Origin of the sequence: Streptomyces sp. NPDC059740 (assembly GCF_042733155.1) — a bacterium.
Taxonomy (GTDB): domain Bacteria; phylum Actinomycetota; class Actinomycetes; order Streptomycetales; family Streptomycetaceae; genus Streptomyces.
The window spans coordinates 122,539-235,606 of record NZ_JBHWGP010000004.1 but is presented as its reverse complement, the minus strand read 5'-3'; the positions used below and the strand labels follow the sequence as shown (position 1 = coordinate 235,606).

The following is a 113,068-nucleotide window of genomic DNA, read 5'->3' as shown; positions in this document are numbered from 1 at the left end:
CGCCGTGCAGCACCCGGCGGACCTGCTCGGCCGGCGGCCGGGCCGCGGGGTCCTTGTGCAGCAGCTGCATGACCAGAGCGGCGAACTCGCCGGCGGCCCGGGAGGGCGGCTGCGGCTCGGCGCTCAGGACGGCCTGGAGGGTGGCCTGCGAGTTGGAGCGGCGGAACGGCGAGACGCCCTCCACCGCCGTGTACAGGACCACGCCCAGCGACCACAGGTCGGAGGCCGGGCCCGGACGTTGACCCAGCACCCGCTCGGGGGCGGTGAACTCCGGCGAGCCGACGAAGCCGCCGGTCTCGGTGAGTCCCTGCTCGCCCTCGACCCGGGCGATGCCGAAGTCGGTGAGGACGACGCGGTCCTCACCGCTGATCAGGATGTTGTCGGGCTTGACGTCGCGGTGCAGGACGCCCGCCGTGTGCGCGGCGCCCAGCGCGGCGAGCACCGCCTCTCCCACCCGGGCTGCCTCCCGCACGTCGAGGGTGCCCTCCCGCAGGCGGTCGCCGAGCGAGGTGCCGCGCACCAGCTCCATCACGATCCAGGGCCTGCCGTCCTCGACGACCACGTCGTGCACGGTGACGACCTGGGGGTGCTCGATGCGGGCGGCGGCCCGGGCCTCCCGCCGCATCCGCTCGTGGACGGTGCGGGCCGCCGCCGCGGGCAGGCTGTCGGGGAGGCGGGGCTCCTTGACCGCGACCTCGCGGTCGACCACCTCGTCGTGGGCCACCCACACCGTGCCCATCCCGCCGTGTCCGAGCCGGCGCAGCAACCGGTAGCGGCCCCCGACGCGCCGCCCCACGGCCGGGTCCTCCCCGGACCGCAGCGTCGCGGTGGCGGTGTCCTGGGAGGGGCCGGCGGAGGCCCGCGGGTCCTCGCGGGCGGGCTGCCCGGCGGGCCTCGGCGGCACCTGCCGGACCGGTCGCCCGGGGCCCGGTGCGGCCCCGGGGGCGTGCGGCGGCGCCGCGGGCCCCTGCGGCGGGTGCAGTTCGTACACGCTGGGCTCGTCGGCCCGTCCCCCCTGGGTCGTCATGCGCCCATCCTGGCGGACGCCCGCGTGATCGGCGCCCCCCGGCCGCCGCACGCAACCGGATGGTGATGTTCGGCGCCCCCTCCCGGCCCGCCGTGTGCGCGGTGCTCAGCCGGACCGGTCCCCCTCGCCGGGACGGAAGGTGTCCAGGGCGGTGGCGAAGTGCCGTTGCAGTGTGTCCCGCCGGGCCGCCGGGCCGTCCGCCCACACCTCGTAGCGGCGGCCCGACTCGTCCCACAGCAGTGCGGAGGTGTGGCGGGCACCGCTCTCGTGGCCGTCGCCGTCCCACCCGAAGTCCCAGGAGGCGGCCGGGTAGCCGTTGTGGGTGGTGCCGGTGACCTCGGCGCCGCGGTAGCCGGGGAAGCGGTGCCGCCCGTGACCGTCGGCCCACCGGGCGGCGGCCAGCGGGCCCGCGGAGTCCGCCGGGCTGGTGCGCACGCCCAGTTCGAAGCCGTCGTCGGCCGAGACGTAGCGCACCCACGAGCCGTCCGCCGTGCGGTGGAAGCCCGCCGGGACGGCCAGGGTGAAGCCGCTCGGGTCGCGTATGACGACGTAACCGGCCGGGATGGTCACGCTGGGGGCGGGCGGTGCCTGGGAGGAGCCCGGCGGCAGCGGACCGGTGGTGCTGCCGGCGGTGGGGGTCACCGAGGGCCGGCCCGGGGAACCGGAGGCCGTGTGCCCCGGCGGCCGTGCGTCCCCGGGCCCGTCGTGGGGGACGCCCCACAGCAGGACGAGGACGGCTCCGGCGCCGAGGGTCGTCGTCACGAGCGTCCCCAGGACGACGCGCATCCCGCGGCCGGTGGGGGGCCTGGCGGCTGCGGCCAGCCCCCGGTCGGCGAGGGCCCGCGGCAAGGGCACGTGCCGACGGCGGCGGCTGGCGCGGGCCCAGGGTGCGCCCAGGACGGACGGCTCGTGCGCCCCCGCGTGGTCCGCGACCGCCGCGTCGGCCTCCGCGAGACGTCCGGACAGGAGGTAGTGGCGCAGGGCCGTCTCGGTGGTGCCGACGTCCCACCGCAGCTCCGGGTCCCGTTCCAGCAGGCCCCGGACCACGCCCTCCAGCGCCCGTGCCGGTTCCGGCAGACGGACCGGGTCGTGCATCACGGCCTGGAGGACCCCGCCCAGCGAGTCGCGGTGGAAGGGCGAGCTGCCGGAGAGCGCGGTGCACAGCAGGGCCCCCAGCGACCACAGGTCCGCCTCCGGCCCGGTGCCGACGCCGGCGATGCGCTCCGGGGCGGTGTACTCCGGCGAGCCCACGAACCCGCCGTCCTCGGTGAGGGTGGTGGCCCCGGAGACCTGGGCGACCCCGAAGTCGGTGAGGACGACCCGCCCGGTGCCCGTCTCCAACATGACGTTGGCGGGTTTGAGGTCGCGGTGCAGGACGCCGTGGGCGTGCGCCGCCCGCAGCGCACCCAGCAGGCACACGCCGATGCGCGCCACCTCGCGGGGGGCCAGCGGCCCGCCGCGCTCCAGCCGCTCGGCCAGCGACTCGCCGTCGACCCACTCCATGACGATCCACGGCCGGCCGTCCTGCTCGACGACGTCGTGGACGACGATGACGTGCGGGTCCTGGATCTGCGCCACGGCCCGCGCCTCCCGCAGCGACCGCTCGCGCCGCGTGCGCAGCCGGGAGCGGGTACCGGTGGGCACCTCGTCGAAGTGGAGTTCCTTGACGGCCACCTGCCTGCCGAGCAGCTCGTCGGTGGCCTGCCACACCGTTCCCATGCCGCCGCGTCCCAGCCGCTCCCCGAGGCGGTAGCGGCCAGCCAGTAGCCGGTCCCGCCGGTCCGGGTCGGCCACACCGCCCTGACGCTGCGGGGCCCCGTACCGACGTCGGCTCCGGAAGCTCGCCACGGCGTTGTGATTCCCCCGCACGACCGAAGCGGAACGGCGACTACCGGCCGAGTGGGTCATGGGGGGCGGGAAGAGGCGTCCTGCGGGACGGGAGGGAGCCGGGCGGGACGGGGCAGCCGGGCGGAGGAACACGGCCGGGCGGAAGCAGACGGCCGGACGGGAAGAAGGACGAAGAGGGGGGGAAGGGAGGAGGCGGGGAGGGACCGCTGCTCAGGCGGAGAGGGGGGCGGCCGACTCGTCGACGGCCGAGGGCAGGTCGGGGTAGACCTCGAACAGGCGGCGCACGCCGAGCGCTGCGAGCACCCGGTTGACGTGGGACCCGTCGACCGCGCCCTGCGCCGGCAGGATGAGCCGGAGCCGGCCCTGACAGGACCGCATCAGGCGGCGGGTGGCGATCAGCACGCCCACCCCGCTGGAGTCGCAGAACCGCACCTCGGAGAGGTCCAGGACGACGCTGCGGCGGCCCTCGGCGACGGCGTCGTGCACGTGCTGGCGCACGGACGGCGAGGTGACCAGGTCCATCTCGCCCGAGACCTGGAGCACCGCCCAACGTCCCTGCTCGTTCTCGGCAACCTTCAACGTCACGCCGTTCCAAGCCCTTCGTTCGTTCCCGGGGCCAGGTCTGCCCGAAAACTCTTCCGGAACCTCTTCTTCCCGGCCACGCCTGCCCGCGAGCGCTCCTCCGAAACTTCCCGCAATCTCTCATGCCCTCCTGTGCGGCGTCCCCCTGCCCCCCGCCACGTGGAAGGGAGGACCTTACCGGTTCGTCCTCCGCGAAGCGGGATTTGCTGCGAACGAAGGCGCGGAAGGGTGTCGGCGCACTACATTCGACGGCAGGACGCCCCGGCGCTCGACGGACGGGTGTGACACCGCACACCCCGGGGTAAGCCCCCGGTCGCAGGCGGCGCACGCCCGCGCGGGAGAGGGGTGTGCAGCAGTCGGGACGGCGGCAGGAGCGGGGGCCGGATGAGCAGCGAGACGCCACAGCGCTGGGACAGGCGGATGCAGCAGCGGCTCACCCGCGGCGAGGCCGCCGCCCTCGGTGAGCTCTACGACCGGTTCGCCTCCCTCGTGCACAGCCTCGCCCACCGCGTCCTCGACGACGACGCGGACGCCGACCGCGTCACCCGTGAGGTCTTCAGCCACATCTGGCAGCACCCCGACGGTTTCGACCCGAGGAACGGCTCGCTGCGCTCCTGGGTCGCCGGTGTCGCCCATCGGCAGGCCGTGCAGCGGCTGCGCCAGTACGAGACCGCCTCGGCCCGGCGTGAGGGGACGGACGCCCGCGCCGCCGAGGAGCGGGAACGCAAGATCCGGGCTGCCTCCACGGCGGCCCGGGCGGACTACATCGTGACCTCGATGCCCGCTCCGCTGCGCGAGGCGCTGGAGCTCGCGCACTTCCAGCGCCGCACCTGCCGTCAGACCGCGGAACAGCTCGGGGTCACCGAGGACGAGGCGCGCCGCCGCCTCCGCCTGGGCCTCCAGCTCCTCTCCACCGCCGCGCACCACACCGGCCAGGCCGCTCTGCCGCCGCCGGGGGCCGGCCTGCCCGCGTCCGGCGGGCCCTCCGCCCGCGACGACGGACCCCGGCGATGAACGGGCCGGAGGAGGACCCGCAGGAAGTCGAGGGCGCGCAGGACGCCACCCCGCAGAGCGCTCGGGAGGACGCGGACCCCGCGGACGCGGGGCCGGGGGCCACCCGCGAGGACGGCGCCGACTCCGCGGCGGCCTGTGACGGCAGCGCCTCCGCCGGCGACGCGTCCTCCACCGGGAACCGGCCGCGCATACCGGCACCCCGGACGGCGCCGGAGGATCTCGGGCAGCTCCCCGACGCCACTCCCCCGCCCACCGCCCCGGAGCCGTCCGACCCGCCCCGGCCGGAACCCGCCGAAGCTCTCCGGAGCGACCCGGGCGGAGCAACTCACGGCGCCGGACCGGAGAACCGCAGGCCGGAGAGGACCGGGCCGCAGAGCGACAGGGCGGCGGACAAAGGGCCGCACGATCGGGAGCCGGAGAGCGGGGAGCCGGAGGGCAACGGGCCGCAGGAGCCCGCGAACGCACCGGCCCCGCCGTCCGCGCCGACCCACCGGGTGCTGAAGTCCCTGCTCGGTGCCTACGCGTTGGGGGCCTGCTCGCCGGAGGAGACCGCCGCGCTGGAGGACCACCTCACCCACTGCGCGCCGTGCGCCGACGAGGCGCTGCGCCTGCGCAACGCGGTGAGCCTGCTGCGCCCCGCCGACCACCTCGATCCCGACCCGCTGCTGCGCGCCCGGGTCCTGGAGGGCTGCCTCGACAAGCGGCCGGCGCGCATCCCCGTGCCGGAGTGGGCCGGTCCGTTCGACGCGGAGAGCGCCAAGCTGGACGCACTCCTCCGGGACATCGGCGAGGCGGAGTGGCGGGCGCCGGTGCGGCTGCGCTGGTTCGACGGGCGACGCACGGTGGAACGGGAGACCACCGTGGCCGGTGTCGTCGGTCACCTGCTGGCCGTGGACGGCATCGTCGCCTCCGCACTCGGCATGCCCGACCCACTGGGTGCCCTGAACGCCGTGGCCGCCTCCGCCGACCCGGCGGACCGCACCGAACGCTACTGGCAGGAGGTGGCGAGGCGGAGCGGCGACCGGGCCGGGGTGCGGGAACCCTGGCGGGCCCAGGCGTACGGGCTGGTGCGCACGGTCTCGTTCGCCGCCCCCGACACCGCTGAGCGGGACGTACCCGTGGGCCCCGCGGTCCTGCCGGTGCGCGACGCCTTCCTGGACCGTGCCTTCGAGTGCTACACGCACGCCGGGGACATCGCCGACGCCGTCGCCTGGCCCCTCGAACCACCGACCCGCACCCACATGCACCGGCTGGTCGACTTCGCCGCCCGGCTGCTGCCGACGGAGCTCGACCGCCGGCGCCGCGCCGGGCTGGCCTCCCCCGCCCGGCACCTGCGGGCGGTCGGCGGCAGCGGGCGCAGCCTGCACCTTGAGGTGGAGAACGTCGGCCACTGGTACATAGCCCTGGACTCGGCCGACACCGACGGTTCGCCGGACGCGACGGTGGCCCACATCGCCATCGACAGCCAGGAGTTCTGCCAGCTCGCCGCCGGCCACGTCGCGCCCGAGGAGGCGACCGCCGGCCGCAACGGCGAGCGCGAGGCCATCCGCGACGTGCTCTTCGCCACGGCTTCACTGTCCCGTCTGTGAGCCTCGCCCTCCTCCCGGTGGGGGCCCACGTGGGGGCCGTTGCCGGTGCGGGGCGCGCGGGGCGCCCGCCGGTCACGGTCCCTCCGCGAGGGCACGGAAGCTCGCCCAGGTCGTCCTACCGTCCCTGGTGACGCCCCAGTTCCGTGCCAGGACGTCGACCAGGAAGAGGCCGCGGCCACCCGTCTCGTCCTCGGCGGCATGGCGCAGCCGGGCGGGGGCCGGGTTGTCGTCGCTGACCTCGACGCGGACCTCTCCGCCGTGATGGCGCATCCGCAGCTCGACATCCCCGAAGCCGTGCTCGACCGCGTTGGTGACCAACTCGGAGACCACGACCACCACGTCCTCCGCCAACGCAACGGGCACGGCCCACCGCCGCAGCGACGTGGCAGCGATACGCCGTATCCGGGCGACGAGGACCGGCTCCGGTGCCATGGCCACCTCGAAGCCGCGCAGGGTCAAGGGGCTCGGCTTCGCCGTGCTGGGTGCGAGGGCTACGGCAGGAGTCATGGGGTCTCCGGGGAGGGTGGCGTGGGGTACGGGCGGAACCGGCCCGTCGCGGCGGTTCCCGGAACGGCCAGGACGGAGTGCTTCCACCCCGTGGCCGTACCGCTGAACTCGACGGGTGATCACTGCTGCACACACAGACACGACCCGTCGGGCGCTCAGCTTGCTCCTTTTGGCGGTCAAGGCGCAATAGCGGTAACTCGTTATCAAATCGACAGGACATATGTGCCCATGGCTCACGAAGTCGCCAACGTGTCAAACTGCGCCCATGACGCAGAAGCGAGCGACACCAACCATCAAACGCCGTCGTGTTGGCGGTCAGTTGAGGCGTTGGCGCGGCACCCTCAAGTCGGGGGAGGCTGCCAAGCTCATGGGTTGGGACACCACTCGCCTCAGCCGCATCGAGCGCGGCACATACCGCGTCTCCGGCGAGGAGGTCCGCAGCTTCTGCGACAAGTTGGGAGTGGTGGACCCGGCCGGGGTGGAGGAGGTGGCGCGCGTCGCCGAGGAGCCGATGGGCGAGGGTTGGTGGGCGCCGTACACAGGGCGCATCGGACAGAACTACCTGGACTTCATCGAACTCGAAGCCGACGCGCAGTCCCTCCAGATCCAGCACCCGGTGATCATCCCCGGCCTCCTCCAGACACCGGGTTACGTGCGCGAGATGATCACTCGGGCACCGACAGCCGTCTCTCCACCGCACGCCGAGATGCTGGTGGCCGTTCGCCTTGCCCGGCAGGCCGTCCTCAGCAAGGTGACCAGGCTGCACGCTCTGGTTCCGGAGTCCGCGCTGCATGCCAAGTTCGAGTCCGGGCCCGCGCTCATGCGCGACCAGATCCGCAAGCTCCTGGACGCCTCAGAGATGCCGAACGTGGAGTTGCAGCTCATCCCGCTGACCGCACACCCGACGTACGGTTCGAACGGCGCCATCACCACACTGTCCTTCAAGCACCCGTGGGCGAAGGTGGCCAGCGTCGACAACCCCATGGGCGGCAGTCACACCGACGACCTGAAGCAGGTCGGCTTCTTGGAGAAGGAGTTCTCTGCCATCGCTGAGATCGCGCTCCCGGCCGACGAGTCACGGGACCTGCTCCACGCATACCTGGAAGGACCGTACAAGTGACGACGAAGCGCGGACGTGCCCACGCAGCACCGGCTTTTGAGGGCGTCGCCTGGCGGAAGTCCTCCTACAGCGGAGGCAGTGAAGGCCAGTGCTTCGAGTACGCCGGCATCACCCGCCCCCGCCCCGCCATAGCCGTCCGCGACTCCAAAAATCCCGGGGGCCCCGTTCTCGTCTTCAGCCCGCAGGCCTTCAGCAGCTTCCTCGCCGTCCTCGGTGGGGAAGCTGTTGCGCGGAGCTGAGTCGGCGGCTCCGGCGACGACGACGGCCCGCCTCCCCCACGCCGGGAGAGGCGGGCCGTCCGCACAGCGGGCCGGGGCAGCCGGCCGCGGTGCGTCAGTCGAAGACGACCGTCCGGGTGCCGTTGAGCAGGACGCGGTGCTCGCTGTGCCACTTCACGGCGCGGGCCAGTGCCCGGCACTCCACGTCCCGGCCGACGGCGACGAGCTGGTCGGGGGTGACGTCGTGGCCGACGCGCTCGACCTCCTGCTCGATGATCGGGCCCTCGTCGAGGTCGGCGGTGACGTAGTGGGCGGTGGCGCCGATCAGCTTCACGCCGCGGGCGTGGGCCTGGTGGTACGGCTTGGCGCCCTTGAAGCTCGGCAGGAAGGAGTGGTGGATGTTGATGATCCGGCCGGACAGCGCCTTGCACAGGTCGTCGGAGAGGACCTGCATGTAGCGGGCGAGGACCACCAGCTCGACGTTCTCGGCCCGGACCAGTTCCAGCAGCCGTGCCTCCGCCTCCGCCTTGGTCTCCCGGGTGACGGGGATGTGGTGGAAGGGGACCCCGTAGGAGTCGACCAGCTCGGCGAAGTCGGTGTGGTTGGAGACGACCGCGGCGATCTCGACCGGCAGTGCCCCGATGCGGGAGCGGAAGAGGAGGTCGTTGAGGCAGTGGCCGAACCGCGACACCATCAGGATGATGCGCATCTTCTCGGCGGCCGGGTGGATCTGCCAGTCCATGGCGAAGGAGACGCCGACCGCGGCGAAGCTGGCCCGCAGCTTCTCGGCGGTCAGGCCCGCGTCGGCGGAGAAGTGGACCCGCATGAAGAACAGGCCGGTGTCGCGGTCCCCGAACTGCTGGCTGTCCTCGATGTTGCACCCGGTCATGAACAGGTAACTGGAGACCGCGTGGACGATACCCCGCTGGTCGGGGCAGGAGAGGGTGAGGACGAACTGCTGCGACGCCTCGGAGGGCGCCTCGGGGCTGGAGGACTGCGACTGGCTCATGACCTCACAGGATCGCATACTTCCCGCCCGTCCCGCGCTCCCCGCCGAGGCACCCGGGCCCGCAGCGCCCCAGGTGGACGGCGTGCAACCGTGCGGACCGCGTTCGGAGACGGGCGGACGGCTCCGTGGGCGGGCCCGGGTCCCGAGGGCGGGCGGCCGGGCTCAGACCTCGGCCGGCACGCCCCGGGTGAGGGCCGCCAGCTGGGCCAGCGAGCGGGGCGGGGCGTCAGGGTCGTCACCGTCCGCGGCGGCCATGCGCAGGTGGGCGTCGCGCGCCGCCCGCACCGCCTCCGGCCAGCCCTGGTGGTCCAGGTACGCGGGGACGGGGGCGTCCGGACCCACCTGGTGGAGGATGCGCAGGAGCCGCAGCACCGCGGTGTCGACCAGGGCGGCCTCCTGGGAGTCGCGGAATATCGTGCCCACGTACTTCTCGGCCGACCAGTTGTCGAGCCAGGTGTCCTCGACCAGGCGGTAGACCGCGTCCGTCACGTCCCCGTAGCCGGGATGGCCGGCCAGCCAGACGTCCCGCTGGAACCCCGGGTCGGAGAGCATGTGAAGGGCTGAGCGCACGTTGCTGCGCCACCGCCACCACGGCATGTCGTTGAGAGGCATGACGCCCATGGTGGTCGAGCGGCGGCCATGACGGGAAGACTTCTCCGAACTGTGCACGGTAGGCGATCGTACGTTCCCGTGCAGACGCGGACGTTCCGGCCCCAGGTGTTCGCCCGGCCGACACGTTCCGTTACGGTCGGCATGTGCGGGCGTTACGCCACGGCGAGCAGGGTCGTCGGACATGAGCGCACGGCGTCGACCTTCCCTCCGCCTCCTGCACACCGCCGGCGCCCGTGCCGCGGCGTGCGCGACCGTGCTCGCGGTCCTCCTGTCGGCCTGCGGTCTGCTGCCGGCCCGGTTCGGCGGTACGGACACCTCGCCGATCACCGTGATGACCTGGGCACCCTGGGGCACCGGGGCCACCCGGATGCCCGGCATGCCCGCCATGGCGCAGGCGTACGCGAAGTGGGTCAACGCCCACGGCGGCCTGGGCGGTCACCCGTTGCAGGTCCTGACCTGCAACGAGCAGGACTCCCCCACGGAAGCGGCCGGGTGCGCGCGCCGGGCGGTCTCGCACCACGTGGTGGCGGTGGTGGGCTCCTACAGCCGGTACGCCCGGGACTTCCTCGGCCCCCTGGAGCTCAACGACATCCCCTACCTGGGCGGGTACGGCGTCTCGGCGGAGGAGTTCGACAGTCCGCTCTCCTACCCCGTCAACGGCGGCGCGGCGACGGTGCTGGCCGGCAACGGCGTCCAGCTCGCCCGCGGTTGCGACCGGGTGGCGGTCGTGCGGCCGGACAGCGTCGAGGGTGACCAGATGCCGTCCTTCGTGGCGGCGGGACTGCGCGCCGCCCACCACTCCGGAGTCCGGGACGTGCCGGCGCCCGAGGACGCCACCGACTACGCCCCGCAGGCGCGGCGCGCCCTGACCGCGGCGGAGGCGGGTTCCACCGCCGGTGGGAGCGGTTGTGTGACGGCGGCCCTGGGCGAGGACACCGGCACCTTCTTCGACGCCTACCAGCGCCTGGCCCCGTCCGGTACCGGCTCCGCCGCCGACTCCTCCTCGGCGTCTTCCCCGGTCCGCGTCTCCTCGGTGCTGGGCAGCGTCAGCCAGTCCCTGGTCAACCAGTTGGGCGGCTCCTCCGGCCCCCTGGCCGACGCCCTGGTCACGGGCTGGTACCCGCCCGTCGACGACAGACGCTGGGCACCGATGCGCAAGGTGGTGCAGGACTACGCCTTTGACGACGACCGCATCGACCCCGGGGACTCCGGCGTCCAGACCACCTGGATCGCCTACACCGTCCTGCGGGCCGTGGTGGGTCAGATGCAGGCCCAGGGGGTGACCGACATCACCGCGTCCGCCCTGCAGCGCACCCTGGACCGGGGCGGGAAGGCGGTGAGCACCGGCGGGCTGACGCCCCCGCTGCGGTGGCGCCGGCAGGACCTGCTCGGCGTTCCGGGCTATCCGCGGATCGTCAACGCCCTGGTGACGCTCCAGACCGTCCGCGACGGCAGGCTCGTCGCCTCGCGGCGCGGCTTCGTCGACGTCACCCGGGCCCTCCAGGAGACGGACGGACCGTCCTAGGTGTGGGCCGGTGGGGCTGTCCGCGGGCACCACCCTTACTTGGTGCTGTGGGTGGGGTAGACCTGCACGTCGGTGTAGGCGCCCTTGATGTCCCCAGCGCCCGCCGGCCACTTCAGGTCCACGGTGTGGGTCTCGTTGGGGGGCGTCACCAGGATGTCGGTGGGGCGGGTGAGGCTGTTGCCGCTGTTGTCGGTGTCGTAGGCGAGGTCGAAGACGGCGGCGTCGCCGGGCTTGAGGATGGTGACGCGGGGCTGGGCGTGGCCGCGCTCGATGGGGTTGGAGGTGTGGTCGACGTCCTTGATGTCGACGCCGGCGAAGCCCGTCGTCGAGCAGGTGGTCGCGCCCCGGTTGACCATGGTGATGTTGATCCTGCCGGTGCTCGCGTCGGGTGCGGCGTCAACGGCGTCGATGGCCAGGTCCGCCGTCTTGCAGAAGGTGACCTTGCCGGTCTTGGCCGCGCCGTCGGTGGTGCCGGCGCCGGCGCCGGTGCGGTGGCCGGAGCTTGAGGTGTTGTCGGCCTCCAGGCCGGCGGAGCCCGAGCCGTCTTCCGTCTTCGCCCCGGCGTCCGAGGACGAGGAGGAGGACTGGGAGGAGGAGGACTGGGAGGAGGACGAGGCGGCCTTGGTGGCGGCGTCCGAGCCGTCGTTGCAGGCGGTGAGCGAGAGGGTGGCGGCGACGCCGATGGCGGCGAGAGCGGTGATGCGGGTGTACTTCATGGTGTTTCCCCCAGAGCTGGCGCGGTCCGTGTGGTGTGATCCATTTCTATCTCGCACCGGGTCACGGGCGGTCTCCAGCGAAGTCCGCGTTCTGTCACGGACATGGTGACCGCGCGGTCGGTCCGGCCGCCGCCACCGCGCGGCCACGGAGGACTCGGAAGGGGGAGGTGGAGCCCCCGCCCGACCGGGTCGCGCGGCCGGGCGGGCAGGGGCTCAGGCTGCCGCGGCGCGGTCGATGACGGTCATCTTCTCCTCCAGGGTGGCGGGGACCTCGCGGACCTCACCCGTGAGCCCCGCGGTGTCGAGGGTGGCGCGGACGGTGCCGGGCGGGGTGTCGGCGAGACGTACGCGGCGACCGGTGAGGGTGACGGGCAGGCCGGCGCGGTCCAGGGCGGCGAAGGCCTCGGCCCAGTGCGCGGTCTCGACCTCGCAGGCCGTGGTGGACCCGACGATGTCCCGTTCGGTGCCGGCCGCGACGGCTCGGCCGTGGGACATCAGGACGAGCCGGTCGCACTGTTGGGCTTCCTGCATGTAGTGGGTGGTGACCAGGACGCCGGTGCCGAGTTCTGCCTGGTCGTGGACGGTGTCCCACAGACGGGCGCGGGCCTGCGGTTCGACGCCGGAGGTGGGTTCGTCCAGGACGAGCAGGGCGGGCGCGTGGGCCAGGGCGACGGCGAAGGCCAGCTGGCGTTGCAGGCCGAGGCCGATCTCGCCGACCAGACGGTCCCCGACGGCGGCCAGCGCCGGGTCGAGGGCGGGCGGGACCGAGCCGAAGGCGGCGGAGGCGAACGAGACGTTCTCGCTGACGGTGAGGGTCGGCCACAGCCCCAGGCCCTGCGGGACGTATCCCAGGCGCCGCCGGGTGGTGCGGTCGGGTGTGCGGCCGAAGGCCTCCACGCGGCCCTCGGTGGGGAGGAGGAGGCCGAGCAGGGCGCGGATCAGGGTGGTCTTGCCGGCCCCGTTGGCGCCGAGCAGGCCCACGATCTCGCCGGGTGCCACGTGCAGGGAGACGGCGTCGACGGCGGTGAAGGAGCCGAAGCGCCGGGTGACGGCGTCGGCGCGGAGCAGGACGTCGGTTGCGGCCATGTCAGAGCTCCCGGTGCTGGTCGGCGAGGGTGAGGGCGATGACCGCGTCCTCCATGTCGGCGGCAATCGGCTGCTCGCCGGCGCGCGGGGGCCCCGGGTGCCAGGAGCGGGTCAGCCGGCCGCGCCGCCAGGAGAGTGCGCGGTCCCCCGCCGGTGCGTCACCGCTGGTGAGGGTTCCGGGGGTGTGGGCGAGGAGGTCCTGCGGGCTCCCGGAGGCCAGTGCCCGGCCGCGGTCCAGGACGAGGCAGACGGAGGCGCGTTCGGCCTCGTCGAGGTAGGTGGTGGCCATGACGACGGCGGTGCCGTCGGCGGCTGCCCGGGAGACCAGCCGCCACAGGTCGACGCGGCTGACGGGGTCGACGCCGGTGCTCGGCTCGTCCAGGACCAGCAACCTGGGACGGTGGAGGATGGCCAGGCAGAAGGCGAGCTTCTGCCGCATGCCGCCGGAGAGGGCGCCGGCCGGCCGGTCGGCGGCCCGGTCCAGTCCCGCGGTGGTGAGCAACTGGGTGCGCCGTTCCCGGAGTTCCTCTCCCGACAGGTGGTGGGCGGCGGCGACGAAGGTGATGTTCTCGTCGACGGTGAGGTCCTGCCAGACCCCGGAGGCACCGGTGGGCATGAACCCGCAGTCGACCGTGGCGGGGGCGCTGACCTGTCCCGACCGGGGACGGACGCGACCGACGAGGGTGCGCAGCAGGGTGGTCTTGCCTGCTCCGTCACCGCCGACGACGGCGGTGACCTGGCCGGGGGCGGCGCTGAGGGTGACGTCCCGCAGCGCCACGGTGTCACCGAAGACGACGCTGACGCCCCGCACCCCCCAGCCGCCGGGGTCCGCGTCCGCGCCGGGGACGGGGTGGGTGCTCATCGCTCACCCCCGGCGGGGACGGCGGTCCGGGCGGCCTTGGGCGCGACGGGGGCCAGATCGCGGCGGAAGCGGAGGACGGCCGCGGTGAACACCAGCAGCGCCATGCCGGCCAGGACGCAGAGTGGCAGGACGAGCGAGGACAGCGGGGCGTCCCGCAGCATGACCGCGCTGGAGACCTTGTTGAAGTAGGTGAGCGGGAAGAGGTAGCCGATCCAGCGCACCCCCGCGGCCATGGCCGGGAGCGGGAAGATCATGCCGGAGAGCAGGATCTGCGGCAGGAGGGTCATCAGCGCCATCTGCATGGCCTGGCCCTGGTTCTGGGACACCGAGGAGATCAGGACGCCGACGCCCAGGACGGTGAACAGGAACAGTGCGGCCCCCAGCGCGAGGACCGCCGCGTTCCCGGCGAACGGCACCCCGAACAGCAGGCAGCCCAGCACCGACACCAGCACCATGTCGACGGCCGCGAGCACGAAGTAGGGGGCGATCTTCCCGGCGATCACGTCGGACGCCCGGAAGGGCATCACGGCGAGCTGTTCGAGAGTGCCGGTCTGCCGTTCCCGGACCAGCCCGATCGCGGTGATGATCGTCCCGATGAACGCCATGATCATGCCGACCAGGGCGGGCACCATGACCCACGAGGTCTTCAGGTCCGGGTTGAACAGGACGTCAGGCTTGAGGGCACCGTTCGCGGCGAGCGCCGCCGACGCCGCGGCCTGCGCGGAGAACAGGTTCGATCCGTCGATGAGGACCCGCGCGGGGCCTGCGGCGCCGGAGGTCACCACCACCGCACCGGCGTCCTGCGCGCGCAGTGCCAGCCTGCCGTCCTGCTCGTCGGCGGAGGCGTCGACCCTCTGCACGTCGAACGGGGACCTGAGCTGTGCGGCGACGTGCTCCGCGTGCGGACCCACGACCTGGGTCGGGACGTCCTGGACGCGGAAGTTGGCCGCGTAGCCGAAGACGACGAGCAGCACCAGCGGCAGGGCGACGATCATCGCCATCGTCCGGCGGTCACGCCGCAGCTCCAGGAACTCCTTGAGAATCATTGCCCACATGGGGTCTCCGCCTCGTCCGTGCGCCCGGACACGAGGGTGCGGGCGCGCTGTGTCCGGCTCTCCCCCAGCGGCGCCTGCCGAAGGCCCGGTCAGCCTAGGAACGGCGGTCCGACCATGGCAACCACTGTTTAATTAATTAGGCTCGCCCGCGTGAACGAGCATCCTCCCGAACCCCCCGCCCAACTCTCCGGACGGGCCCGCGGCCGGCCCGCGGGGCGCCGGGCCGGTGACCGCACCACGCACAACCGCATCCTGGAAGCCGCCCGGCAGCGCTTCGCCCAGGGCACCTACGCGGCCACCACCATCCGAGCCATCGCCGCCGACGCGGACGTCAACCCGGCGCTCGTCCTGCACTACTTCGGCAGCAAGCGCGACCTGTTCGCCGCGACCCTCCGACTGCCGCTGCACGTACGCGACCGGATCACCACCCTGGTGCGCACCGATCCTGCGAGCGCGGGGGAACACGTGGCCCGCCTCTTCCTCCAGACCTGGCAGGACCCCACCACCCGGGCCCCGCTCGCGGCGATGGTCCGCTCCGTCTTCTCCGACCAGGACGCGGCGGACGCGCTCAGCCGGTTCCTCTCCACCCACATGATCGGCCCGCTGGTGGCCGCCTCCGGCCGTGACCGGCCCGAGCTGCGGATCTCCCTGATCGTCGGGCACCTCATCGGCCTGGCCATCGGCCGCCACATCGTGGCCGTATCCCCTCTGGCCGACGTCGAGACGGAGCACCTCATCGCCTGCGTGGCGCCCGTGGTGCAGCACTACCTGACGGGAGAACTCCCGGACACGGCACGGGCGGTGGACGGCCGGTGACCGGTAAGCGCTGACGGGGCGCGGGGGCCCGGCGGGGCCGGGCGGCGAGGCGGGCGGGCGGGCGGCGAGGCGGGCACGGCCGACACCGCGTCGGCGGTCCGGGGCCACCGGGTACGGCGGCCGGCCGCCCCGGAGAGGACCCGGCCACGGGCGCCGCGACCGTCCACGCACCGTCGGCCGCGGTCGTCCGAGGCCCCCGGGGGCCGGCCCGGACCGTGGGCGACCGGATCGATGAACGACCGGAGTTACGGGCCGGCCGGGGCCACGGGTGGAACGGACTACAGGTCGACCGGCTGGCGCTCGGTGAGGCCGTACTTCCGCGCGATGGGGTTCCAGGCCTTCGCCGCCTGCTGCTTGGCCTGGGTGGCCGTCCCGCTGGCGGACACCGCCCGGTTGTACTCACCGGTGTTGCCGGCCCGGCCCTTCTTGCAGCCCTTGCCTCCGGCGCGCTTGACCTGACGGGCCCAGCCCGCGTAGTGCGCGTCGGCCGAGGCGGAGGCCTGCCAGGCCTGGTTGAGGGCGCTGACCAGCGCGGGGCCGTCGGGCACCTTGTCGACCTGGAGCTTGCCGAGACGGTCGACCAGGTCCTTGCGCTGGTTCGCGGCGCCGTTGAGCTTCCGCGCCGCGTCGTCGAGCCCCTGGCACTTGCGGATGGAGTCGACGGCCGTGATCACGGCGGCCCGGCTGTTGTTGCTGTCGGCCAGGAGCGCGTCGAGTTCCTTGGCCTGGGCCTGCGCCGCCGCGTCCACGCTGGGCGAGGCCTCCTTGCTCGCGCCGCCGCCCGCACCGGCCCCACCGGCGGAGGAGGACGCGGCGGCCGGCTCCTTCTTCTCCTCGTCACCGCTGCTCGCCAGGTACCCGATGCCCGCGCCCAGCGCGGCGAGGACGACGACGCCGATGATGGCGAGGGGCAGCACCCGGCGCCGGCCACCGCCCGCGGACCGGTCCGCGCCCTGGCCGTAGGACGGGTCGAAGGACTGGCCGTAGGGCTGGTCGTAGGACGGGCCGGGGGCGGGCGCGGCGGGGTGCGCGGCGCCCGGGCCGGTGAACCGGGGCATCTGCTGGGTCGAGGCCGGGGACTCCGGGGGCGGCCCGCCGACGGGGTCGGGGCGGAACAGCCCGTCGAACTCGGCCGGGGTCGGACGGTCCTCGGGTGCGCCCGGCCGGACGGCGTAGGGGCCACCGGTCGGCGGCATGGGGCCGGCCCCGGTGGGCCCGCCGGCGGTCCCACCGCTCACCGGGGGCAGGTACTGGGTGGCCTCCGCGTCCCCTCCGGGGGCGGGGGCCTGGACCCGGCGCAGTGTCGTCGTGGACTCGCCGGGCGACTCCGGGGGCGGCCCGGCCGGGGAGGCCTGCGGCAGCGGCTGCGAGGCGCCCGGAGCGCCGTTGCCCGCGAAGGGGGGTATGAGCTGCGTCGCGTCGGCGTCCACGGCCTGCGGCCCGGCGTGGGGCGCCTGCGGGGGTGCGTCGAAGGGCGAGTGGTAGGCGTCCTGCGGGGGCTGCTGGCCGGGGTGGGCCGGGGGTTCGGTGGGCGGCAGCGGGACGCCGGGACCCCCGCTTGTGGACCCCGCCGAGGGGTCGAAGGGCGAGACGCGGCGGGTGGCCTCGACCTCGCCGGCGACCGGTGGCATCGCGCCGGGCGGCGGGCCGGCGGGGGCCTGGCCGTAGCCGGGCTGCGCACCGGCGTAGCCGTCGGAGTGGTAGCCGCCGGGCGGCTGCTGGGGGGCGGCCGGGGGGTGCTGCGGGGGCGGCCCCGGGTACGCCTGCGCCGCGGACGAGGCGTCGGCGGCCCCCGGCTGGAAGGGGTTGCCGCCATGGGTGGCGCCCTGGTCACCGGCGTAGGTGGCGCCCTGGTCACCGGCGTAGGTGGGGTTCTGGACGCCGGCGTAGGTGGGGTTCTGGACGCCGCCGGGGTAGCCGTAGCCCGCCGGGGGCTGCTGCGCGCCGCCCTGACCGTGCTCCGGCTGCCCGGGCTCCGCGTTCCACTGCGGCTGCTCCCAGGTCTGGGTCGCGGGCGCGTCCTGCTGTTCGCCCGGCACCCACGGGTCGCCGTGAGCGGGCAGCACAACGCCCTCGTGCACGGGCCTCGCCGCGTTCTGCGGGTCGCCGCCCTGTCCGCTCTGCGTCACGGGGACTCCTACTTGCTTCTCCGAATACCTACGGAACCGTCGGCTCACGCTACCCGCTCGCGGAGTTGTTCGACCACGTCCCCTGGCCAGGGCCCCGGGCCGCCCCGCCGGTGCCGGGGCGGACCGGGGCGGCCCGGGCGGTACCTGACGGAAACAGGAGGAAACGGCGCAGTTCGGGGGGTTCAGGCCCCTCCGGCCGACGGCCCGAACCCCCCTCGGCGGAGGCGCACTTGCACCGGCATGCGGCCCCGGCCCACTGCCCCGGCCTGCCGCCGCGGCAGCCCGTCCCCGACCCGTCCCCGGCCCGTCCAGCGCTCGGAAGTGTGGTGAAACCTGTGCCCGGGCGGGCGCGGCCTGGCACGCCCGCTGATCCGACCCCGGATTTCACCACACTTTCTCAGGCGGCCACCCCCCGCACCCCGGTCCGGTCCCCGAACTCCCGGACCGAGGGCTCGTCCCGGAAGGGGAGCAGGCGCTGCCGGAAGTCGGCCAGGTACTCGGCGGTGCGGGTCGAGCGCATCCCGCCCAGCAGCTCCACCGCCTGGGAGGCCGTGCGGCAGGCCTCCTCCACCTCCCGGCGCTGGACATGGGCGCAGGCCAGCACGGTCAGGATCAGCGCACGCCGTCTGACCCGGCCCTCCGGCAGAGCGGCCAGGGCCACCCTGGCCCAGTGCTCCGCACGCCCCGGCTGCCCCAGGTCCCGGTGGCAGTGGGCGAGTTCGTCGGCGAGGTAGGCGGTGTCGAAGTGCGCCGCCCACGCCGGGTCGTCGCCGCTGTCCGGGGACGCCTCGGCCCGCTGCATCGCGGTGTCGGCCCGCCGGGCGGCCTCACGGAACGCCCGGTCGTCGCCGAGGGCCGCGTGGCCGCGCGCTTCGGCGGCCAGGAACAGGGACTCCACCCGCGGGGTGATCCGGCCGCGGGCGCCCTCCTGAGCCGCTCTGGCCAGTTGGGCGATCTCGCGTGGCGTGCCGAGCTGCGCCGCCAGGTGGCTCATGCCCGCCGCCAGGACGTACCCGCCGTAGGCCCGGTCGCCCGCGGCCTGCGAGAGGCGCAGTGCCTGGATGTAGTAGCGCTGGGCCAGCCCCGGCCGTCCGGTGTCCACCGCCGTGTAACCGCCCAGCTCCGTCAACCGGGCGACCGCGCCGAAGAGTTCCCGGCCCACCTGCTCGCGGTAGGAGCCGTTCAGCAGCCCGGAGACGACGTTGTGGAGGTAGTGCACGACCACCGGCCTGGCGTGACCGCTGCCGAAGCGGTGGTCCAGCTCACCGAGGGAGGCGGTCATGGACCGGACGGCGGCCACGTCCCCGGCGCCCACCCGGGGGCCCGCCTCCCGGGCCACCTGACCGTCGGCGGCGCCGATGAGCCAGTCCCGGCTCGGCTCGACCAGGGCCGAGGCGGCCACCGTGGGCTGCCCCAGGAACTCGCGGCGTCCCACGTCACTGCGCCACAGCTCGCAGACCTGCTCCACCGCGCCGGGCAGCGTGGCGGCGAACTTCAGCCCGACGCCGGTGGCCAGGTGTGCGCCGTCCGCCATGCCGATCTCGTCGAGGGTGACCGGGCGGCCGAGCTTGCGGCCGAGCGCCTCGGCGATGAGGGCGGGGGCCCGGCCGCGGGGTTGCTGCCCCCGCAGCCAGCGGGCCACGGAGGTCTTGTCGTAGCGCAGGTCGACGCCGTGTTCGGCGCCGCACACGTTGACCCTGCGGGCGAGCCCGGCGTGGGAACACGCCGCCTCCTGGATGAGCGCCTGCAACCGTTCGTTCGGTTGCCGCGCGACGACCGGCCTCGCGGCCATGGGGACCCCCTGTCGGTCGTGGTGGTGATGGTGATGGTGGTGATGGTGATGGTGGTCGAGTTCGCGGTGACTGTGGTGTCTTCGGTGGCGGGACTTCGGGTCTGTCGGTGACTGGTGGGTCTGCGGTGGACGGGGAAGGCCGGCCGGGCCACCGGGTGGCCGGCCGGCGGAGCCCGGCACCGGGTGCCTGGAGCGGTGGCGCTCCGCCGGTGGCCGGTGGCGCGCCGGGCCGCCGGCACCGCTGACCGAGAGATGCCCAAGCGAGATGCCTGATATCCGGAATTCCTCGGTTGTGTCGTTGCGTTGAGTTATTGACCCTTGTGGCCTTTTCATCCGATCCGTTACACCTACCGGACCGGAACACCGCCCTCCGACGGCTCCGCGCTGCCGCCGGCCCCTCACGCCCTCGCCGGCCCCTGAGCGCTACCCCGCACAGAGCCCGGGCTGCACCTGCGCCCCTGGCAGTGCCTCCGTGCGCCCTGCGGTCCAGGTCGGTGCGCCGGGGCGCTCGCCGGGCGACCGTAACCCTTGGTGAAAAGATGAGTTGTCATCTCCGTGGACCAGACCATCCAAGTCACAGCGGCCCCTCGGGTCCCTTCCCCGCGCAGCGCGTCACTCCAGGACGCTGCGGTGCGTCACACCACGGAACAGCACTGGGACGTCCTGCCCGGCGCATGGTGGGACGAGGACGGCGCCCGCCCCCGGTGTTCCTGCGGCGCGCACTCCTGTCCGGCGCCGGGTGCGCACCCCACCGCACCGCGGTGGGCCCACCAGGTCACCGCCAGCGCGGCGACCGCGCGCAGCCTGTGGTCGGAACACCCGCGCGCCTCACTGCTGTTGCCGACGGGCGGCAGCTTCGACGCCGTGGAGGTGTCCGAGACGGCGGGCTGCCTGGCGCTGGCCCGCGCCGAACGCCTCGCGCTCCCCCTGGGCCCGGTGACCCTCACCCCCGACCGCCGCATGTTCTTCCTCGTGCAGCCCGGGGCGGGCAGCGCCATGCCGGGGCTCCTGCACGGACTCGGCTGGCGGGGCGCACCCGCGCGGACCCTGGACCTGCGGGTGCACGGGGCCGGCGACTACATCGTCGCCCCGCCCACCCGGCTGGGCGGCCTCGGCCAGGTCCGCTGGGTCCGGCACCCGGCCCGGACCGGCCGGCGGCTGCCGGACGCGGCGGAGATCGCCGCCCCCCTCGCCTACGCCTGCGGCCAGGAACAGGCACCCGACCGACGCCTCTGAGCGCAGGACCTGCCGGATCCGTGCGCCGGATCTGTGCGCCGGGTCTTGCGTCGTCCCGCCTGTCGGGCCTGCACGTCGGCTCGGCACGGGCAGGACGCGGCGGGCAGCCCGCGGGGCCGGGCGGAGCCGGGCGGGCTCCGCTCCGCCGGGGACCGCCGTCTAGCGGCACACCCCGCCGGCCGGCGTGACCGCCGCGTCGAGGAAGGAGCGGACTGCGGCCGTCCACGCCTCGGGCCGCTCCCAGGGCAGCCAGTGGCCCGTGTCGGCGATCTCCGCGTAGGCCCCGCGCGGGAGCACCCGGACCATCTCCTGGGCCTCGGCGCGCCCGAGTTCGCCCTCGGGGCCGCGGACGACGAGGGTCGGGCAGCAGACCCGGGCCAGTTCGTCCCAGTGGGCGTCACGCGTCCAGCTCTCCCTGACGGCGGCCGGCCGACGGCCCGTCAACGCCGGTACCAGGCCGCCCTCACCGGCCACCAGGGCCGTGGCCAGGGCCGCGCCCCGCCCGGGCGAGGCGGCACGCAGCGTCGGGTCCTCGGTGGCGTACCAGCGGCGCGCCTCCTCGCGTGAGCCGAACGGCACCGGCCAGGACCGGCACCAGTCGTACCAGTCCCGCTGGGCCCCACCGCCCCAGGCCGCGGCACGGGCGTCGCAGACGACCAGCCCACCGACCGCCTCCGGCCTGGCGCCCGCCACCTGCCACGCCGTCACCGCGCCCGTGCCGTGGCCGACGAGTGTCACGTGCGGGGAGCCGAGGGCGTCGACCACGGCGAGGACGTCATCGACGCAGGCGGCTCTGTCCTCGCGCCCGTCCGCCGGCGGGCCGCTGCGGCCGTGACCCCGCTGGTCGAGCGCGAGGACCCGGCGAGTGCCGGCGAGCCGGCGGGCGGTGTCCTCCCACTGGGCCGCGCAGCCGAGCAGGTCGTGGAGGAGCAGGACCGCCCCCGGCTGGTCGTCGGGCCCCCCGCCCCAGGTGAGGGCCGACAGCCGGACCCCGCCGTGTCCGATGACTTCGATGCGTCGGCCGCCCATGACATCGACCCCTTCGTCCGTGCCGAACCACCCTCCGCGAGCACCCTCAGAGTATCGAAAAGATATTCGAACGCGAGGGTGTGCCACACAACACCGCTCGTTCGAGTGACAGGGCGAGGGGATTGGTCCGCGTCGACGCGGGGAGAGACCTAGCGGGGACGGGCTCCACCGGGAAGGGAGCCCGCGGGAGAAGACCCTGGGAGCTCGGGGCTCCGGGTCTTCAGGGGCGGGCCTGGGGGCCCCGGCTGCTCGCAGCGCCGGGGCCTTCTCCGGGTGCCGCCACCCCACCCACGGCCTCCGGCCGGTGCACGGTGCGGCCCTCCCGTGCGCGGGGGCGGTTCAGCGCTTGGCGACGAAGACGTGCGCAGCCGTGGCCGGCTCCAGCTCGGCGGCCTCCCCGCCACTGCCGACCAGGACCCCGGCCGGCGACCCGGTCACACTCACCACCGCGCCCGGCTGCACCCCGGCGCGCCGCAGGGTGTGCATGAGCTGGGCGTCGGTCTGGATGGGTTCGCCGATACGGCGGACGACGACGGTCTTGCCCTCGGCCCCCGCACCGAGGTCCATCAGGTTGGTGATGCCGTCGTCCAGGAAGAGGTCGGCGTTCGGGCCCTCCCCCAGCTCCGCCAGCCCGGGGATCGGGTTGCCGTAGGGGGACTCGGTGGGGTGGCGCAGCAGCTCCAGTACGCGCCGCTCCACCGCCTCGCTCATCACGTGCTCCCAGCGGCAGGCCTCGGCGTGCACCTGCTCCCACTCCAGGCCGATGACGTCCACCAGCAGACACTCGGCCAGCCGGTGCTTGCGCATGACCCTGGTGGCCAGCCGGCGCCCCTCCTCGGTCAGCTCCAGGTGGCGGTCGCCGGCCACGCTGAGCAGGCCGTCGCGCTCCATGCGGGCGACGGTCTGGCTCACCGTCGGCCCACTCTGTTCGAGCCGTTCGGCGATCCGCGCCCGCATGGGGACCACACCTTCCTCCTCCAGCTCGAGGATGGTGCGGAGATACATCTCCGTGGTGTCGATGAGTCCGGACATGCGTGCCCCTCAGATGTCGTGCGGTGGCCCTGCCGCCAATTCTGACGCATCCCACCGACAATCAGCCCCCACGCGGACCCTCGGGAGACCTCCGCCGTGGGGCCCGCGGTGTTGACAGGGCAGTGGTCCAGACCGCAACGTGATCCGCGCCACGCCGTCCGCCCCGACGAGCAGGGCGCCGCGGCGCCGGTCACCGACGCCGCCGCGCCCCCACCGCAGACCCGGACGACGAGGCGGTGTCCGCCCCCGCGCGCCGGCCGGCGGGTACCGCCCGCCACCAGGCGTCACGAGGGCACGCGGCGCGCTCCCGGTCCCGGCACGCCCGCCGCGACCGCACACCTGGCGACGAGAGGAACCCGTGGCGATGGGTGACGGCGACGAACTGGCCGGACGGTACTTCGACGCGGCGATCGAGCTGCTCCGGAAGGTGCGGGACGAGGAGACCGCCCCCCTCACCGAGGCCGGCCGGCTGGTCGCCGACACGGTGGCGGCCGGCGGCCGGGTCTTCGCCTTCGGGGCGGGCCACTCCTCGCTGCCGGCCCAGGACACCGTCTACCGGGCGGGCGGGCTCGCGGTGGTCAACCTGCTGGTGGTGCCCGGGGTGGTCGGGGTGGACGTCCGCCCCGCGACGCTCGGCAGCGCCCTGGAGCGGGTCTCCGGCCTGGCCGCGGCGGTCCTGGACAGCAACCCCGTGCGGCGCGGCGACGTGCTGGTGGTGATCTCCCTCTCCGGCCGCAACCCGCTGCCCGTGGAGATGGCCTCGGAGGCCCGGGCCCGGGGGGTGAAGGTCATCGGCCTGACCTCGGTCGCCTACGCCTCGCAGACCACCTCCCGCCACCCCTCGGGCACCTTCCTGAAGGACCACTGCGACCTCGTCCTGGACAGCCGCATCCCGCCCGGGGACGCCGAGCTGACCCTGCCCGGGGTGGCGGCACCGTTCGCCCCCGCCTCGACCGTGGTCACCAGCGCGATGATGCAGGCGGTCATGGCGACGGCGGCCGGCGCCCTCGTCGAGCGGGGCGTCGAACCGCCGCTGCTGCGCTCGGGCAACGTCGACGGCGGCCACGACTGGAACGCCCGGGTGCTGGAGGAGTACGGGGACCGCGTGTTCTACCGGCAGTGAGGCGGCCGGGGCCCGCCAGGGCCCCCTCGCCCCGCCGGCAGCCGGGCCCCGCAGCCTCCCCTCATCCCGCCGGTGACCGCTCCGGAAGCCCCGCGAGGGCGAGGGCCAGGTCGAGGGCGGCGGCGACGCGGCTCGCAACGTCCTCGGCGTAGGCGACGTCGGCCTGGTGGAAGGCGTGCCGGGAGGCGCCGCGCAGGAAGGTGACCACACCGAGCGTCCGGCCGCGGGAGCGGAGCGCGGTGCACAGGCTGTGGACGGCGCCCTCGGGCCATTTCCGGGCGGCGGCCCAGCCCGGCGGGAGGCTCCGGCCGGCGCTGGCCCGCACCGCGCCCCGGCGGCGGACCGCCTGGACGGCGGGGTGCTCCGGCCGGTACCCCACCGGCAGGCCCGCGCCGTCCGTACCGGTCAGGGCCGCGGCCCGGACCCAGAACGCCGAGGGCACCACCCCCTGCCCGGCACCCTCGGGGGTGGCGGCAGCCGGGGCGCTCAGGTGCGCGGTCGCCAGGTCCACCCCGGCGGCCGGCGCGACCACGGCTCGCACCAGCCCCGGCACCGCTGCCTCGCGTCGCCCGGGCTCGGCGCCCGGTGGCCCGTCGGCGTGCTCGCGTGTCACCAGGACGTCGAGGAGAGCGTGGTCGGCATAACCGGCGAGGGCGAACTCCAGGTGGAGCGAGACCGCCTCCAGGGGGTCCTCGCACTCCGCGGCGGTGCGGCCGGCCCGGTGCAGCTGCCGGGCCCGGAAGCGCAGCAGCGAGGCGTCTCGTTCGGCCTGCTTGGTCTCCGTGACGTCGTGGAAGAACCAGGCCACGCCCAGCGGCACGGGCGCGTCCGACAGCGGCGAGGAGAGCCGGACGAAGCCGCCGCGCCAGCAGCGGCGGGGCTGGTCGACGTCCTCGGCGCGGAGGGTCACCCACAGCTCCACCGGCGTGGCGAGGGTGCCCTCGGCGAGCACGTACTGCAGGGCTCCCTCCACCTCGGCCGCGCCGTCCAGCAGGAGGTCGCCCAGCGGCCGACCGGGCAGGCCCGCCCGGTCGGCGCCCAGCGCACGGGCGGCGTAGCCGTTGACCAGGGCCGGGCGCAGGTCGGCGTCGACCAGGACCACGCCCCAGGAGGTGTCGGTCAGCAGCGCCTCGCTCATCGCCAGGGAGCGTTCCAGGTCGATCTGGGACTGCGCCTCGCCGAAGGCGCAGTAGACGCCCGCCGGCCTGCCCTGGGCCGCGGGGACGCGACTGCATCGGCCGCGTACCAGGACGCGGTGGCCGTCCCTGGCCAGCAGCACGAACTCCTCGACGAGCCGGCCGCCGCCGTCGGCGAGGGCGGCGGGCCGCCGGGCGGCGGCGAGGAGGCGCTCCCGCAGGGCCGCGGCGTCCTCGTCCCGGACCGCCCACCCGCCGAACCCCTCGCGCCCCACCACCTCGCGGGCGCTCCAGCCCAGCAGCAGCTCGGCCTCGCGGTTCCAGTGCGTGACCACCCCGTCCGCGTCGAAGGCGCAGAGGGCGGTGTCCATCTCGTCCAGCAGGGCGGCGAGCAGTCCGGCGTCGGCGGACAGGGCGCCTGAGGCGCGGCGGGCCCGGACGCGGCGGGGGGCCGCACCCGGCTCGGCCGCACCGCTCGCACCGTCCGGCGGCAGCGCCCCGCCGTCCTCGTGGTCGGGTTCGGGTTCGCCCTGCGGCCGGGCTCCGGAACGGCGTGACGATGCGGCCACGTTCACCCCCAGTGGCACCCGGCGGCGACCGGCCGCCGTACGGTCAGCACCCGCTGCCGTGCGAGCCATTCAACTGGAACGGCACGCACCAGACATCCCCTTTCGCGAAATTCGCACCGCCCGGTTTCCCGGGCCGCACCGGCTGCTTCCGCCCGCGGAGAAAACCGCTTGCCGCCGCCCCGGGGCTTTCTTAGAGTGGCGGTACACGAGAAGGGAGGTGGTCTGGAAGTGATTTCGAACCGGACGCGTGAGGTGGCTGCGGGCTAGCGGCCCGTCGTCGCGCTCCGCTTACGGCCGCCGCCCGCCTGCCACGGCACCGGGTGACGGACGAAGCCACAGAGCCACGCCGGACCAGCGCTTCCGTTGCGCAGCCGGCCAATCCACAGCAGTCACCCGACCCGCGGGCCGTCGGTACGTCCGACCGACCCCCGTCCTCACGGACGGGGAGCAGGCCCGCGGGTCGTCTGCTGTTCGGGGGCAGCTTCTTCGCCGTCCCGCGGCGCCGGGAGACCGTCCTCCCCCGCCGAACCTCCAGGACGGCCGGCCGCGGGCAGCTTCCCGCCCGCCGGCCCCCGGGCCTCTCCCGTCTGCCGCTCCGCCCGTGCGCAACCCTGCTGCGCTCCCGTGCGCAGGCGCCGGCCGCCCCGGGCTCAGGGCGCCAGCCGCGTGACCGTCCAGCCGCCGTCCGCCGAGCGCGCGTACCGGAGCCGGTCGTGGAGCCGGTTCACGCGGCCCTGCCAGAACTCCACGGTCTCCGGCCGCACCCGGTAGCCGCCCCAGTGCGGGGGCGCCGGCACCTGCTCGGCCTCCGGGTAACGCTCCGCCAGCTCCGCGTAGGCGTGCTCCAGTTCGGCCCGCGAGGTGACGGGGGTGGACTGGTCGCTGGCCCAGGCGCCGAGTTGCGAGCCGTGCGGGCGGCTGCGGAAGTAGGCCGCCGTCTCGTCGCGGCCGATCCGCACCGCCGTGCCGTTCACGATGACCTGCCGGGCCAGCGGGTGCCAGGGGAAGAGCAGCGAGACCCGCGGGTTCGCCTCGATCTCCCCGCCCTTGCGGGAGCGGTAGTTGGTGAAGAACACGAAGCCGCGCTCGTCATGTCCCTTGAGCAGGACGGTGCGTGAGCTGGGGCGGCCGGTGGCGTCGGCGGTGGAGACCACCATGGCGTTGGGTTCGTGCAGCCCGCTGACGACGGCGGCGTCGAACCAGTGCGCGAACTGCTCGTGGGGCGAGGGCGCCAGGTCCTGTTCGAGGAGGCCCTGCGCGCTGTAACGGGCGCGCATGGCCGAGGGGTCGAACGACGGCGGGGGCGAGGACGGGTCCGCGGGGTGCACGGCCCTTATCTTGCAGCACGGCGCGCGCGGAGGAGAGGGGGGTGGGTGATCTTCCGCCGGCATGTGACCAACCCGTCGGCGTCCGTTCCCCCTCCCGTCACCCCGTGGGCCCGGGGCGGCGGGCCGCCCGCCCGCACCGTTCCCGCCACTGCCGGCGACCTGCTGTGGCCCGCAGCCGGAGCGGGATATCGTGTCCCGGCCCCACGGACGTACCGGACTCGCACGCGAGTGCCCCACCGACCTCGAGGAGCCGCCTGATGCCCGACTTCGTACCCGGACTCGAAGGAGTCGTCGCGTTCGAGACGGAGATCGCCGAGCCGGACCGGGAGGGCGGCGCCCTGCGCTACCGGGGCGTCGACATCGAGGAACTCGTCGGCCAGGTCTCCTTCGGCCAGGTGTGGGGGCTGCTGGTGGACGGGGCGTTCGACCCCGGCCTGCCCCCGGCCGAGCCCTTCCCGCTGCCCGTGCACTCCGGTGACGTCCGGGTCGACGTGCAGTCGGCGCTGGCCATGCTGGCCCCGGCCTGGGGGCTGCGCCCGCTGCTGGACATCGACGCCGAGCAGGCCCGCGAGGACCTGGCGCGGGCCGCGGTCATGGCCCTGTCCTACGTCGCCCAGTCGGCGCGCGGCCAGCACCTGCCGATGGTGCCGCAGCGCGAGATCGACAAGGCGGAGACCGTGGTCGAGCGGTTCCTGCGGCGCTGGCGGGGCGAGCCTGACCCGCGCCACGTCGCGGCCGTCGACGCCTACTGGACCTCCGCGGCCGAGCACGGCCTGAACGCCTCGACCTTCACCGCCCGCGTCATCGCCTCCACCGGCGCCGACGTGGCCGCCGCCCTGTCCGGTGCGGTGGGCGCCATGTCGGGTCCGCTGCACGGCGGGGCGCCCTCCCGGGTGCTCGGCATGATCGAGGAGACCGAGCGCACCGGGGACGCCGCCGCCTACGTGCGCGGGGCCCTGGACCGCGGGGAGCGGCTGATGGGCTTCGGCCACCGCGTCTACCGGGCCGAGGACCCGCGGGCCCGCGTGCTGCGGCGCACCGCGAAGGAGCTGGGCGCCGAGCGGTTCGAGGTGGCCGAGGCGCTGGAGAAGGCCGCGCTGGAGGAGCTGCACAACCGCCGCCCGGACCGGGTGCTCGCCACCAACGTCGAGTTCTGGGCGGCGATCGTGCTGGACTTCGCGCAGGTCCCGGCGGAGATGTTCACCTCGATGTTCACCTGTGCCCGCACCGCCGGGTGGAGCGCGCACATCCTGGAGCAGAAGCGGACGGGCCGGCTGGTGCGCCCCTCGGCCCGGTACGTGGGCCCCGCCCCGCGCAGCCTCGGCGGGGAGCGTCCGGCGGGCGCCTGACCGGACGGCGGGCCCCGGCGGCTGCGGCGTCCCCCGGGCGGCGCAAGGACGGTTGTCCCGCCGTGGCGCCCGGGCAGACTCCCGCGACGGCCCGCACCGGGCGCCGCGGCGCGGGGCCCGGCCGGGGGGCGTCGAGGCACCCCTGGCGGCCCGTGCCCGCGCGGACCACCGGTGCCTGACCGACCAGGCGAAGGGACGCCGACCAGCGATGCGCGCCATCCTCCCCCTGCCGGCCGCCGCCACCGCGGCCGCCCTCGGGCTGCTGTTCTGCGGCCCCGGCGCGGCGGCCCGCGGCCAGACCCCGCCGGACGGAGCCGGCCGGCCCGCCTCGAGGCCGGCCGCCGCGTCCCCCGCCCCGGTGACCGCCCGCCGGACCGGTCCGCTCGCCCCCCTCGTCGCCACCTGCCCGCCCGGGCGACGCGTCCTGGGCGGCGGGTACGAGGTGCCCGGCCGCGACCTGGAGCAGAGCGTGGGGGCCTCCCGTCCGACGGCGGACGGGAGGGGGTGGAGCGTGACCGCGGACGCGGTCAACCCCGCGCTGCTGCGCCGGCTGGAGCTGGTCGAGCAGCAGCAGGACGCGGTGGAGGCAGCCCGCACGCCGCGAAAACGCGCCGCCGCCGAGCGGGAGTTGGCGCAGGCACGGAAGGCCGCCGACCGACTGCCGCAGCGCGCGCCGGTACGGGGGACGGTCTACGCCGTGTGCGGCTGAGGCGGCCTGCCGCCCGGGCCCGGCCCGTGGCCCCGCATCGCCCGGAGGGGGCCCGGCCGGCGCTCGGGCGCGCTGGGCGGGCTGGGCGGGCTGGTGGACCGGCTCCCGCTCGCCCACTGGACGCCCTTCGAGGCGGACGCCCTGCTGGTGGACGGGGAGGTGGTCGAGGGATCCGGCGGGCTCCGGGTCGTCCACACCGGCGGTCACACCCCCGGTCACGTCGTCCTGCTCCACGAGCCGACCCGTACCGCGCTGGTCGGTGACGCCCTCTTCCACCGCGGTGGACCGGTCTCGGGCCGCGGGCCTTGGCCGCCGTCCCGCAGGCGCGGCCGGCGGGAGTGGCACGCATCCCGGCGGAGGTCGACGCCGCCGGCCTCTCCCACGGCACCGCGATCACCGGGCCGGGCCCCGGCCTCGACGCCTTCCGGGCCTTCGTCGGCGGGCAGGGGTAGGCGCACGCAGGGCCGCGGAGCCGGGCCGTCCGCCGCCCCGGTGTGCCCGGCCGGCCGCCTCGGCGGAGCGGGACGCGTCCGGCCGTCCGGTTTTCGGCCATACCGCCGGCGGCATCCCCGGCCGAGGCAACCGTCCGCCCCGCCGCACGCGTTTGAGCATCCGGGACGGTGGCGTCGCCGCCCGGTGAGGAGGACGGCATGGCCCTGGCAAGGGGTGCCCGGGCCGTGGTGGGGGCTGTGGTCGGGGCGGTCGTCGTGGTGGCGGTCGCCCTGGTGCTGCTGGTGGCGACGGTGGCGCTGCCCACCGCGGACCGGGTCGCCGCCGTGGCGGGTGGGCTGGTGGCCTGCCTGGCGCTGCTGGGCGCCCTGTACGTCCTGCTGCGCGCCGGGCGGGCCCCCTCGGCGCGGCGCGGGAGGACGGACGGAGGCGAGGCAGGCGGGGACGGGGGCGGACGGCGCTGAACCGCGCCGGTCCCTCCGTTCCGTCCGGGCCCGCCCCGCCGGTCACGAGGGTGCGGCCGCGCCTCCCCCCACGGCCGCGGACGTCACCCGCCTCACAGGGCGTCGTCGAGGATCTCCGCGAGGTGGCGGGCCCGGCGGCCGCCGAGTTCGGCGATCTGGGTGCGGCAGGAGAACCCGTCCGCGAGCACCTCGGTCTCCTCGTCCGCCGCGCGCACGGCGGGCAGCAGCTGCTCCTCGGCGCAGGCCGCCGACACCTCGTAGTGGCCCCGCTCGAAGCCGAAGTTGCCGGCCAGGCCGCAGCAGCCGCCGCTGAGTGGGCCGGACAGCCCGGCCCGCTCGCGCAGCCGCCGCTCGGCCGCGTCACCCAGGACGGCGTGCTGGTGGCAGTGGGTCTGGCCCACCACCTTCCGGTCCACCCGCGGCGGCTGCCAGTCGGGTGCGTGGCCCTCCAGGTACTCGGCGAAGGTGAGGACCGAGTCGGCGACGGCCCGCGCCCGGGGGTCGTCGGACAGCAGCTCGGGCAGGTCGGTACGGAGACTCGCCGCGCAGCTCGGCTCCAGCAGCACCAGGGGCCGCCCCGCGGTGTCGCCCAGCGTGTCCAGGGTGCGGCGCATGACGGTGCGGGCCCGGTCGAGCTGGCCGGTGGAGACGTAGGTCAGGCCGCAGCACACCTCGCCGCGGCCGGCCCCGGGCAGCACCACCCGGCTGCCCGCGGCCTCCAGGACGCGTACGGCGGCCCGCCCCACCGAGGGCGAGAGGTGGTTGGTGAAGGTGTCCGGCCACAGCACCGCCTCGCGGGCCGGGCCGGTGGCGGACGCCCTCGTCGCGCCCTCCCGCCGGCGCCGGGCGAACCAGCGGGTGAACGGTTCGGCGGGCAGGCACGGGATGTCCCGTTCGGGGGCGATGCCGCCGAGCCGCTTGGCCAGGCCCGCCAGTGGCCGCAGCCCGGCCGCGGCGTTGACGACCGGGGCCGTGCGGGTGGCGGAGACCAGGCGAAGCCACTGCGGCAGCCGCCCCATCGCGTAGTGCGAGGCGGGCCGCAGCCGGCCCTGGTAGTGGTGGTGCAGGAACTCGGCCTTGTAGGTGGCCATGTCCACCCCGACCGGGCAGTCGCTGCGGCAGCCCTTGCAGGACAGGCAGAGGTCGAGGGCCTTGCGGACCTCCGGGGAGCGCCAGCCGTCGGTGACGACCTCGCCGGCCAGCATCTCGTGGAGCAGCCGGGCCCGGCCGCGGGTGGAGTGGCGCTCCTCGCCGGTCGCACGGAAGGAGGGGCACATCACGTCCGTGCCCGCGGTGGGCTGGCGGCACTTGGCGACGCCGACGCAGCGGCGCACGGCGGCCGAGAAGTCGCCGCCGTCGTGCGGGTAGCCGAACTCGACGTCGACGGGGCGGCGCGGCAGCACGTCGAAGCGGAGGTTCTGGTCCAGCCGGTCGGGCCGGACCAGCATGCCGGGGTTGAGGCCGCCGGCCGGGTCCCACAGGTCCTTGAAGCGGGTGAACGCGGCGACCGTCTCCGGCCCGTACATGCGCGGCAGCAGTTCGGCCCGGGCCTGGCCGTCGCCGTGCTCGCCGGAGAGCGAGCCGCCGTGCGCGACCACCAGGTCGGCGAGGTCGGTGGAGAACGCCCGGAAGCCCCGTACGCCCGCGTCGCTCATCAGGTCGAAGTCGATGCGCACGTGGATGCAGCCGTCGCCGAAGTGCCCGTAGGGCGTGCCCCGCAGCCCGTGCCGGGCCAGCAGCGCGCGGAAGTCCCGCAGGTAGGGGCCGAGCCGGGCGGGCGGTACGGCGCAGTCCTCCCAGCCGGGCCAGGCCTCCGAGCCGTCGGGCATGCGGGTGGCGGTGCCGGAGGCGTCCTCCCGCACCCGCCACAGCGTGCGCTGCCCCTCGGGGTCGGTGACCAGGAGGTGGTCGGTGGTGGCCGGTGCCGCGGTGCGGCACAGCTCCTCGGCGAGGGCCCGGGCCTCGGCCGCCGTCTCCCCGCCCATCTCGACGAAGAGCCACGCCCCGCCCCTGGGCAGTCCGCCGGCCTGCGGCACCAGGTCGGCGGCCATGCCCTCGACGGTGAGCGGGCCGAGCGGCAGCAGGGTGTGGGCGGCCTCCGCGGCGGTGGCCTCGTCGGGGTAGCCGAGGACGGCCAGGACCCGGGCCCGGGGCGCCTCGACGAGCCGGACGGTGGCCTCGGTCAGCACCCCGAGGGTGCCCTCGCTGCCGGTCAGCGCCCGGGCCAGGTCCACGCCGCGCTCGGGCAGCAGGGCGTCCAGGGCGTAGCCGGAGATGCGGCGCGGCAGCTCGGGGAAGCGGGTGCGCAGCAGGGCGAGGGTGGCGCCCTCGGCGGTGAGCGCACTGAGGCCGTCGGCGATGCGGGGCGGCAGTCCGGCGAGGGCCTCGCGGCCACGCCCGGCGCGGAAGGTCTCGCCGCCGTAGGTCAGGCCGGCCAGCTCCACGACGTTGTCGGCGGTGGTGCCCCAGGCCACCGAGTGCGAGCCGCAGGAGTTGTTGCCGATCATGCCGCCGAGGGTGCAGCGGTTGTGGGTGGAGGGGTCGGGCCCGAAGGTCAGTCCGTGGCCGGCGGCGGCGGCGCGCAGCTGGTCGCAGACGACGCCGGGCTGGACGACGGCGGTGCGGGCCGTGGCGTCGAGGTCGAGGACGGCACCCATGTGGCGGGTGAAGTCCAGGACGACCCCCGTCCCGGTGGCCTGCCCGGCGATGGAGGTGCCGGCCCCGCGGGGGACCACCGGCACCCCGTGGGCGCGGCAGACGCCGAGGACCGCCGCGACGTCCGCCGCGTCGCGGGGCGCCACCACGGCCTGCGGCACCCGTCGGTAGTTGGAGGCGTCCATGGTCATCAGGGCCCGGTCCCCCGCGGTGAAGGACACCTCGCCGCGGACCTCGCGGGCCAGTTCCCCGGCCCAGGGCGGGGGCGCCCCGCCGCCGGCCGGGCGGTCGGCGCCGCCCGCCGGCCGCCGGGTGTCCTGCGTCGTCCGGTCACCGAGGTGCTCCGTGCGTTTCGCCATGGCACCAGCGTGCCCTGTGGGGCGACCGGTTCTGAAGGCCCCGCACGCCGGTATCTGCGCGCCCCGCCCGGGCGTTCGGCGGATGCGGTCGGGCCGGTGGTCTGCCGGGCCGTGGCAGGTGTGGGACCGGCTGTCTCATTCGCTGGAACAACCGCCGTCGCGGTCACAGCGCGCACTACGCTTTCCCCGTGGCTGACATCCAGATCCCCGCTGACATCAGGCCCGCCGACGGACGTTTCGGCGCCGGCCCCTCCAAGGTGCGGACGGAGGCGCTGGACGCGCTGGCCGCCACCGGCACGTCCCTCATGGGCACCTCCCACCGCCAGGCCCCGGTCAAGAACCTCGTCGGCAAGGTCCGCGAAGGCGTCCGCGACCTGTTCCAGCTTCCCGAGGGCTACGAGGTGATCCTCGGCAACGGCGGCTCCACCGCCTTCTGGGACGTCGCCACGCACGGCCTGATCTCGGCCAAGTCGCAGCACCTCAGCTTCGGCGAGTTCTCCTCGAAGTTCGCCAAGGCCGCGAAGCTCGCGCCGTGGCTGGAGGAGCCGAGCGTCATCTCCGCCGAGCCCGGCACCCGTCCGGAGTCCCGCGCCGAGCAGGGCGTGGACGTCTACGCGCTCACCCACAACGAGACCTCCACCGGCGTCGCCGCTCCGATCCGGCGGGTGGCCGGCGCCGACGAGGACGCGCTGGTGCTGGTGGACGCGACCTCCGGCGCCGGCGGTCTGCCCGTCGACGTCAGCGAGACGGACGTCTACTACTTCGCCCCGCAGAAGTCCTTCGCCTCCGACGGCGGCCTGTGGATCGGCCTGTTCTCGCCGGCCGCACTGGAGCGGGCGGCCCGCGTCCACGCCTCGGGGCGGCACGTCCCGGAGTTCTTCTCGCTGCCGACGGCGATCGACAACTCGCTGAAGAACCAGACGTACAACACCCCGGCGCTCGCCACCCTCTTCCTGCTGGGTGAGCAGCTGGACTGGATCAACGGCCAGGGCGGCCTGGACTGGTCGGTGCGCCGCACCCACACCTCCGCGCGGACCCTCTACGGCTGGGCCGAGGAGTCCAAGCACGCCACGCCGTTCGTGGCGGACCCGGCGGACCGCTCGGCCGTCATCGGCACCATCGACTTCAGCGAGGACGTGGACGCCGCGGCCGTCGCCAAGGTGCTGCGCGCCAACGGCATCGTGGACACCGAGCCCTACCGCAAGCTGGGCCGCAACCAGCTGCGCGTCGCGATGTTCCCGGCGATCGACCCGGCGGACGTCGAGGCGCTGACGCAGTGCATCGACTACGTGATCGAGCGCCTCTGACACCTTCGCGGGCGGAGGCCGCAGGGCCGCCGCGTCGCGGGTCACCAGGCGGCGGGCCCCGGGGACGCAGTGCGTCGCCGGGGCCCGCCGCCGTCTCCCGCCGCGCCGGGCCGGGAGCGGGGCGGACTTCCGTGGTCAGGCGCCGGGTTCACATCCCGTCGGGCAGTGCCGCCTCCAGCGCCGCCAGATCCGGCTCCGGCTCCTCCGCCTGCTCCAGATCCAGTTCGAACCAGACGGTCTTGCCCGCGCTGGTGCGGTGGGCGCCCCAGCGGCTGGCCAGCAGGCTGACGATGCGCACCCCGCGGCCGCTCTCGTCGCTGGCCGCGGCCAGCCGCAGGTGCGGCAGCAGGTGGCCGCCGTCGGAGATCTCGAAGCGCAGCCGCCCCAGCCGCAGCATGCGGATGCGGATGGGCGGCGTGCCGTGCTGCACCGCGTTGGTGAGCAACTCGCTGACCAGCAGTTCGGTGGTGTCGACGAGGTCCGTCAGCCCCCAGGCGCGCAGTTGCTCGCGCACCATCCGCCGGGCCTGGCCCGCCGCCTGCGGCTCGGGGGTCAGCGGCCACTGGGCGACGGAGTCGGCGGGGAGGGTGTGGACGCGGGCGGTGAGGACGGCGACGTCGTCGTACTGCCGGCCGCGCACCATGTGGGCGGCGACCCGGTCGCACAGCTGGTCCACGTCGGCCTCGGCCACCGCCGGATCGTCTGCCAGCAGCGCGCGCAACCGGTCCAGTCCCTCGCCGAGGTCGCGGTGCGGACCGTGCAGCAGCCCGTCGGTGAAGAGCACCAGGAGGCTGCCGTCGGCGAGGTCCACCTCCCGCACGTCGAAGGGGACCCCGCCGACGCCCAGCGGGGCCGCCGGGGACACGTCCACGTACTGGGCGTCGCCCTCGGGGGTGACCACGAGGGGCGGCGGGTGTCCGGCGGAGGCGATGACGCAGTGCCCGGTCACCGGGTCGTAGACGGCGATCAGGCAGGTGGCGAGTTCCGGGCGGCCCGACTCGGTGGTCAGCCGGTCCAGGTTCCACAGCGCCTCGTCGGGCGGCAGGCCCAGGAAGAGCAGGGCCCGCAGGGAGGTGCGGAGCTGCCCCATGAGGGCCGTGGCGCCGACCCCGCGGCCCATGGCGTCGCCGACGACCATCGCCGTCTTGACGTCGGGCAGCAGGAGCACGTCGAGCCAGTCACCGCCGGCCGGGCCGTTGCTGGCGCTGCTGGCCATGTACCGGTGGGCGGGCCGCACCCCCGGCGGGGCCTGGGGCAGCTGGGGCAGCAGGTCCCGCTGGAGGGTGTGGGCGACGTTCCGCTCGTGGGTGTAGGCCCTGGCGTTGTCCACGCTGATGGCGGCGCGGGCGGCGAGTTCCGCGGCGAGGGTGAGGTCCTCCTCGTCGAAGGGTTCGCGGTCCCTCCCGCGGACCAGGGCGAGGATGCCGAGCGCGGTGGACCGGGCGTGCAGTGGCGCGAGGATCAGCGAGTGGAAGTTGCCCTCCCGCAGGACCTCCCGGCCGGCCTGCATCCGGGCGAGCGTGGTGACGTCGGCCTTGGTGAGGTCGGGGATCAGCAGGGGGCGGTTGCCGGACAGGCAGATGAGGGGCAGGGAGCCGGGGGCGTGGGGGAACAGCTCGCCCTGCTGCTGCAGGCCGCCCGCCAGACGCTCCGCGTTGGCCCCGTGGGTGCGCACCGCCGCACGGTAGACCTCCTGCGCCTCGCCCGGCCGGGGCGCGGCGGGCCGCTCGCCCTCGGTGAGGCCGGCCAGGACGTCGACGGCGGCGAGGTCCGCGAGTTCGGGGACGAAGACCTCCGCCAGCTCCCCGCAGGTGCGCACCAGGTCCAGGCTGGTGCCGATGCGCTTGCCGCTCTGGTCGATCAGGGTGAGCCGCTGCTGCGCGGCCCGGGCCTCCAGGACGGCGCGTTCGCGCGCGGTGACGTCGGTGAAGTCCACGCCGACGCCCAGCATCCGGCCGTCGGGGGCGTCGAGCCGGTACCAGTCGGTGATCCGGTGCAGGATGCGGTCGGAGCCGGTGCTCTTGCGGCTGACGGCCAGGGTCAGGCCCCGGCCGTCCTCCATGACGCTTCGTGCCGCGTTCTCCATGCGGTCGATGGCGGGCGTGTCGTAGCCGAGCCGGCGCATGAGCTTGCCGAAGGGGCGGCCGGCGGTCAGTTCCTCGGGGAACTCGGTGACCGAGCGCAGCCTCCGGTTGGCGACGATCAGGCGGAGCTGTTGGTCGAAGACGGCGGTGGAGACGCCGGAGGAGCGTTCCCCGACGGCGGCCAGCAGCGAGTCGGAGGGGGGCTGCCCGGCGTCGGACGGTGAGGCGCTCGCTGCGGCCGGGTCCACCTCGGACTGCGGGTCCGGCCCTTCCGCGGCGTCGTGGTGGCCCATGGCCCGTCCTCTCCGGCGGCCTGGGCGACCGCCCGCCCCGGGTGGCGAGACGACACCCGTCGTACGGACAGAATAGGACAAATAGCACAATCGCCGGTGGCATACAGCCCCCGCCGGTCGGCCCGGGCAGGGCAGGGCAGGGCAGGGCGCCGGCCCGCTGCCCCCGGTCCTCGGCCGCGCCAGGTCAGTGCCGGCGTCGGCGCGTCGCCCGCCGCACCCCGGCCACCAGCACCACGACCACCGCGAGGAGCAGCGCGCCGCCCCAGGCCGTGGTGTGGCCGCCGCCCAGCACCGTGTCGGCCGAACCGTCGGCGGAGCGGCCCGGTGAGCCGCCGGAACCCGCCTTCCGCGCGGAGTCCGGGAGCTGGTCCCCGCTGAGCCCGACCGGTTGCACCTCGCTGTCCTCACCCTCGGAGCCGAACATCAGCGTCCGGCCGTCGCGGGTGAAGGTCACCGACTCCCCCTGCACCTGGAGGGGGACGCCCACGCTGCCGAGGTCCTTCGGGCGGCCATCGCGCCAGCGGTACATCCGCGCGCCGAAGTAGGCGCGCAGCACCAGCCGGGTGCCGTCGGGCGAGAAGGCGCCGTCGGTGACCTCCATGTCGACGCCGTTGACCTTGTGGAAGACGTTGACGCCGCCGGTGCTCAGCTTCTCCGGGCCCTCGTAGAGCGCACCGCCCTGGTCCTTCTTGCTGGCGATGTAGACCCGCCCGGTCTTCGGCTGCACCATCAGCGCCTCGGCGTTGCGCGGCCCGTCGGCGTAGCGGACGTCGAACTGGGTGGCGGTCACCGTCTGGTCGGCGAGGCGCTTCGGCTCGGGGAAGCGGTAGATCCACACGTGGTCCCAGGCGCCGCCCAGGTTGTCGCCGATGTCGCCCACGTAGACGTCGCCGTCGGGGCCGAGGGAGATGGCCTCCACGTCGCGGGGCTTCCCGATGCCGCGCAGGGTGACGGTGGCGACGGTCCGGCCGGTGCGGGAGTCGACGGCGTAGACGTAGGGCCCGTCGTCGCTGTCGTTGTGCGTCCAGTAGACGCCGGGGTGGAGCCGGCTGGCGGCCAGGCCGCTGGACTCCTTGATCCGGGAGTCGGAGACGGTGAAGGCCTTCGGCTCGTCCGCCGACCACGCGGGGGCGGCCGAGGTCAGCAGCAGGGCCGCCGTGGCGGCGGTGGCACCCAGTAGCGCACGCATCCGCCAAGACTGCCATGGACCGGACGGGGGTCGAGCGGCGACTACCGCGGATCCCCGCCCCGGCCGCACCCGCCGACATCCTTGCCTGGAGCGCACTCGAAGGCGTTGGCTGACGCCCATGAAGTACACACAGCTGGGACGTACGGGTCTCAAGGTCAGCCGGGTCGTCCTCGGGACGATGAACTTCGGGCCGCAGACCGACGAGGCGACCTCGCACGCCATCATGGACGCCGCCCTGGACGGCGGGGTGAACTTCTTCGACACGGCCAACGTCTACGGGTGGGGCGAGTCCAAGGGCCGTACCGAGGAGATCATCGGCTCCTGGTTCGCCAAGGGCGGCGACCGCCGCGAGCGGACCGTGCTGGCCACGAAGGTGTTCGGCAACATGGCGCCGGAGGGGGCGGGCTGGCCGAACTACGACCGGCTCTCGGCCGTCAACATCCGCCGTGCCGTGGACGCCAGCCTCAAGCGCCTGCAGACCGACCACATCGACCTCTACCAGTTCCATCACGTGGACCGGAACACGCCCTGGGAGGAGATCTGGCAGGCCGTCGACGTCCTCGTCCAGCAGGGCAAGATCCTCTACGCCGGGTCCTCCAACTTCGCCGGCTGGCACCTCGCCCGGGCCAACGAGACGGCGGCCCGCCGCGGCTCCCTCGGCCTGGTCAGCGAGCAGTGCCTGTACAACCTGATGGAGCGCCGCGCCGAGATGGAGGTCATCCCGGCGGCGCAGGGCTACGGCCTCGGCGTCATCCCCTGGTCCCCGCTCCACGGCGGCCTGCTCGGCGGGGCACTGCGCAAGGAGCGGGAGGGCGGCGGCGCCCGGTCCACCAGCGGTCGGTCGGCGGACGCGCTGGGCGACGCGGAGCAGCGGGCCCGCATCCAGGCCTACGAGGACCTGCTGGACAAGCACGGCCTGGCGCCCGGTGAGGTGGCGCTGGCCTGGCTGCTGACCCGGCCGGGGGTGACGGGTCCGATCGTCGGCCCCCGTACCGCCGACCAGCTCACCTCGGCGTTCCGTGCGGCGGAGCTGGAGCTCTCGCAGGAGGTGCTGGACGCGCTGGAGGAGATCTTCCCCGGTCCCGGGCCCGCGCCGGAGGCGTTCGCCTGGTAGTCCTCCGGGGGCTCCTGCGGCGCGCGGGCCGGCCGGTGCACCGGCCGGCCCCGGGGCGCCGGGCGGGTTCTGCTGACTTTATCTTGGGGTGCTTAGGGTTGGGCGGGGGGGGCGGCCCCCCCCCCCCCCCCCCCCCCGCCGCCGGGCAGCGACTCCCGCGGTCGGGCGGGGGCGCCGCGGGGTCAGTGGACGGCGGCCGCCACGACCACGACGACCAGCAGCACGGCGAAGAGACCGGACATGATCCGGTTACGAGTCTTGGGGTCCACGGCGTCGAGCTTACGGCCTCCACCGCGGCGGGCGGCGGGGTCCCCGGCCCGGGGCGCCGGCCCGGGAGGGGCGGGCCCGCGACGCTCAGGCGGCCAGCGGCCAGCCCTTGACCCGCTCGTAGCGGGGCTGCTCCCCCGGCACCCCGGAGGCCGGCAGGTGGCTGCGGAGCAGCACCAGCTCGCCGGCCGTCCACCAGGAACCGCGCAGCCCGGCCAGGCCGTCGACGAAGGGCCGCAGGTCCACCCGGCCGCTCCGGCTCCGGGCGAGGGTCAGGTGCGGCGCGTAGGGGTGCTGCTCCGCCGCCGGCACACCGGCGCGGCGCCCGGCGGCACGGGCCGAGGAGGCCAGGGCGCGCAGGGTGACCAGGTCGCCCTCGGCACCGGCCCAGAGCACCGTGCGGCCGAAGCGGCCCGCGCCGGCGAGCCGCACCCGGTGGGCGGGGTGCCGTCCGGCGGCGCGGGCCAGCCGGGCCCCCAGGTCGGGAAGGACCTCCTCGGGCACCTCACCGAAGAAGGCCACCGTGAAGTGCCACTGCTCCCGGCCCGACCAGCGCAGCTGCCCGGACCCGGGCAGCCCGTGCACGGCGGCCACCGCGGCGGCGAGTTCCGCCACCGCCGGCGGTGGCGGCAGGACGGCGGCGAAGAGCCTCACCGCCGCCACCCCCACCGGCCGGCCCCCGCCGGACCGACGGCGGGCCCGGGGGCGGCCGCAGGCCGGGGCCGGTGGGCGGCGGGCGCCTGCCGGGCCGCCGCGGGGCGCCCGGGCCTGCCGACCGCGCCGCCCACGCCGCTCACGCCGCCGAGGTGAGGCGCTCGGCACCCTCCGCCCCGGCGCCCTGGCGGGAGACCAGGGTCAGCGCACGGTGGCCCCGGCGCAGGTCCACTTGGAGCCGCAGGCCGCCGGCGCGGGCCAGGACCAGGCCGACGCCCAGCGCGGCCAGGAGCGCGATCACACCGCCGGAGAGGAAGCCGATCCGGGCGCCGTAGGTGTCGGTGACCCACCCGACGATCGGTGCTCCCACCGGCGTGCCGCCCATGAAGACCATCATGAACAGGCTCATCACCCGCCCGCGCATCGACGGGTCGGTGGCGAGCTGGACGGTGGAGTTGGCGGTGACGTTGATCGTCAGGCCGCACATGCCGATGACCACCAGCAGCGCCGCGAACAGCCAGAAGGCGGGCGAGAGCGCGGCCACCACCTCCAGCGCCCCGAAGAGCGCGGCGGCGCCGACCAGCAGCCGCAGCCGGGACGTGGCACGCCGGGCGGCGAGCAGCGCACCGATCAGCGAACCGGCCGCCATCAGCGAGTTGAGCAGGCCGTAGGTGCCGGCCCCCGAGTGGTAGACGTGGTCGACGAAGGCGGTGAGCCAGATCGGGAAGTTGAAGCCGAAGGTGCCGATGAAGCCCACCAGGACGATGACCCAGATCAGGTCGGGCCGGCCGGCCACGTAACGCAGCCCCTCACGGAGCTGCCCCTTGCCGCGCGGGGCCCGGTCGGAGGTGTGCAGCTCGCCGGTGCGCATCAGCAGCAGGCTGGTGATGGGGGCGAGGAAGGACAGGCCGTTGAGCGCGAACGCCCAGCCGCTGCCGACGGCGGAGATGAGGACGCCGGCGACCGCGGGACCGATCAGCCGGGCCGACTGGAAGTTGGCGGAGTTCAGGCTGACGGCGTTGCGCAGGTCGTGCGGGCCGACCATCTCCACGACGAAGGCCTGGCGGGCCGGGTTGTCCAGCACGGTGATCAGGCCGAGCAGGAACGCCATGAGGTAGACGTGCCAGACCTGGACGTGTCCGGAGAGGGTGAGCACTGCCAGCGCCAGCCCGGTCAGGCCCATGGCCGACTGGGTGACCAGCAGCAGCCTGCGCTTGGCGAGGCGGTCGGTGAGCACACCGCCGTACAGGCCGAAGAGCAGCATCGGCAGGAACTGCAGCGCGGTGGTGATGCCGACGGCCGCGGAGGAGCCGGTGATGGACTGCACCAGCCAGTCCTGGGCTATTCGCTGCATCCAGGTGCCGGTGTTCGAGATGACCTGGCCGGTGGCGAAGAGCCGGTAGTTGCGGATGCGCAGCGAGCTGAACATGCTCCCCCGCGCCTCGGTCTGCCCGTGCCGTGCGGAGTCGGCCCCGGGCCGCCCGGAGCCGGGAGGGGCGGTGGCGCGTGCCCGTTCCCCGCCCTCGGCCGCGGGCGCCCCGGCGCTGCCGGCGTCCGGGTGCCCGGGGGCGGTGCCGGTGGGCGCGGCCGGGATGCCGGGGGTGCGCGGGGCGGTTGCCGGCGGCTCGTCGGGGGAGGTCTGCCCGGCCGGGGCGGTCGGCGCGGGGGTTCCGGTCCGGTCCGCGGGACGGGGGTCTGCACTCTGGAGGGGGCGCTCGGTGTTCCCGGCGGTCCGGGCGGGCTCCCGATGGGCGGAGCCGTCGCCCGGTGCGGCGGGGGTCTCGTAGGGGGAAGCTGGTGCGGGGGCGGAGTCTGCTCCGGATCCCGTACTCAAAGTGGGTTCGCCTCCTCGGCGTTCGCGGTCACTGCATCTGGGCGAGCTTCTCCAGCACGGGTGCGGCGGCGCGCAGCGCGTCCCACTCGTCCTCGTCGAGCCCGAGGGCCAGTTCCGTCAGCCAGACGTTGCGACGGCGGCGGCTCTCGTCGAGCATCGCCTCCGCCTGTTCGGTCGGGGTGACGACCTTCTGGCGGCGGTCCTCGGGGTGCGGCTCCAGCCGGACCAGTCCCTTGGCCTCCAGCATCGCCACGATGCGGGTCATCGACGGCGGCTGGACGTGCTCCTTGCGCGCCAGCTCACCGGGGGTCGCCCGCCCGCAGTGGGAGAGCGTCCCGAGGACCGACATCTCGGTCGGCGTGAGCGACTCGTCGACCCGCTGGTTCTTCAGGCGACGGGACAGGCGCATGACAGACGACCGCAGGGCACTCACCACAGCGGCGACGTCTTCCGCGTCTGCCTCCCGGGCGCGCGGCCCGGGCAGGGACAGTTCCGACATATGTTTAGCGTAGCTCATTACTCTAGCTAAGGAAACTCGCGGGTCAGGCAGGCGGGAACTCTCACCCGTACGAGTGAGAAAACAGCGGAATTCCGCCCGAGTGGCGGTGCGCGGCCGGGACGGTGTCCTCATGGGAACACGAGTGCTCAGCCTGCGTGTGGAAGGCGAGCTGCTGGAGCGCATACAGCAGCGCGCGGCCAGACGCGGAATGAGCGTCCAGGACTACGTGGTCCGGACGCTCGTCCGCGACGACTTCGACGAACGCTTCATGGCGTCGGTCGAACAGACGGAGCGGTTCTACGCCGCTCCACCCCTGTAGGGCCGGCCCCCCCGTGAGGGCCCGGCGAGCCCGCCGCCGGGGGGGCACGCCGGGGCGCCGGGAGGGCCGGACAGCGGTCGTCTACCGGACGCCCAGCACCTGCTCGATGGGGTTGAGGGCGAAGTAGACCAGGAAGCACAGCCCCACGACGTCGAGCAGCCACGGGATCTCCCGGAAGCGGCCGGTGGCGGTGCGCAGCACGATGAAGGCCAGTACCCCCAGACCGATGCCGTTGGTGATGCTGTAGGTGAACGGCATCATGATCATGGTCAGGAAGGCCGGGATGGCGACGGTGAAGTCGCTCCAGTCGATCTCCCGGATGTTCGCCGACAGGATCAGGAAGCCGACCACGATCAGGGCCGGGGTCGCCGCCTGCGAGGGCACGACCGTCGCCACCGGCGTGAGGACCAGCGCCAGCAGGAAGAGGGCGCCGGTGAGGATGTTCGCCAGTCCCGTGCGGGCACCCTCGCCGACACCCGCCGTCGACTCCACGAAGCAGGTGTTGGCAGAAGCGGAGCCGAAGCCGCCGCCCGCCACCGAGATGCCGTCGACCATGAGGATGCGGCCCATGCGCGGCAGGTTGCCGTGCTCGTCGGTCAGGCCCGCCTCCTCACCGACACCGATGATGGTGCCCATGCCGTCGAAGAAGCCCGAGAGCAGCACGGTGAAGACGAAGAGGCAGCCGGTGAGGATGCCGACCTCGTGGAATCCGCCGAACAGGCTGACGTGCCCGATCAGCCCGAAGTCCGGGGTGGCGAAGATCTTGTCGGGGACGTCCGGCACCGCCAGCCCCCAGTTGGCGTCCGGGACGTGCGCCACGGCGTTGAGGACGATGGCGAGGACGGCGGTGGCGACCATGCCGATGAGGATGGCGCCCTTCACCTTGCGCACCGTCAGCACGACCATGAGCAGCAGGCCGACGACGAACACCAGCACCGGCCAGCCCTGGAGCTGACCACCCGTGCCCAGCCCCAGCGGGACCGTGGTGTGGGCGGAGTCCGGGTTGCGGTTGACGAAACCGGCGTCGACCAGGCCGACCAGCGAGATGAACAGGCCGATGCCGATGGCGATCGCCCGCCGCAGCCCGCCGGGGATCGCGTCCATGACCCGTTGCCGCAGCCCCGAGGCGATGAGCAGCATCAGCGCCAGTCCGGCGAGGACCACCATGCCCATGGCGTCCGGCCAGCTCATCTTCGGGGCGAGCTGGAGCGAGACCACGGCGTTGATGCCCAGGCCCGCGGCGATGGCGATCGGCACGTTGCCGAGGACGCCCATCAGGAGGGTGCACAGACCGGCCATCAGGGCGGTGGCCGTGACGAGCTGGGCGTTGTCCAGGTGATGGTGGTACTTGTCCTCACCCGCACCCAGGATGATCGGGTTCAGCACGATGATGTAGGCCATCGCGAAGAACGTGGCCAGGCCGCCCCGCAGCTCACGACCGATCGTGGACCCGCGCTCGGAGATGTGGAAGAAGCGGTCGAGCGCGTTCTTGGGCGGCTGGGAACCCGGGGTCGGGGAGACGTCGACCGGCGTGGGGGCCGAGGGGGGCATGCGAGACCTCAGTGATACGGGCCTGTGGAAGGCATCGAAGGCGCCCGGAGGGCCTGGAGTACAGAGGCGATCCGATCAGTTTGGACCATCAGACGATTCAAAACAGCCAGATCACAGAACCAAAAGTATGAACAAACAAATCGTTGATCGCTATCTCCGCGCGTAGACCACTGGCCGACGGCCCGCCGCCCCGCGCCCCGGCGAAGGCGGCTCCGGCGGCGGCCCGCGCGAGGCGCCCCCGTAAGCTGGCCCCATGTGGAAGAAGTCCGAACTGCGTGACGCCCCGCCCCCGCTGGAGGGACCGGTGGTGGGCACCATCACCGGTGGCACCGTCCTCTGGTTCGTCCTCTTCCTCGGCCAGCTCCCCTTCTACGGCTGGTTCGACGATCACGGCCACACCTGGTGGGTGTGGACCTGCCTGGCCGGTGGCTGCCTGGGCCTGGTCGGCGTCTGGTACGTCCGCAGCCGGGACGCCGCGATCAAGCGGGCCGCCGCGGCGCGCACCGACGAGGCGCAGGGCACCTCCCCCTCCGCCTGACAGGGGCTCCGGAGCCACGGCCCGCCACGCCCCGGCGGCCGGCCCACCCGAACCGGACCGAGGTACCAGGCCGGTCACAAAGGCAGGGGAGGCGTCGCGTCCGCCCGGCCCGCGCCCGTACCGTCCCCTTTATGCCTTCCACATCAGGGACACTGACCACCGCCCTGCACGGCGTCCACAGCGACCTGCTGGCCCGCGGGGGCGGTGGCCACTCCGTCTTCCACCACTCCGGATACCACCACTCCGGCTACCACTCCGGCTACCACCACCACGGCAGCAGCAGCGGCGGCCTCTCCGGAGCCTGGTGGGTCATCGTGGTGCTCGGCGTGGTGATCGGCCTCGGCGTCTTCTTCTGGCGGCGCGTCCGCAGCTGAGCGGCGGCGCGGGCCGGGGGCGGGGCCGGTCGGGCCGCCCCCGGCCCCGCCCCCGGCCCGCCCCACCGGCCGCGGCTTCAGGGGTCCTTGCAAGATGAGCGTCCGACGGGGCCGCGTGGTCCGGTGCCGTGCACCGCAAGGCGCCGGAGAGGCCTCGTAGCGGAGCTACCAGGGCTTTTCGGCAACGCCGCGAGGTGCGGCGCCGGACCACGCGACCCGGGCGGGCATATGGCAGGGACCCCTCAGTCGAACCAGCGGGCCCTGGCCAGCTCCGCCCCGCGCTCGGGGTCCTCCAGCAGCGCCGCCACCTCGAAGCGGCGCGGCCACGCCCCGGCCGCCCAGGCGAGCCCCGCGGCGACCCCCTCCAGCGTCGAGGCGTGCAGCACGCCGTCCGCCGGCAGCCGCCAGTCGACCTCCACCGGCTGCCCGTCCGCCCCCGACACGAGCAGTTCGCCGTGCTCGACGTAGGTGCTCGGCGCGGTCGGCCCGAGCAGTTCGCGGACCTCTGCGGGCACCTCGTGCTCGGTGCCCTCGGAGCACACGGGCGCCGCGCACACCTCGCTCAGCCGCCTGGCCTGGAGCAGCTCCGCCAGCTCCGCGGCCCGGGCCGGCGTCACCGGGAGCAGCGGCAGCCCGGCGGCCAGCGGCAGCAGGTCGGGGGCGTCGGCGACCACGGCCTCGGCCGCGTCCACCACCCGCACCACGCCGTCGACGACGGCCCGCACCTCCTCGGGCAACGTCACCTCCTCGGGGTCGAGCCCGGCCAGCTCCCGGTGGACGGCGTGCAGCTGCGCGGCGCCGACCTCGTTGCCGGGGTCGGCGAGCCGGGTGAGGAGTTCGGCGGCTCCGCCCGGCTCGTCCAGCAGGGCGGCCAGCGTGGTGCGCACCCCCAGCGCCCGCAGCACCTGCGGGTCGACGGCCCCGGCGTCCGCCGCCTCGTAGAGCCCGGCCAGCAGCGGATCACCGCCGGCGGCCCGCAGCCCGGCCGGCCGCCGCCCGTCCAGCACCGGGTGGCCGCGCAGCCACCACGCGGTGTAGGGGCGGACGAGTTCGGAGGTGCCGTCGGGCAGCAGCACCCGCACCGGCTGGGTGAGGGCGTCGCGCAGCGGAGGACGGGAGAGCAGGGTCAGTGCCAGCGGCCAGGCGTCGTCGTCCACGAGGTCGAGATCGCGGACGGCCAGCACCTCGGTCGCCACCGGCGGGACGGCGGACTCGGGCAGCTGGTCCAGCAGGTCCTCGCACCACACGTCGACGGAGTCCAGCACCCCCACGTCGTCCGGCTCGGCCCAGTCGCCGTCGCGGGGCTCCAGTTCGTCCGGATCCAGCACCACGTCCGTCGCCCGCACCAGCGCGAAGTCGGCCAGTACGCCCACCGCGGTCAGCGGGGCCTCGCCCCAGCGTGTCGCGACCTCCTGGTCGACCCGGGCCAGCTCGCCCTCGCGGATGACGCGCTCGAAGTCGCTCCCGGGGAGGACCAGCTCACCGGCGGGTGCCCACTCGCCGTCCTCGTCGGGCAGGGCCAGCGCGGCCAGCCACGGCTCGTCGCCGGGGCCCAGGCCGGCGTCCCGCACCAGGGCCAGCACCGTCTCGAACAGCGGCTCGCGCTCCCCGTCGGCGTCCGCCGGCTCGAAACCGGCGTCCAACGGGTCAAAACCGTCCTCCTCCTCGTCCAGGGAGTGGGCGACGGCTGCGCGCACCTGCGGCGTGGTGAGCACCGCCCGGGGCGTCGCGGGCAGCGCGCCGAGCCGCTCCAGCAGCGGGTGGACGGCGTCGGGGTGGGCGACCTTCAGGCCCAGGCGGGCCAGCGCGCCGTGCCGGTCGGCGTCACCGGGGCCCGGCAGCAGCACCTGACGCGGCCCGATCGTGGTGCGCGGCAGGCCCTCACGGCCGGCCGCGGCGCCGCCCGCCAGCGGGACGGGCAGGCCGCCGAGCCGGTCGGGGTCGGTGCCGGCCAGCGCGTCGTAGAGGCGGTACCACCACTGCGGGGGACGTTCGGCGCCCGCGAGCCGGTCGATCACCTCGCCGAGCGGGACCCGCACCACGCCCAGCGCGCGCAGTTCGGGGCGGCGCTCCAGCCCCGCGGGGAGCAGACCGGGGAGGAGTTCGGCCAGGACCGCGACGGTGTCCTGCCCCGCCCCCTCGACCACCTCGGCGTCCAGCGGGCGCAGGACGTAGGGCTCCTCGTCCTCCTCGGGGAGGGCGGCACCGGGCAGGAAGCGGACCCGCGGGGCGCGTTCGAGGACCAGCCGGCGGATCTCGGCGTCGATCACGCCGCCCGGGCCCAGCGGTCCGGGCACCAGGTCCAGCACGCCGGTCGACACCGGTCGCCACTCCCGCAGCAGCGTCAGGTAGCACTCGGCGGCCCGCTCGGTCAGGTACGCGGTGAGCGGGCCGGGTGCGGCGTGGCGGCGGGTGGGTTCCAGCGGGAAGGAGGCGATGAGGAGCGCGGGCAGGCCCATCGGCTCGTCGGTCGGCGTGGGCGCGTGCACCACCTTCCGGGTGGCGGGCGCGGCCGGTGCGCCCGCGTCGTCCACCGGCACCGCCCAGGTCACCGACCAGGCGGGCCGCAGCCGCTCCTCCAGCGGCCGGTCGGCGAGCAGCGCCGCGTCGAGGGTGCCGGCGGCCTCGGCCACCCGCCACCGGGTACGGCTCCCGGCGCTGTCGTCGACCACGACGTAGGGGCCGTCCAGCCCGCGGCGCAGGGTGCGGGTCCCCTCCTCGGTCTCCACGACCACCTCCGACATCCCCGGCAGCGTCAGCAGCAGGGCGTCGTCGATGCCGGCGAGGAGGTGGCGGGCCAGGTCCAGTGCCGCGCCGTCACGCAGCGGCAGGACGACGGAGGTGTCGTAGCCCTCGGGCGCGGCACCCTCCGCCGGCAGCGGGAGCCGCAGCAGCGGGACGTGGCCGTCGCGGCGGCGGACCTCGGCGGCCAGCTCCGGGCTGCCGGCGACCCGCTCCTCGGTGAGCGCGCGGGCCTCGGCCAGCGACCAGCGCACCCCGCCGCCGTGGCCGACCACGGCCGGTTCGTCGCTGACCGCCAGCACCGCGGCGAAGCCCACACCGAACCGTCCGACCGTGCCGGCCGCCTCGTCCCGCTTGGCCGACGCGCGCAGCGTGGAGAGGGACTCCACACCGGCGGCGTCCAGCGGCGCACCGGTGTTGGAGGCGACCAGGACGGCCGGTTCCTCGCCCTCCGCGGGCGTCAGCGTCAGCCGCAGCCGGCCCGGGACACCGGCGCGGGCCGCCGCGTCCGAGGCGTTCTGGGCCAGTTCCACCACGAGGCGGTCCCGGTAGCCGCCGAGCGCGAGGTCCTCCTCCGCGTTGGCGTCCTCCCGGAACCTGGCCGCCGAAGCGCCCCACGCGTCCAGCACGCCGCGCCGCAGCCGCGCGGTACCCCACGGATCCGCCATCATGCTCCGCCTCTCGTCCGACTCACCCGTCCCGCCACCGGCGGATCACGCGCCATTCTTGCGTCCCGGCGCACGGCCACCCGCCGAGGGGCCCGCGGGACGGCCGGGCACCGGCCCCCGGCTGCCCGGCAGGGCCGGAGCCGGGGGCCTTGTCGCACCGAGCGGGCCGCGGGGGTGACGGGGGCTCAGCGCCACCGGCTGCCGATGACCGCGGCCATGACGGTGAGTCCGGCGCAGACCACCGCGGCGACGCAGAACACCTGCTCCTGCCAGCCGAGCTGGATCAGCGGCGCCGCCACCCCCACCGCCGCGGCGCTGGAGAGGATGCCCGAGGTCGCGAAGAGGGAGGCGGTCGTCGCCCGGATCTCCGCCGGCAGCAGCTGCGGCACCCAGGTCTGGAGCGTGGTGTGCAGGTAGCTCCAGGCCGCCCCCAGCAGCACCGAGGAGACGAGGAAGGTCGGCAGGTGCAGCCGGACCGCTCCCACCAGGGCGGCGGCGATGCCCAGGTGGCCGCCGACCAGCAGCAGCCCGCGGGCCGAGGTGGAGCGCGCCTGACGCCGCACCAGCACCGCCCCGACGAGGATGCTCAGCCCGTAGGCGGCCATCACCGGCGCCACCGCACGGTCCAGCCCCCGGGCCGAGAGGGCGGGCGCCAGCAGCGAGGGCAGGCCGATCATCACCGCGCCCTCGGCGCAGCCCAGCGCCAGCACCGCCCAGAAGCCGGGCGCCCGCACCAGCGGCGTCTCGCCGAGCCCGGGCCGCGGCCGGTCGCCCCGCCGCCTGGCGTGCGAGGGCCCGGCCTGCCGCCCCCGGCGCCGCGTCGGCCGGAGCCCGCGGGCCGGGGGGCCGTGGTGCGTGGCCCCCGGCCCCTGACGGGTGTTCGCAGTCCGTGCCTGGGGCCCGGTACTGGTGCCCGGGTGGGCCGCCGCGGCGCGGGACGGCGCGCCCGTGCGGGCGTGGGTGGGGGTCCGGGCGGCGGTGCGGGCGTGGGCGGGGCCGCTGCGGACGGTGGTGACCCGGGGCGGCGGGGCGGCGCCCCGCACCGCGGCGCTCTCGGCGGGGTGGGCCGGCCGGGGACGGGCGTGGGCGGGCGCGCGGCTTGCGGGCCGGGCCGGCCGCAGCCGCGCCGGGATGCGGACCCGGACGCGTCCGAGCAGCCTGCGCCGCCGGCCGGCAGCGTGGGCCCGGCCCGCCCCCGGTCGGCGCCGGACCGGGGAGTGCAGGTCGGGCAGGCCGCGGGCGTGGCGCGCCGCCAGCACCGTCAGCACCGCGACCATCGCGAACGCCGCCCGCCACTTGTCCCAGGCCGCCGCGGCACCTGCCAGCAGGGGGGTGAGGACGGCGCTGACCGAGGTGGCCGCCAGCAGTATCGCGAACCCCCGCTGCCGGGTGGCCGAGGAAGTGGCGGCCTGGAGGTAGGCGGAGATGGACGGGGTGACGGCCGCGAACCCGGCCCCGGCGAACGCGCGCGAGAGCAGCCACGGCGTCGTCCCGGGCGCGACCGCCGACCCGGCCCCCGCAGCCGCGGCGAGCAGCAGCCCGCCGGCCAGCACCCGGCGCGGCCCGTGACGGTCCACCAGCCGCCCCCACACCGGCAGCGCCAGCCCGTAGCCGAGGGTGTAGATGCTCACCGAGTACGTGACGGTGGCGAGGTCGGTGTGGAGGGAGTAGGCGATGGCCGGCAGTATCGGCGCCGCCACGTGGTAGTCCACGTTCTCCACCGCGGCCACCCACCGCAACCGCCCCACCGCGGTCGCCGACCGTGCGTCCGCCGCGGCAGCTTCGGCGCGGGCCTCGGCCTCGGCGTCGGCCTGGGCCGGGACCGGGACGCCGGAGGCCGGTGGGGCCTCCACGGCCGGTGGGTCCTCCGCGACCGGTGGGTCCTCCGCGACCGGTGGGGCCTCCGCGGCCGGCGGGGCGTTCGGCGGGGCCTCGGCGTCGGGTTGGGCCTCGGCGTCGGGTGGGCCCTGGGCGTCGGGTGGGCCCTGGGCGTCGGGTGGGCCCTGGGCGTCGGGTGGGCCCTGGGGGGCCGGCAGACCTCCGGTGCCGGACAGGCTCTCGGCGTCGGGCGGGCTTTCGGCCTCGCGCGGGGCGGGGGCGCGAGGCGGCAGGCCGGTGGTGGGCCGGGGGCCGGTCGCGGACGGGGACCCGGCGGCGGACGCGGTGGGCGCCTCGGGGACGACCGGGGCGCCGGGCCCTGCCGGAGCGGGGTCCCGCCCGGCGGACGGCGGCGCGGCCGGCGGTGCCGGGGAGGGAGGCGGTGCGGGGGAGGGCGGCGCGGCCACCGCGGGGCCCGGCTCCCGGCCGGTCGCTGCTGGCCCGGGGGCGGCTGCCGCAGCTTCCGGGTCCGTTGCCGCAGCCTCCGGGGCGCTCGCGGCTGCCTTCCGGGCGGTTGGCGTCGGCTCGGGGCCCCGGGCGGTCGGTGTCGAGGTGGGGCGCGGGGTGGCCGGCGGGACCGGCCGGGCGGGCGGTGGGCCCGGGGCCTGCCCGGGCACCTGCCGGGTCGGTGGGAGGGGGCGCGGGTGCTGCTGCGCACTGTCGACTGCCGGAGCCGGTGCGGGTGACCGGCCCGTGCCGGCGTCCGCCGCGACCGACGGCGACCGGTCCGTGGGGGCGTCCGCCGCGGCGGTGCCCGGGCCGGGCCGGGCCGCCGGGCCCCGGGCGTCCGCAGCGTGCCCGCCGGATCCCGGTCGGACGACCTCGCCAGGCCCGGAGGCCGGGCGGGAGTGCCCGGACGGAGACGGAGACGGCCCGGACAGAGCCGGCCCGGACGGAGACGGCCCGGACGGAGACGGCCCGGGCCCGGTGGTCACGGGCTCGGGCCGCCTGGGCTCAGGTGGCCTGTGACCGGGGGGCCCGGCCCCCGGCGCTGCGGGGAGGGAGGCCCCGGCCGGCGGTGCTCCCCGGCCGGTCTCGACCGCGGAGGGCCCGGCACCTGAGCGGCGGGCGTCTGAAGGCACGTGACCGGCCAGGGCTTCGGGCGCCGGGGCGGGCCCGAACCCGGGGCCGGCTCCGGACCCCGTCTCGTCCAGCCGGTCGGGCGTGCCGGCCCCGGGCGCGGTCCCGGCGGTCGGCTCCGGCGCGCCGCCGGGCGGGCAGGCGGCGACCGGTCCGGTGCCGTGGGTGGTCGGCGCCTCGGCCGGTGGGGGCGGCGTCTCTCCCGCCGGGAGCCCGTCGGTGCCGCCGGGAAGGGCGGGGGAATCCGTTCGCGCCTCCGGCAGCCCTGGGTGGGGGGCGTGTTCGGACCCGTCCGCCGGCCGGCGTGACGCGGCGGTGTCCCCGGGCGGCCTCACGAGACTCTCACTTCGGACACGTCCACTGCTTCCCCATCCGTCCGTTCACGTGTATCGGGAAGACGTGAGGCGGCCCCGACGGGGCTTGTGGGCCCCGCACCCGCCGTCCGGCCGCTCGTGGGGAACGGCCGTACGACGTGAACCGGTCACGGGCCACGTCACCGGAACGGTTCATTCCAGCGCGAGACCTGCGGGGTCCAACGAGCGGTGGCGGTCCGGTGTCACGAACCACCACCCCAACGGGGTGGAAAAGCGCCGTACCGTGCGACTGGTCTACGAGAGCGGAACATCCGCCGCATTTCCACCGGGAGCCGGAAGCAGTCGCCGGCCTGACGCCCCGTACCGGAGCCGAACACACCGGCCGAACACACCCGCCGGACGGAGCCTGCTGACACGGTCACCGCAACACAGCGCCCCGGCCCCGTCATCGGCGCCCGTCACCCGGCCGGCCCCGGGGCCCCGCGCGGACCCCCTCCGCGCCCCCGCCGGACGGACGCCGCCACCGGGACCCAGGGCCTTTCTTCCGGATCTTGCCGGGCTCGCAACTCCCCCGGCCTCCGGCCGGGAGGTGCCCCCGGGCACCTCCGGACAGGCGGGACTTTGAAGACTCCGCCTAGCTGTGGCCCAGTTCCTCCGCCGGGCCGGAGTCCTCCACGGAGCCCGACCCGGGTTCCGGGCGGAGCCGCAGCGGGTCCACCACGGTCTCGTCGACCACCGGGTCGGCGGGCCTCGGCGGCTTGGGCATCACCGCCGCCTCGGAGTGGCCGCCGCAGCCGTAGCCCAGTGCGACCACGTGGCCGTCGGCGGGCGAGAACTCGTTGGCGCACACCCCGAAGGCCTGCCGCAGCGAACCGGCCAGCGGCATCAGGAAGCCGCAGGACTCACAGGAGGCGGGGGCCGCCTGCGCCATGGGCGTCTTCGGGCCGTACGCCTCCTCCCAGCGCGCGGCGGCGTCCAGCAGGCCCTCGCGCGAGAGCACGCGGCGCCGCCCGACACCGATCTCCAGCGCCACCTCCGCGACCTCGCCGCGCCGGGGACCACCGGCGGCCGGCGATCCCGGCTCGACGTCGGCGTCCTCGGCCGCGGCCAGGCTCTGGAACTCCTCGGAGAGGACGGAATTGGGCGGCGGGAAGTCCTCGGCGCTGTAGCCCGGCTCCAGACGCGGATCGTCCGCGTCCGTGGGCAGCAGGTCGCCGGGCCCCATGTCGCCGGGGCGCAGCCGCTCGCTCCAGGGCACCCACTCGGGCGCGAGGACCGCGTCGGGCCCGGGCAGCAGCACCGTCTCGTCGAGCGTGACCCGCTTGGCCCGCGCCGCACGGGTGACCGTCACCGCCCAGCGCCAGCCGCGGTAACCGACCTCCAGGCATTCGAACAGGTGCGTGACGACGCGGTCCCCGTCCGCGACGGCTCCGGCGTACTCGCCGACCGTGCCCGGGAGCGCGGCCTCCTCGGCCGCGGTGCGGGCAAGGTCGACCGCCTCGGCGCACAGGCGGTCAGGGGTACGGCTTCGCATCGCAGCACTCACAAGAATCGATTCTCTCTTCCACGCCGTCGCACGGGTGCGCCGGCCGGACCTCCTGTGTCCAGACGACCGGCGGGGGGCAGAGCGGAGCGGACCTGGGGACCGCTTCGACGTCCTGCGCCCGGTGTACCGGCCAAACCGATCAAACCCGATCAGACTGACCGGCCGGTCTGTGCCGAGCACATCTCCTACGACCATTCTGCGGGATCGCGGCGAGGCGCGCGGCCGACGGGCGACCGCCGGTGGCGCGCTGTACACGCTACCCCTTCAACCATGGACGACCCCTCGGCGGGAGTGACGTTTTGACATCGACATGCGCCCGCCCGCCCCGCACCGCGTGACCGGCGTGTCGTGGCCGCGGCGTGCGGATGACCCGAATCCGCCATGTGCCGGGCGAGTTGGGGCAGTATGACCAGGACGGGAGCCTCCCCGGGCGCGGCGGCCCCCGAGACCACCGCGCGGCCACCGGAGCCGGCGCCGTCCGGCGCGGGGCCGCGCCGGGGCCGTTCACGCGGGTGGCCACCGCAGTCGGGGAGGTGCCGGTCACAGGCAGGAGCAGCATCCGACGACACCGAGGGTCGAAGCTTTCCATGGCATCGAGGGTGACGAAGGGTTTCGGCGGCGAGGACGCCGGGCGTGACCGGGCGCGGCGCGCGGGCCGCCTCGCCGGCCGGCCGTTCGCGGCGGTCGGGCGCGGGCTGCGCCGGGCCACGCACGCCGAGGGGGCGGGCGAGAGCGGCCTGGGCAAGCTCATCGAGCTGCACGCGGTGAACTCCGCCGGCGACATGCTGATCACCGTGGCGCTGGCCTCCACCATCTTCTTCTCCGTCCCCACCGACCAGGCGCGCGGCCGGGTGGCCCTGTACCTGGCGGTGACGCTCGCCCCGTTCGCCGTCCTCGCGCCGGTGGTCGGGCCGCTGCTGGACCGCGTCCCGCACGGCCGGCGGGCCGCCATGGCGGTGGCGATGGCGGCCCGCGCCGTCCTGGCCGTCACCATGGCGGGCGCGGTGACCGGCGGCGGGCTCCAGCTCTACCCGGAGGCCCTCGCCGTCCTGGTGGCCTCGAAGGCGTACGGGGTGGTGCGGTCGGCCGTCGTACCGCGGCTGCTCCCCCACCGCTTCCCCCTGGTCCGCGCCAACTCCCGCATCACCCTGGCGGGGCTGCTCGCCACCGGAGCGGCCGCCCCGCTGGGGGCCGGGCTCCACCTGGTGGGGCCGGCGTGGCCCCTTTACGGGGCGTGCGTGGTGTTCGCCCTGGGGACGGTCCTCTCGCTCACCCTGCCGCACGGCGTGGACTCGGCGAGGGGCGAGCTCCCCGCCCGGCTGACCGCGGGCCCCGGGGCGCCGGCCCCGCCGCACTCCCCCGCCGGCCGCGCGGCCCGCCGCCGGGACGCCTCATCCCGCCGCCCCGGGCTCCGTTCGGTGGGCCCCGCGGTGCTGCGCGCCCTGGAGGCCAACGCGTCGCTGCGCGCCTTCTCCGGGCTGCTCACCTTCTTCCTCGCCTTCCTCCTGCGCCAGCACCCCTTCGAGGGGCTCGGCCCGGAGGTGTCGCTCGGCGTGGTGGCGGTGGCGGCCGGCGCGGGCAACGCCGCGGGCACCGCCGTCGGCGCCTGGCTGCGGGCCCGCTCCCCCGAGGCGATCGTCACCTCGATGCTGGTGACCGCGCTGCTGGCGGCGGTGGCCGCGGCCCTCCTGCAGGGCGTCGCGGCGACGGTGGTGCTCACGCTCGTCGCCGGCGCGGCCGGTTTCTGCCAGGCCCTGGCCAAGCTCTCGCTGGACGCCCTCATCCAGCGGGACGTCCCCGAGCAGGTACGGACCTCGGCCTTCGCCCGTTCCGAGACGGTGGTGCAGCTCTCCTGGGTGGTGGGCGGCGCGATCGGCATCTGCCTGCCCCTGTCGGGGGCGCTCGGCATGGCGGTGGCAGCCGCGGTGGTGGCCCTGGGCGCCGTCGTCGCGGGCCCGGGACCGCGGTGGCGGGGGCGGGCCCGCCGTGGTGCGCCGGCGGCCGGGCCCGCGGCCACCCGGCCGGGTGACGCCGGTGCCGCGGACACACCGTGCTCCACCACGGTGGGCCTCGCACACCCTCCTCCACCGGCGGGGGGCGCTCCCTCGCAGGGGGAACCCAGGCGCTAGCCTTCCCCGCATGGACGAAGCCCTGCGGCCCAGCCGCACCACCCCCCGCCGCTCTGCCTGGAGCAGGGGCCGCCGCGCCGGAGCTGCCCTCGGCGCCGTGTCGTTGGGCCTGGTGGCCCTCTCCTCGTGTTCCCAGCCGACCCCGCTCGCCACGGTGACCGTCGGCAGCGGGACGGTCACCGCCGAGGCCTCGTGCTACCAGGACGGCAAGTCCCTCGGCGAGTTCAGCGGGCAGAACAAGGAGAACATCGCCAAGTTCAGCACCTGCCTGAACGCCAAGCCCAAGAAGACCATCACCGTCCACCCCGGTGAGAAGGTGCGCCTCGGCGTGGAGCCGGAGACCGCCGACCAGGGGTGGTTCGCAGCGGTCAACGGCAACCAGCAGCTCAGCTCGGTGAGCAAGCAGACCTACGCGTCCTTCGACGGCGAGCAGCTCTTCTACAGCCAGCAGGGTGGCGGCCCGTCCGACTCGGCGACGGTGTCGATCATCTCCTCGAAGGGCTCCGCCTTCACCGGCGTGTGGAACGTCAAGCTCAAGCGCGCGGACTCCTGAGCGCCGGCTTGACTTCCGTGACGCAGGTCCTCGTCGTGACCGCGGTGCCCGCCGAACGGGACGCCGTGGTCGCGGCGTTCACCGCCGGCGCCGCGAGGGAACACCTCCTCCCGGGCGGCCTCGCCGTCCACCGCTGCACCGGCCCCGGTGAGCTCGTGGTGGACGTGGTCGCCGCCGGGGTGGGCCCCGCAGCCGCCGCCGCGGGCACCGCCACCGCGCTGACCGCAGCGGCGCTCCGGGCGGCCCCGGCCGACGCCGCCCGCCCCTACGACCTGGTGGTCTCGGCGGGCATCGGGGGCGGCTTCACCGGCGCGGACGCTGCCGGCGGGCCCGCGGCCGGCGCCCCGGCCGGCGCCCCCGTCGGTTCCGCCGTCGTCGCGGACGCCATCGTCGCCGCGGACCTCGGGGCGCAGACCCCCGACGGCTTCCTCTCCGTGACGCAGCTCGGGTTCGGCCGCGACGTCCACCTGCCGCCGCCGGACCTCGTGGCGGCGCTCACCGCCGCCAGCGGCGCCCGGGCCGGGGCGGTGCTCACCGGCTCGACGGTGACCGGCAGTGCCGCACGCGCCGCCGAACTCGCCGCCCGCCACCCGCAGGCGCTGGCCGAGGCCATGGAGGGCTTCGGAGTCGCGGAGGCCGCCGCCGCGTACGGGCTGCCGGTCGCCGAGATCCGCACCGTCTCCAACCCGGTCGGGCCGCGCGACCGTGCCGCCTGGCGGATCGGGGACGCCCTCGCCGCGCTCACCCACACCTTCACCGCCCTGCCCAGGGCCCTCACCACCTGGAGGACGCCATGAGCGACGCCCCGTCCCAGTCCGCCCCCTCCGCGGAGCGGCTGCGCATCTCCTTCTCGCCCTGCCCCAACGACACCTTCGTCTTCCACGCCCTGGCGCACGGCCTGGTGCCGGGCGCGCCGGCGCTGGACGTGGACTTCGCGGACATCGACATCACCAACGGCATGGCCGAGCGCGGCGAGGGCGACGTCCTGAAGATCTCCTACGCCGAGCTGCCCTGGGTGCTGTCGGACTACGCACTGCTGCCGTGCGGCGGCGCGCTGGGGCGCGGCTGCGGCCCGCTGGTCCTCACCCGGGAGCCCGGCGACGCGGCGGCGCTGGCCGGCGCGACGGTGGCGGTGCCCAGCGAGCGCTCGACGGCCTACCTGCTGTTCCGGCTCTGGGCAGCGGACCAGGTTCCGGGCGGCGTCGGCGAGGTCAAGGTGCTGCCGTTCGACGAGATCATGCCGGCGGTGCGGGACGGTCTGGTGGACGCCGGGCTCGTCATCCACGAGGCCCGCTTCACCTACCAGAACTACGGCCTGCACAAGCTGGCCGACATGGGCGAGCACTGGGAGGCCACGACGGGGCTGCCCATCCCGCTCGGCGCCATCATCGCCAGGCGGTCGCTGGGCACCGAGCGGCTCCACGCGCTGAGCGAGGCGATCCGCACCTCGGTCCGCATGGCCTGGGACGACCCGGCCGCCTCGCGCGAGTACGTCATGGCGCACGCGCAGGAGATGGACCCGGCCGTCGCCGACCAGCACATCGGCCTGTACGTCAACGAGTTCACCGCCGACCTCGGCGAGGACGGTTACGCCGCCGTCCGCGGTCTGCTGACCCGCGCGGCCCAGGAGGGCCTGGTGCCACAGCTGCCGGCGGACGCCTTCGAGCTGTGAGCTGCGGCCGGCCGGGCCGGCCCCGAGGGGCGGCCCGGCCGGCGCGGGGCTCAGACGTCGAGCTGGTCGGCGACCGCGCGCAGCAGGCCGGCGACCTTCTTGCCGCTGGCGCGCTCGGGGTAGCGGCCCCGCTCCAGCTGCTGCGAGACGCTCTCCAGCAGCGTCGTGAGGTCCTGCACGATGCCGGCGAGTTCGTCGGGTTTGCGGCGTTGCGCCGCGGCCAGCGAGGGGGTCGGGTCCAGGATCGTCACCGAGAGCGCCTGGTCACCGCGTTGACCGGCGACGACGCCGAACTCGACACGCTGACCGGGCTTGAGTGCGTCCACGCCGGCGGGTAGGACCGACGAGTGCACGAAGACGTCGTCACCGTCGTCGCGGGAGAGGAAACCGAAGCCCTTCTCGCTGTTGAACCACTTGACCTTGCCGGTCGGCATCTGCCCTCGTCCTCGTGTCGTCGTCGTTGTCTGCGGGAAGCGGTCCCGGGGCCGGTGGGCCCGGGCGCCGCACGGCCACGGCCCCGCCGGGTCACCCGCGGTGACCGGCGGTGTCGCTCACGGTGGTGCGAGCGGCCCCCCGCACCGCCGTGAGTGGGGCCAAACCCCTCCGAACAGCAGTGCAGCGGGTCACGGGACCCGCCGCGACCAAGGTTAGTGGCCGCCCGGGCCGTGACAAGACGGCCCGGGAGCCACCGGCCGTCGCGGGCCCCTTCTGCTGCCGGATCTACCCTGGTCGGGTGACTGACAACCCTGCTCCGCGCGCCACCGCCCGCACCCGCCCCGGCCTCGCCCCCGGTGACCTGCTGGTACGGGCCGGCGCGATCGTGTTCCTGCTGGGCGCCGCCGCGACCCTCGCGACGATGACGCCGCTGTTCACCGGCTCCGACCCGCTGCCCTCGGTCTTCTACTGGCTCTGCATGCTGATGGGTCTGGGCTTCCTGCTCGCCGCCGCCGGCGTCCTGCGTTCGGTCGCCGCGCAGCGGCGCCGGGCGAGGGCGGACAGCGCGGCCTGATCGGCGGACCGGCCTCCCGGGACGCCCCGGCGGTCACCGCGGGCTGCTGCGCGGCAGTCGTCCGGTTGACGTGGGCCGCCCGGGTGCGGCCCTGCTCAACCGGCGGCGACGACCCCGGCGCGGTGCTGCTCCAGCCAGGCCGGGAACTCCGTCAGGTCGGTGAGCACCACAGCGGCGCCGGCCTCGCGCAGCGTGCCGGCGTCGCACGGGCCCGTCGCCACGGCGACCGCGCACGCGCCGGCGGTGTGCGCGCCGCGCACGTCCCCGGTGTGGTCGCCGACGTACACGCTCGCGCCGTGCTCGCCCAGCGCCACCGCCTTCTGCTCGGCCCAGAGCCCGCCGACGACGAGGTCGGCCGCCAGGTCCAGGTGGTCGAGGTGGAGCCTGGCGTTCGGCTCGTGCTTCGCGGTGACGACGAGGGCGCGGCCGCCCAGTCGCTGCACCGCGGCGATCGCCTCCCGCGCGCCGGGCATGGCGAGCGAGGGCCCCACGGCGTACTCCGGGTACAGCGAGCGGTACAGGTCACCGACCTCGGCGATCTGCTCCGCCGGGAACCACCGGCGCAGTTCCTCCTCCAGCGGCGGCCCGAGCCGGGTGACCGCGGCGTCGGCGTCGACGTGGGTGCCGGTGACGGCCGAGAGCGCCTGGTAGGCGGCCCGGATGCCGGGGCGGGAGTCGATCAGGGTCATGTCGAGGTCGAAGCCGACGGTGAAGGCGGGAGCAGGCATGGGCCCATTCTCGCAACCGGCTGCGCACCCCGGGCCCGGCGGGTGCGTCAGCGGGGCCGGCGCCGGACGCACCAGAGCAGGTACAGGGCGGAGGCCACCGCAGCGACCCGCACCGCACCGGGCAGCCCGGCCAGCAGTTCCCGGCCCACCGCGCCCTCGGCGACGGGCTCGCCCCACCGCCCGGCGACGCGTCCCCACAGCCACACCACCAGGCCGGCGGCGACCGTTCCCGGCACTCCCAGGGCGGCGGACTTCGCCTGCGCGGGGGTGAGCCGGCGGGAGGTGTAGGCGAGGAACCAGCCCGCGAGCAGCGCCCACCAGGAGCCGATCACCGCGCCCACCACCAGCAGTGCCACCGCGAGGAGCACCAGCGGGCCCAGCGACGTCCAGCCCGCCCGGCCCTCCGGCTTGCCGCGCAGGCCCCGGCCCAGGCGGCGCAGCAGGCCGCCGCGGGACGGCGGGGCGGGCTGTCCGCCCGCCCCGGCGGCAGCGTCCCCGGCGTCCGGGGCGGGCGGTGCCGCCTTGTCGGGCGACGGACCGTCCGGGACCGTCTCCGGGGCCCGCGGCGGAACGCCGGTGCGCATGGCGTCGATCTCGATGCCGCCGACGAAGCCCGGGACGGTCTCGGCCGCGCCGAACGGCCGGGGCTCGGTCTGCCACCAGTCGGGACCCTCCCCGCCGCGGTCCGCGCCGAGCTCGTCGACGCCCGCCAGGTGGGGCGGTGCTGCGGTCCGCGGCGGCGGAACGGGCCGCTGCGCCGCGCCGCCGGCGGGACGCGCGGCGCGGCGGGGCCCGGAGAGCCACAGCGGGCCGCGCCGGGCGGCGGGCCGCTCCCGCTCCCCCGCCCCGTCCCGGCCGGGCCCTGCACCTCGGCCGGGCTCCGCCGCACGGTCGGGGTGCCCGCCGTGCCCGGGCCGGTCCTGCTCGGCGTTCCCCTGCCCGCCCGCGTCTCCTACCGCCTCCTCCGGTGCCGCCTCGGGGTCAAGTCCGCGCTCGGGCCGGCTCGGGCCGGCCGGGCGCCGCAGCAGCCGCGGGAGGCGCCCCTGCGGCGCGTCCGGCGCTTGGGGGCGTTCCGGCCCGGACGACGGACCGGCGGCCCGGGGCGCGGGGCCGGCCGGGACCGGGCCGGCGGGCGGGGTGGGGCGGGAGGGCAGGGCGCCGGCGACCACGGTGTCCGGGGCGCCCAGCCGCCGCAGTATCCGCCGCACCGCCGCCGGGTCGTCCGTCCGGCCGGGGCCGCCCGAGCGTGCGGCGTCCACGTCGGCCCGCAGCCGTGCGACGAGCTGTGCCCGGTCCCTGGACGTCAGGCCCGCCTGCGCCGCCAGGTCGGCCACCCTGCTCAGGTAGTCGAAGACGAGTTGGTCGCTCTCGATGCCCACCCTTGACCGTCCCGTGTGAGAGAAGGCGTCCGCTTGCCACCGGCACGGTACCCGGTGGCGGGGCCGGAGGCGGGCGGCCGCGCGCCCCACCCGCGGCCCGGGAAGGGGGTGCGGCGGCCCCGGACATGCCGCGGGGCCCGCCTCCCGTCCTCGACGGACGGCAGGCGGGCCCCGGAAGCGGCGTTCCGCCACCGGTCGCGGGGGCCGGTGGGTGACGGGGTCAGCGGTTGGGGGCGACCGTCACCTCTACGCGCTGGAACTCCTTGAGGTCGCTGTAGCCCGTGGTCGCCATGGCCCGGCGCAGCGCCCCGAAGAAGTTCATCGAGCCGTCGGGGGTGTGGGACGGGCCGAGCAGGATCTCCTCGGTGGTGCCGACCGCGCCGAGGTCCATGCGCTTGCCGCGCGGCACGTCCTCGTGGACGGCCTCCATGCCCCAGTGGTGGCCGCGGCCCGGCGCGTCGGTGGCGCGGGCCAGCGGGGAGCCCATCATGACGGCGTCGGCGCCGCAGGCCACGGCCTTGGGCAGGTCGCCGGACCAGCCCACGCCGCCGTCGGCGATGACGTGCACGTACCGGCCGCCGGACTCGTCGAGGTAGTCGCGGCGGGCCGCGGCCACGTCGGCGACGGCGGTGGCCATCGGCACCTGGATGCCCAGGACGTTGCGGGTGGTGTGGGCCGCGCCGCCGCCGAAGCCGACCAGGACGCCCGCGGCGCCGGTGCGCATCAGGTGCAGGGCCGCGGTGTAGGTGGCGCAGCCGCCGACGATGACGGGGACGTCCAGCTCGTAGATGAACTGCTTGAGGTTGAGCGGCTCAGCGGCCGAGGAGACGTGCTCGGCGGAGACGGTGGTGCCGCGGATGACGAAGATGTCGACGCCCGCGTCCACCACGGCCTTGGAGAACTGGGCGGTGCGCTGCGGCGAGAGGGCCGCGGCGGTCACGACGCCGGAGTCGCGGACCTCCTTGATGCGCTGCCCGATCAGCTCCTCCTTGATCGGGGCGGCGTAGATCTCCTGGAGGCGCCGGGTGGCGGTGGCGCCGTCCAGCTCGGCGATCTCCGCGAGCAGCGGCTCGGGGTCCTCGTAGCGCGTCCACAGGCCCTCCAGGTTGAGGACGCCGAGGCCGCCGAGTTCACCGATGCGGATCGCGGTCTCGGGCGAGACGACCGAATCCATGGGGGCGGCGAGGAAGGGCAGCTCGAAGCGGTAGGCGTCGATCTGCCAGGCGATCGAGACCTCCTTCGGGTCCCGGGTGCGCCGACTCGGTACGACGGCGATGTCGTCGAAGGCGTACGCCCTCCGGCCGCGCTTGCCGCGCCCGATCTCGATCTCAGTCACTTGTGGGCCTTTCCCTCTACGTCTGCCCGACCAGTATCCCCGACGTGTCCCACGCGTCGTCGAGGCCCGCCACCCAGGAGGGTGCGGGCCTCGACGGCGACCGGGACGCGGCCGGCCGGAGCGGTGTGGTTACCGGGTCAGCGGCGGCTGTAGTTCGGGGCCTCGCTGACCATCTGCACGTCGTGCGGGTGGGACTCCTTCAGACCGGCGGCGGTGATCCGCACGAAGCGGCCCTTCTCCTTCAGCTCGGCGATGTCCGCGGAGCCGACGTAGCCCATGGAGGCGCGCAGGCCGCCGACGAGCTGGTGGGCGACCGAGGCCAGCGGGCCGCGGTAGGGCACCTGCCCCTCGATGCCCTCGGGCACCAGCTTGTCCTCGGAGAGGACGTTGTCCTGGAAGTAGCGGTCCTTGGAGTAGGAGCGGCCCTGGCCACGGGACTGCATGGCGCCGAGCGATCCCATACCGCGGTAGGACTTGTACTGCTTGCCGTTGATGAAGACCATCTCGCCGGGCGACTCCTCGCAGCCGGCCAGCAGCGAGCCGAGCATGACGGAGTCGGCGCCCGCGGCGATGGCCTTGGCGATGTCGCCGGAGTACTGCAGGCCGCCGTCGCCGATGAGCGGCACACCGGCCGCGCCGCACGCCTGGGCGGCCTCGTAGATGGCGGTGACCTGGGGCACGCCGATGCCGGCGACGACCCGGGTGGTGCAGATGGAGCCGGGGCCGACGCCCACCTTGACGCCGTCGGCGCCGGCGTCGATGAGGGCCTGGGCGCCGTCCCGGGTGGCGACGTTGCCGCCGATGACGTCGACGGTCACGTTCGACTTGACCTTGGAGATCATGTCGAGGATTCCGCGGCTGTGGCCGTGCGCGCTGTCGACCACGAGGAAGTCGGCGCCCGCCTCGACCAGCGCCTGCGCCCGGTCGAAGGCCTCGTCACCCACGCCGACGGCCGCACCGACGACCAGCCGGCCCTCGGCGTCCTTGGCGGCGTTGGGGTACTTCTCGGCCTTGACGAAGTCCTTGACGGTGATGAGGCCCTTGAGGACGCCCGCGTCGTCCACCAGCGGCAGCTTCTCGATCTTGTGGCGGCGCAGTAGGCCCACCGCGTCCTCGCCGGAGATGCCGACCTTGCCGGTGACCAGCGGCATCGGCGTCATGACCTCGCGTACCTGGCGACCGCGGTCCATCTCGAAGGCCATGTCGCGGTTGGTGACGATGCCCAGCAGCTTGCCGGCCGGGTCGGTGACGGGCACGCCGCTGATGCGGAACTTGGCGCACAGGGCGTCGGCCTCGGCGAGGGTGGCCTCGGGGCGGACGGTGATCGGGTCGGTCACCATGCCGGACTCGGACCGCTTGACCAGGTCGACCTGGTTGGCCTGGTCCTCGATCGAGGAGTTGCGGTGCAGCACGCCCGCGCCGCCCTGGCGGGCCATGGCGATGGCCATGCGCGCCTCGGTGACCTTGTCCATCGCGGCGGAGAGCAGCGGGAGGTTCACCCGTACGTTGCGCGAGACCCGGGTGGAGGTGTCCACCCGGTTCGGCAGCACCTCCGAGGCGCCCGGGAGCAGCAGCACATCGTCGTAAGTCAGCCCGAGCATCGCGAATTTCGCGGGCATACCGTCGACGTCGTCCCTCATGACACTTCCCCAATGCTCTTGCCTCGGCGCGGACACCCATGCTAACGGGCTCAAGGAGCCTCGGATTCCAGCATGCCTGAGGGACTCGTCACTCGGAAAAGCCCGCCGCGTGAAGCGGCGCAGGTCACTGGCCGGCGAGGGCGCGCAGCCTGCTCAGGGCCCGGTGCTGGGCGACCCGGACCGCCCCGGGGGACATCCCGAGCATCTGTCCGGTCTCCTCGGCGGTCAGTCCGACCGCGACCCGCAGCAGCACCAGCTCGCGCTGGTGCTCCGGCAGGTTCGCCAGCAGGTTCCTGGCCCACTCCGCGTCGCTGCTGAGCAGGGCGCGCTCCTCGGGGCCGAGGGAGTCGTCGGGCTGCTCGGGCATCTCGTCGGAGGGGACGGCGGTGGAGCCCGGTCCGCGCATCGCGGCGCGCTGCAGGTCGGCGACCTTGTGTGCGGCGATGGCGAAGACGAACGCCTCGAAGGGCTTGCCGGTGTCGCGGTAGCGCGGCAGGGCGCAGAGCACCGCCACGCAGACCTCCTGGGCGAGGTCCTCCACGAAGTGGCGGGCGTCACCGGGGAGCCGGGAGAGCCGGGTGCGGCAGTACCGCAGCGCCAGCGGGTGCACATGAGCCAGCAGGTCGTGCGTGGCCTGACGGTCCCCCTCGACGGCGTGGGTGACGAGGTCACCGATCTCCCGCGTACCGTCATCCCGCATCGGTCCATGGTGCCCGGGTTCCGGACGATCCATGGCATCGCCCCCGCTGTTGTGCGTCGAACCGTTACGCGCCAATGCCCCAGTAGCCACGTCCCGCGCCTCCCCCTTCCGGGTTGCACCCATGACGGTCGAGGTGGCCCGCTCGGAGCTGCACGCGGCAGCACGCGGCTGCCGGGCGGGTCTGTCCGTCATGAGGTCTCTTCTGGCCGAGTGAGAAGCCCCGGCCGGCGCCGGGGTGGAGTCACACCTCAAGCATGCGGCATCGCGCGAACTTTCGGGACGGGGCGTTCGTGGAGCCGTCTTGGGGCCAGGTATGCCCGGAAATGTTTGTTACATGGCGTGGGCACGGCCAGACGGGCGCGGCGGGTGCGCACCCCTGGCGCACCCCGCCCTCCGTCACCCCCGCCGGTGCGTGCCGCCCGGCCGCTCACGACACCGGCACGCACCCCCACCGGCGCGCGGTCAGCGCACCAGACCCCAGCGGAAGCCGAGCGCCACGGCGTGGGCGCGGTCGGAGGCGCCGAGCTTCTTGAAGAGCCGGCGGGCGTGGGTCTTGACCGTGTCCTCCGAGAGGAACAGCTCCCGGCCGATCTCGGCGTTGGACCTGCCGTGGGACATGCCCTCCAGGACCTGGATCTCGCGGGCCGTGAGGGTGGGCGCGGCCCCCATCTCGGCCGACCGCAGCCTGCGGGGGGCGAGCCGCCACGTGGGGTCGGCCAGCGCCTGGGTCACGGTGGCCCGCAGCTCGGCGCGCGAGGCGTCCTTGTGCAGGTAGCCGCGGGCCCCGGCGGCCACCGCGAGGGCGACGCCGTCGAGGTCCTCGGCAACCGTGAGCATGATGATCCGGGCGCCGGGGTCGGCGGAGAGAAGCCGCCGGACCGTCTCGACGCCGCCGAGTCCGGGCATCCTGACGTCCATCAGGATGAGGTCGGAACGGTCGGCGCCCCAGCGGCGCAGTACCTCCTCGCCGTTGGCCGCAGTGGTCACGCGCTCGACACCGGGAACGGTCGCAACCGCCCGGCGCAGCGCCTCTCGGGCAAGCGGGGAGTCGTCGCAGACGAGGACGGATGTCATGACCGCCCTCCGCAGCTGATGCGCGTCACCTTGAGCCTCCAGGCTGGTACGTATCGTCACCTGAGCGATTGACGGCCCCGGACGTCTGCCCGAGGCTTCCCGGCCAACCGCCTCCGCACTCTCAACGACGGTCACCCGAAAGAGTTACGGCCCCTCAGGGCACTTTCGGCACCCTACGTGACGGGGTGGTCACACAGAAGAGAGCGAGCCCCGATCCTCCTGCGTCGCAACCGCTCAGGGGCAACTTTGCCCTATTTGGTGCGGATTCTTCCCTTTTGATGTCTTAGCTGCCTAGTTTCGGCTAAGAGGTAGAAGAGTCATATTTACATCTGCTTCTACCGCAGATGTGACGAGTCGGCCGAGCGGCGGACCGGTCCAGCGGGCTTCGCGCTCATCACGCTTCGTGAGGGGAACACCAATGGCAGACTTCTCCCGCCTTCCGGGCCCGAACGCCGACCTCTGGGACTGGCAGCTGCTCGCCGCCTGCCGCGGTGTGGACAGCTCGCTGTTCTTCCACCCCGAGGGCGAGCGGGGCGCGGCGCGCAGCGCGCGGGAGACCTCGGCCAAGGAGGTCTGCATGCGCTGCCCGGTGCGGGCGGAGTGCGCCGCGCACGCCCTCGCGGTCCGCGAGCCCTACGGGGTGTGGGGCGGCCTGACCGAGGACGAGCGTGAGGAGTTGATGGGCCGCGCCCGGCACCGCCTGGTGCCCGCGCACGGCGGCGCGGACGGGGAACGTGACGAGGAGCCCGCCGGCTGAGCCGGGCAGGACCCGCTCCCTGCCCACCAGCGGCGGACCGTCCTCCGCGCCGGCGGCACAGCCCCTCCCGCCGCGTCCCGCAGGGCGCGCTCAGCCGGGGGCGCGTCCAGCCGGGAGGGCGGGTTCAGCCGGCCACGCCGGAGCCGGCGCTGCCGACCCTTTCCTTCATCGTCCCGGCCGCCCGGGCCGCCGCGGCGTCGGCGTCGCCGCTCTCCGCCAGCCGCCGGATCATGGCGGCCACCGACGGCACGTGAGCCAGGTCCGGCAGCGTGAGCGCCACCACCTCCCGCTCCACTGCCGGTGCGAGTTCCACCACCGCCACGTCGGGCGAGCGCACCGAGCGCAACGTCAGCTCCGGAAGGGCGGCCACGCCCAGGCCGGCCCCGACCAGGCCCACCACCGCCGGGTAGTCGTCGGTGGCGAAGTCGATGCGGGGGGTGAAACCGGAGCGTTCGCAGACCTCGACCAGGTGCAGCCGGCACCGCGGACAGCCCGCGATCCACGGCTCCTCGGCCAGGTCGGCGAACTCCACCCGCCCCGCGTCCGCCAGCCGGTGTGCGCGCGGCACCAGCGCCACCAGCCGGTCGGCCAGGACCGGGCGGACCACCAGGTCGTCCCACTCGGCGGCGGCTGCCGGGTCGGCGCCGCGCACCCGCGGGTAGCGGAAGGCCAGGGCGATCTCGCAGTCCCCGGCGCGCAGCATCTCCACCGAGCGCGGCGGCTCGGCCTCCACCAGTGAGACGCCGACGTCCGGGTGCGCGGACCGCATCGCCGCGAGGGCCCCGGGGACGAGGGCGGAGCTGCCGGAGGGGAAGGAGACCAGGCGGACCCGCCCGGCCCGGAGTCCGGCGATGGCCGCGACCTCCTCCTGGGCCGCGGTGAGCCCCGCGAGGATGCCCGCGGCGTGGCGTACCAGCGCCTGCCCCGCCTGGGTCAGACGCATCTCGCGCCCGGTCCGGATCAGCAGGGGCGTCCCCGCGGACTGTTCCAGGGCTTTCATCTGCTGGCTGACGGCGGGCTGTGTGCAGCCCAGGTCGCGGGCGGCGGCCGAGAAGGAACCGGTGCGGTCCACGGCACGCAGCACCCGGAGATGACGTGCTTCGATCACCACTCCAGCATAAGCGCCACTTGGGAGCGGATCGAAATACGGCCGAGCCCCTTTGGGCGTGGTGTCAGTGACGGCGCCCACGAACCGGGGCGGCGCGCACCTCTCCGCGGGCGGCCCGGGTCGCCTTCCGCGGCCGTTCGTCCCTGCCTGCCGCCCGGGGAGCGCCACGGCGTACCGGTCGCGGGAGCCGCGCCGTGGCCGGGGGCCGCAGCGGCCGGCCGGTCCACTGCGCCGGGTCCGGTGTCGGTCCCGTGTCGAGCGTGTGCGCGTCACCGCCTCCCGTCGGGGTCCGGCCCCACCCGGCGGATAGCGTTTGCGCCATGACGACAGCACTGATCACGGGAGCCACGGCGGGGATCGGCGCCGCGTTCGCACGCCGCCTGGCCGGCGACGGGCACAACATCGTCCTGGTGGCGCGGGACGAGGGCCGGCTGCGCGACCAGGCGGCCGAACTCCACGACGCGCACGGCGTGGAGGTCGAGGTCATCTCCGCGGACCTCGCGACGGACGAGGGCATCGCGGCCGTCGAGGAGCGTCTCGCCGAGCGCCGGCACCCGGTCGACCTGCTCGTCAACAACGCCGGCTTCGGCAACAAGGGCGAGTTCCTCCAGGTCGCGCTGGAGGACGAGTTGCGGATGCTGAAGGTGCACTGCGAGGCGGTGCTGCGGCTGACCTCGGCCGCGGTGCGGGGCATGCGGGACCGGGGGCGCGGCGGGGTGGTGAACGTGGCGTCCGTGGCGGCGTTCGTACCGCGAGGCACCTACGGCGCCAGCAAGGCGTGGGTGGTGCAGTTCACCCAGGGCGTCGCGCACGACCTGGCGGGCAGCGGGGTGCGGTTGATGGCGCTGTGCCCGGGCTTCGTCCGCACCGAGTTCCACCAGCGTGCCGGGATGGGTACGGACAACATCCCGGGCTGGATGTGGCTGGACGCCGGCAAGCTGGTCGAAGCGGCCATGAAGGACCTGGCCCGCGGCCGTACCGTCTCGATCCCCGACCCGCGCTACAAGGCGCTGATGGGGGTGGCGAAGCTGGCCCCGCGTGGCCTGCTGGGCGGCGCCACCTCGCGGACGGGCCGCAAGTACGGGCCGAAGTAGGCGCGCGGCACTGGGCGGGTGCACCAGCGGCTGAGGCGGCTGGTGCCGGCGCCGGGGCTCGGGGTCGGGGCGTCGGTGGCGTCCCGGCCTGCGGGAAGGGGCGACGGGAGGCGGAGGGGGTGGCCGCGGGCCGCTGGTGGTGCTGTCGCGCCGCCCGCCCGCACCGACGATCGTCTGGTGTGCGAACGATCGACTCGTTGTGACGTTCGATCACGCTGGTCTAGGCTCTGCCGCCAGCCGGCCGCCGCGGCGTGAGCCGCCGGCCACCACATCGGCCCGCGCCACCGCGACGAGGCGGGTCGCCGCCCGAGGGGACGCACTGTGCGCGAGAGTGCTCTGCAACGTCACGACCGACTCCTGACGCTGGTGCGCGAACGCGGCACCGCCCGCGTCGCCGACCTGGCCGACCAGCTCGGCGTCTCCCCCGTCACGGTGCGCCGCGACGTCGAGTCGCTCGCCGGCAGGGGCCTGCTGGACCGGGCGCACGGCTCGGTCTCCTGGCCGCGCGCGGAACGGCCGGCCGACCGCGAGGGCCCGGTCATCGGCCTGCTCGCCCCCTCGGCCACCTACTACTTCGCCGAGGTCATCCGCGGTGCGCACGAGGCGGCGGCCCGCGCGGGCGCCCGGCTGGTGCTGCGGATATCGGACTACCGCCCCTCCCAGGACCGTTCCCGCACCGAGGGGCTGCTGGACTCCGGGGCGCAGGGCCTGCTGATCGCGCCCACCTGGCGCGGCCCGGAGGACCAGGCGGAGCACGGGGCGTGGCTGGCCGCGCTGCCTGTGCCGTGCGTGCTGCTGGAGCGGCAGGCGGCGCCCGGCACCGCGCTGTCCGGTCTGGACCGGGTGTGCAGCGACCACGGCCACGGCGTCCTGCTGGCGCTGCGGCACCTGGTGGAGCAGGGGCACCGGGCCCCGCTGCTGGTGGCCCGGGGCGACTCGCCGACGGCGCTGGCGGTGCGCGCCGGGTACGAACTGGCGCTCGGCGCACTGGGGTTGCGCAGGCCGCACCCGGTGATCGACTCGGTGCCCGCGGACCGCGACCCGGCCGGTTTCGAGCGTGCGGTGCGGGCCCTGCAGGCCGCGGTGGCCTCCGGCGAGGCCACCGCGGCACTGATCCACAACGACGTGGACGCGATCCAGATGGTGCAGCGGCTGGGCGAGTTGGGCGTCCGGGTGCCGCAGGACCTCGCGGTGGTGGCCTACGACGACGAGGTGGCGGCACTGGCCGACACCCCGCTGACGGCGGTGGCGCCCCCCAAGCGGGAGGTGGGTCGGCAGGCGACCCGGCTGCTGGTGGAGCGGCTGGCCGAGAGCCTGGCGGCCGAGCAGGGGGAGACGGCGGAGACGGGTCAGGCCCTCGCCCCCGGCGCCCGCCGCCACGTGGAGTTGCTGCCGCGACTGAGGGTGCGGGCCTCCTGCGGAGCGCCTGCGTCGAAGACAGTCTGAACCGCCGGCGGGGCCCCGCACGGGGCCCGTCGAGCCGACTCACGTCGACTCCCTGTTCTTTTTTCGATCAATCAATCTTTCGCTCTTGACTTCGCTCACGGCTGGCCCAAGTATCTCGGCCATCACCCGTCCGGCAGCCCTCGCCGCACGGCCCGCCCCTTCGCCGTTCTTCCGGGGCGGGCCGTCCGTCGTGACGCCTCGGCGCGCCCGTACCCGTCAGGAGCCCCACCATGAAGAGCAGTTGGAGCCGAGCCGCGGTGGCCGTGGCCGGCATCGCCGTGTCCCTGAGCCTGGTGACGGCGTGCGGCGGTGAGGGGGGAGCGGACGCCGCCGGTGACGGCGGGCCCGTGACGCTCACCTACTGGGGCTGGACGAAGGGCACCCGGGAGACCGTCGAGAAGTACAACGCGACCCACAAGGACGTCCACGTCCGGTACGAGGAGATCCCCTCGGGCACGGCGGGCGGGTACGCGAAGATCGCCAACGCCGTGAAGGCGGGCAACGCGCCGGACCTGGTCAGCGTGGAGTACCCGCAGCTCCCCGAGTTCGTCAGCCAGGGCTACCTGAAGGACATCACCGGGAAGGTTCCCGCCGAGGTCAGCCGCAAGTTCCTCTCCCAGGCCGTGCAGCTGACCACCCTCGGCGGGCGGAACTGGGCGGTTCCCTTCGACGCCTCCCCGCAGACGTACTACTACCGCAAGGACTTCTTCACCCGTCACCACATAGCGGTGCCGCGGACCTGGGCGCAGTTCGAGAAGGCCGCCGCACAGGTGCGCAAGGCCGACTCCTCGGCCCGCATCGCCACCTTCTTCCCCGACGACCCCACCACCTTCCAGGCCATGGTGTGGCAGGCCGGCGGCCGGTGGTTCACCACCCACGGCGACACCTGGAGGATCGACACCACCGACGCCGCGACGAAGAAGGTCGCCGGCTACTGGCAGCACCTGCTGGACGAGGACCTCGTCAGCGACCAGGTCTCCTTCAGCCCGCAGTGGACCAGCTCCCTGAAGAACGGCCACACCGTCGGCTACCTCGGTGCCGCCTGGGGAGCGGGCGTCCTGCAGTCCACCGTCCCCGACGAGAAGGGCAAGTGGGCGGCGGCGCCCATGCCCAGCTGGGACGGCAAGGCGGCCAGCGGCATGCTCGGCGGCTCGACCTGGGCCGTGACCAGGGACAGCCACCACGTGGACGCCGCGGTCAGGTTCGCGACCTGGATGTCCACCTCCAAGGACGCCATCACCGCCCGCCTCGCCTCCGGGACCTCCAGCGCCTACCCCGTCGACTCCGACCTGCGCCCCGTCGCCGAGAAGCAGTTCGACGGCTCCTTCTACGGCAAGCAGGACCTCTACGCCCTCTTCGACCGCGCCGCGGACTCCATCGGGAAGGGCTGGACCTGGGGCCCGGCGGGCGGTACCACCCGCGACGCCCTCAAGGACGCCTTCGGCAAGGCCGCCGACGGTGACCTGACCCTCACCCAGGCCGTGGCGGAGGGCAGCGCGGCGACCGTGAAGGAACTGAGGAAGCGCGGCCTGAAGGTCAGCGGCAGGTGAGCGCGCTCGGCAGAACGGCCCGCAGCCGGGCCCCGCGCCGCGGTGCCGCCCGCGGCCGGGCCGTGACCGTGCTCCTCACCCCGTTCTTCGTGCTCTTCACCGCGGTGATGGTGGTCCCCGTCTGCTACGCGGTCTACCTCAGCCTGTTCACCGAGAAGCAGTCGGGGCTGGGCTTCGGCGGAACCACCACCGTCTTCAGCGGCCTGGGCAACTACGCCACCGCGCTGGGCGACGCGGCCTTCCGCGAGGGCTTCCTGGTCCTCCTCGGCTACTGCCTCCTGTACATCCCCCTTCTCCTGGTCGGCGCGCTGGCGCTCGCCCTGCTGCTGGACTCTGCGCTGGCCCGGGCCCGGCGCCTGTTCCAGCTGGCGTTCTTCCTGCCGCACGCGGTGCCCGGCATCATCGCCGCACTGATCTGGGTGTACCTGTACACGCCGCAGCTCAGCCCGGTGGTGCAGGCCATGCACGCCGGCGGCCTCGGCTTCGACTTCCTCTCCCCGTCCGGCGCGCTGCCCTCCGTGGTCAACATCGCGCTGTGGGAGTGGCTGGGCTACAACGTCGTCATCTTCTACGCGGCGCTCCAGGCGGTGGACCGCTCGGTCCTGGAGGCGGCCACCGTCGACGGCGCCGGCGCCTGGCGCACCGCCACCGCGGTAAAGATCCCGCTGATCCGGGCCTCGGTGGTGATGGTCGCCCTGTTCACCGTGATCGGCTCGCTCCAGCTCTTCACCGAACCGCTCATCCTCGCCATGGGTTCGGGATCGGCCGTCACTTCCTCCTGGACACCCAACATGTACGCCTACTCCGCGGCGTTCTCCCGCAACGACTACGGTCTGGCCGCCGCCGCATCGGTGCTCCTCGCCCTCACCGCTGCGCTCCTGTCGTACCTGGTGACCCGGCTGACCGGGCGGAACGGGCGGGACGGCCGCCGGCGCGGGCGACGCCACCGCCAGGCCCCGCCGCCGGCCCCGGGCACCGGCTCCCCGTCGGGCCGCGCGGCAGCCCCCGCGCCCGCCCCCGTCCCGGCCCGGACCGGGGCGGTCCCGCCGGGCCCCCTCCCCCGGAAGGACGGCGGCCGATGACCGTCACCACGCAGGCGCCCTCACCCTCCGCCACCACCGGGCGCACCTCCGCCGTCCGCGCGGCCGGCCCACCGCGGCAGCGACGCTGGCTGTCCCGCACCGCCGTCAACGCCGCCCTGCTCCTCGCCGCCGTCTACACCCTCCTCCCCCTCCTGTGGCTGGTCACCGCCGCCACCAAGGACACCGGCGACCTGCTCGGCGGCGGCCCGCTCTCCTTCGCCCACTTCCACCTGGGCGAGAACCTCTCGCAGCTGGCGCACTACCAGGACGGCATCTACTTCCGCTGGTACGGCAACAGCCTGCTGTACGCGGGGGTGGGCGCGGCGCTGTGCTCGCTGGTCTGCGTGGCTGCGGGCTACGCCTTCGACAAGTACGAGTTCCCCGGCCGGGAGCGGTTGTTCGGCGTCGTCCTGCTGGGCGTGCTCGTCCCCACCACCGCGCTCGCCCTGCCCATGTACCTGCTCGCCAGCCGCGTGGGCCTGGTCAACACCTACTGGTCGGTGCTGCTGCCGGCGCTGGTCAACCCCTTCGGCGTCTACCTCGCCCGGGTCTTCTGCGCCGGCTACGTGCCCGACGAGGCGCTGGAGGCCGCGCGTATCGACGGGGCGGGGGAACTGCGCACCTTCTGGACGATCGGCCTGCGCATGGTCATGCCCGGCTTCGTGACCGTCTTCCTCTTCCAGTTCACCGCGATCTGGAACAACTTCTTCCTCCCCCTGGTGATGCTCTCGAACCAGAAGCTCTTCCCGGTGAGCCTCGGCCTGTACGCGTGGAACACCAACACCCACGCGGAGACGTCCTTCTACCCCCTGGTGATCACCGGCTCCCTCCTGGCCGTGCTCCCGCTGGTCGTCGCCTTCGTGGTCCTGCAACGGCACTGGAAGGCCGGACTGACCGCGGGCAGCGTCAAGTAGCCGCCGCGCGCCCACCCCGCGACGCCCCGACCCGACAGTGCCCACTTAAGGACCACCGGTGACCACCATGCCACCCACCACTGACAACCGCCCCGCCCTGCTCCTGGCGATGGGCCCCGGCATCGCCGACCGGCTCCTCCACCCCCGCCACCACGCCCGCCTCACCGCCCTGACCCGCACCGACCCGCACCTGGTCGGCCACGACCTGGCCGATCCCCCGCCCGGGGTGGCGGCGGCTCTCGCCGAGGCGGAGATCCTGCTGACCTGCTGGGGCGCGACCCCGCTCACCGAGGAGGTGCTGGCTGCGGCCCCCCGGCTGCGCGCGGTGGTGCACGCGGCGGGTTCCGTCAAGCACCACCTCACACCCGCCTGCTGGGAGCGCGGCATCGCGGTCAGTTCGGCCGCCGCCGCCAACGCCCTGCCCGTGGCGGAGTACACCCTCGCCGCCGTCCTGTTCGCCGGCAAGCGCGTCCTGCACTCCGCCCGGCGCTACCGGGTGCTGCGTCAGGACCACGACTGGCTCCGGGAACTGGACGGCGCCGGCAACTACCGCCGAACCGTGGGCATCGTCGGCGCCTCGCGGGTCGGCCGCCGGGTCCTGGAACTGCTGCGCCCCTTCGACTGGACGGTCCTGCTCCACGACCCCTACCTGGAGGAGGCCGAGGCCCGCGCCCTCGGCGCCCACCTCACCCCGCTGGAGGCCCTCTGCGCCCGCAGCGACGTGGTCTCCGTCCACGCCCCGCAGCTTCCCACCACCCGCCACCTGATCGGCGCCCGGGAGCTGGCGGCCATGCCGGACGGCGCCACCCTCGTCAACACCTCCCGCGGTTCGCTGGTGGACGAGGCGGCGCTGCTGGCGGAGCTGACCTCGGGCCGGCTGAGCGCCGTCCTGGACGTCACCGATCCGGAACTGCCGCCCCGGGACTCGCCGTTGTACGACCTGCCCAACGTCCTGCTCACCCCGCACGTGGCCGGCTCCCACGGCACCGAGCTGTACCGTATGGCCGACCACGCGCTGGACGAGGTCGAACGGCTCGTGCACGGTGAGCCGTTCGCCGAACCGGTCCACGCCGCCGACCTGACCCGACTCGCGTGAGCCCACCATGACCTCCGTAGCGCCCCTGCCCATCCCCACCCCCCGCCTGCGCCTGCTGCCGCTGCGCGTGGCCGACGCCACCGAGATGGCCGGCGTGCTCGGCGACCAGGCGCTCCATGCGTACACGGGCGGCGCCCCCGAGGACCCGGCCGTCCTGCGGGCCCGGTACGAGCGGTGGGTGGCGGGTTCCCCCGACCCTGCGGTGACCTGGTGCAACTGGGTCGTCCACCTCCGGTCGGAGCGGTGCCTGGTGGGGACGGTGCAGGCCACCGTCGAAGAGGTCGCCGGTCACCGGCGGGCCGAGGTGGCGTGGGTGGTGGGGAGCCGATGGCAGCGCCGGGGCATCGCCACCGAGGCGGCCGGCCATCTGGTGCACTGGCTGGTGGAACGGTCGGTGCACGAGGTGGTCGCCCACATCCACCCCGACCACCGGGCCTCCGCAGCCGTGGCGGCGGCAGCCGGCCTGGTCCCGACCGACCACCGGCAGGACGGCGAGGTCAGGTGGGCGCTCCCCACCCCGCGCCGGAGCAGCGGCCCGGCCCCGACGACGGACTGCTGACACCTCTGACACTGCTGGCAGGAGGGATGCATGGCAACCACCACCGCACCGCCCCGCTCCGGCGCCCACGGACGGCAGCACCCCCACCGGGCCGCGGCAGCCCCCCGCGAGGAGGAGCGCCGGACGGCCCGGGCGGGGAGTGACGGGTGAGCGGCGCGGCGGGGGACGCCCGGCGGCCCGGTGAGACGGCGTTCGACGTGGAGCTGCACCGCACCGGCGTCACCCTCCACGTGCCCGCCGACCGGACCCTGCTCTCCGTCGTCGAGGAGGTCCTGCCGGAGGTGGCCTACTCCTGCGCCCGCGGCTACTGCGGCACCTGCGAGACGGCCGTGCTGGCCGGGACGCCGGACCACCGCGACCACCGGCCCGGGCCCCACGAGGTGGACGGCAGGCCCACGATGATGATCTGCGTGGGGCGTTCGCGCTCACCGCTGCTGGTGCTGGACCTGTGAGGCTGCCGGCCCTGGAGCGGTGAGCCGGTTCGGGTACCCGGGCCTCCGCAGCCCGCCACCCGGCCCTGCCCGCAGCCCGTCTCCACCGGGCCCTGTCCGTTCCGTTTACACCTCCCCGGTGCGTCGCTATGGTGCCCCTTGGGAGCGCTCCCACCTCCATGGATGACATGCATATGCCAAACGGTCGGGTTCGCTGCGTCACCGCCCCACGGTCGTGAGTGGCGATCCGCCGCAGACTCGCCCGCCCCGGACCGCCGGAAGGTGAACCCTCGTGCGCAGAAGAAGGAAACTGTCCTTAGCCACGGCCCTGGCCACGCTGCTGGCCGCGGTCGGCCTGGTACTCGTCGGCCCCTCCCCCGCGCAGGCCCACGGCGTGGCGATGATGCCGGGCTCCCGCACCTACCTGTGCTACCTCGACGCCCAGACCAGTACCGGGGGCCTGAACCCCACCAACCCGGCGTGCGCGGACGCGCTGGCGAAGAGCGGTTCCGGGGCGCTGTACAACTGGTTCGCAGTGCTCGACTCCAACGCCGGTGGCCGGGGCCAGGGTTACGTGCCCGACGGCACGCTGTGCAGCGCCGGCGACAAGTCGCCCTACGACTTCTCGGCCTACAACGCCGCCCGTGCCGACTGGCCCCGCACCCACCTGACCTCAGGCAGGACCATCGAGGTCGACTACAGCAACTGGGCCGCGCACCCGGGCGACTTCCGGGTGTACGTCACCAAGCAGGGCTGGTCGCCGACCACCCCGCTGGCCTGGGCCGACCTGGACCTCGTCCAGACGGTGACCAACCCTCCGCAGCAGGGTTCGGCGGGCCAGAACGGCGGCCACTACTACTGGAACCTCGACCTCCCCTCGGGCCGGTCGGGTGACGCGATGATCTTCATCCAGTGGGTCCGCTCGGACAGCCAGGAGAACTTCTTCTCCTGCTCCGACGTGGCCTTCGACGGCGGCAACGGCGAGGTCACCGGGGTGCACGACACCACCGGCACCGCCCCGGGGGGCGGCTCCGGCGGTGACGACCCGGGCGACCCGGCGGCCTCCTGTATGGCCCTCTACACCGTCACCAACGAGTGGAACGGGGGCTTCCAGGCCGAGGTGGAGGTCATGAACCACGGCACCGAGCCGCTCAACGGCTGGACGGTGAACTGGAAGCCGAGCACCGGCACCAGCCTCGACGCGGTGTGGAACGGCTCCCTCACGAAGAACGCCTCGGACGGGACGGTGACGGTGCGCAACGCGGACCAGAACCGGACCGTGCCACCGGACGGAGAGGTCACCTTCGGCTTCACCGCCCAGTCCGGCGGCGACAACTACCCGGCGGGCTCGATGAGTTGCACCAGCCCGTGACGAGCAGCCGTCCCTCCGTCCCGGCGGGCGGAGGGGCGGCGCCCCCCAGCTGGGCAGTGTCTTCACAGTCCCACCTGTCCGCACTTCGGGCGAACGACGCCACTGTGAAGGCACTGCGCAGGGCGCGGCGTTCGGCTCATCCTCCGTGGCGGCGGGCGGCGCGCAGCGCCTCCGAGACGTCCCGCGTCCCGGTCGCCACGCACAGGGTGTAGGTGACGTCGTCCATGCGCTGCTCCGCGTCGCCGCTCTCCGGCCGGCCGGCTCGCAACGACTCGTACTCCTCGATCAGTTCGCGCAGCAGCGCGGGATGTGCCATCACCATGGGTGGCTTCCTCTCAGGGTCGGGGGCGTCGGGCTACCGGGCCGTCCCCGCCCGCCGCGCCGGTGGTCGACCACGACGGTCGCGGACGCGGGCGGCGCCGGCTGCGGGCGCGTCAGCGCGACAGGGCCTCGACCAGGTCGCCGACCTGCGGGTCGGGCAGGGCACGGGCCACGTCGGCCTGCGCCACCATGCCGACCAGGCGGTGGCCGTCGATGACGGGCAGCCGGCGGACCTGGTGCTCGGTCATGGTGTGCATGATCTCGTCGGCGTCGTCGTCCGCCCCGATGGTGACGACCTCGCCCTGCGCCAGGGTGCCCGCCCTCTCCTCGGCGGGGTCCCGGTCCTCGCCGAGCACCTTCACGACGATGTCGCGGTCGGTCACCATGCCCTTGAGCCGGTCGTCGTTGCCGCAGATCGGCAGGGCTCCGACGCCCAGCTCGGCCATCATGTGGGCGGCGACCGAGAGGGACTGGTCCTCTCCCACGCAGTCGGCCTGGGGAGTCATGATCTCGCGCGCGGTGGTCATGTTCGAGCGCTCCGTACTTCGGGTGCGGGGGCACGCCTGAGGGCGGCCCCGTATGACCCGTCCCGGGTACCTGGGGGGCACGGCCTGAAACGTGCGCAACACACGAGGCCCGGGCCCCCGCGACGGGGGTCCGGGCCTCGTGCCGCACTCGGCGGCTGCTGCGCGCCGCGTCCGCTCGGCCAGGTGGGCTTCGGGGACGCGGCGTGGACTCCTCAGTGAGTCCTCAGCGGTCCCTAGTGGGAGTGGCCGTGACCGTGACCGGCCTCGGCGGCCTCCTCCTCTTCCTTCTTCTCGACGACCAGGGTCTCGGTCGTGAGCAGCAGGGAGGCGATGGAGGCGGCGTTCTCCAGGGCGGAGCGGGTGACCTTGACCGGGTCGATGACGCCGGCCTTGACCAGGTCGCCGTACTCGCCGGTGGCGGCGTTGTAGCCGTTGCCCTTCTCCAGCTCGGCGACCTTGGAGGTGATGACGTAGCCCTCCAGGCCGGCGTTCTCGGCGATCCAGCGCAGCGGCTCGACGGCGGCGCGGCGGACGACGGCGACACCGGTGGCCTCGTCGCCCTCCTTGCCGAGGTTGTCCTCCAGGACCTTCACGGCGTGGACGAGCGCGGAGCCACCACCGGAGACGATGCCCTCCTCGACCGCGGCGCGGGTCGCGGAGATGGCGTCCTCCAGACGGTGCTTCTTCTCCTTGAGCTCGACCTCGGTGGCCGCGCCGACGCGGATGACGCACACGCCGCCGGCGAGCTTGGCCAGGCGCTCCTGGAGCTTCTCGCGGTCCCAGTCGGAGTCGGTGTTCTCGATCTCCGCCTTGATCTGGGCGACGCGGCCCTGCACGTCCTCGGACTTGCCGCCACCGTCGACGATGGTGGTGTCGTCCTTGGTGACGGTCACGCGGCGGGCGGTGCCCAGCACGTCCAGACCGGCCTGGTCGAGCTTGAGGCCGACCTCCTCGGCGATGACGGTGGCGCCGGTGAGCGTCGCCATGTCGCCGAGCATCGCCTTGCGGCGGTCGCCGAAGCCGGGGGCCTTCACCGCGACGGCGTTGAAGGTGCCGCGGAGCTTGTTGACCACGAGGGTGGAGAGCGCCTCGCCCTCGACGTCCTCGGCGATGATCAGCAGCGGCTTGGAGGAGCCGGCCTGGATGACCTTCTCCAGCAGCGGCAGCAGGTCCTGGATGGAGGAGATCTTGCCCTGGTGGATCAGGATGTACGGGTCGTCGAGGACGGCCTCCATACGCTCCTGGTCGGTGACCATGTAGGGCGAGAGGTAGCCCTTGTCGAAGGCCATGCCCTCGGTGAAGTCCAGCTCCAGACCGAAGGTGTTGGACTCCTCGACGGTGATGACGCCGTCCTTGCCGACCTTGTCCATCGCCTCGGCGATGAGCTCGCCGACCTGCTTGTCCTGGGCGGACAGGGCGGCGACGGCGGCGATGTCGGACTTCTCGTCGATCGGGCGGGCCGTGGCGAGCAGGTCCTCGGAGACGGCCTTGACGGCGGCGTCGATGCCCTTCTTCAGGGCGGCCGGGGAGGCGCCGGCGGCGACGTTGCGCAGACCCTCACGGACCAGGGCCTGGGCCAGCACCGTGGCGGTGGTGGTGCCGTCACCCGCGATGTCGTTGGTCTTGGTCGCCACCTCCTTGACGAGCTGGGCGCCGAGGTTCTCGTAGGGGTCCTCGACCTCGACCTCACGGGCGATGGTGACGCCGTCGTTGGTGATGGTGGGGGCGCCGAACTTCTTGTCGATGACGACGTTGCGGCCCTTGGGGCCGATCGTCACCTTGACCGTGTCGGCAAGCTTGTTGACGCCGCGTTCGAGGGCGCGACGGGCGTCCTCGTCGAACTTCAGGATCTTCGCCATGAGATGTCTGTCCTTAGTCGTCTCTTCAAAGAGCTGCGCCCCGGACGCCCGGTGGTTCAGACACGGGGAGAGCCGGGGCGCAGATCAGCAAAAGCGGGGGTGAAGTGCTTACTTCTCGACGATCGCGAGGACGTCGCGAGCCGAGAGGACGAGGTACTCCTCGCCGCTGTACTTCACCTCGGTGCCGCCGTACTTGCTGTAGAGCACGACGTCGCCGACGGATACGTCGAGCGGAAGACGGTTGCCGTCCTCGAAGCGGCCCGGGCCGACGGCCAGGACGACGCCCTCCTGGGGCTTCTCCTTGGCAGTGTCCGGGATGACCAGGCCGGAAGCAGTGGTCTGCTCGGCGTCGAGCGGCTGGACCACGATGCGGTCCTCGAGCGGCTTGATGGCAACCTTGGTGCTGGCGGTCGTCACGATCCGACCTCCCCCTTCGGAGAGCTCACGGGGTTGACTGTCTGAGGTGGCGACCAGGTCGATCCGTCGTCGCGGGTGCCGGACCTGCCCGTCGCTGTGTTTGGCACTCCGTTGTGGAGAGTGCCAGTGGTGAGACTATGACGGGGTTAGCACTCGGTCAAGCTGACTGCTAAAGGTGGCGTGGCTCGCACCGTCCCGGGCGCCGTGCGCGCCGGCCCCCGCCCCCGTCACGGCTTGCGGCCCGTGGCCGTTGCGGGCCTGCGGGGTCAGTCCACGCCCAGGGGCAGGCGGCGGCGCTGTGCGGTGTCGCTGACCCGGATCAGCAGCGCGACCATCAGCCAGTTGGCGACGAGCGAGGAGCCGCCCTTGGCGAGGAAGGGCAGGGCCTTGCCGGTGAGCGGGATGAGTCCCGTCACGCCGCCGGTGACCACGAAGACCTGGAGGACGAGGGCGCCGGCCACCCCGGTGGCGAGCAGCTTGCCGAACGGGTCCCGGGTGATCAGGGCGGTCCGCAGCCCGCGTTCGGCGAGCAGGACGTAGAGCATCAGGACGACCGTCGTCCCGGCCAGGCCCAGCTCCTCCCCGACGGTGGTGAGGATGAAGTCCGACCGCCCGGCGAACTCGATGAGTTCGGGGTGCCCCTGCCCCAGCCCGGTGCCCGTCAGGCCGCCGCTGCCGAAGCTGAAGAGGGCGTGGGCGAGCTGGTCGGAGTTGAGGGCGGCGGGGCGGCGCTCGGCCGGCAGGAAGATCTCCATCGGGTGCAGCCAGGCCACCACCCGCCCTTTGACGTGCGGTTCCAGGGAGCCGACGGCGGTGGCGCCCACGGAGGCCAGGAACAGACCGCACACCACCCAGCTCGTCCGTTCCGTGGCCACGTACAGCATGATCACGAAGAGGCCGAAGAAGATCAGCGAGGTCCCCAGGTCCCGTTCGACGATCAGTACGAGCAGGGAGACCACCCACACCGCGACGATCGGCCCGAGCTGCCGGCCGGGGGGCAGCCGCATCCCCAGCACCCGCCTCCCCTCAAGCGCCAGCGCGTTGCGGTGCTGGGTGAGGTACCCGGCGAAGAAGACCGCGATCATGATCTTGACGAACTCGCCGGGCTGCACGGTGCCCAGCGGCCCCAGGTGGATCCAGCGCCGCGCGCCGAGGGTGTCGGCCGGGGAGAAGGCGGGCGCCGCCAGCAGGACCAGGGCGATGGCCATCGTCACGTACAGGTAGCGCTGGAGGCGGCGGTAGTCCCGCAGCACCACCAGCAGCACCACCGCCGCCACCGCCCCGACCCCGGACCACAGGAGCTGCTCGGGCGCCACCGCCGGCGAGTGGTAGGCCGCGGCGTAGGCCACGTCCAGCCGGCGCAGCAGGACGAGGCCGAGTCCGGTGAGCAGGACGGCGCACGGCAGGATCACCGGGTCGGCCCGCGGCGCGAGCCGGCGCACGGCGACGTGCGGCCCGTAGGCGAGCACGGCCACCGCCGCCGCGAACCAGGGCAGGTCGGCCGGGAGCCGGCCGTGCAGCGACAAGCCCGCATACGCGTCACCGAAGACGGTGAGCAGCAGGGCCAGGGCCAGCAGCCACGCCTCGCGGCGACGACGATCGGGGCTGCGGGTGAACGCGTCCCAGGTGAGCGTCTGTTCCACGGCGTCGACCTCGACCCGGCGGGCCCGTCGTGGCACGCCGATCGTCACGCGCTTCACGGTCCTCCCCCCGGGTCGGCCCCCCATCTTGCCGCACGGCCCGACACCGGCCCGACCTGTGGGTCAAGACGCGGTGACCGGTCGAACAGTTGCCGGGCCGCTGCGGGCTTGTTCCGGGCGCGCGGCGAGCGGGGACCGCCGGTTGCGAGAATGGGACGGTGAACGACCCAGCCCCCGGCGACGCCGCCGACCCCGCCCCCTCCCCGCCGGCCGCCTTCGAGGCACTGCTGGGCGAGGAGGGCCAGGCGCTGCTGGAGCGCCTGCGCGACCACGACCCGGCCGACGACCTCGCCGTGGCCACCCGGCTGCGCCGCACCCACCCGCCGGCGCTGGTGTCGGCCGCGCTGGGCCAGGCCGGGCTGCGGCGGCGGGCCGCGGCGAAGTTCGGGGCCGACGCCGGGCGCATGTACTTCACCCCGCACGGCGTGGAGCAGTCCACCCGCCGCACCGTCGCCACCCACCGCGCCAGGCGCCTGGCAGGCCTGGGCGTGACCTCGGTGGCGGACCTGTGCTGCGGCGTGGGCGGGGACGCGCTGGCCCTGGCCCGCGCCGGGGTGCGGGTGCTGGCGGTCGACCGGGACCCGCTGACCTGCGCGGTGGTCCGCGCCAACGCCGCGGCGCTGGGCCTGGCCGACCTGGTGGAGGTGCGGGAGGCCGACGTGACGCAGGTGGACGTCTCCGGCTGGGACGCGGTCTTCGTCGACCCGGCGCGGCGGGGTGGTTCCGGGCGGCGGATCTTCGACCCGGAGGCCTACTCGCCGCCGCTGTCCTGGGCGGTGGAGGCGGCCGGACGCGCCCGGTACGCCGCCCTCAAGATCGCGCCGGGGGTGCCGCACGAGGCGCTCCCGCCCGGGGCCGAGGCCGAGTGGATCTCCGACGGGGGCGACGTGAAGGAGGCCGTCCTCTGGTTCGGCACCGAGCCGGGCGTGCGGCGGGCCACGCTGCTGCCCGGCGGGGACAGCCTCGTCGGCGCCGGGCTGCCCGACCCCGAGCCGGGCCCGGTCGGCCGCTTCCTCTACGAGCCGGACGGCGCGGTGATCCGCGCCCACCTCGTCGCGGACGTCGCCGCACAGGTCCAGGGGCGCCTGCTCGACCCGACGATCGCCTACGTCACCGCTGACGAACTGCGGCCGACCCGCTACGCCACCGCCTACGAGATCACCGACGTGCTGCCGTTCCACGTCAAACGCCTGCGGGCGCTGCTGCGGGAGCGCGGGGTGGGCGTGGCCGTCATCAAGAAGCGGGGCTCCGCCGTGGAACCGGAGGAACTGCGCCGTCGGCTGAAGCTGAGCGGCCCGCACACCTGCACGGTGTTCCTGACGCGGGTGGCGGGGGCGCCGACGATGCTGCTGGGGCACCCGGCGGGGACCGGCGGGGGCGGACCGGCGGGGGACTGAAGCCGCCGGGGCGGGGAGCCGGTCGGAGGGTCAGGGCTCCGGCGGGGGCTCCCCGAGGAAGTCCGCGACGAGCGCGCGGGCGTACGCCTCGTCCGTACCGGGGATCGAGAAGACCACCCGGAAGTAGAGCGGCGCGACGATCCGGTCCAGGACCTGCTCCAGGGCCGGGGGTGCGTCGCCGCGTTCCCGCGCCGACTCCAGGACCGGGCGGAAACGCTCACTGACCCTGCGCAGGCACTCCCGCAGTCCGTCGTGCCGCTCGTCGACGTCGGGCGCCACCTCGGCGCGGAAGAAGGCGATGCCCCCGGGCCGGGAGAGCTCCGCCAGCGTCCAGACCGCCTGGTTCTCCAGGTCGGCGCGCAGATCGCCGGCGAGCGGGGGCGCGCCGGCCTCGCCGCGGTGCTCGGCGACGTCGGCCAGGAGCGCGGCGAGCGTGCCCCAGCGCCGGTAGAGGGTGCTGGGGTTGACCCCCGCACGCTGGGCCACGGCGGGGAGGGTCACCTGGTCGGCGCCGCGCTCGCCCACCAGCGCGACCACGGCGCTGTGCACGGCGGCGCGGACGCGGGTGCTGCGGCCGCCGGGGCGCCTCGTCGACACGTCAGCGTTCACCCCTCCACCCTAAAGCAAAGATTTGCGCGTTAGTAGCCGAGGTGCTTAGAGTCCGCCACTAACGCACAGATCATTGCTTTAGCTCTGGGAAGGGAACCCCCGTGTCCATCGACGAAACCCCCCTCGACCTCGGACGCCGCTTCCACCAGGCCCTCGTCTCAGCCGACTGGGACGGCATCCGGGCCCTGCTGCACGACGACGCCACCTGGACCCTGCCCGGCGACAACACCGTCTCCGGCACGGCCGAGGGCGCCGACGCGGTGGTGGAGCGCGCTCAGCTGATCGCCTCGTACGGGCTCGACTTCGAGCTGCTGCACACCCTGGTCAGCAGGGAGAACATGGCGCTCTCGCTGCACAACACCGCACGCCGTCAGGACGCCGTGCTGGACGAGCACCTGGCCACGGTCTGCCGGCTCCGCGACGGAAAGATCGCGAGTATCGAGACCTATCTCTCCGACGTGCCCGGGATGAACGCCTTCTTCGTCTGACGTCCCCTGGTCCGGGCCGGCCTCCGACCGGCCCCGCTCCCCTTCCGGGACGGTGCGCACGGGTACACCGGCGAGACCGACCGCCGCGCACCGGCCCCTCCCGGGCCCGCTCCCGGCCCCGCTGCCCGTCAGTCCGTGTCGTACAGGTTCCGGCGGCTCAGCTCGTGCACGTGGTCGTGGGTGTGGCCGTGCCCGTGGGAGTGGTCGTGGCCGTGGCCGGGGTGGTCGTGGGAGTCGCGGCCGTCCTGGGCGTGGCCGAGGCCGTCGTGGGGGCGGCCGTCGCCGGGGCCGTAGCCGTGGGTGTCGTCCCGGCCCGGCGCGTGGTGGCCGCGGGTGCCGGGCACGTGCGGGTCGGTGACGGGCAGCGAGGAGTCGGCGGGCAGGTCCCAGTCCGAGGGGTGACGGTTGCGGGCGACCATCTCGGCGCCGAGTGCCGCGACCATCGCCCCGTTGTCGGTGCACAGCTTCGGACGCGGCACCCGCAGGGTGATGCCGGCGTCCTCGCACCGCCGCTCGGCCATGGCCCGCAGCCGGGAGTTGGCCGCCACACCGCCGCCGATCATGAGGTGGTCCACGCCGTGGTCGCGGCAGGCCCGCACCGCCTTGCGGGTCAGCACGTCGACGACGGCCTCCTGGAAGGACGCGGAGACGTCGGCCACCGGCACCTCCTCGCCCGCCGCCCGCTTGGCCTCGATCCACCGCGCCACCGCGGTCTTCAGGCCGGAGAAGGAGAAGTCGTAGGCGGGGTCGCGGGGGCCGGTCAGGCCGCGCGGGAAGGCGATGGCCGCCGGGTCGCCCTCGCGGGCCAGGCGGTCGATGACGGGGCCGCCGGGGAAGCCCAGGTGCAGGACGCGGGCGACCTTGTCGAAGGCCTCGCCCGCCGCGTCGTCGATGGTCGAGCCCAGCGGCCGGACGTCGGAGGTGATGTCGGGGGCGAGCAGCAGGGAGGAGTGGCCGCCGCTGACGAGCAGCGCCATCGTCGGCTCCGGCAGCGCCCCGTGTTCGAGCTGGTCGACGCAGATGTGCGAGGCCAGGTGGTTGACGCCGTAGAGGGGCTTGCCGAGGGCGTAGGCGTACGCCTTCGCGGCGGAGACGCCGACCAGCAGCGCGCCGGCCAGGCCCGGTCCGGCGGTCACCGCGATGCCGTCGAGGTCCTGCGGCGCGACACCGGCCTCCTTCAGGGCGCGCTCGATGGTGGGGACCATCGCCTCCAGGTGCGCGCGCGAGGCCACCTCCGGCACGACGCCGCCGAACCGGGCGTGTTCGTCGACGCTGGAGGCGATGGCGTCGGCGAGCAGGGTGTGGCCGCGGACGATGCCGACGCCGGTCTCGTCGCAGGAGGTCTCGATGCCCAGGACCAGGGGCTCGTCGCGGAGGTCAGCCATGGGAGGGGTTTCCTTGTGCGGGGGTGGGGGTGGCGGTCGGGAGGGGGCCGGAGGAGGCGTCGGACGGGGGTGGCGCCTCGCCTTTGGTGTCCAGGCGCATGACGAGGGCGTCGATGTTGCCGGGCTGGTAGTAGCCGCGGCGGAACCCGATGGGCTCGAAACCGTGGCGTTCGTAGAGCCGCTGGGCACGGTCGTTGTCCACGCGGACCTCCAGCAGCACCTCGTGGCACTCGAAGGAGGTGGCGTCGGAGAGCAGCGTGGCGAGCAGCCGGCTGCCGAGGCCGGTCCCCCACTGGTCGCGGGCGGTGGCGATGGTCTGGACGTCGCCGGTGCCACAGGCGGCGGCGAGCCCGGCGTAGCCGACGATCCGGCCCTCCGTCTCGGCGACGTGGTAGCGGCGGGTGGCGCCCTCACCGCGGGCATGGGCCAGTTCGGACCAGAACATCCCCGGCGACCAGGCGTCCTCCGGGAACAGCGCCCGCTCCAGCTCCAGCACCGGCGGCAGGTCCCACCAGCGCATCTCGCGGAGCCGGGGGGTGCCCGCCGCGGCTGCCCGGGCGGCCGTCGCACCGGTCCCGCTCACCCGGGAGCGCGGCACTCCCTCCCCGTCCGCCCCTGTGGCATCCGGCGTCACTTGGGGGTGACCACCTTGTAGTTGGCGGGCACCTTGGCGTCGGGCCGGCGCAGGTAGACCGGGCGGGCGGGGACGAACTCGCCGCCGTCCGCCGCCCGGGCCACGGCCAGCTCGGCGAGGGCCGCGGCCGAGACGTGCTCGGGCAGCCCGGTGCGCAGCCCGGGGAACGCGTCCGGGTACAGGTGCGCGCCGGCGCCTGCGGCGGGGAGGCCGGCGACCTCCTCGGCGATGTCGGCGGGCCGGTCGACGCGGACCTCGCCGTCGCGGGTGCGGGCGTCGGCGTAGCGGGCCCAGAACACCTCCTTGCGGCGGGCGTCGGTCGCCACGACGAAGGGCTCGTCCAGGCCGGTGGCCCAGGCCAGGGCGTCCAGCGTGCTCACCCCGCGGACGGGGACGGTGAGGGCGGCGGCGAGGGTCGTGGCGGTGACCAGCCCCACCCGCAGGCCGGTGTAGGGGCCGGGGCCCACGCCGACGACGATCTCGGTGAGGTCGGCGGGGCGCGCACCCGCCTCGCGCAGCACCCGGTCGACGGAGGGCAGCAGCAGCTCGCCGTGGCGGCGGGCGTCCACCTCGTGGGACTCGGCGACGACGTGGTCCCCGTCGTGCAGGGCGACGGTGACGGCAGGGGTGGCGGTGTCTAGGGCTAGCAGGAGCACCCCCCAAGCCTAAGGCTCGGCGGGAGGTGTCGGACCGGGTGCTACCGTCGCTGCCGAAAGCCCGGTCGGATCGGCAGTCGCCCGGCAGCGCGACCGGGCGCGGCGGAGCGGACCCGCCGCACGCCGGACGGGCCCGGCCCTCCCGCGGGGGCGGCCCGGGGCGAGACCACGGACCGGCGCACCGCGCAGGAACGCGACCGGCACAGACGGGAAAGGGTGGCGCGGCAATGGGCGCACGCAGCAGCGGGGTCGTGACCGCTCTCACCGCGGCGGCCGTGGCGACGGTGGGCGTGCTCGCCTACCAGGCCTCGGCGAGCGCCCCCGCACACCCGGTGCCGGTCCGCGGCAAGGCCATCGCCTCCCCCTCGCCCTCCGCGGCCCACCACCACAGCGAGAACAAGCCGCGGCGCCCGCGCACCCCGGCGGTGCCGGCCCACTCCGGCACCGGCGAGCGCGTCGTCTACGACCTCGGCGCCCGGCGGGTGTGGCTGGTCGGGGCCGACGGCGGCACGGCACGCACCTACGAGGTGACGCCCAGCACCGTGGACCCGGTGCCCGGCTCGTACACGGTGACCTCCCGCACCGAGCAGACCGCGGGCTCCGACGGGGTCCCGATCGAGCACGTGGTGGTCTTCGCCTCGGTGGGCGGCGTGACGGTCGGGTTCAGCGCGGCCGTCGACGGTTCGACGCCCTCGCCCGATCCGGCCAGGAAGACGGGCGGCATCCGGGAGTCGCGGGCGGACGGCGCGGCGCTGTGGAAGTTCGCCGCGCAGGGCACCAAGGTCCTCGTCCTCCAGTAGGAGGTCCGTGCGGCCCGCCGGTCGGCGTCCCGCCCGCGGATCGGACCGCCGGGTGACGTCGGACCGCCGGGTGACGTCGGACCGCCGGGTGACGTCGGACCGCCGGGTGACGGGGACGTGCCGGGGCCGGCACGCGGCCCGTCCGGCGGGACCTCCGCCTCTCGCGGGTCAGGCCGCGTCGCGGTGCCGGTCCTCACGGTGCCGGGCGGCGTCCTCGGCGACCACCCGGGGGGCGGAGCGGTCGGCCTCGTCCTGGGCGGGTGCCGGGGGCGGGGTGGAGACCGCGTCGGCTGCCGCGCAGGAGGCCAGCAGCGCGTCCATGGTCGGTCGGGGTTCGGTCGTGCCTGGGGTGACCACCGGCACCTGGTCGGCGCGCGGGGCCGCCGCTGCGGGCTGGTGGGCCGAGCTGGCCGACATGACGCCTCCCGGGCGTTGAGTGCGGTGTGGCGGATCCACCGCACCGCGGAACTTAGGTTGACCTAACCAGTCCCCTGGCTCCCATGTGACCACGGGCGGGGGTCCTCGTGCAACATCTTGCCGACGTAGCGTCGGAAAAACCCGCGCGCGGCGTCCGCGGAGGCGCACGAGGTGGCGGGCCGCGCCCGCCGGGGCAGCCCGTACGATGGGTGGACATGAGCACCGACCTCACCGTCCGGTCCGCAAGCGCCATGCGTGACCTGGGCCGCCGGCTCGCGGAACTGCTCCGCCCCGGCGACCTCGTCCTCCTCAGCGGCGAGCTGGGCGCCGGCAAGACGACGCTCACCCGCGGTCTCGGCGAAGGGCTGGGCGTGCGGGGTGCCGTCACCTCCCCCACCTTCGTCATGGCGCACGTCCACCCCTCGCTGCACGGCGGCCCGGCGCTGGTCCACGTCGACGCCTACCGCCTGGGCGGGCTGGAGGAGATGGACGACCTCGACCTGGACGTCTCGCTGCCGGACTCGGTGATCGTCGTGGAGTGGGGCGAGGGCAAGGTCGAGGAGCTCTCCGAGGACCGGCTGCACGTGGCCATCCACCGCGCCACCGGCGCCGACCCGCTGGCGCCCGGGCAGCCCGGCGAGGGGCCGGGCGCGGCGGACGAGGAGCCCGAGGACCCCCGCCGCGTCGTGCTGACCCCGCTGGGAGCGCGCTGGGAGAACGCCGACCTGGCCTCCCTCACCGCCGTCACCACCTGACGGGCCGGGCCGCCGGCACCACTGTCGCGTCCGACGGGCGCCCGCGCCGGGGCTCGTCCTGCCGCTCGCGCCCGGGCCTGCGCTCCGGGTGCCTCAGCTCTCGGCGGTCCGTGTCCGCCAGTACCGGGTGGCGTCCTGCACCAGCCCGGTCAGGACGGGGTCGAGGAGGTCGGGACGCTCCAGCATCACCAGGTGGCCGGCGCCCGGCACCTGGTGCAGTGCGGCGGCCGGAAGCTGGTCGGCGACGGTCTGCGCGTGGTCGGGCGGGGTGACCAGGTCCCGGTCACCGGCCACGACGACGGCGGGCACTCCCTCGAAGGCGGCGAGCGCGGCCACCTTGTCGTGCGCGGCGAAGGCGGGGTAGAACGCGGCCACCACGTCAATGGGGGTCGCCTCGATCATCCGCTCGGCGAACCGGGCCACCCCCGGGTCGACGGCCTCGGGGGTCCCGAAGGAGTAGCGCCGCACCAGAGCGGCCAGCAGGTCGGCGCCCACGCGCCTGCCGCGTTCCACCAGGCCCGGCTGGGAGCCGAGCGCCTTGAGCACCCCGGGGGCGAGGCGGTGGAAGGCCTTGACGCCGGCGGTCGGCAGCCCGAAGGCCACCTCGCTCAGCCGGCCGGCCGAGGTCCCCACCAGCGCCACCCCGGCGACCCGCTCGGCCACCAGGTCGGGGAAGCGGTCGGCGAGCGCCATGATCGTCATGCCGCCCATGGAGTGGCCGACCAGCACGACCGGTCCCTGCTCCACCGTCGCGTCGAGCACCGCCCGCAGGTCGCCGCCGAGCAGGTCGATGGTGACCGGTCGGGTGGCGCGGGCCCGGCCCGAGCGGCCGTGACCGCGCTGGTCCCAGTGGACGGTGCGGAACGCGCCGCGCAGCGCCGCCCGCTGGAAGTGCCAGGAGTCCTGGTTCAGGCAGTAGCCGTGGCAGAAGACGACCGTGGGGCGGGTCCCGGCGCCGTCCTCGGCCGGGTCCGCCTCGTCCACCTCGTAGTACAGCTCGGTGCCGTCCTCGGCGACCGCCAGGCCCGGCACGCCGCGCAGGGTCCCGAAGGGGCCGGCGGCGTCCAGGGCGAGCTGCGCCCGGCGGCGCAGGCCCCGTCCGACGTTGAGGCGTTCCACCGCCACCCCGGCGGCAGCGCCGGCTGCCGCGACACCGACGGTGAGGCCGGCGACCCCCACATGGCGTCCGGCCCGCGCCCAGCCGCCGGCGCCGCGCGCCACCCGGCCGGCAGCCGCCGCGGCCCCGCTCCCGTCCCCGCCGCCGGTCACCGGCGGCCCCTCCCGCCCCCGGCGCTCACCGTCCGCACCCTCGCCACCTGCTGCCGCCGCACGTCAGGAACGTCCGGGCGCCGCGTCCCCGCCGCCGGCGGGTGCCTCACCGGTGGCCGGGTCCGCGGAGTCCTGGCCGGTGGCGGCGGTTGGGGAGCCCGCGCCGGTGGCCGGGTCCGCGGAGTCGATGTGGACGCGCGGTACCCGGCCGCTGATCCGGGTGACGACCTCGTAGCCGATGGTGCCGGCGGCGCGGGCCCAGTCCTCGGCGGTCGGCTCGCCCTCGTCGCCCGGGCCGAAGAGCACGGCCCGGTCGCCCTCGCGGGCGGTGTCGCCGCCCAGGTCGACGACGAACTGGTCCATGGCGACCCGTCCGGCGATGGTCCGCCACTTTCCCGCCACCCGCACCGGGCCGCAGGCCGAGGCGTGCCGCGGCACCCCGTCCGCGTAGCCGAGGGGGACCAGCGCCACGGTGGTGGGGCCGGGGGTGAGGTAGGTGTGCCCGTAGGAGATGCCGTGCCCGCCGGGCAGGTGTTTGACGGAGGCGAGCGAGGCCTCCAGCGTCATCGCCGGCCGCAGCCCGAAGTCCGCCGCCTGCCCGACCTCGGGGCTCGGCGAGATGCCGTAAAGGCCGATGCCGGCGCGCACCAGGTCGAAGTGGGTGTCGGGCCGGGTCAGGAGGGCCGCGGTGTTGGCGTGGTGGCGGACCTCGGGACGCAGCCCCGCGTCCTCGGCACGGGCGCAGGCCTGCCGGAACACCGAGGTCTGCGCGTCGATCGACGGGTGGCCCGGCTCGTCGGCGCAGGCGTAGTGGGACCACAGGCCGGCCACGACGACGTCCCCGGCGACCTCCGCCTCCCGCGCGGCCCGGACCAGCTCGGGCCAGTCCTGCGGGGCGCAGCCGCTGCGCCCCAGCCCGGTGTCGATCTTGAGGTGGACGCGGGCCGGGCGCCCTGCCGCGCGGGCCCCCGCCACCACCTCGCGCAGGGCCCACAGTGCGCTGACGGAGACGTCGATGTCGGCCGCCACCGCCTCCTGCCAGGGGCCGCCGGGCGTCCACAGCCAGCTCAGCAGGCGGCCGGTGTCCCCCGCGGCACGGAGCGCGAGCGCCTCCTCGGGCAGCGCGGTGCCCAGCCAGGGGGCCCCGGCGCGACGGGCGGCACGGGCACAGGGCACGGCGCCGTGGCCGTACGCGTCGGCCTTGACCACCGCCATCAGCGCGGCGCCGGGCGCGCGGTCCGCCAGCGCCCGCACGTTCGCCCGCACGGCCGCGAGGTCGACGACCGCGCGTGCCCGCTTCCCTGTCTCGCTCATGGGGCCAGTGTCTCAGGCGGGCCGCGCCTCCCGCCCTCGGCGCACGTGGCGGGTGGCCCGGGCACCGCGCTCCCGCGCCCGGGCCCACCCCGGCGGGCACTGCCGCCGGGACGGGCGCGGCGCCGGATCAGTCCAGCGGGCAGACGGCCGAGACCGCCTGGAGGTTGTGGATGCCGCTGCTCAGCTTCTCACCGCCGACCATCGCGGCCACCACGTCGGGGTGCAGGGGCCTGCCGGTGCTCCCGCCGGCGCTCTTGCCGGCCACCTCCTCGGCCTGCTGCCGGAAGTCGGCGGCCTGGGCCCGCAGCACGGACCTCACCTTGTCCTCGTCCGCCGCGCCGGCCGCCTCGTCCATGCCGGTCGCCATCTGCCGGTAGGTGGTGGCGAGTTCCGGGTAGGTCCGCGGCTTGCCTGTGCTCAGCGCCTGGTTGGCGGAGAGCGCCTGCTCGCAGCCGGCAGGCGTGCTGTCCGAGGTGACCGCCACCACCACGCCCGCGGTGGCGGCCGCGGCCACCGAGACCGCCGCCACCGTCATGCCGGCCTTCGTGGTGACGGCGGAGACGAACTTGCCGACCACTGCGGAGACCTTGCCGCCGGAGGCGATCGCGGCGGGGGCGACGGGTGAGGCGAGGAGCACCAGTGCCGCGGCGACGACGGTCCGGTCCCCCTCCAGCAGCTTGCGGGTCTGCTCCTCGGCGCGGAGGTAGTGCGCGTGCTCCCTGCGCAGGCCGCCGCGGAGTGCGGCGGTACGGCCCAGCGCGTAGAGCTCGGCCACGGTGCGCAGCGCTCCCGCGGCCAGCGCCACGGGCAGCACCGTCCGTACGAAGTGCGAGGCCACGGCCCACTCGCGGTCGGCGTTCAGCGCCCGGGTGAGGGCGGTCAGCAGGCCGGGGTCCACGGGCGGGTCCACCTCTGCGGCGGCCACGGCGGCCATCACCCCCTCGGCCGCGGTCACCGCCGGTGCCGCGGGCCACTCCAGTCCGCGCACCGCCTGCGCCGCGTCCTGGGTGATCCGGTACGCCTCGCCCTCCAGGGTGACCAGGCGGCGGTCCAGGAGTTCGGGGCCCGCTGCCGCGTCGGCCGGGCACCCCGTGACGGGTGCGAACCAGTGGGCGGTCACCGGGACGCCGAAGGTCGCCAGGGCGACGAGGACCCGGCGGGCCGGCTCGCCCAGGGCCAGGGCCAGCGTCTGCGCCTGGCGCTCCGGGCTCAGCCCGGCCGGGTCCACCGGTGGTGGCTGGTCGTGCGGCTCCCTGGTGACGCGCGCCCGCCACTGGTCCATGCCCTTGATGAACTCGGCGTACTGGCGCAGGCGTTGCGGCCTGCCCCCGGACTCCCGGTAGGCGTGGTCGAACTGGAGGTTGCGCAGGCCCACCGGCCCCGGGTCCAGGCCGAGCTCGGCGCTCAGGAGCGCCACCGCGGCGTGCCGGCCCAGCGGCTGGACGTGGTGGGCGCCGGCGGTGTCGGGGAGCGTGAGATGGGGTGAGGTGAACAGGAAGGTGCAGCCGGCGAAGGTCTCCGTGAGCCGGTTCAGGTCGGCCCGGTCCAACGCGGTGTCGAGGAGGGTGACGTGCACGTCCCGTACCCCGGCGACGGCCGCCCGCAGGTCCGCCTCGTCGACCCGCAGGAACGTCCGGCCGAAGAACGCCGTCGCCAGGCGCCGGTAGACCGAGTCGAGTGTCCCGGGCTCGGACTCCTGCTGCCGCAGCACGTGTCCCCGCCGGCCCTGCGCCGCCAGGCGGTGGTGGACGGCCTCGGCCACGGCGCTGCGGCCCACCCCCGCCCTGCCGTACAGCTGTGCGTGCCCACCCGCCGCCACCCGCGCGGCCACCTCGGCCACCAGCTCGTCCCGGCCGAACAGCCGGAGGGCGGGCGCGGTGGGCAGCAGCGGGGCCTCGTGCAGCGGCAGTTCGCGGAGGTTGTCGACCTGCTGCGGCCCCTGGGAGGTGAAGACCAGGTTGACGGAGTGGGGGCCGGTGCTGACGACACCGTGGTTGTCCCCGTGGACGACGACTTCCGGCCCGGCCCCGCTCAGCGGGTCGGGGGCGGGGGCGCTCACCTCTGCCTCCGGTTGTCGACGGTGTTGGTGGCACCGGCGCCGGTGGAGACGATGCCGCTCACGTCACCGCCGACCCTCACACCGCCGGACGCGGCGGCCGGTGCGGGCAGCAGGCCCGCCAGTTCGGCGGCCAGCTCCGGGCAGGCGTGCAGGGCCTGCCGCACACGCAGGCGCAGCGCGGCCACGGCGTCCTGGTCACCCTCGGCGGCGGCGAGGTCGGTCACGGCCCGCTCCAGTGCCGCGGGGTCGGGGCCGCGGCGCAGCAGGCGGTGCAGCAGCCGCTGACCGAGCCGGACCGTGGCACCCGCGGCCTCGGTCTCCGCGCGCGTCAGTACGGCCGTGCCGTAGGCGCTGACCGCCGCCCCCACCGCGGGCACGACCTGGCCCACCAGCATGTCGACATCCGGCATTCGCTTCCTCCGTGTCCCCCGGGCGGACCCCCTGGTCCGCGACTGCGAGAAGCGCCTGCGGCGGATGCGCCCGGCGCCTGCCGTGCCCGTCCGCCGCCGCCACGCTCCCAGTCTGGGGCACCACGCCAGAGAACTGGAGGGGTTTTCTAAAAAATTGCTCCAGAACGCCTTGCTCCTCGTCCACCCGCGCCGCGATCATGAAAGGCCGCCGCCACCGGACCGAGGACGTACGCCAGATGAGCCCGAAGCAGCAGCGTGGCGAGGCCACCGTCGAGCAGGTCCTGGCGGCCGCGTTCCGGGTGTACGCCGACGCCGGCGAGCAGGGCCTGACCGTCAGCGCCCTCACCACGGCCAGCGGCGTCAGCCCCGGCAGCATCTACCACCACTTCGGCAACCTCGACGGCGTCCTGACGGCCCTCACCCTCCGCTGGCTGAACAGGCTGCTGGGCGGCCTGGTCGCGGCACTGTCCGGGGCCGGCACCGCCCGGGACGGTGTCCGGGCGGTGGTCACGGCCTACCTCGACTTCGTCCGGGACCACCCGGACGCGGCCCGGCTCCTGCACTCCGCCACCGCCGACCGCTTCGGAATGGCCCACGCCCGGCAGGTGCGCGACTCCCAGGAGGCCAGGCTGTCCCCGATGGCCGCCTGGATCACCGACCGGGTGGCGGCGGGCGAACTGGCCCCGCTCGGCACACCGCTGCTGGAGAGCCTCGTGCTGGGCCCGGTCGTCGCCGTCGCCCGGCGGGCGCTCGCGGTCGGCGACGTCGACCTCGCGGAGGCCACCCGCACGCTGCCGGACCGCATCTGGCGGGCGATCAGCCCCTGACCGCCGCGGCCGTGGCAGCACCACGGCCACCGGGCCGGGCCCCGCCCCGCCGGGCTCGTCCGGGGGACATCCGGCCTGTCCGCAACGGCCCGGCGGGCCGCGGCGTCTAGGTTCGGGAGTCCACACACGAGCAGGGGGTACGAGGTGCACGCGTTCCTTGCGGCCCAGGAGCACGCCGGCGGCCTGTCCGGCTTCGCCGTCACACTCGTCAACCACCTCGCCGAGGCGTTCGGCGGGCCGGGCGCCGGACTGGCCAACATGGTCGACAGCGTGGTGCCGTTCATCCCCAGCGAGGTGATCCTGCCGCTCGCCGGCGTCTCGGCCGGGCAGGGCCACATGTCGCTGGTGGCCGCCGTGGTCTGGACGACCGTCGGATCGGTGGCGGGCGCACTCGTGCTGTACCTGGTCGGCATGGTGCTCGGCCGCGAGCGGACCCGGGCGGTGCTCTCCCGGGTCCCGCTGCTGAAGGCGGAGGAAATCGACCGGAGCGAGGCGTGGTTCGCCCGCCACGGCGGCAAGGCGGTCTTCTTCGGACGGATGCTGCCGGTCTTCCGCGCCCTGATCTCCGTCCCGGCGGGCATCGAGCGGATGCCGGTGACCCGCTTCGTCCTCTACACGGCGGGCGGCAGCCTGGTGTGGAACACGGTGCTGGTCTACGCCGGGTACAAGCTCGGCCAGCACTGGGAGGTCGCCGAGCGGTACGCGAGCGCGTTCACCACGGCCGTCGGCGTGCTCGTGCTCCTCGCCGTCCTGTGGTTCGTGGTCACCCGGCTGGTCCGCCGCCGCCGGGCAGCCGGCCCGGAGGGCGGGGAGGCCGGTCCCGGCGACGCGGACCCGGCGTCCGCGGGCGCGGCGGGCGAGGGCTCCCGGCAACACTGACCGGCCGCCGGCAGCCCACCGGTCAGCCGGTCACGACGCCGCTCCACACGTCGGCCCACGCCTCGGGCAGGGCCGCCGCGACGTCGGTGGCGACCACCGGGGCGTGGACCCCGGGCCGGCGCCGGGCGGCACGGCGGGCCGCGAGGCCGTGCAGATAGGCCGCGACGGACCCGGCGTCCAGCGGCGCGAGCCCGGTGGCCAGCAGGGACCCCGCGAGGCCGGAGAGGACGTCGCCGCTGCCCGCGGTCGCGAGCCAGCCCGTGCCCGTGGGGTTGACGCGCACCACGGCCGCCCCGCCCGTCCCCGAAGCCCCGGCGCGGCCGTCCGCCACCAGCGTCGTCGAGCCCTTGAGCAGCGCCACCGCGCCGAAGCGGCCGGCCAGTTCCCGCACCGCGGCCAGCCGTCCCCCCTCGACCTCCTCCCGCGAGGAGCCGAGCAGCACCGCCGCCTCACCGGCGTGCGGGGTCAGCAGCACCGGGGCCGGCCGGCGGCGCACCGCACCGGCGTCCAGCAGCCGCAGCCCGTCGGCGTCCACCAGTACCGGCACCTCGGAGGCGAGGACGTCCGCCATGAACGCCTCGTTGTCGGGGTTGTCGCCGATGCCCGGCCCGATCGCCCACGCCTGCACCCGCCCCGCCTTCGACGGCGGGCCCGCGTGCACCAGCGTCTCGGGGAAGCGGGAGAGCACCGCGTCCGCGCCGGGCCCCACGTACCGCACGGCGCCGGCCCCGCCCCGCACCGCCCCGGAGACCGCCAGCACGGCGGCGCCCGGGTAGCGGGCCGAACCGGCCACCACGCCGATCACGCCCCGGCGGTACTTGTCGGACTCGGCGGAGGGGCGCGGCAGCACCGCCCCCACGTCGGCGTGCTGGAGCGCCTGGACCCGCAGCGCGCCCTCGTCCGCGTGCCCGCGCGGCGGCAGCCGCAGCCCGATGTCCACCAGCCGCAGCGCCCCGGCGTGCTCGCGGGCCGGGTCGACGAGCAGCCCCGGCTTGTAGGCGCCGAAGGTCACCGTGAGGTCGGCGCGCACCGCCTCGCCCTCGACCCGTCCGGTGTCGGCGTCCACCCCGCTGGGCAGGTCCACCGCCACCACCCGGCCGCCCCCGGCGGCCGCCGCCGTGGCCAGCCGCGCCGCCTCGGGCCGCAGGCCGCCCCGGCCGCCGATGCCCACGATGCCGTCCACCACCAGGTCGGCGCGGGCGATGTCGGCCTCGGCGTCGGCGCTGACCCGGCCGCCGGCCGCGACCAGCGCCGCCAGCCCTTCCCCGTGGGCGCGGTCCGGCCGCAGCAGCACGGCCCGCACCCCGGCGCCCCGCCGGGCCAGCCGCGCCCCGGCGTACAGGGCGTCACCGCCGTTGTCCCCGCTGCCGACCAGCAGCACGACCCGGCTCCCGTAGACCCTGCCCAGCAGTTGCGCGCAGGCCGTGGCCAGGCCGGCCGCGGCCCGCTGCATCAGGGTGCCCTCGGGCAGCTCGGCCATCAGCTCCCGCTCGGCCGCCCGTACCGTCTCGACGTCGTACGCAGTCCTCATGTCCGCCCGTCTTTCCGCGCGGCCCGGCGCGCATCCGTCCACCAGGGCGCCTTCTCGTCGGCTCCTGCCGGGTGGGCCCTCACCCCTCGGCCACCACCATCGCCGAGGCGACGCCGGCGTCGTGACTGAGCGACACGTGCCAGGAGCGCACCCCCAGTTCGGCGGCGCGCGCGGCGACCGTGCCCAGGACCCGCAGCCGGGGCCGGCCGCTGTCCTCGCTCCACACCTCCACGTCCGTCCACCGCAGCCCCGCCGGGGCCCCCAGCGCCTTGGCCACGGCCTCCTTCGCGGCGAACCGGGCGGCCAGCGAGGCCGGTCCGCGCCGCTCCCCGCCGGGCAGGTACAGCTCCCGGTCGACGAAGAGCCGCTGGGCCAGGTGGGGGGTGCGTTCCAGGGACGCCGCGAAGCGGTCGATCTCCGCGACGTCGATTCCGACACCGATGATCACTCGACGGTCACCGACTTGGCGAGGTTGCGGGGCTGGTCGACCTCGTTGCCGCGGGCGGTGGCCAGCTCGCAGGCGAAGACCTGCAAGGGCACCGTCGCCACCAGCGGCTGGAGGAGCGGCGGGGTGCGGGGCAGACGCACCAGCTCGTCGGCGTAGGGCACCACCGACTCGTCGCCCTCCTCGGCCAGGACGATGGTGCGGGCGCCGCGGGCCCGCACCTCCTGGATGCCGGAGACGACCTTGTCGTGCAGCACCGACCGCTCCTGCGGCGAGGGCACGACCACCACCACCGGGACGTCCTCCTCCACCAACGCGATCGGGCCGTGCTTGAGCTCCCCGGCCGCGAACCCCTCGGCGTGCATGTACGCCAGCTCCTTCAGTTTCAGCGCCCCCTCCAGCGCGACGGGGAACCCCACGTGGCGCCCGAGGAAGAGCACGGTCTCGGCGTCGGCGAGACTGCGGGCCAGCCTGCGCACCGGCTCCATCGTGGCGAGCACCTGCTCCACCCGGTCGCCCATGCCGGCCAGCTCCCGCACCACGCCCCTGATCTCCGAGGCGTCCCTGGTCCCCCGCACCTGGCCAAGGTAGAGGGCCACGAGGTAGCAGGCCACCAACTGGGTGAGGAAGGCCTTCGTCGAGGCCACCGCGACCTCCGGCCCGGCGTGCGTGTACAGCACGGCGTCGGCCTCGCGCGGCAGGGTCGAGCCGTTGGTGTTGCAGACGGCGACGGTCCGCGCGCCCATCTCGCGGGCGTGGCGCAACGCCATGAGGGTGTCCATCGTCTCGCCGGACTGGGAGATGGCGACGACCAGGGTGCGGCGGTCCAGGATGGGGTCGCGGTAGCGGAACTCGCTGGCCTGCTCCACCTCGCAGGGCAGCCGGGCCCAGTGCTCGATGGCGTACTTGGCGATGAGACCGGCGTGGTGGGCGGTCCCGCAGGCGACGACGACCACCTTGTCGACCTCGCGCAGCTCCGCGTCGGTCAGGCGCAGCTCGTCCAGGGTCAGCAGGCCGCCCTCGCCGACGCGGCCCAGCAGGGTGTCGGCGACCGCCTTGGGCTGTTCGGCGATCTCCTTGAGCATGAAGTGGTCGTAGCCGCCCTTCTCGGCCGCCGAGGCGTCCCAGTCGACGTGGTACGGGCGGCCCTCGGCGGGCGCGCCGTCGAAGCCGGTGATGCGGACCCCGTCCCGGCGCACCTCCACCACCTGGTCCTGGCCGAGTTCGACGGCCTCCCGGGTGTGGGCGATGAAGGCCGACACGTCCGAGGCGAGGAAGGCCTCACCCTGGCCGAGCCCCACCACCAGCGGCGAGTTGCGGCGCGCCCCGACCACCACGTCGGGTGCGTCGGCGTGCACCGCCACCAGGGTGAACGCACCTTCCAGCCGCAGGCACACCTGGCGCATCGCCTCGCTCAGGTCACCGGTCGCCGAGTGGGCCTCGGCCAGCAGGTGCGCGACGACCTCGCTGTCGGTGTCGGAGGCCAGCCGGTGGCCGCGCCCGGCCAGCTCGGCGCGGAGGGCGGCGAAGTTCTCGATGATGCCGTTGTGGACGACTGCGACCCGGCCGGTGTCGTCCAGGTGGGGGTGGGCGTTGGCGTCGTCGGGGCGGCCGTGCGTGGCCCAGCGGGTGTGGCCGATCCCGGTGGTGCCGGTCGGCAGCGGCCGCTCGGCCAGCGCCTTGTCGAGGTTGGCCAGTTTGCCCGCGCGCTTGGCGGCGGCCAGCCCGCCGTCGGCCTGGACGGCCACGCCGGCGGAGTCGTAGCCCCGGTACTCCAGTCGTCCCAGGCCGGCCAGGACGACGTCGAGGGCGTTGCGGTCGCCCACGTATCCCACGATCCCGCACATGTGCATCCCTTCGCGGCCGCGTCGAGGTCGGCCTCGCCAGGTCGGGTGGCAGGCCGGAGGGCGTCGGTGGGCGCCGAGGACTCGCGAAGCCGCACCCGGACCGGGGCGCACCCGGCACCGGCGGCCGGCACGGGCACCCCGCCCGGCCCGGTCCGGGGCAGCCGCCCTCGGGCCTCCGACCGGTCCGGCACGACGTGGCTACATCGTCGCAGAGGAGCGGTCGGCCCACCTGTCGGGACGGGCGGGCCCCGCTCCGGCGGGCGGCCTCCCGCCGGAGCGGGGCAGGCCACTGCCGGCCCCGGGGCGCCCCCTGCCGGCGGTGGGCGGCGCCCTGGCCGGCGCCGGACCGTCTCCCCCCGCCGGCGCGGGGGCGGCCTCCCGCCCGCCCGTCGGCATGCGGGCCCCCGCTCCGGCGGGCCGCGCACCGGGGCCTGACCGCACGAACCCCGCGGACGGCGCTCGCGCGGGGAGGGCCCCGGTTCAGCCGTCCAGGCGGCCGATCAGCTCCTGCACCGTGTCGGTGTACTCCTGCTCCTCGCACCGGGGGCGGCTGCCCCACCGGTAGAGGTCGATGAGGTCCGAGGGGACCTCCGGCAGGTCCAGGTCGGGGTGGTCCTCCACCAGGGTGTCGTAGGCCGCGTACCGCTGGTCGGCGTACGCCGTCCGCGCCGCACCGGTCCGTCCGGCCACTGCTCGTCCCCTACCGCTCATTCGCCATCCCATCCCCGGCCCCCCAGGTCACTCGTGGTGCACGCGACGTTCACCGTTCCTCCGCGGCGTGCCCCCGAAGGGACGGTAGTGCGCAGAACCGCGGTGGGTACAGGGAGTTCTCGCTGCCGGCACCCCTCGCGGTTCCCGGTTCCGTGATTTCCGGCCGACTTCGCCGGGTGACACACGTCACCTCCGCGGCGCCGTCGCATCCCCGAGCAGGGCCCGGAGGCGACGGACCCGGCCATTCCGGTACCACGACCGGCACTGCGTGCCACCCCGCCGTCGTCACGGGACTCCTCCCGCGCACAATGGGGCCGTGCCTCCACCTACCTCCGCCCTCTCCTCCGACGGCCTCCCGCGCGGGGGCGCCGCGCCGCGCCGCCCCCGCGGCGAGACCTCGCCGTACGTCGACCTCACCCGGGAACAGTGGAGTGCGCTGCGGGAGAAGACACCGCTGCCCCTGACGGCCGAGGAGGTCCGGCGCCTGCGGGGCCTCGGCGACGTCACGGACCTCGACGAGGTGCGCGAGGTCTACCTGCCGCTCTCGCGCCTCCTCAACCTGTACGTACGGGCCAGCGGCAACCTGCGCGGCGCCCTGAACACCTTCCTGGGCGACGCGGCCGGCAACGGCCCGCAGACCGGGACGCCCTTCGTCATAGGGGTCGCCGGCTCGGTGGCGGTGGGGAAGTCCACCACCGCCCGGCTGCTGCGCGAGCTCCTGGCACGGTGGCCCGAGCACCCGCGGGTGGAGCTGGTGACCACTGACGGCTTCCTCTACCCCAACGCCGAGATCCAGCGCCGCGGCGTCCGCAAGGGCTTCCCCGAGTCCTACGACCGGCGGGCGCTGACCCGGTTCGTCTCCGACGTGAAGTCCGGCAAGGACGTGGTGACCGCGCCGGTCTACTCCCACCTGATCTACGACATCGTGCCCGGTGAGCGGCAGACGGTGCACCGGCCCGACATCCTCATCGTCGAGGGCCTCAACGTCCTCCAGCCGGCGCTGCCCGGCAAGGACGGCCGCACCCGGCTGGGGCTGGCGGACTTCTTCGACTTCTCGGTCTACGTGGACGCGCGCACCGAGGACATCGAGCAGTGGTACCTCGGCCGGTTCCGCAAGCTGCGCGAGACGGCCTTCCAGAACCCGTTCTCCTACTTCCGCCGCTACACGCAGGTCTCGGAGGAGGAGGCGCTGGACTACGCGCGGGGCATCTGGCGCACCATCAACCGGCCCAACCTGGAGGAGAACGTCGCCCCCACCCGCCCCCGCGCCACCCTGGTGCTGCGCAAGGGGCCCGACCACAAGGTGCAGCGGCTCTCCCTGCGCAAGCTGTAGGGCCACCCGGGGCACCTCCCTGCGGGCCCGGCATGATGTGGGACCCGGGCCGGACGAGGCCGCGACCGTCCGGGCCGCCCGCCGACGGACTGGCGGGCCATCCGCCGTCGAGAGGGACCCCGTGCTGCACCTGCGTCTGATCGTGCCGTCCGACCGGACCGAGGAGGTCGTCGGCCTGCTGCAGGGGACGGTGGGCACCACCCACCTGGTGGTGTACGCCGGTGCCGCCCGCGACCCCGAGGGTGACGTGGTCACCTGCGACGTCGCCCGGGAGGCCGGTGACGAGGTCCTCGGCGCGCTGCGCGCCAGGGGCCTGGACGAGTCCGGCGCCGTCTCGGTGACCTCGGTGGACCTGACGCTCTCCCGGCACGCGGACCGCGCCGAGGAGGCGGCGCCGGGCGAGGGGGCGGACGCGGTGCTGTGGGAGTCGCTGGTGGAGGCGACCCACGAGGAGTCCACGCTCTCCCTGACCTATCTCGCCTTCCTCAGCCTGGCCACCATGATCGCCGCGTGCGGTGTCATCCTGGACAACGCCGTCCTCATCGTCGGCGCCATGGCCGTCGGGCCGGAGTTCGGGCCGCTGGCGGGCATCAGCACCGCCCTGGTCCGCCGGGCCCCGCGGTTGGCGGTGCGCTCCCTGGTGGCCCTGGTCGTCGGGTTCGCAGTGGCGATGGTCCTCACGGCCGGGTTCAGCTACCTGATGGACGCCGCCGGCCTCTTCCACGAGTCGATGCTGAAGGCGCACCGGCCCAACACCGACTTCGTCTGGCAGCCGGACCGCTTCTCCCTCGTCGTCGCCGTCCTCGCCGGGATCGCCGGGATCCTGTCGCTGACCTCCTCGAAGTCGGGCGCGCTGGTGGGCGTGGCGATCTCGGTGACGACCGTCCCGGCCGCCGCCAACGCCGCGGTCGCCTTCGTCTACGGCGACTACGCGCAGGCGGTGGGCTCCAGCGAGCAGCTCCTGGTGAACCTCCTGGGCATCCTCCTCGCCGGCGTGCTCACCCTGCTGGCCCAGAAGGCGTTCTGGAGCGGGCAGCGCCGGCGGCTGCGCACCGCCGGCCGGGCCCTTCCCCAGGTGCGCGGGAGGGGCTGACCGGCGTCGCGCACCGCAACGCCCCGCCCGGGCCTCAGGCCGCGGCGCCGTTCCGGGCCCGCAGCAGGCCCTCCAGCCGTGCCACGTCCCGCGGGTAGGTCCGGTACAGGGCGGTGCAGTACAGGCCGTTGGCGACCATGAGCAGGCCGGGGAGGCAGAGCATCACGGTCTTCAGGCCCAGGCTCGCCTCGAAGAAGCCCGCGCAGAGGTTGAAGAGGACGAAGGCGAGCGCCTCGCAGACGGAGAGCATCAGCGCGAAGGCCGCACCGCGCAGCTCGGGCGGGACGACGGCCGTCACGATCGTCCGGTTCACGCCGGGGTTGACGCCCTGCATGCACCCCATCAGGGCCCAGAAGAGGGCGAACACCGCGATGCCGTGCCAGTCGGCCTGGGTGCCCAGGAGCGCGAAGAGGGCGAACCCGAACTGGGCGCCCTGGAGGACCGCGACCCGGCCCGAGCGGGGCCTGCGGGCGTGGAGGGCGTCGGTGACCAGCCCGCCCGCGATCGTGCCCACCAGGTAGCCCACACCGTACGGCAGCGTGACGAGGGAGGCGACGGCGGTGGTGAACCCGTGGGTCCGCACCAGGAACAGCACCCCGAAGGTCGCCACCAGGAGGTGACCGGCGACCAGTCGCTGGCCCAGCATCAGCGCGAAGGTCGGGATGCGCACCAGGCCGGCGACCTTCCCCCAGGTCAGGACGGTGGTGGCGGCGTCCGGGGTGGCCGGCCCGCCGGCGGTCCGGGGCTCGCTGGCGCCGACCCCTGGGTCCTGGAAGCCGGCGACCAGTCCGGCGGCGACGACGAGGTCGATCGCGCCGGCTGCGAAGAAGCCCAGGCGCCACCCGTCGGGGAGGCGGGAGAGCTGTCCGATGAGAGGGCCCAGGACGGCCCCGAGGAGGGAGATCGCCCCCCAGGTGTAGCCGTTGGCCCGGCCCCTGGTGCGCTCGTCGAAGAGGTCGGCGGTGACCTCGCTGACGATCGGCAGGCCCGCGGCGACGAACACCGCCGCCAGCCCCCACAGCAGCAGGAGCTGGGTGTAGTCCTGCGCCAGCCCGGTGGCGGCGGTGGCCACCGCGACGCAGGTGGTGGAGAGGGTCAGCGCGGCCTTCCGGCCGATGCGCCGGGCGACCCACACCCACACCGGGCCGACCACCACGCCGATCGCCTTGCTGACCGAGACCAGCACCCCCACCGCGCTGCCGGGCAGCGCGAGGGCGGTGATGATGACGGGCGAGAGCGTGCTGAGTACCGAGCCCTCGTTGTTGTCCGCCCACAACGGCGCGGCGACGGCGGCCAGTTTCCGCCAGCGGTGCGGGACGACGGGGGGCCGGGCGGGCCCGTCCCCCACCGGCTGCGGCGTGGTGACGGTCTTCCCTGCGGGCGGTGAGGCGCTCACGGGTCTTCCCCTCTTCGAGCACGCGGCGGGCGGGCCCGGGCCGGCACCGTGATCCGCCGGCCGGGGCACGTCCGCCTCACCCCGACGTCGGCGGGGCGTGGCTGACGGATGGCAGCGGGACGGGCGGACCGCCGCGGCGCGGACCCTTCCGGCCACCGCCGCGACCGGCGGCCGCACGTCACCACGCGACCGCCGCACCGCCGACCCCTATAACACTGAGCACCTAGGTGCTTAGTGTTATAGGTCGCTGCGAGAAAACCCGTCAAGGGGTGGGCGGGAACCGGACATCCGCCCGCAACAGACGCCCCCCGGGCAGGAGGAGCGTCAGCCCTGCGCGGTGGGCCGGACGACGATGTCCCCCACGTCGACGTTGTCCGGCTGCTCGACGGCGAAGGCGATGGCGCGCGCGATCGCCTCCGGCGGGATGCCGATGTCCCCCTGGGTCACGCCGGCCCGGGCCCGCATCTCCGGCGACATGGACTCCGGGAACTCCGTGCGGGTGACACCCGGCGAGACGACCGTCACCCGCAGGCTGTCCCCGGCCTCCTGACGCAGCCCCTCGGACAGGGTGCGCACGGCGTTCTTGGTGGCGGCGTACACGGACTGGAGCGGGACGATACGGAGTCCGGCCGTGGAGACGGTGTTGACGAAGTGTCCGCAGCCCTGCTCCCGGAAGACCGGCAGAGCGGCGGCGATCCCGTACAGGACGCCCTTGAAGTTGACGTCGACCATCCGCTCCCAGTCCTCGACCCGGAGGTCGTCCAGCGGGGAGATCGGGGCGATGCCGGCATTGCTGACCAGGACGTCGAGCTTGCCGAACCGGCTGCGGGCCAGTTCGACGAGGCCCGCAACATCCTCACGGACCGTGACATCGGTGGACGCCCATGCCGCCTCGCCGCCGGCCGCCTCGACGCGGGCGGCCACGGCCTGAAGCCGCTCGGCGCGCCGCCCACCGAGGACCACCCGGGCGCCGCGTTCGGCGAGGAGCAGGGCGGTCGCCTCGCCGATGCCGCTGCCGGCGCCCGTGATCGCCACGACCTTGCCTTCGATTCCCGACATGATCAGTCAGCCCTTCCAGGAGGAATGCGGGCAGGCCAGGCCATGCCCTAAAGTTAAGTGGAGGCGCCACCACTTAATCGAGACTAACTGGGCGCGCCTCCACTTAGCAAACGGAGAAGGACCGGAGAGCGATGGCCAAGGACGCACCACGCCCGCTGCGGGCGGACGCGCAACGGAACAGGGAGAAGATCCTCGCCGCCGCGGTGCGCGTGTTCACCGAGGACGGCCTGGACGCGCACCTGGAGCGTGTCGCCCGCGAGGCGGGCGTGGGCACCGCGACGCTCTACCGCAACTTCCCCACCCGGGAGGCCCTGGTCGAGGCGGCCTACCGCAACGAGGTGGCCCAGCTCTGCGAGGTCGTCCCCGCGCTCCTGGCGGCACACCCGCCGTACGAGGCGCTGCGCGCCTGGACCCGCCTCTTCATGGACTACGCCACCGCCAAGATGGGCATGATCGACGCCCTGCGCGCCCTCTCCGCCTCCGGCGGCAACCCCCACGCCCACAGCCGGGACATGATCGAGGCCGCCGTCACCACACTGATGGAGGCCTGCGGTGCCGCCGGGCAGATCCGGTCCGACATCGGCCCGGCCGACATGTTCGCGGCCCTCGCCGGCATCGCCCTCACCTCGGCCAGGCCCGAACAGCGCGAGCAGGCCGAGCGCCTCCTCGACCTCGTCCTGGACGGCCTGAGAGCCGACCCGGCACCGCCCTCCGGCAGTTGACGGCACACCAGGCGCTGCCCGCACACGACGAAGGGGCCGGCCCCGTGGCCGACCCCTTCGCACCCCTCATGCCCTACCGCGGGCGGGCGGTCATCCCAGCGCGGACTTCACCGCGTCCGCCAGCCGCCCCGCGACCGAGCGCGCCTGCTCGATGTCGGCGGCCTCCACCATGACCCGGACCAGCGGCTCGGTGCCGGACGGGCGGAGCAGCACCCGGCCGGTGGCGCCGAGTTCGGCCTCCGCCTCGCTCACCGCGGAGTTGAGCTCCTGGGAGGTGGCGACCCGCGACCTGTCCACGTCGGGGACGTTGACCAGCACCTGCGGCAGGCGCTCCATCACCCCGGCGAGCTCGGCCAGCGGACGGCCGGTGGCGGCCACCCGGGCCGCGAGCAGGAGACCGGTCAGGGTGCCGTCGCCGGTGGTGGCGTGGTCCAGCGCGATGACGTGACCGGACTGCTCACCGCCCAGCGCGTACCCCTGGGCCTTCATCTCCTCCAGCACGTAGCGGTCGCCGACGGCGGTACGGACCAGCTCGATGCCCTCGCGCTCCATGGCGAGCGTGAAGCCGAGGTTGCTCATGACGGTGGCGACGACGGTGTCCTTGCGGAGGGTGCCCGCCTCCCGCATGGCCACGGCCAGCACGGCCAGGATCTGGTCGCCGTCGATCTCCTCGCCCGCGGCGTCGACCGCCAGGCACCGGTCGGCGTCACCGTCGTGGGCGATGCCCAGGTCGGCACCGGCCTCGACGACGGTGGCGCGCAGCCGCTCCAGGTGTGTGGAGCCGACACCGTCGTTGATGTTGAGGCCGTCCGGCTCGGCGCCGATCGTGGTGACCACGTGGGCGCCGGCGCGGGCGAACGCCTCCGGGGAGACCCGGGCGGCCGAGCCGTGGGCGCCGTCGATGACGACCTTCAGCCCGTCCAGCCGGTTCGGCAGCACGCCGACCAGGTGGGCCACGTAGTTGTCGAACCCCTGGTCGTAGTCGGTGACCCGGCCGACCCCGGCACCGGTGGGGCGCTCCCAGGGGGCGCCGGTGGAGTGGCCGCGGTAGAGCTCCTCGATGCGGTCCTCCAGCTCGTCGGCGAGCTTGTGGCCGCCGCGGGCGAAGAACTTGATGCCGTTGTCGGGCATCGGGTTGTGGCTGGCGGAGAGCATCACGCCGAGGTCCGCGCCGAGCGAGCCGGTGAGGTACGCGACGGCGGGCGTCGGCAGCACCCCGACCCGCAGCACGTCCACACCCGCACTGGCCAGGCCGGCCGTGACGGCGGCCTCCAGGAACTCGCCCGAGGCCCGCGGGTCCCTGCCGACCACGGCCACCGGCCGGTGCCCCTCGAAGCTGCCCGCCTCGGCCAGCACGTGCGCCGCCGCGACCGACAGGCCGAGCGCGAGCTCCGCCGTCAGGTCCGCGTTGGCGACACCGCGTACACCGTCCGTGCCGAAGAGTCGTGCCACTGCTGTCCTCCGATGTTTTTGGCCTGGACCCGCGTACGCGTCTCACCCCCGACGCGGGTACGCCTACGGGGATACACGCACGGGGGTGCCCCGTGCGAATTGCGTGTACGAAATGAGCGTAAACGCGCGGGTCCCGAAGTGCGGAACGCCCCGGGGGCACGCGTCGTGCCGCCGGGGCGTTCCGAGGGAGCCACCTGCGAGGTGGCGCCGGATCAGCGCTTGCTGTACTGCGGGGCCTTACGGGCCTTCTTCAGACCCGACTTCTTACGCTCGACCGCACGGTCGTCGCGCTTGAGGAAGCCGGCCTTCTTCAGCGGGCCGCGGTTGTTCTCGACGTCCGCCTCGTTCAGCGCACGGGCCACGCCCAGGCGCAGCGCACCGGCCTGGCCGGAGATGCCGCCACCGGCGATGCGGGCCACGACGTCGTAGCGGTTGTCCAGCTCGAGCACCTTGAAGGGCTCGTTGACTTCCTGCTGGTGCACCTTGTTGGGGAAGTAACCCTCAAGGGTGCGACCGTTGATCTTCCACTGGCCGGTGCCGGGGACGATGCGCACGCGGGCGATCGCGTTCTTGCGGCGGCCCAGGCCGGCGGCCGGCTGCGGGTCACCGAAACGGGAGGCGAGCGACTCGGAGGTGTACTCCGACTCCACGTTCTCCGACTCGGTGGTGTACTGCTCGACCTCGTCGAGCGGGGTCTCGGCGGTGGTCTCAGCCACGATGCTCCTCAGTTCCTCTTCGTCTTAGGGGGTGGCCGGACTTACTGCGCGACCTGGGTGATCTCGAACGGGACCGGCTGCTGAGCAGCGTGGGGGTGCTCGGCACCCCGGTAGACCTTCAGCTTGGAGAGCATCTGGCGGCCGAGGGTGTTCTTGGGGAGCATGCCCTTGACGGCCTTCTCGATGGCCTTCTCGGGGTTGTTCTCCAGCAGGTCGCTGTAGCGGACGGACCGCAGACCACCCGGGAAGCCGGAGTGGCGGTAGGCCATCTTCTGCTCGCGCTTGTTGCCGGACAGGTGCACCTTGTCGGCGTTCACGATGATGACGAAGTCACCGGTGTCGACGTGAGGCGCATACACCGGCTTGTGCTTACCCCGCAGCAGGGAAGCGGCCTGGGAGGCCAGACGGCCCAGGACAACGTCCTGCGCGTCGATGATGAGCCACTGGCGCTGGACATCGCCGGGCTTGGGGCTGAACGTACGCACGGTCGTAGCCTTTGCTTCTTCAGTAGTGGGGTCTCCCCGAGCCCGCGAGGGCTCCGGAGGACGGGTCCTGTACTAGGCCACGGGGACATCACTCAGCACTGGAGAGAACCGGGCGACGCAACCCGGTCGTTCTGCCGCTGGGATCGGTCCCGTGGACCGGCGCAAGGCCCCCTCACGTGAGATAGAGCAAGCCCATACGCATAACGAACCAGCAGAGTACCGGGCGCCACCCAGGCGGGTCAAAACGCCTCCGGGACCACCCCGGGGACCGTCCCCGGAACCGGCTCCGCGGCGCCCTCTGCCGTCCTCCGCCCGCCCGCCTCGCGCTCCCCCGTTGCGAGGGCGTCCCGGTCGGCGGGGGGCTCGGCACCGCGCGCCGCAGCCGCCTCCCCGCCGCGGCCGTCCACTGCCGCAGCTGCGGCCGGCACCGCCGCCGCCTCCCGGGCGGGCTGCTGCCCGCCACCGCCGGCCACCGCGTCCCGCACCTCGGGGCCCGCCGGGCGCGGCACCCCGGCCGCCCGCCGCCGGCCGCGCGGCCTGCGGGCCCGGCGCGCCCGCAGGCCGGTAGTGGCCGCCACGACCGCCAGCACGGCGATGGTGGAGGCGTCCTTGAAGGCGCGCCGCTTGCCGTTCTCCAGGTAGGGCCAGGTCAGCCCGGGGATCTGCGGCAGCAGCGCCACCCAGAACCAGACGGTCCGCGGCGCCGTCCCCGGCAGCACCACCGAGGCCAGCAGCAGCGGCGTCACCACCATCAGGTAGTGGTCGAAGGAGGGCCGGGAGACGAGGAAGGTGGAGAGCATCAGCGCCAGCGCGGTCTCCGCGACCCGCAGCGGCCCCTCGTCCGCCCTGCGCCACCGCAGCCAGGCGCACACCAGCCCGGTCCCCGCGGCCAGCACCCCCACCCCGTAGGCCACCGGGCCCGGCGCGCCGAGACGGGAGAGCACCATGCCGAGCGAGGCGTCGAAGGGCTTGGCGAAGTTGTCCTGGCCGTGCAGGAGGAAGGGCAGCGTCTTGGTGACGAAGAGCCCCGGGGCCGGCATCAGCGCGACGGCGACTGCGCTGGCCGTCATCGGCACCCCGACCGCCACCGCCAGCGCCCGCCACCGCCGCGCGAAGACCAGCAGCAGCACCATGGGCGCGAGCATCGGCTTGATGGCGAGCGCCAGGCCGATCACCGCGCCCGCCGCCACCCAGCGGGAACGCAGCGCCAGCAGCACCGAGAGGGGGAAGGCCACCACGGCCGCCAGCGTCCAGTTGCCGATGATCGCCAGGTTCTTGAACGGGGCGAAGAAGGCGAAGCCGACCACGCCCAGTGCCGCCAGTCTGCTGCGGGCGGACACCCCGAAGACCCGGAGGCTGATCACCCAGCCGGCGAGGGTGAGCACCACGGCGACCACCGGCACCATCGCCCACCGCAGCCCGTGGGGCAGCAACGCCTCCGGCACGGCCACCAGCACCGCGCTCGGCAGGTACAGGAACCGCTTATCGGCATAGGGGGCGCCGCCGTCCAGCAGGGTGCGGGCGGCGCGGACGATGATCTCGTTGTCCATGCCCACGTGCCGGTCGACGCGCAGCACCTCCAGGGCGGTGACGAGCATCAGGCCGAACGCCGCGGCCCACAGCGGCCAGGACGCGCCCGCGAGCAGCCACCGGGTGGCCGGCACCCCGAGCCCGCCACGACGGGGGGCGGCGCCGCGCCCCGCCGGGCAGCCCGCCCCGTCGGTGGCGGCGGCGGGCGCCGGCACGGGCGCCCCTCCCCCGCCGCCCGCCGCGCGCACCCTGGCGCGGGCCCGCACGAGACCCGTGAAGCCTGAGAGACCCGTGGCACCCGACCTGCCCATCAGGCCCCGAATGACTGTTTTGTCGGTGATCATACGGTCACGTTAGAAGTGCACCGAGTGCCGGATTCTTCTCGACACGGGCATACGCCCGGCCGGCGGTCACCTCCACGCGGGCGCGCCCACCCGGATGGCCCCCGTCGGCCCGTACCGCGGCACCGCACGCTTCCCGGCGCGCGCCCGCGTGCCCGGACCCGGCGGGAAGGGTCCGGGCGCCCGTCGGTGCGGCCTACCGGGCCCGCTCCACCCGCCTCTCGTCCCACACCGGCTCCGGCGTCTCCTTGACGCGGCCGTCGGCGCCGAAAACCAGGTAGCGGTCGAAGGAGCGGGCGAACCACCGGTCGTGCGTGACGGCCAGCACCGTGCCGTCGAACCGCTCCAGCCCCTCCTGCAGCGCCTCGGCGCTCTCCAGGTCGAGGTTGTCCGTCGGCTCGTCGAGCAGCAGCGCCGTGGCACCGCCCAGCTCCAGCAGCAGGATCTGGAAGCGGGCCTGCTGACCGCCGGAGAGCCGCTCGAAGCGCTGCTCGGCCCGTTCCTGGAGCTCGTAGCGGCGCAGCGCGCTCATGGCCCGGCCCCGGTCGTGGGCGTGCTCGGTCCACAGGATGTCCAGCAGGGTGCGGCCGAGCAGCTCGGGGTGGTGGTGGGTCTGGGCGAAGTGGCCGGGCACGACGCGGGCGCCCAGCCGCCACTCGCCGGTGTGCGCGACCTGCTCGTCACCGGCCAGCAGGCGCAGGAAGTGGGACTTGCCCGAACCGTTGGACCCCAGCACGGCGACCCGCTCGCCGTAGAAGACCTCCAGGTCGAAGGGGCGCATCAGCCCGGTCAGCTCCAGGGCCCGGCAGGTGACGGCCCGCACCCCGGTCCGGCCGCCGCGCAGCCGCATGGTGATCTCCTGCTCCCGGGGCGGCTCCGGCGGCGGACCGGCCTCCTCGAAGCGGCGCAGCCGGGTCTGGGCGGCGTGGTAGCGCGAGGCCAGCTCATGGCTGTTCTCGGCGGCCTGCCGCAGGGTGCGCACCAGCTTCTTGAGCTGCTCGTGCTTCTCGTCCCAGCGCCGCCGCAGCTCCTCGAAGCGCGCGAACCGCTCACGGCGCGCCTGGTGGTAGGTGGCGAAGCCGCCGCCGTGCACCCAGACGTCGCTGCCCTCCGGGCCCGGTTCGACGCTGACGATCCGCTGCGCCGAGCGGGCCAGCAGCTCCCGGTCGTGGGAGACGAACAGCACCGTCTTGCGGGTCTGCGCCAGCCGCTCCTCCAGCCACCGCTTGCCGGGGACGTCGAGGTAGTTGTCCGGCTCGTCCAGCAGCAGCACCTCGTCGGGGCCGCGCAGCAGCGCCTCCAGCACCAGGCGCTTCTGCTCGCCGCCGCTGAGGGTGCGCACCTGGCGCCACTGCGCCTTCTCGTAGGGGACGCCGAGCGCTGCCGTGGTGCACATGTCCCAGGTGGTCTCGGCCTCGTAGCCGCGCGCCTCGGCCCAGTCGCTCAGGGCCTGCGCGTAGGCCATCTGCGCCGGCTCCTCCTCGGCGCCGGCCGCGGTCATGACGGCCAGTTCGGCGGCGTCCACGGCCTGCGCGGCCTCCCGCACCCGGGGCGGCGCCACCGAGACCAGCAGGTCCCGCACGGTGCGCTCGTCCTGGACCGAGCCCACGAACTGCGGCATGACACCCAGTCCGCCGCTGACGGTCACCTTGCCGCCGTGCGGCGTCAGCTCCCCGGAGACCAGGCGCAACAGCGTGGTCTTCCCCGCCCCGTTGGCACCGACGAGCGCGGTGACCGAGCCCTCGGCGACCCGGAACGAGACGTCGCCGAGCAACACCCGCCCGTCGGGAAGGTGGTACTCCAGATGCGCTGCCTCGACATGTCCCATGAGGGAATTGTGACCGGCGTGGGCTCACCCCACCAAGCCCGTTTAAACTGCGCGCCATGAGCTTTGGGCAGGGTGGGCCGTACGGCCCAGGGGACGGGCCCTCGTCGACTCCGGACTGGTCCGCGCTCGCGGACGAGAGTGCGGCACGCGACCGGCGCCGTCGGTGGATGTTCGTCGGCGGCGGCGCGCTCGCCACCGTGGTGGTGGCCGGCATCGTCGCGGCGGCCGTGGTGATGAACAGCGGCTCCGACGATCCGCAGGGCAAGGACACCGCACTGCCCTCGCAGCAGCTGCCCGACCGGTCCGCCGAGCCGAAGCCCTCCTTCTCCGACGTCTCGGTGCCGCCGCCGCCCAACCCGGTCGACTACTACACCGACCCCAAGAAGGACACCGCCCCGCTCACGCCCGCCTCGCTCTACCCGATGGCCTCGGTGAACGAGGGCGGCCGCACGTACACCCGGCGCGCCAGGGACACCACGGACGACTGCACCTCGGCCGCGGTGGAGAAGCTGGTGTCCGTCCTCAAGGCGCACGACTGCCGGCGCATGGTGCGGGCGACCTACGTGCGCAACAACGTGGCGACGACGATCGGCATCGCCGTCTTCCCCGACAAGGGCGCCGCGACCAAGGCCTTCGACGCCAACCAGTACGGCCTCGCGCCCCTCACCGCCGGCAGCCTGGACTTCTGCCACGGCTCCGACTGCCTGAACTCCGTCTCCATGCTGGGCCGGTACGTCTACTACACCCTCACCGGCTACACCAGCGGCAAGGACGTCACCCGCGGGGACGCCACCATCCAGCAGGTCAGCACCGACGCCAAGACCTACGCCTTCGGCCGCATCCAGCAGCGAGGCGAGAACCAGGCCGCAGCCGCCGCCCGCGAGCAGAAGAAGCAGCTCCAGCAACAGCAACAACAGGGGAACTGAGAAGCCTCCAGCGGGTCGACGGGCGCCGCCGCACCCGGCTCGCGGGGGGGGCCGGGCCCGCCCACATGATGCCGGGGCGGCGAACTGGCCCCCCGCGCCCCAAG

General features: G+C 74.8%; 100 protein-coding genes and 1 pseudogene (1 of these 101 cut by a window edge). 42 read left to right on the top strand and 59 right to left on the bottom strand.

Annotated features, from left to right (window positions below; translation table 11 throughout):
• From ACFV3R_RS07665 to ACFV3R_RS07655, 3 genes are all read right to left on the bottom strand, one after another.
• Positions 1-1,027: the 5' portion of a serine/threonine-protein kinase gene (locus ACFV3R_RS07665; protein ID WP_385577111.1), read on the bottom strand. 719 nt of this gene lie to the left of the window's left edge; the window shows 1,027 of its 1,746 coding nt (coding positions 1-1,027); its start codon is at positions 1,025-1,027; the stop codon falls past the left edge of the window.
• A gap of 105 nt (positions 1,028-1,132) precedes the next feature.
• A complete protein-coding gene (locus tag ACFV3R_RS07660) occupies positions 1,133-2,821 on the bottom strand; it encodes a protein kinase (RefSeq protein ID WP_385577108.1) in 1,689 nt (562 codons plus the stop codon).
• A gap of 264 nt (positions 2,822-3,085) precedes the next feature.
• A complete protein-coding gene (locus ACFV3R_RS07655; protein WP_385577105.1) occupies positions 3,086-3,460 on the bottom strand; it encodes an STAS domain-containing protein in 375 nt (124 codons plus the stop codon).
• A 381-nt stretch (positions 3,461-3,841) separates the two neighbouring features.
• On the opposite strand from ACFV3R_RS07655, the gene ACFV3R_RS07650 reads away from it, so the two are divergent.
• Both ACFV3R_RS07650 and ACFV3R_RS07645 read left to right on the top strand, forming a co-directional pair.
• Positions 3,842-4,471 (top strand): RNA polymerase sigma factor, encoded by a 630-nt coding sequence (locus ACFV3R_RS07650; protein WP_385577103.1) that lies wholly within the window; start codon positions 3,842-3,844, stop codon positions 4,469-4,471.
• Positions 4,468-6,060: a zf-HC2 domain-containing protein gene (locus ACFV3R_RS07645; RefSeq protein WP_385577100.1), complete on the top strand. Its 1,593-nt coding sequence runs from the start codon at positions 4,468-4,470 to the stop codon at positions 6,058-6,060. Before ACFV3R_RS07650 ends, ACFV3R_RS07645 begins: the two co-directional genes overlap by 4 nt.
• A 72-nt stretch (positions 6,061-6,132) precedes the next feature.
• Here ACFV3R_RS07645 and ACFV3R_RS07640 read toward each other — a convergent pair whose 3' ends face one another.
• Positions 6,133-6,567 (bottom strand): ATP-binding protein, encoded by a 435-nt coding sequence (locus tag ACFV3R_RS07640; RefSeq protein WP_385577098.1) that lies wholly within the window; start codon positions 6,565-6,567, stop codon positions 6,133-6,135.
• Between the two features lie 265 nt (positions 6,568-6,832).
• Here ACFV3R_RS07640 and ACFV3R_RS07635 point away from each other — a divergent pair, with 265 nt between their 5' ends.
• Both ACFV3R_RS07635 and ACFV3R_RS07630 read left to right on the top strand, forming a co-directional pair.
• Positions 6,833-7,687 (top strand): helix-turn-helix domain-containing protein, encoded by an 855-nt coding sequence (locus ACFV3R_RS07635; RefSeq protein WP_385577095.1) that lies wholly within the window; start codon positions 6,833-6,835, stop codon positions 7,685-7,687.
• Positions 7,684-7,926, top strand: a complete 243-nt coding sequence (locus tag ACFV3R_RS07630) for a DUF397 domain-containing protein (protein ID WP_385577093.1) — start codon at positions 7,684-7,686, stop codon at positions 7,924-7,926. Before ACFV3R_RS07635 ends, ACFV3R_RS07630 begins: the two co-directional genes overlap by 4 nt.
• A gap of 94 nt (positions 7,927-8,020) precedes the next feature.
• Here ACFV3R_RS07630 and purU read toward each other — a convergent pair whose 3' ends face one another.
• Both purU and ACFV3R_RS07620 read right to left on the bottom strand, forming a co-directional pair.
• Entirely contained in the window at positions 8,021-8,914 is an 894-nt protein-coding gene (gene purU / locus ACFV3R_RS07625) for a formyltetrahydrofolate deformylase (RefSeq protein ID WP_385577090.1), read from the bottom strand.
• A 162-nt stretch (positions 8,915-9,076) separates the two neighbouring features.
• Positions 9,077-9,535, bottom strand: coding sequence for a hypothetical protein (locus tag ACFV3R_RS07620; protein WP_385577502.1), 459 nt, complete (start codon positions 9,533-9,535; stop codon positions 9,077-9,079).
• Positions 9,536-9,707: 172 nt separating this feature from the next.
• Here ACFV3R_RS07620 and ACFV3R_RS07615 point away from each other — a divergent pair, with 172 nt between their 5' ends.
• Complete coding sequence (locus ACFV3R_RS07615; RefSeq protein ID WP_385577087.1) at positions 9,708-11,051, top strand: ABC transporter substrate-binding protein; 1,344 nt, start codon at positions 9,708-9,710, stop codon at positions 11,049-11,051.
• 35 nt (positions 11,052-11,086) lie between these two features.
• On the opposite strand, the gene ACFV3R_RS07610 is transcribed toward ACFV3R_RS07615, so the two are convergent.
• The 4 genes from ACFV3R_RS07610 to ACFV3R_RS07595 form a co-directional block, all read right to left on the bottom strand.
• Positions 11,087-11,767, bottom strand: coding sequence for a DUF4232 domain-containing protein (locus ACFV3R_RS07610; protein ID WP_385577084.1), 681 nt, complete (start codon positions 11,765-11,767; stop codon positions 11,087-11,089).
• 213 nt (positions 11,768-11,980) lie between these two features.
• Complete coding sequence (locus tag ACFV3R_RS07605; RefSeq protein WP_385577081.1) at positions 11,981-12,853, bottom strand: ABC transporter ATP-binding protein; 873 nt, start codon at positions 12,851-12,853, stop codon at positions 11,981-11,983.
• A gap of 1 nt (position 12,854) precedes the next feature.
• The gene (locus tag ACFV3R_RS07600) at positions 12,855-13,715 is read right to left on the bottom strand and encodes an ABC transporter ATP-binding protein (protein ID WP_385577078.1); all 861 of its coding nucleotides are present in this window, start codon (positions 13,713-13,715) and stop codon (positions 12,855-12,857) included.
• The gene (locus ACFV3R_RS07595) at positions 13,712-14,770 is read right to left on the bottom strand and encodes an ABC transporter permease (protein ID WP_385577075.1); all 1,059 of its coding nucleotides are present in this window, start codon (positions 14,768-14,770) and stop codon (positions 13,712-13,714) included. The genes ACFV3R_RS07600 and ACFV3R_RS07595 overlap by 4 nt, the downstream gene beginning before the upstream one ends.
• A 150-nt stretch (positions 14,771-14,920) precedes the next feature.
• Here ACFV3R_RS07595 and ACFV3R_RS07590 point away from each other — a divergent pair, with 150 nt between their 5' ends.
• Entirely contained in the window at positions 14,921-15,586 is a 666-nt protein-coding gene (locus tag ACFV3R_RS07590) for a TetR family transcriptional regulator (protein WP_385577072.1), read from the top strand.
• Positions 15,587-15,864: 278 nt separating this feature from the next.
• Here ACFV3R_RS07590 and ACFV3R_RS07585 read toward each other — a convergent pair whose 3' ends face one another.
• Together ACFV3R_RS07585 and ACFV3R_RS07580 are read right to left on the bottom strand one after the other, a co-directional pair.
• Entirely contained in the window at positions 15,865-17,715 is a 1,851-nt protein-coding gene (locus ACFV3R_RS07585) for a hypothetical protein (RefSeq protein WP_385577069.1), read from the bottom strand.
• A 397-nt stretch (positions 17,716-18,112) separates the two neighbouring features.
• Positions 18,113-19,507 carry a transcriptional regulator gene (locus ACFV3R_RS07580; protein WP_385577066.1) on the bottom strand — a complete coding sequence of 465 codons (1,395 nt, stop codon included), beginning with the start codon at positions 19,505-19,507 and terminating at the stop codon, positions 18,113-18,115.
• Between the two features lie 630 nt (positions 19,508-20,137).
• Here ACFV3R_RS07580 and ACFV3R_RS07575 point away from each other — a divergent pair.
• Complete coding sequence (locus tag ACFV3R_RS07575) at positions 20,138-20,743, top strand: bifunctional DNA primase/polymerase (protein WP_385577063.1); 606 nt, start codon at positions 20,138-20,140, stop codon at positions 20,741-20,743.
• 159 nt (positions 20,744-20,902) lie between these two features.
• Here ACFV3R_RS07575 and ACFV3R_RS07570 read toward each other — a convergent pair whose 3' ends face one another.
• Complete coding sequence (locus ACFV3R_RS07570) at positions 20,903-21,772, bottom strand: alpha/beta fold hydrolase (RefSeq protein WP_385577060.1); 870 nt, start codon at positions 21,770-21,772, stop codon at positions 20,903-20,905.
• A 339-nt stretch (positions 21,773-22,111) separates the two neighbouring features.
• Complete coding sequence (locus ACFV3R_RS07565; protein WP_385577057.1) at positions 22,112-22,804, bottom strand: metal-dependent transcriptional regulator; 693 nt, start codon at positions 22,802-22,804, stop codon at positions 22,112-22,114.
• A gap of 364 nt (positions 22,805-23,168) precedes the next feature.
• On the opposite strand from ACFV3R_RS07565, the gene ACFV3R_RS07560 reads away from it, so the two are divergent.
• Entirely contained in the window at positions 23,169-23,927 is a 759-nt protein-coding gene (locus ACFV3R_RS07560) for an SIS domain-containing protein (RefSeq protein ID WP_385577054.1), read from the top strand.
• A gap of 61 nt (positions 23,928-23,988) precedes the next feature.
• On the opposite strand, the gene ACFV3R_RS07555 is transcribed toward ACFV3R_RS07560, so the two are convergent.
• Together ACFV3R_RS07555 and pdxH are read right to left on the bottom strand one after the other, a co-directional pair.
• Positions 23,989-25,701: a PAS domain-containing protein gene (locus ACFV3R_RS07555; RefSeq protein WP_385577051.1), complete on the bottom strand. Its 1,713-nt coding sequence runs from the start codon at positions 25,699-25,701 to the stop codon at positions 23,989-23,991.
• A 581-nt stretch (positions 25,702-26,282) separates the two neighbouring features.
• On the bottom strand, positions 26,283-26,909 hold the full coding sequence (pdxH, locus tag ACFV3R_RS07550; RefSeq protein WP_385577499.1) for a pyridoxamine 5'-phosphate oxidase: 627 nt from the start codon (positions 26,907-26,909) through the stop codon (positions 26,283-26,285).
• A 308-nt stretch (positions 26,910-27,217) separates the two neighbouring features.
• Between pdxH and ACFV3R_RS07545 the strand changes: the two genes are divergently transcribed.
• The 4 genes and pseudogenes from ACFV3R_RS07545 (at position 27,218) to ACFV3R_RS07530 (ending at position 29,932) form a co-directional block, all read left to right on the top strand.
• Entirely contained in the window at positions 27,218-28,309 is a 1,092-nt protein-coding gene (locus tag ACFV3R_RS07545; protein ID WP_385577048.1) for a citrate synthase 2, read from the top strand.
• Between the two features lie 208 nt (positions 28,310-28,517).
• Complete coding sequence (locus ACFV3R_RS07540; RefSeq protein WP_385577045.1) at positions 28,518-29,018, top strand: hypothetical protein; 501 nt, start codon at positions 28,518-28,520, stop codon at positions 29,016-29,018.
• Positions 29,019-29,111: 93 nt separating this feature from the next.
• A pseudogene (locus tag ACFV3R_RS07535) lies at positions 29,112-29,315 on the top strand (MBL fold metallo-hydrolase); the annotation flags it as partial.
• 353 nt (positions 29,316-29,668) lie between these two features.
• The gene (locus tag ACFV3R_RS07530) at positions 29,669-29,932 is read left to right on the top strand and encodes a hypothetical protein (protein WP_385577042.1); all 264 of its coding nucleotides are present in this window, start codon (positions 29,669-29,671) and stop codon (positions 29,930-29,932) included.
• A 92-nt stretch (positions 29,933-30,024) separates the two neighbouring features.
• On the opposite strand, the gene ACFV3R_RS07525 is transcribed toward ACFV3R_RS07530, so the two are convergent.
• Positions 30,025-32,946: an FAD-binding and (Fe-S)-binding domain-containing protein gene (locus ACFV3R_RS07525; RefSeq protein ID WP_385577039.1), complete on the bottom strand. Its 2,922-nt coding sequence runs from the start codon at positions 32,944-32,946 to the stop codon at positions 30,025-30,027.
• Positions 32,947-33,134: 188 nt separating this feature from the next.
• Here ACFV3R_RS07525 and serC point away from each other — a divergent pair, with 188 nt between their 5' ends.
• Positions 33,135-34,253: a phosphoserine transaminase gene (gene serC, locus ACFV3R_RS07520; RefSeq protein ID WP_385577036.1), complete on the top strand. Its 1,119-nt coding sequence runs from the start codon at positions 33,135-33,137 to the stop codon at positions 34,251-34,253.
• A gap of 148 nt (positions 34,254-34,401) precedes the next feature.
• Here serC and ACFV3R_RS07515 read toward each other — a convergent pair whose 3' ends face one another.
• Both ACFV3R_RS07515 and ACFV3R_RS07510 read right to left on the bottom strand, forming a co-directional pair.
• Complete coding sequence (locus tag ACFV3R_RS07515; protein ID WP_385577033.1) at positions 34,402-36,630, bottom strand: SpoIIE family protein phosphatase; 2,229 nt, start codon at positions 36,628-36,630, stop codon at positions 34,402-34,404.
• A 184-nt stretch (positions 36,631-36,814) separates the two neighbouring features.
• A complete protein-coding gene (locus ACFV3R_RS07510; RefSeq protein ID WP_385577030.1) occupies positions 36,815-37,819 on the bottom strand; it encodes a hypothetical protein in 1,005 nt (334 codons plus the stop codon).
• Between the two features lie 118 nt (positions 37,820-37,937).
• Here ACFV3R_RS07510 and ACFV3R_RS07505 point away from each other — a divergent pair, with 118 nt between their 5' ends.
• Complete coding sequence (locus tag ACFV3R_RS07505; RefSeq protein WP_385577027.1) at positions 37,938-38,933, top strand: aldo/keto reductase; 996 nt, start codon at positions 37,938-37,940, stop codon at positions 38,931-38,933.
• Positions 38,934-39,287: 354 nt separating this feature from the next.
• On the opposite strand, the gene thpR is transcribed toward ACFV3R_RS07505, so the two are convergent.
• The 3 genes from thpR to ACFV3R_RS07490 all read right to left on the bottom strand — a co-directional run bounded on the left by thpR (position 39,288) and on the right by ACFV3R_RS07490 (position 42,187).
• Complete coding sequence (thpR, locus tag ACFV3R_RS07500) at positions 39,288-39,854, bottom strand: RNA 2',3'-cyclic phosphodiesterase (protein WP_385577024.1); 567 nt, start codon at positions 39,852-39,854, stop codon at positions 39,288-39,290.
• Positions 39,855-39,993: 139 nt separating this feature from the next.
• Complete coding sequence (locus ACFV3R_RS07495) at positions 39,994-41,283, bottom strand: MFS transporter (RefSeq protein WP_385577496.1); 1,290 nt, start codon at positions 41,281-41,283, stop codon at positions 39,994-39,996.
• A 433-nt stretch (positions 41,284-41,716) separates the two neighbouring features.
• The gene (locus ACFV3R_RS07490) at positions 41,717-42,187 is read right to left on the bottom strand and encodes a MarR family winged helix-turn-helix transcriptional regulator (protein WP_385577021.1); all 471 of its coding nucleotides are present in this window, start codon (positions 42,185-42,187) and stop codon (positions 41,717-41,719) included.
• 130 nt (positions 42,188-42,317) lie between these two features.
• On the opposite strand from ACFV3R_RS07490, the gene ACFV3R_RS07485 reads away from it, so the two are divergent.
• Positions 42,318-42,506, top strand: coding sequence for a ribbon-helix-helix protein, CopG family (locus ACFV3R_RS07485; protein ID WP_385577018.1), 189 nt, complete (start codon positions 42,318-42,320; stop codon positions 42,504-42,506).
• Positions 42,507-42,587: 81 nt separating this feature from the next.
• Here the strand turns inward: ACFV3R_RS07485 and ACFV3R_RS07480 are convergent, their stop codons facing one another.
• The gene (locus ACFV3R_RS07480) at positions 42,588-44,057 is read right to left on the bottom strand and encodes an NCS2 family permease (protein ID WP_385577015.1); all 1,470 of its coding nucleotides are present in this window, start codon (positions 44,055-44,057) and stop codon (positions 42,588-42,590) included.
• Between the two features lie 253 nt (positions 44,058-44,310).
• Between ACFV3R_RS07480 and ACFV3R_RS07475 the strand changes: the two genes are divergently transcribed.
• Both ACFV3R_RS07475 and ACFV3R_RS07470 read left to right on the top strand, forming a co-directional pair.
• A complete protein-coding gene (locus tag ACFV3R_RS07475) occupies positions 44,311-44,595 on the top strand; it encodes a DUF2530 domain-containing protein (RefSeq protein WP_385577013.1) in 285 nt (94 codons plus the stop codon).
• 131 nt (positions 44,596-44,726) lie between these two features.
• A complete protein-coding gene (locus ACFV3R_RS07470; RefSeq protein WP_385577010.1) occupies positions 44,727-44,969 on the top strand; it encodes a hypothetical protein in 243 nt (80 codons plus the stop codon).
• Between the two features lie 242 nt (positions 44,970-45,211).
• Here the strand turns inward: ACFV3R_RS07470 and ACFV3R_RS07465 are convergent, their stop codons facing one another.
• From ACFV3R_RS07465 to ACFV3R_RS07455, 3 genes are all read right to left on the bottom strand, one after another.
• Positions 45,212-48,382, bottom strand: coding sequence for a sacsin N-terminal ATP-binding-like domain-containing protein (locus ACFV3R_RS07465; protein WP_385577007.1), 3,171 nt, complete (start codon positions 48,380-48,382; stop codon positions 45,212-45,214).
• A gap of 182 nt (positions 48,383-48,564) precedes the next feature.
• Entirely contained in the window at positions 48,565-50,232 is a 1,668-nt protein-coding gene (locus ACFV3R_RS07460) for an MFS transporter (RefSeq protein ID WP_385577004.1), read from the bottom strand.
• Positions 50,233-52,285: 2,053 nt separating this feature from the next.
• Complete coding sequence (locus ACFV3R_RS07455; protein ID WP_385577001.1) at positions 52,286-53,185, bottom strand: DUF3027 domain-containing protein; 900 nt, start codon at positions 53,183-53,185, stop codon at positions 52,286-52,288.
• Between the two features lie 599 nt (positions 53,186-53,784).
• Here ACFV3R_RS07455 and ACFV3R_RS07450 point away from each other — a divergent pair.
• From ACFV3R_RS07450 to ACFV3R_RS07435, 4 genes are read left to right on the top strand one after another with little or no spacing between them, the layout of a single operon-like run.
• The gene (locus ACFV3R_RS07450) at positions 53,785-55,326 is read left to right on the top strand and encodes an MFS transporter (RefSeq protein ID WP_385576998.1); all 1,542 of its coding nucleotides are present in this window, start codon (positions 53,785-53,787) and stop codon (positions 55,324-55,326) included.
• Between the two features lie 10 nt (positions 55,327-55,336).
• Positions 55,337-55,879 (top strand): DUF2771 domain-containing protein, encoded by a 543-nt coding sequence (locus ACFV3R_RS07445; RefSeq protein WP_385576995.1) that lies wholly within the window; start codon positions 55,337-55,339, stop codon positions 55,877-55,879.
• Between the two features lie 17 nt (positions 55,880-55,896).
• Positions 55,897-56,676 carry a futalosine hydrolase gene (locus tag ACFV3R_RS07440; protein ID WP_385577494.1) on the top strand — a complete coding sequence of 260 codons (780 nt, stop codon included), beginning with the start codon at positions 55,897-55,899 and terminating at the stop codon, positions 56,674-56,676.
• Positions 56,673-57,551: a 1,4-dihydroxy-6-naphthoate synthase gene (locus ACFV3R_RS07435; RefSeq protein WP_385576992.1), complete on the top strand. Its 879-nt coding sequence runs from the start codon at positions 56,673-56,675 to the stop codon at positions 57,549-57,551. Before ACFV3R_RS07440 ends, ACFV3R_RS07435 begins: the two co-directional genes overlap by 4 nt.
• Positions 57,552-57,601: 50 nt before the next feature.
• Here ACFV3R_RS07435 and ACFV3R_RS07430 read toward each other — a convergent pair whose 3' ends face one another.
• The gene (locus ACFV3R_RS07430; RefSeq protein ID WP_385576989.1) at positions 57,602-57,985 is read right to left on the bottom strand and encodes a cold-shock protein; all 384 of its coding nucleotides are present in this window, start codon (positions 57,983-57,985) and stop codon (positions 57,602-57,604) included.
• A gap of 299 nt (positions 57,986-58,284) precedes the next feature.
• On the opposite strand from ACFV3R_RS07430, the gene ACFV3R_RS07425 reads away from it, so the two are divergent.
• Positions 58,285-58,560 carry a hypothetical protein gene (locus ACFV3R_RS07425; protein ID WP_385576986.1) on the top strand — a complete coding sequence of 92 codons (276 nt, stop codon included), beginning with the start codon at positions 58,285-58,287 and terminating at the stop codon, positions 58,558-58,560.
• 95 nt (positions 58,561-58,655) lie between these two features.
• Here the strand turns inward: ACFV3R_RS07425 and ACFV3R_RS07420 are convergent, their stop codons facing one another.
• From ACFV3R_RS07420 to ACFV3R_RS07395, 6 genes are all read right to left on the bottom strand, one after another.
• On the bottom strand, positions 58,656-59,288 hold the full coding sequence (locus ACFV3R_RS07420) for an HAD family hydrolase (RefSeq protein ID WP_385576983.1): 633 nt from the start codon (positions 59,286-59,288) through the stop codon (positions 58,656-58,658).
• Positions 59,289-59,335: 47 nt separating this feature from the next.
• Positions 59,336-60,667, bottom strand: a complete 1,332-nt coding sequence (locus ACFV3R_RS07415) for a hypothetical protein (protein WP_385576981.1) — start codon at positions 60,665-60,667, stop codon at positions 59,336-59,338.
• A gap of 220 nt (positions 60,668-60,887) precedes the next feature.
• Positions 60,888-62,003 carry a GuaB3 family IMP dehydrogenase-related protein gene (locus ACFV3R_RS07410; protein WP_385576979.1) on the bottom strand — a complete coding sequence of 372 codons (1,116 nt, stop codon included), beginning with the start codon at positions 62,001-62,003 and terminating at the stop codon, positions 60,888-60,890.
• A gap of 137 nt (positions 62,004-62,140) precedes the next feature.
• Positions 62,141-63,643: an IMP dehydrogenase gene (guaB, locus tag ACFV3R_RS07405; protein ID WP_385576976.1), complete on the bottom strand. Its 1,503-nt coding sequence runs from the start codon at positions 63,641-63,643 to the stop codon at positions 62,141-62,143.
• A 124-nt stretch (positions 63,644-63,767) separates the two neighbouring features.
• Positions 63,768-64,343, bottom strand: a complete 576-nt coding sequence (locus tag ACFV3R_RS07400; protein ID WP_385576973.1) for a sigma-70 family RNA polymerase sigma factor — start codon at positions 64,341-64,343, stop codon at positions 63,768-63,770.
• Between the two features lie 462 nt (positions 64,344-64,805).
• Positions 64,806-65,417 (bottom strand): response regulator transcription factor, encoded by a 612-nt coding sequence (locus tag ACFV3R_RS07395; RefSeq protein WP_003948568.1) that lies wholly within the window; start codon positions 65,415-65,417, stop codon positions 64,806-64,808.
• Positions 65,418-65,835: 418 nt separating this feature from the next.
• Here ACFV3R_RS07395 and ACFV3R_RS07390 point away from each other — a divergent pair, with 418 nt between their 5' ends.
• Positions 65,836-66,174: a WhiB family transcriptional regulator gene (locus ACFV3R_RS07390; protein ID WP_385576970.1), complete on the top strand. Its 339-nt coding sequence runs from the start codon at positions 65,836-65,838 to the stop codon at positions 66,172-66,174.
• Between the two features lie 124 nt (positions 66,175-66,298).
• On the opposite strand, the gene ACFV3R_RS07385 is transcribed toward ACFV3R_RS07390, so the two are convergent.
• A complete protein-coding gene (locus ACFV3R_RS07385) occupies positions 66,299-67,282 on the bottom strand; it encodes a LysR family transcriptional regulator (protein WP_385576967.1) in 984 nt (327 codons plus the stop codon).
• 320 nt (positions 67,283-67,602) lie between these two features.
• Here ACFV3R_RS07385 and ACFV3R_RS07380 point away from each other — a divergent pair, with 320 nt between their 5' ends.
• The 9 genes from ACFV3R_RS07380 (at position 67,603) to ACFV3R_RS07340 (ending at position 76,826) form a co-directional block, all read left to right on the top strand.
• Complete coding sequence (locus ACFV3R_RS07380; RefSeq protein WP_385576964.1) at positions 67,603-68,376, top strand: SDR family NAD(P)-dependent oxidoreductase; 774 nt, start codon at positions 67,603-67,605, stop codon at positions 68,374-68,376.
• A 321-nt stretch (positions 68,377-68,697) separates the two neighbouring features.
• Complete coding sequence (locus tag ACFV3R_RS07375) at positions 68,698-69,822, top strand: LacI family DNA-binding transcriptional regulator (RefSeq protein ID WP_385576962.1); 1,125 nt, start codon at positions 68,698-68,700, stop codon at positions 69,820-69,822.
• A gap of 230 nt (positions 69,823-70,052) precedes the next feature.
• Entirely contained in the window at positions 70,053-71,372 is a 1,320-nt protein-coding gene (locus tag ACFV3R_RS07370) for an ABC transporter substrate-binding protein (RefSeq protein WP_385576959.1), read from the top strand.
• Positions 71,369-72,454, top strand: a complete 1,086-nt coding sequence (locus ACFV3R_RS07365) for a carbohydrate ABC transporter permease (RefSeq protein ID WP_385576956.1) — start codon at positions 71,369-71,371, stop codon at positions 72,452-72,454. Before ACFV3R_RS07370 ends, ACFV3R_RS07365 begins: the two co-directional genes overlap by 4 nt.
• On the top strand, positions 72,451-73,368 hold the full coding sequence (locus ACFV3R_RS07360; RefSeq protein ID WP_385576953.1) for a carbohydrate ABC transporter permease: 918 nt from the start codon (positions 72,451-72,453) through the stop codon (positions 73,366-73,368). Before ACFV3R_RS07365 ends, ACFV3R_RS07360 begins: the two co-directional genes overlap by 4 nt.
• 67 nt (positions 73,369-73,435) lie before the next feature.
• The gene (locus ACFV3R_RS07355) at positions 73,436-74,464 is read left to right on the top strand and encodes a hydroxyacid dehydrogenase (RefSeq protein ID WP_385577491.1); all 1,029 of its coding nucleotides are present in this window, start codon (positions 73,436-73,438) and stop codon (positions 74,462-74,464) included.
• Positions 74,465-74,471: 7 nt separating this feature from the next.
• Entirely contained in the window at positions 74,472-75,023 is a 552-nt protein-coding gene (locus ACFV3R_RS07350; RefSeq protein ID WP_385576950.1) for a GNAT family N-acetyltransferase, read from the top strand.
• 146 nt (positions 75,024-75,169) lie between these two features.
• Positions 75,170-75,475, top strand: a complete 306-nt coding sequence (locus tag ACFV3R_RS07345; RefSeq protein ID WP_385576947.1) for a 2Fe-2S iron-sulfur cluster-binding protein — start codon at positions 75,170-75,172, stop codon at positions 75,473-75,475.
• A 271-nt stretch (positions 75,476-75,746) separates the two neighbouring features.
• Entirely contained in the window at positions 75,747-76,826 is a 1,080-nt protein-coding gene (locus tag ACFV3R_RS07340; protein WP_385576944.1) for a lytic polysaccharide monooxygenase, read from the top strand.
• Between the two features lie 136 nt (positions 76,827-76,962).
• On the opposite strand, the gene ACFV3R_RS07335 is transcribed toward ACFV3R_RS07340, so the two are convergent.
• The 5 genes from ACFV3R_RS07335 to ACFV3R_RS07315 form a co-directional block, all read right to left on the bottom strand.
• Positions 76,963-77,148, bottom strand: a complete 186-nt coding sequence (locus tag ACFV3R_RS07335) for a DUF5133 domain-containing protein (protein ID WP_385576941.1) — start codon at positions 77,146-77,148, stop codon at positions 76,963-76,965.
• Positions 77,149-77,260: 112 nt separating this feature from the next.
• A complete protein-coding gene (locus ACFV3R_RS07330) occupies positions 77,261-77,674 on the bottom strand; it encodes a CBS domain-containing protein (protein WP_385576938.1) in 414 nt (137 codons plus the stop codon).
• Between the two features lie 233 nt (positions 77,675-77,907).
• Positions 77,908-79,533 (bottom strand): chaperonin GroEL, encoded by a 1,626-nt coding sequence (groL, locus tag ACFV3R_RS07325; RefSeq protein WP_385576935.1) that lies wholly within the window; start codon positions 79,531-79,533, stop codon positions 77,908-77,910.
• Between the two features lie 108 nt (positions 79,534-79,641).
• Positions 79,642-79,950: a co-chaperone GroES gene (gene groES, locus ACFV3R_RS07320; protein ID WP_251419252.1), complete on the bottom strand. Its 309-nt coding sequence runs from the start codon at positions 79,948-79,950 to the stop codon at positions 79,642-79,644.
• A 266-nt stretch (positions 79,951-80,216) separates the two neighbouring features.
• Positions 80,217-81,593, bottom strand: coding sequence for an FtsW/RodA/SpoVE family cell cycle protein (locus ACFV3R_RS07315; protein ID WP_385577488.1), 1,377 nt, complete (start codon positions 81,591-81,593; stop codon positions 80,217-80,219).
• Between the two features lie 215 nt (positions 81,594-81,808).
• Between ACFV3R_RS07315 and ACFV3R_RS07310 the strand changes: the two genes are divergently transcribed.
• A complete protein-coding gene (locus ACFV3R_RS07310) occupies positions 81,809-83,047 on the top strand; it encodes a methyltransferase domain-containing protein (RefSeq protein ID WP_385576931.1) in 1,239 nt (412 codons plus the stop codon).
• A gap of 30 nt (positions 83,048-83,077) precedes the next feature.
• Here the strand turns inward: ACFV3R_RS07310 and ACFV3R_RS07305 are convergent, their stop codons facing one another.
• On the bottom strand, positions 83,078-83,656 hold the full coding sequence (locus tag ACFV3R_RS07305; protein WP_385576929.1) for a TetR/AcrR family transcriptional regulator: 579 nt from the start codon (positions 83,654-83,656) through the stop codon (positions 83,078-83,080).
• Between the two features lie 101 nt (positions 83,657-83,757).
• On the opposite strand from ACFV3R_RS07305, the gene ACFV3R_RS07300 reads away from it, so the two are divergent.
• A complete protein-coding gene (locus ACFV3R_RS07300; RefSeq protein ID WP_385576926.1) occupies positions 83,758-84,144 on the top strand; it encodes a nuclear transport factor 2 family protein in 387 nt (128 codons plus the stop codon).
• Positions 84,145-84,272: 128 nt separating this feature from the next.
• Here the strand turns inward: ACFV3R_RS07300 and tsaD are convergent, their stop codons facing one another.
• From tsaD to tsaB, 3 genes are all read right to left on the bottom strand, one after another.
• Entirely contained in the window at positions 84,273-85,529 is a 1,257-nt protein-coding gene (gene tsaD / locus ACFV3R_RS07295) for a tRNA (adenosine(37)-N6)-threonylcarbamoyltransferase complex transferase subunit TsaD (protein ID WP_385576923.1), read from the bottom strand.
• Entirely contained in the window at positions 85,522-86,049 is a 528-nt protein-coding gene (gene rimI / locus ACFV3R_RS07290; RefSeq protein WP_385577485.1) for a ribosomal protein S18-alanine N-acetyltransferase, read from the bottom strand. Before rimI ends, tsaD begins: the two co-directional genes overlap by 8 nt.
• 110 nt (positions 86,050-86,159) lie before the next feature.
• Positions 86,160-86,819 (bottom strand): tRNA (adenosine(37)-N6)-threonylcarbamoyltransferase complex dimerization subunit type 1 TsaB, encoded by a 660-nt coding sequence (gene tsaB, locus ACFV3R_RS07285; RefSeq protein WP_385576920.1) that lies wholly within the window; start codon positions 86,817-86,819, stop codon positions 86,160-86,162.
• A gap of 227 nt (positions 86,820-87,046) precedes the next feature.
• On the opposite strand from tsaB, the gene ACFV3R_RS07280 reads away from it, so the two are divergent.
• Complete coding sequence (locus ACFV3R_RS07280) at positions 87,047-87,619, top strand: hypothetical protein (protein WP_385576917.1); 573 nt, start codon at positions 87,047-87,049, stop codon at positions 87,617-87,619.
• A 168-nt stretch (positions 87,620-87,787) separates the two neighbouring features.
• Here ACFV3R_RS07280 and ACFV3R_RS07275 read toward each other — a convergent pair whose 3' ends face one another.
• Complete coding sequence (locus ACFV3R_RS07275; RefSeq protein WP_385576914.1) at positions 87,788-88,036, bottom strand: hypothetical protein; 249 nt, start codon at positions 88,034-88,036, stop codon at positions 87,788-87,790.
• 215 nt (positions 88,037-88,251) lie between these two features.
• Here ACFV3R_RS07275 and tsaE point away from each other — a divergent pair, with 215 nt between their 5' ends.
• A complete protein-coding gene (gene tsaE, locus ACFV3R_RS07270) occupies positions 88,252-88,791 on the top strand; it encodes a tRNA (adenosine(37)-N6)-threonylcarbamoyltransferase complex ATPase subunit type 1 TsaE (protein WP_385576911.1) in 540 nt (179 codons plus the stop codon).
• A 93-nt stretch (positions 88,792-88,884) separates the two neighbouring features.
• Here tsaE and ACFV3R_RS07265 read toward each other — a convergent pair whose 3' ends face one another.
• The 4 genes from ACFV3R_RS07265 to ACFV3R_RS07250 form a co-directional block, all read right to left on the bottom strand.
• Entirely contained in the window at positions 88,885-90,060 is a 1,176-nt protein-coding gene (locus ACFV3R_RS07265) for an alpha/beta fold hydrolase (protein WP_385576908.1), read from the bottom strand.
• Positions 90,061-90,123: 63 nt separating this feature from the next.
• Positions 90,124-91,374, bottom strand: a complete 1,251-nt coding sequence (alr, locus tag ACFV3R_RS07260; protein WP_385576905.1) for an alanine racemase — start codon at positions 91,372-91,374, stop codon at positions 90,124-90,126.
• 127 nt (positions 91,375-91,501) lie between these two features.
• On the bottom strand, positions 91,502-93,433 hold the full coding sequence (locus ACFV3R_RS07255; RefSeq protein WP_385576902.1) for a hypothetical protein: 1,932 nt from the start codon (positions 93,431-93,433) through the stop codon (positions 91,502-91,504).
• Positions 93,430-93,843 carry a hypothetical protein gene (locus ACFV3R_RS07250; RefSeq protein WP_385576899.1) on the bottom strand — a complete coding sequence of 138 codons (414 nt, stop codon included), beginning with the start codon at positions 93,841-93,843 and terminating at the stop codon, positions 93,430-93,432. Before ACFV3R_RS07250 ends, ACFV3R_RS07255 begins: the two co-directional genes overlap by 4 nt.
• 236 nt (positions 93,844-94,079) lie before the next feature.
• Between ACFV3R_RS07250 and ACFV3R_RS07245 the strand changes: the two genes are divergently transcribed.
• Both ACFV3R_RS07245 and ACFV3R_RS07240 read left to right on the top strand, forming a co-directional pair.
• Positions 94,080-94,670, top strand: coding sequence for a TetR/AcrR family transcriptional regulator (locus ACFV3R_RS07245; protein ID WP_385576896.1), 591 nt, complete (start codon positions 94,080-94,082; stop codon positions 94,668-94,670).
• 144 nt (positions 94,671-94,814) lie between these two features.
• Complete coding sequence (locus tag ACFV3R_RS07240) at positions 94,815-95,549, top strand: DedA family protein (protein ID WP_385576893.1); 735 nt, start codon at positions 94,815-94,817, stop codon at positions 95,547-95,549.
• Between the two features lie 22 nt (positions 95,550-95,571).
• Here ACFV3R_RS07240 and ACFV3R_RS07235 read toward each other — a convergent pair whose 3' ends face one another.
• From ACFV3R_RS07235 to ACFV3R_RS07220, 4 genes are all read right to left on the bottom strand, one after another.
• Complete coding sequence (locus ACFV3R_RS07235; RefSeq protein ID WP_385576890.1) at positions 95,572-97,080, bottom strand: NAD(P)H-hydrate dehydratase; 1,509 nt, start codon at positions 97,078-97,080, stop codon at positions 95,572-95,574.
• Between the two features lie 79 nt (positions 97,081-97,159).
• Positions 97,160-97,528, bottom strand: a complete 369-nt coding sequence (locus ACFV3R_RS07230; protein ID WP_385576887.1) for a holo-ACP synthase — start codon at positions 97,526-97,528, stop codon at positions 97,160-97,162.
• The gene (gene glmS / locus ACFV3R_RS07225; protein WP_385576884.1) at positions 97,525-99,372 is read right to left on the bottom strand and encodes a glutamine--fructose-6-phosphate transaminase (isomerizing); all 1,848 of its coding nucleotides are present in this window, start codon (positions 99,370-99,372) and stop codon (positions 97,525-97,527) included. The genes ACFV3R_RS07230 and glmS overlap by 4 nt, the downstream gene beginning before the upstream one ends.
• 480 nt (positions 99,373-99,852) lie before the next feature.
• Positions 99,853-100,083, bottom strand: a complete 231-nt coding sequence (locus ACFV3R_RS07220) for a hypothetical protein (protein WP_385576881.1) — start codon at positions 100,081-100,083, stop codon at positions 99,853-99,855.
• 316 nt (positions 100,084-100,399) lie between these two features.
• On the opposite strand from ACFV3R_RS07220, the gene coaA reads away from it, so the two are divergent.
• Both coaA and ACFV3R_RS07210 read left to right on the top strand, forming a co-directional pair.
• Complete coding sequence (gene coaA / locus ACFV3R_RS07215; RefSeq protein ID WP_385576878.1) at positions 100,400-101,416, top strand: type I pantothenate kinase; 1,017 nt, start codon at positions 100,400-100,402, stop codon at positions 101,414-101,416.
• 121 nt (positions 101,417-101,537) lie between these two features.
• Positions 101,538-102,509 (top strand): DUF389 domain-containing protein, encoded by a 972-nt coding sequence (locus ACFV3R_RS07210; RefSeq protein WP_385576875.1) that lies wholly within the window; start codon positions 101,538-101,540, stop codon positions 102,507-102,509.
• Between the two features lie 34 nt (positions 102,510-102,543).
• Here ACFV3R_RS07210 and ACFV3R_RS07205 read toward each other — a convergent pair whose 3' ends face one another.
• Entirely contained in the window at positions 102,544-103,905 is a 1,362-nt protein-coding gene (locus tag ACFV3R_RS07205; protein ID WP_385576872.1) for an MFS transporter, read from the bottom strand.
• A gap of 324 nt (positions 103,906-104,229) precedes the next feature.
• The gene (locus ACFV3R_RS07200) at positions 104,230-104,964 is read right to left on the bottom strand and encodes an SDR family oxidoreductase (protein WP_385576869.1); all 735 of its coding nucleotides are present in this window, start codon (positions 104,962-104,964) and stop codon (positions 104,230-104,232) included.
• Positions 104,965-105,095: 131 nt separating this feature from the next.
• Between ACFV3R_RS07200 and ACFV3R_RS07195 the strand changes: the two genes are divergently transcribed.
• Positions 105,096-105,686: a TetR/AcrR family transcriptional regulator gene (locus ACFV3R_RS07195; protein WP_385576866.1), complete on the top strand. Its 591-nt coding sequence runs from the start codon at positions 105,096-105,098 to the stop codon at positions 105,684-105,686.
• Positions 105,687-105,776: 90 nt separating this feature from the next.
• Here the strand turns inward: ACFV3R_RS07195 and glmM are convergent, their stop codons facing one another.
• The 5 genes from glmM to ACFV3R_RS07170 form a co-directional block, all read right to left on the bottom strand.
• Positions 105,777-107,138 carry a phosphoglucosamine mutase gene (glmM, locus tag ACFV3R_RS07190; RefSeq protein WP_385576863.1) on the bottom strand — a complete coding sequence of 454 codons (1,362 nt, stop codon included), beginning with the start codon at positions 107,136-107,138 and terminating at the stop codon, positions 105,777-105,779.
• Positions 107,139-107,350: 212 nt separating this feature from the next.
• The gene (rpsI, locus tag ACFV3R_RS07185) at positions 107,351-107,854 is read right to left on the bottom strand and encodes a 30S ribosomal protein S9 (protein ID WP_385576861.1); all 504 of its coding nucleotides are present in this window, start codon (positions 107,852-107,854) and stop codon (positions 107,351-107,353) included.
• Between the two features lie 41 nt (positions 107,855-107,895).
• Complete coding sequence (gene rplM / locus ACFV3R_RS07180) at positions 107,896-108,339, bottom strand: 50S ribosomal protein L13 (RefSeq protein ID WP_385576859.1); 444 nt, start codon at positions 108,337-108,339, stop codon at positions 107,896-107,898.
• 239 nt (positions 108,340-108,578) lie between these two features.
• The gene (locus tag ACFV3R_RS07175) at positions 108,579-110,084 is read right to left on the bottom strand and encodes a glycosyltransferase family 87 protein (protein ID WP_385576856.1); all 1,506 of its coding nucleotides are present in this window, start codon (positions 110,082-110,084) and stop codon (positions 108,579-108,581) included.
• A 322-nt stretch (positions 110,085-110,406) separates the two neighbouring features.
• Positions 110,407-112,038, bottom strand: a complete 1,632-nt coding sequence (locus ACFV3R_RS07170; protein WP_385576853.1) for an ABC-F family ATP-binding cassette domain-containing protein — start codon at positions 112,036-112,038, stop codon at positions 110,407-110,409.
• Between the two features lie 56 nt (positions 112,039-112,094).
• On the opposite strand from ACFV3R_RS07170, the gene ACFV3R_RS07165 reads away from it, so the two are divergent.
• The gene (locus ACFV3R_RS07165; protein WP_385576850.1) at positions 112,095-112,964 is read left to right on the top strand and encodes a hypothetical protein; all 870 of its coding nucleotides are present in this window, start codon (positions 112,095-112,097) and stop codon (positions 112,962-112,964) included.
• Positions 112,965-113,068 lie beyond the last annotated feature (104 nt).

Excerpts from the sequence above, each read along its gene's own strand:
- ACFV3R_RS07650 (WP_385577103.1), top strand. The coding sequence starts at position 3,842 with ATGAGCAGCGAGACGCCACAGCGCTGGGACAGGCGGATGCAGCAGCGG.
- ACFV3R_RS07645 (WP_385577100.1), top strand. The coding sequence starts at position 4,468 with ATGAACGGGCCGGAGGAGGACCCGCAGGAAGTCGAGGGCGCGCAGGAC.
- ACFV3R_RS07640 (WP_385577098.1), bottom strand. The coding sequence starts at position 6,567 with ATGACTCCTGCCGTAGCCCTCGCACCCAGCACGGCGAAGCCGAGCCCC.
- ACFV3R_RS07635 (WP_385577095.1), top strand. The coding sequence starts at position 6,833 with ATGACGCAGAAGCGAGCGACACCAACCATCAAACGCCGTCGTGTTGGC.
- purU (WP_385577090.1), bottom strand. The coding sequence starts at position 8,914 with ATGAGCCAGTCGCAGTCCTCCAGCCCCGAGGCGCCCTCCGAGGCGTCG.
- ACFV3R_RS07620 (WP_385577502.1), bottom strand. The coding sequence starts at position 9,535 with ATGGGCGTCATGCCTCTCAACGACATGCCGTGGTGGCGGTGGCGCAGC.
- ACFV3R_RS07615 (WP_385577087.1), top strand. The coding sequence starts at position 9,708 with ATGAGCGCACGGCGTCGACCTTCCCTCCGCCTCCTGCACACCGCCGGC.
- ACFV3R_RS07610 (WP_385577084.1), bottom strand. The coding sequence starts at position 11,767 with ATGAAGTACACCCGCATCACCGCTCTCGCCGCCATCGGCGTCGCCGCC.
- ACFV3R_RS07605 (WP_385577081.1), bottom strand. The coding sequence starts at position 12,853 with ATGGCCGCAACCGACGTCCTGCTCCGCGCCGACGCCGTCACCCGGCGC.
- ACFV3R_RS07600 (WP_385577078.1), bottom strand. The coding sequence starts at position 13,715 with ATGAGCACCCACCCCGTCCCCGGCGCGGACGCGGACCCCGGCGGCTGG.
- ACFV3R_RS07595 (WP_385577075.1), bottom strand. The coding sequence starts at position 14,770 with ATGTGGGCAATGATTCTCAAGGAGTTCCTGGAGCTGCGGCGTGACCGC.
- ACFV3R_RS07580 (WP_385577066.1), bottom strand. The coding sequence starts at position 19,507 with ATGGCCGCGAGGCCGGTCGTCGCGCGGCAACCGAACGAACGGTTGCAG.
- ACFV3R_RS07570 (WP_385577060.1), bottom strand. The coding sequence starts at position 21,772 with ATGGGCGGCCGACGCATCGAAGTCATCGGACACGGCGGGGTCCGGCTG.
- ACFV3R_RS07565 (WP_385577057.1), bottom strand. The coding sequence starts at position 22,804 with ATGTCCGGACTCATCGACACCACGGAGATGTATCTCCGCACCATCCTC.
- ACFV3R_RS07560 (WP_385577054.1), top strand. The coding sequence starts at position 23,169 with ATGGGTGACGGCGACGAACTGGCCGGACGGTACTTCGACGCGGCGATC.
- ACFV3R_RS07555 (WP_385577051.1), bottom strand. The coding sequence starts at position 25,701 with ATGGCTCGCACGGCAGCGGGTGCTGACCGTACGGCGGCCGGTCGCCGC.
- pdxH (WP_385577499.1), bottom strand. The coding sequence starts at position 26,909 with ATGCGCGCCCGTTACAGCGCGCAGGGCCTCCTCGAACAGGACCTGGCG.
- ACFV3R_RS07545 (WP_385577048.1), top strand. The coding sequence starts at position 27,218 with ATGCCCGACTTCGTACCCGGACTCGAAGGAGTCGTCGCGTTCGAGACG.
- ACFV3R_RS07540 (WP_385577045.1), top strand. The coding sequence starts at position 28,518 with ATGCGCGCCATCCTCCCCCTGCCGGCCGCCGCCACCGCGGCCGCCCTC.
- ACFV3R_RS07530 (WP_385577042.1), top strand. The coding sequence starts at position 29,669 with ATGGCCCTGGCAAGGGGTGCCCGGGCCGTGGTGGGGGCTGTGGTCGGG.
- ACFV3R_RS07525 (WP_385577039.1), bottom strand. The coding sequence starts at position 32,946 with ATGGCGAAACGCACGGAGCACCTCGGTGACCGGACGACGCAGGACACC.
- ACFV3R_RS07515 (WP_385577033.1), bottom strand. The coding sequence starts at position 36,630 with ATGGGCCACCACGACGCCGCGGAAGGGCCGGACCCGCAGTCCGAGGTG.
- ACFV3R_RS07510 (WP_385577030.1), bottom strand. The coding sequence starts at position 37,819 with ATGCGTGCGCTACTGGGTGCCACCGCCGCCACGGCGGCCCTGCTGCTG.
- ACFV3R_RS07505 (WP_385577027.1), top strand. The coding sequence starts at position 37,938 with ATGAAGTACACACAGCTGGGACGTACGGGTCTCAAGGTCAGCCGGGTC.
- ACFV3R_RS07495 (WP_385577496.1), bottom strand. The coding sequence starts at position 41,283 with ATGTTCAGCTCGCTGCGCATCCGCAACTACCGGCTCTTCGCCACCGGC.
- ACFV3R_RS07490 (WP_385577021.1), bottom strand. The coding sequence starts at position 42,187 with ATGTCGGAACTGTCCCTGCCCGGGCCGCGCGCCCGGGAGGCAGACGCG.
- ACFV3R_RS07485 (WP_385577018.1), top strand. The coding sequence starts at position 42,318 with ATGGGAACACGAGTGCTCAGCCTGCGTGTGGAAGGCGAGCTGCTGGAG.
- ACFV3R_RS07480 (WP_385577015.1), bottom strand. The coding sequence starts at position 44,057 with ATGCCCCCCTCGGCCCCCACGCCGGTCGACGTCTCCCCGACCCCGGGT.
- ACFV3R_RS07475 (WP_385577013.1), top strand. The coding sequence starts at position 44,311 with ATGTGGAAGAAGTCCGAACTGCGTGACGCCCCGCCCCCGCTGGAGGGA.
- ACFV3R_RS07470 (WP_385577010.1), top strand. The coding sequence starts at position 44,727 with ATGCCTTCCACATCAGGGACACTGACCACCGCCCTGCACGGCGTCCAC.
- ACFV3R_RS07465 (WP_385577007.1), bottom strand. The coding sequence starts at position 48,382 with ATGATGGCGGATCCGTGGGGTACCGCGCGGCTGCGGCGCGGCGTGCTG.
- ACFV3R_RS07455 (WP_385577001.1), bottom strand. The coding sequence starts at position 53,185 with ATGCGAAGCCGTACCCCTGACCGCCTGTGCGCCGAGGCGGTCGACCTT.
- ACFV3R_RS07450 (WP_385576998.1), top strand. The coding sequence starts at position 53,785 with ATGGCATCGAGGGTGACGAAGGGTTTCGGCGGCGAGGACGCCGGGCGT.
- ACFV3R_RS07445 (WP_385576995.1), top strand. The coding sequence starts at position 55,337 with ATGGACGAAGCCCTGCGGCCCAGCCGCACCACCCCCCGCCGCTCTGCC.
- ACFV3R_RS07435 (WP_385576992.1), top strand. The coding sequence starts at position 56,673 with ATGAGCGACGCCCCGTCCCAGTCCGCCCCCTCCGCGGAGCGGCTGCGC.
- ACFV3R_RS07430 (WP_385576989.1), bottom strand. The coding sequence starts at position 57,985 with ATGCCGACCGGCAAGGTCAAGTGGTTCAACAGCGAGAAGGGCTTCGGT.
- ACFV3R_RS07420 (WP_385576983.1), bottom strand. The coding sequence starts at position 59,288 with ATGCCTGCTCCCGCCTTCACCGTCGGCTTCGACCTCGACATGACCCTG.
- guaB (WP_385576976.1), bottom strand. The coding sequence starts at position 63,643 with ATGAGGGACGACGTCGACGGTATGCCCGCGAAATTCGCGATGCTCGGG.
- ACFV3R_RS07400 (WP_385576973.1), bottom strand. The coding sequence starts at position 64,343 with ATGCGGGATGACGGTACGCGGGAGATCGGTGACCTCGTCACCCACGCC.
- ACFV3R_RS07395 (WP_003948568.1), bottom strand. The coding sequence starts at position 65,417 with ATGACATCCGTCCTCGTCTGCGACGACTCCCCGCTTGCCCGAGAGGCG.
- ACFV3R_RS07390 (WP_385576970.1), top strand. The coding sequence starts at position 65,836 with ATGGCAGACTTCTCCCGCCTTCCGGGCCCGAACGCCGACCTCTGGGAC.
- ACFV3R_RS07380 (WP_385576964.1), top strand. The coding sequence starts at position 67,603 with ATGACGACAGCACTGATCACGGGAGCCACGGCGGGGATCGGCGCCGCG.
- ACFV3R_RS07370 (WP_385576959.1), top strand. The coding sequence starts at position 70,053 with ATGAAGAGCAGTTGGAGCCGAGCCGCGGTGGCCGTGGCCGGCATCGCC.
- ACFV3R_RS07360 (WP_385576953.1), top strand. The coding sequence starts at position 72,451 with ATGACCGTCACCACGCAGGCGCCCTCACCCTCCGCCACCACCGGGCGC.
- ACFV3R_RS07355 (WP_385577491.1), top strand. The coding sequence starts at position 73,436 with ATGCCACCCACCACTGACAACCGCCCCGCCCTGCTCCTGGCGATGGGC.
- ACFV3R_RS07350 (WP_385576950.1), top strand. The coding sequence starts at position 74,472 with ATGACCTCCGTAGCGCCCCTGCCCATCCCCACCCCCCGCCTGCGCCTG.
- ACFV3R_RS07335 (WP_385576941.1), bottom strand. The coding sequence starts at position 77,148 with ATGGTGATGGCACATCCCGCGCTGCTGCGCGAACTGATCGAGGAGTAC.
- ACFV3R_RS07330 (WP_385576938.1), bottom strand. The coding sequence starts at position 77,674 with ATGACCACCGCGCGCGAGATCATGACTCCCCAGGCCGACTGCGTGGGA.
- groL (WP_385576935.1), bottom strand. The coding sequence starts at position 79,533 with ATGGCGAAGATCCTGAAGTTCGACGAGGACGCCCGTCGCGCCCTCGAA.
- tsaD (WP_385576923.1), bottom strand. The coding sequence starts at position 85,529 with ATGGCTGACCTCCGCGACGAGCCCCTGGTCCTGGGCATCGAGACCTCC.
- rimI (WP_385577485.1), bottom strand. The coding sequence starts at position 86,049 with ATGCGCTGGTGGGACCTGCCGCCGGTGCTGGAGCTGGAGCGGGCGCTG.
- ACFV3R_RS07280 (WP_385576917.1), top strand. The coding sequence starts at position 87,047 with ATGGGCGCACGCAGCAGCGGGGTCGTGACCGCTCTCACCGCGGCGGCC.
- ACFV3R_RS07275 (WP_385576914.1), bottom strand. The coding sequence starts at position 88,036 with ATGTCGGCCAGCTCGGCCCACCAGCCCGCAGCGGCGGCCCCGCGCGCC.
- tsaE (WP_385576911.1), top strand. The coding sequence starts at position 88,252 with ATGAGCACCGACCTCACCGTCCGGTCCGCAAGCGCCATGCGTGACCTG.
- alr (WP_385576905.1), bottom strand. The coding sequence starts at position 91,374 with ATGAGCGAGACAGGGAAGCGGGCACGCGCGGTCGTCGACCTCGCGGCC.
- ACFV3R_RS07250 (WP_385576899.1), bottom strand. The coding sequence starts at position 93,843 with ATGCCGGATGTCGACATGCTGGTGGGCCAGGTCGTGCCCGCGGTGGGG.
- ACFV3R_RS07245 (WP_385576896.1), top strand. The coding sequence starts at position 94,080 with ATGAGCCCGAAGCAGCAGCGTGGCGAGGCCACCGTCGAGCAGGTCCTG.
- ACFV3R_RS07235 (WP_385576890.1), bottom strand. The coding sequence starts at position 97,080 with ATGAGGACTGCGTACGACGTCGAGACGGTACGGGCGGCCGAGCGGGAG.
- glmS (WP_385576884.1), bottom strand. The coding sequence starts at position 99,372 with ATGTGCGGGATCGTGGGATACGTGGGCGACCGCAACGCCCTCGACGTC.
- ACFV3R_RS07220 (WP_385576881.1), bottom strand. The coding sequence starts at position 100,083 with ATGAGCGGTAGGGGACGAGCAGTGGCCGGACGGACCGGTGCGGCGCGG.
- ACFV3R_RS07200 (WP_385576869.1), bottom strand. The coding sequence starts at position 104,964 with ATGTCGGGAATCGAAGGCAAGGTCGTGGCGATCACGGGCGCCGGCAGC.
- ACFV3R_RS07195 (WP_385576866.1), top strand. The coding sequence starts at position 105,096 with ATGGCCAAGGACGCACCACGCCCGCTGCGGGCGGACGCGCAACGGAAC.
- ACFV3R_RS07170 (WP_385576853.1), bottom strand. The coding sequence starts at position 112,038 with ATGGGACATGTCGAGGCAGCGCATCTGGAGTACCACCTTCCCGACGGG.
- ACFV3R_RS07165 (WP_385576850.1), top strand. The coding sequence starts at position 112,095 with ATGAGCTTTGGGCAGGGTGGGCCGTACGGCCCAGGGGACGGGCCCTCG.